A 115343-nucleotide genomic window follows, 5' to 3' on the forward strand; every position below is an offset into this window, starting at 1 on the left:
GCCGCTTGCCGTCCCCGCTGAACGCGGTGTTGTACGGCGACGGCACGTGTTGCGCGTGCTTCGCCGGAATCACGATCTCGCCCGCGTGATCGAGCGTCGTGTTGTCGATCATCTCGACGACGTCGGTGCGCGTGCCGTGCGAGCCGCGCGAGAAGTAAGTCGTCGCGACGAAGCTCGTCTTGCGGTCCGGCGAGATCGCGAAACCGGGGGCGAAGCCGCCGTCGATCTGGCCGAGCAGCTTCTTCGCATCGGCGTCGTACACGTGGATGCGCCCGTCGGTCATCGACGGCATCGAGATGTCGACGACATAGACCTCGTGCGGATGCCACGGCGGCATCTTCCGCACGACCAGCTCTTCGGGTTTTTCCGTCGCGTTCGCGCTGCCGGCCCATGCCGCCGCCAACGCCAGCGTCGCCGCGAGCGCCGCGGTTCGTCGCCTTGTCCTCATGCCGCCTCCAGTGGGGAATTCACGTTGTGTGAGGCGACTGTAGTTCGACAATAAATGCGTCCAGCACCCGGACCGGCAACGCGTACGTGCCGATTCGGGATATCGGAAATGTGCGTGAAAGCCTCGCGGCGGCATGCGTTGCGCCCCTCTGAAGCACGCGCACGGAATAGCGCTGGCCCGTATTGCGTCGACCGCCCGGTCGGTTTAATCTTGCGCGGTCCGAACGATCGCCGGAGGTGCCGTGCTCGCGTTTCATCAGAGGTTCGACGACGCAGATCGGCATGCGGAGGCGCTGCGCGGCTGGAATCAGCGTTACGACCAGATCGGCTCCGGCGCGTATCGCAGCGCGGTCAAATACGCGGTGCTCGATGGCGTCCAGCTCTTCCAGGAAGCGGCGAACGTGCGCATCATCCAGCGCGGATGTTTGCCGCACGGCCATACGGTGTTCGGCATGCCTCTGACCGGCTCGGGCACCTTCGCGTTCGGCGACGCGCGCCTCGAACGCGGCACGATCGTGATGGCGCGCGGCGGCATACCGTTCGAACTCCATTCACCCGACGACATGTCGCTGATCGGCGTGGTCATCGAACCCGAATTGATGCAGCAGATCGAAGATGCCGCCGACGTCCGGCTGGACGCACGCGCGCTGCGGCGCGGCGTCGTCGAGGTGCCGGTCGCCGCACGCGAACGCGCGAGCGTGCAGCTCGCGACGCTGCTCGAACGCGTGCTGTCGGCGCCCGACACGTTCGATTCGGCCCGCGCGCAGTGCGCGATGCGCGCCGACGTCGGCAACGTGCTCGTCGATCTCCTCACGTACCGGATGCCCGAGCCGTCGAACCGGCTCACGCACGCCTGCCACGCCGACATCGTGCGCCGCGTGCACGACTACGTGATCGAGCACCCGGAAGCGCCGGTCGACATCCTGAGCCTCTGCACGCAATTGCGCGTGAGCCGGCGCACGATGCAGAACAGCTTTCAGTCGGTCGTCCAGACGAGCCCGCTCAACTACACGCGCTCGCTGCGCCTCGCGCAGGTCCGGCGTCTGCTGCTCGACACGCGGCAATCCGACCTGCCGATCAGCGAGGCGGCCGCGCGCTGGGGCTTCATGCATCTCGGGCATTTCGCGAACGCGTACAAGGCCCAGTTCGGCGAATTGCCGTCGACGACCGTGCGCCGGACGGCGCATCGTGCGAAAACGCGCTGAGCGCCGGCAAAACCCGCGATAATCGGGCTTGAACGTCCGGCGAGCGCCGCCGGGCGCGGCCCGCTCGCCGCGTCGCGCGGTGCGCGACGTCCACCCGCTTCCACCCACGCTCCGATGCCCGAGGATTTCCACTTCCTGCTGCTGCCCGGCTTCTCCGCGCTCGGCTTCATGTCCGCGGTCGAGCCGCTGCGCGTCGCGAACCGCTTTCGCACGGAGCTCTATCGCTGGCACGTGATCAGCGCGGACGGCGCGCCGGTCGCCGCGAGCAACGGCATTCCGGTCGCCGCCGAGGCCGCGTGCGCGGACGTCCCGCAGGTCGATACGGTGTTCGTCGTCGCCGGCTTCGATCCGCTCGTGTGCTACACGCGTACGCTCGGCGACTGGCTGCGCCGCCAGCATCGGCATGGCGCCACGCTCGGCGGCATCGATACGGGCAGCTTCGTGCTCGCGGAAGCCGGGCTGTTCGACGCGTCGCAATCGCTCACGCTGCACTGGGAAGCGCTCGCCGCGTTCCGCGAGCGCTACCCGGGCCTGAACGCGACGCAGGAGCTATTCGAGATCGACGACCGGCGCATCACCTGCGCGGGCGGCACCGCATCGATCGACATGATGCTCGATCTGATCGGCCGCCGGCACGGCGCCGACCTCGCGGCGGCGATCTCCGAGCAGTTCGTCGTCAGCCGCATCCGGCAGCGCTCGGACAGCCAGCGGCTCGAGATCGCCGCGCGCTACGGCGTGCACAACCGCAAGCTGATCCAGGTGATCGGCACGATGCAGCGGCACATGGAGAATCCGCTCGGCTCCGACGCGCTCGCGCGGGAGGTGTCGATCACGCGGCGTCAACTCGAACGGCTGTTCAGCGCGACGCTGAACGACACGCCGACGCGCTTCTACCTGAACCTGCGCCTCGATCGCGCGCGCGAGCTGCTGCAACAGACCGACATGAGCATCACGTCGGTCTGCGTCGCGTGCGGCTTCGAATCGCCGTCGCACTTCTCGCGCACCTATCGCGCGCGATTCGGGATGAGCCCGCGCAACGACCGGCGGGCAACGCGCTGATCGTCGCGGCTTTTGACTACAATCCGGCGCGGTATTGCGGGTTCCGATAGCGTTTCCCGCCGTTCGCTCAACAATGCCGGCGATTGAACGGCCAACCGAAGCGATCGTCGAAAATAATCTGGAATGTCGTTGAAAATATTCTGTAACATACCAAACAAAGTTAGATAGGGAGCCTAACGACACGCTTGCGTCATCTCCACGCGCGTCGGGTCGTGCAGGCTGCCAACCGATATCCGATATCGATCCGAGGGGTATGACATGACGATGCTCGATTCGCCGTCGCCGCACCTGCCTGCCGTTCGCTTCTCCTCCGCTTCGCCTGCCCGCTTCTTTTCGACCTGACAGTTAGGTTTCCTTAGTCAGTCGAGACTCCCAGCACCGCTTCGCCGCACCGGTTCCATCGAACCGGCGCGCGGGCCGTGTCGTGCCTGCTCGCCACGAGCGCGCGGGCGTGTCCAACCGTTGAGATGAGGATCACGTATGCAGACATCACGCAAAGCATTGCCGCTCGCCCTGGGTCTCGCGCTCGGTTTCGGCATCGTCGGCGGCACCCTGGCCGATACGAAAGTGTCGAATCCGCAGGCCGCGAGCCTGCGCGAAAGCCTGACGCGCGGCGTCGCGCCGCCGCCCGCGAAAGCCGATACGGCCGCCGGGCAATTCCGCGCGGACGGCGTCGCCGTCACGCTGTACAACCCGGCCTATCGCGCCAGGAAGGCCGCCGCGACGCCCGCCGCCACCGCGCGCGACTTCATCGCGTCGCAGGCGGCGCAGCTCGGGCTCGACGCCACCGCGCTCGCGAGCCTCGTCGTCACGTCGGAACGCGACGACGCCGACTTCACCGTCGTGCGCCTGCAGCAGCAGGCCGCCGGATTGCCCGTGTACGGCAGCGACATCGCGGTGACCGTCGCGAAGGACGGCCGCATCCTGTACGTCGCGAGCAACACGATCAACGGCGTGGCCGCGACGGCGCGCAAGTCGCAGGCCGTCGACCAGCAGCAGGCGCTCGAGCGCGCCCGCGCGTATCTCGGCGTGAGCGGCTTCACGCATCTGGATGCGCAGCTCGTCGCGTTCGTCGACAAGGCCGGCACGCATACGGCATGGAAGGTGCGCGGCCGCCCACAGGACGGCCCGAAGGGCGACTGGGAGCTGTTGATCGACGCGGGCAGCGGCGAAGTGCTGCGCGCCGAGGACAAGGCGTTCTACGCGACCGACGGCACCGGCTTCGTGTTCCGCCCCGATCCGCTGTCGCCGACGAAGAGCAGCTACGGCAGCACGGGCTACAAGGACGGCAACGACGCCGATTCGACGCAGCTCACGGCCGCGCGCGTGCGCGTGACGCTGAAGGATGTCGCGCAGTCGGGCACGCGCTACACGCTGACGGGCCCGTACGCGGCATGCGTCGATTTCGACGCGCCGCTCGACAAGGCGTGCCCGTCGCAGGCCACGCCCGCGTTCGAATTCACGCGCGGCAACCTGTATTTCGAGGCGGTGAACGTGTACTACCACATCGACACGTTCCTGCGCTACGTGAACCAGACACTCGGCATCAAGGCGCTGCCGTATCAGTACACGGGCGGCGTGCAGTACGACCCGCACGGCGAATCGGGCGACGACAATTCGTCGTACTCGTCGAGCAGCGGCCGGCTGACCTTCGGGCAAGGCGGCGTCGACGACGCGGAAGACGCGGACGTCGTGATCCACGAGCTCGGCCACGGCATCCACGACTGGGTCACCAACGGCGGCCTGTCGCAACAGGAAGGCTTGTCCGAAGGCACCGGCGACTATCTCGCCGCCGCGTACAGCCGCGACTTCAACCAGTGGAGCCCGTCGGACGCGCAGTATCACTGGGTCTACAACTGGGACGGCCACAACGAGTTCTGGGCCGGCCGCGTGACCAACTGGAACGTCGGGCGCACCTATGCGCAGGCGCGCGGCGCGGAGATCCACACCGCAGGCCAGTACTGGGCGTCGTGCAACCTCGTCGCGCGCGACGCGATCGGCGCGCAGGCGATGGACAAGGCGTTCCTGAAGGGGCTGTCGATGACCAACAGCTCGACCAACCAGAAGGCCGCCGCGCAGGCCGTGCTGACCGCCGCATCCGCGCTCGGCTACAGCAGCGCGCAGCTCACCGCGATCGGGAACGCGTACAACAAGAGCTGCACGTACGGCGTGACCGTCCCGCAGAAGTCGTAATCCCGCAGCAGGCGGGAGCGCATCGCACGACCTGCGGCGCGCTCCCTTCATCGACATCGCCATCCTCACGAGATCGAACATGCCTACTCTGACACCGACCCGCCTCAGCGCCGCGCTGGGCGGCATGTTGCTGACCGCCGCCGCGCACGCGACACCCGTCTGGATCACGCTCGGCGACACCGCGTTCCGCCAGCTTCAACGCATCGATGCGTCCGCAACCGCGCAATACAGCGCGAGCGTCGACGCCGGCAAGGCGGCCGACGGCGCCGCGCGCCGCGAAACCGTTCACGTCGTCGAGATCGACGATGCCCGGCTCGGCGAACTGGCCCACGCCGTCCACCACACGCGCGGCCACGGGCCCGGCTACGTCGTCCACGATTCGTTCGACGACGCGCGGCAGGCGCTGCAGCCGTTGCCGGCGACGCTCGCGAAACAGGCCGCCGCCCCCGCGTACACGGTGTCGAACGTGCCGCAGATCGGCGCGTGGATCCAGCAACTGCAGGCGAGCAACATCGTCGGCACGATCACGTCGCTGTCCGGCTTCACGAACCGCTACTACACGACGTCGCACGGCGTCGCGGCGTCCGACTGGCTCGCGCTGCAGTGGAAGCAGCTGGCCGGCTCGCGCGCCGACATCACCGTCGAACAGTTCGCGCATACCGGTTTTCCGCAGAAATCCGTGATCCTGACGATCCGCGGCAGCGATCCGGCCGCGGGCACCGTCGTGCTCGGCGGCCACCTCGATTCGACCGTCGGCCGCACGACGGAGAACACGCGCTCGCCCGGCGCCGACGACGATGCGTCGGGCATCGCCAGCCTGACCGAGGCGCTGCGCGTGCTGCTCGCGAACAACTACCGGCCGAAACGGACGATCAAGTTCGTCGGGTACGCGGCCGAGGAAGCCGGCCTGCTCGGCTCGAAGGCGATCGCGAAGCAGTTCCGCACGCAGAATGCGAACGTGGTCGGCGTGCTGCAGCTCGACATGACGAACTACAAGGGCGATCCGAAGGATATCTACCTGATCACCGACTACACGAACGCGGCGCAGAACACCTACGTGAAGAACCTGGCGGCGACCTACCTGCCCGAGCTCGCGATCGGCACGTCGCAATGCGGCTATGCGTGCTCGGATCACGCGTCGTGGAACGCGCAGGGGTATCCGGCATCGTTCCCGTTCGAGGCCGACCAGAACGACAGCCCGTACATTCACACGGTGAACGACACGCTGGAAAACTCGGATCGACAGGCGAACCATGCGCTGAAATTCGGCAAGCTGGCGCTGGCCTATGCGGTCGATCTCGGCGGCATGGCGGGCGCGACGGCCAAGCGCTGAGCGTTCGTCGTCGAGCGGCTTTCGCGTTCGGCAACGAAACGGGCGTTCACCCGCGCGGGTGCGCCCGTTCGCATGCCTTTGCTCCGTCCGGCTAGAATCGTCGTTCGACCACTCGCTACACGCTCGCCCACCATGACCGAATCCACCCGCTCCATCGACGACCTGTCGTCCGATCGCGTCACGACCGCGTTCGACCTGCCCGGCCATACGACCGTCCGCTCGCTCGGCGTCGCGCAGGGTATCGTCGTGCGCTCGCGCTCGATCGTCGGCTCGTTCGGCGCGTCGCTGCAGACGATCTTCGGCGGCAACATCACGCTCTATACGTCGCTGTGCGAGAAGGCGCGCGAGCAGGCGTTCGACAAGATGCTCGCCGATGCGCGCAAGCTCGGTGCGAATGCGATCGTCGCGATGCGCTACGACTCGACCGAGATCGGGTCGGGCGTCACGGAAGTCATCTGCTACGGCACGGCCGTGCGCGTGACGCAGGACGCGTGACGGGATCGCGCATCACGCGTCACGCATCGCGTTCGAGCGACTTCATGTTCGTGAGCTGCGGAAACAACCGCATCCACGCCAACGCGACGGCGATCGTCGCCACGCCGCCGACGACGATCGCGGCCGGCGCGCCCCACCATGCCGCCGTCACGCCCGATTCGAATTCGCCGAGCTGGTTCGACGTGCCGATGAACAGCGAATTGACCGCGCTCACGCGACCGAGCATGTCGTCGGGCGTGCGCAGTTGCACGAGCGACAGCCGCACGACGACGCTCACGACATCCGATGCGCCAAGTGCCGCCAGCGCGACGAGCGACAGCACGAAATGCCTCGACAGCCCGAACACGATCGTCGCGATGCCGAACGCGATCACGCCGCCGAACATCGCACGGCCCGGTCGCCCCTTCAACGGGAAGCGCGTGAGCCACAGCGTGCCCGCGAGCGCGCCGACCGCCGGCGCCGCGCGCAATGCGCCGAGCCCCCACGGGCCGACCTGCAGGATGTCGCGCGCATAGATCGGCAGCAGCGCGGTTGCACCGCCGAACAGCACGGCGAACAGGTCGAGCGACAGCGCGCCGAGAATCGCCGGTTCGCGCCGGATGAACGCGATGCCCGAAAACACCGAGCGCAGCGTGACCGGCTCGCGCGCGGGCGGCGCGCCGCGCAGCGGAATCGTGCCGCTCAGCACCGCCGCGATCGCGAAGGCCGCGACGCTCGTGCCGAACGCGACGGGTGCGCCGACACCGTAGAGCAACCCGCCGCACGCGGGCCCGAGGATCTGCGCGGCCTGGTTCGCGGACGTCGACAGCGCGGTCGCGCGCGGCAGGTCGGTGCGCGGCACGACGGCCGGCAGCAGCGACGACACCGACGGCGACTCGAACGCGCGGGCCGTGCCGACGACCGCCGCGAGCGCGTACACGGCCGGCGCGGCCAGCCACCCTTGCAGCGCGCCGAGCAGGAACACGCCGGCGGCCAGTGCTTCGATGCTCTGGCAGATCGTCGCGATGCGCCGACGGTCGTAGCGGTCGGCCACCTGTCCGACGACGAGCGTCAGCGCGAACATCGGCACGAACTGCGCGAGGCCGACGAGACCGAGCGCGAACGCGCTGTGCGTGAGCGCGTAGACATACCAGCCGATTGCGACCGACAGGATCTGGAAGGCCAGCGACGACATCACGCGGGTGCCCCAGAAACGCTGGAACGGCGCGTGGCGGAACAGGTTGGCGGGTAACGAGGATAAAGGACTGGAATCGGGCACGGGGGTGGTCATCGGGATCTCGGCGGTTGGCGGTGCACACCGCAGCCGTTCGGGAAACGACGACACACGCGAATGCGTGCGCGCGGCAACGGTGCAGGCGCGGCCAAACCGCGATGATATGCCAACCGCCGAAAACCGGCCGGCCGCCGGCCACGCGCCCCGTCGAGCCGCGGCATCGCACAAAAAAAAGCGCGAACCACGGTTCGCGCCAAAGAGAGACCTCGCTGAAGACGTCACATCACTACACTGCACCTACCCGCTCAGAACGAATGCCGCATCCCGATCCGCACGTCGGCCTGCGTCTGCGTCGTCGACGGCGTGAAGCTGTAGCCGATCACCGCATCGACGCCCTGCGACGCGCGCAGGTAGTCGCCGGAGATGTACACGTCCGTGCGCTTCGACAGCAGGTAATGCAGGCCCGCCGTGCCCTGGTTCCAGTGATGGCCTTCGAAGCGCGTGTGCTGGTAGCCCGCGATGAAGCTCAGCGCCGGCGTGAACTGGTACAGGCCGCCGCCTTCGTACACCTGCATGTGCGACGACTGGCCGAAGCCCTTGATCGTCGTGTACGAGTAGTTGGCATCGAGCGTCAGCTTGCCGATCGTGTAGCTCGTGCCGATGCCGAACGTGCCCTGGCTGTCGACACCCATCGGCGTGTTCGCGAACAGGTCGGTACGTGCGCCGGTCGCCGGATCGACGGTGACGGTCTGCTGGCCGAGGAACGTGTGCGTGCCGATCATCGCGTACGGGTCGAACGCGTAGATGCCGTTCGGGTTGTTCAGGCGCGTGTACGCGGCGCCGATCGAGAAGTCGCCCTTCGTGAAGCTCGCGCCCGCGCTCCATGCGCTGTTGCGATGGAAGTTGCCCGCGACGTTGCCGAACGAGTACATCGCGCCGAACTTGAAGCCGCTCATGTCGTTCGACAGGAACTTCACCGAATTCGGCAGGCGGTCGCCGTTGAAGCGGTCGAAGTCGCCCTGGTGGATCGCATAACCGCTGCCCCAGGCCGAGATGTTGTAGATCGACACGAGTTCGTTCGTGATGTCGAGCTGGTTGCCGAACGACAACGTGCCCCAGTCGTTCTGCAGGCCCACATACGCCTGCCGGCCGAATTCCGCGCCGCCGAAGCCGAGTTGCCCGTTGCCGAGACGGAAGCCGCTCTCGAGCACGAACACCGCCTTCAGGCCGCCGCCCAGGTCTTCGGTGCCCTTGAGGCCGAAGCGGTTTCCGTACGCGACGCCGTCGTCGAACTTGACCACGTGCGAGCCGCCCGTGTTGTTCACGTACGTGATACCGGCGTCGAGAATCCCGTACAGCGTCACGCTGCTTTGCGCGTGTCCGATGGCGGGAATACAGGCCGCGCATGCAAGCGCGGCGGCTACGGCAACTTTCGTGTGCTTCATTGTCGACCACCCTCCCTGAACCATTCGATGGATAGAATCTCGTCCCGGCGCGTGCCGCGATGCGCCGGTGGATTCGAATTCAGACCGCCCCGCTGGCTTCGGTATTTCGTTTTCCGCAATAACGCAGCCATTGGCGAAAAATACAAACCCATATTTCGGGTCACCCGTCTGAAGGCGACACTAAATGGTCACGATGCGACGGGTCGGGAAAACACGTAGACAGGCGGCACGGCGAAAACCGGCCGCCCGGAGGGGGCGATCAGCGGCCGTCGAGGGCCGCACGCACGGCCGGCAGGCCCGGCGCGCCGGCCGCGGTCGTCACGCCGTCGAGCCAGCCGGCGACCAGCGCGGGCTCGGCTTTCAGCGCATGCTGCGCCGCGAGCGCGGGCGGCGTCTTGTTGTCGAGCATGTCGGCGATCATCCGGTTCTCGACGTCGACGGAGAACGTCATCTGCCGGAACAGCCGCGCGAGGTTCGCGCACTGGCCGGCGAACCCGGCACGCGCGACCGTGTTGACCGTCGCACCGCCGTAGTTCGGGCCGAAATACGCGTCGCCGCCCGACAGATACGTCAGATGAAACTTCGTGTTCATCAGATGCGGCTCCCACGCGAGAAACACGATCCAGCGCTTGTCGCGCACCGCGCGCTCGACCTGCGTGAGCATGCCCGTTTCGCTCGATTCGACGAGCGACCAGTTCGCGGACCCGAGCGCGTGGTCGGACAGCATCCGCTTGATGTTCTGGTTCGCGGGCGCACCGGGCTCGATCCCGTAGATCTTGCCGTCGAAGCGGTCCGCGTAGCGCGCGAGATCGGCGAACGTATGCACGCCGGCGGCGGCCACATAGTCGGGCACCGCGAGCGTGAACTTCGCACCGCTCAGGTTCGCGTGCAGCACGTCGATCGATTTCTCGTCGACGAACGGCTTCACGAGCGGCGCCTGAGCGGGCATCCAGTTGCCGAGGAATACGTCGACCTGGCCTTTCTTCAAGCCCTGGTACGTAATCGGCACCGACAGGTTCGCCACCGCCTGCCGGTAGCCGAGCGCCTTCAGCACGACGCCCGCCATCGCGTTCGTCGCATCGATGTCGGTCCAGCCGGGCGCCGCCATCTTCACGTCGCCGCACGTGCCCGGATCGGCGGCAGTCGCAGGCTGCGTCGCCGCCACGCACGCGGCGGCGGCGAGCGCCGCGCCGATCCTTCGGATTGCTGCATTGCATTGCCGTTTCATCGTCCGCTTCCTCCGTCGTTCGTCAATGTTCGCACTGCCGGACGTTCAGCGCCCGACGCGCGGAAAACGCGCCATCGCCTCGAGCGTGTCGAGTTCGACGTGATTGCGCATGTAGCGCTGGCTCGCGTCGGTAAACGGCTGCCAGTCCCACGCGTGGATGCGGCCCTGCGTCGTCGCCGCGTAATGGAAGCGCCGGCGCCGCTGGCTCGCGCGCACCTGCCGGTCCAGCTCGAGCAGGTTCCAGCGCTGCCCGGCCTCCGCACGGAACGCGGCGAGCACGTCGGCGGCTTCCGGCCGACCGGCCAGATTCGTGAGCTCGCGCGGGTCGTCCGACAGGTTGTAGAGCTGGTCCGGATCGGCCGGGCAATGCACGTATTTCCAGTCGCCGCGGCGGATCATCACGATCGGCGCGAGCGCCCCTTCCGCGAGGTATTCGCCGAACGCGACGTCGTGCGCGGGCGTGCCGTGCAGATGCGGCACGAGGCTCGCGCCGTCGACCGGGTCCGGCCAGCCGCCGTCGGGCGCCGCGCCGGCCAGGTCGACGAGCGTCGGCAGCAAATCGACGTGCGACACGGGCCCGCGCACGCGCGCGGCGCCGAAGCGGCCCGGCGCATGCACGATCAGCGGCACGCGGCAGCCGCCCTCGAAGAACGTCATCTTGTACCAGAGCCCGCGCTCGCCGAGCATGTCGCCGTGGTCGGACGTGACGATCACGATCGTGTCGTCGGCGAACCCGCATTGCTCGAGCGCGGCCAGCACGCTGCCGAACTGCGTGTCGACATAGGACGTCGCGCCGTAATACGCGCGGCGTGCGGCGCGGATCTGCGCGTCCGTCGGCGGCGTGCGGTCGTTCTCGCAGACGAAGCGCAGCCGCTGCGAATGCGGATCGCTTTCGGCCGCATCGAGCCGCACGGCCGGCATGTCGATCTCGTCATCGTCGTAACGATCCCAGTATTCGCGCGTGATCGCATACGGGTCGTGCGGATGGGTCAGCGACACGACCATGCAGAACGGCCGCGCATCGTGTCCGGCCGCACGCTCGCGCGCGACGTCGTACAGCTTCTGCTTCGCGGCGAATGTCACTTCGTCGTCGAAGTCGAGCTGGTTCGTGCGCACGCACGGGCCGGCGTCGAGCACCGAGCTCATGTTGTGATACCAGCTCGGCCGCTCGGTCGGGCTGTCCCAGTCGGGCACCCAGCCGAAATCGGCAGGATAGATGTCGGTCGTGAGGCGCTCCTCGAAGCCGTGCAACTGGTCGGGCCCGCAGAAGTGCATCTTGCCGGACAGCATCGTCCGGTAGCCGCCCGCGCGCAGGTAGTGCGCGAACGTCAGCGTTTGCGCGGGCAATTCGGCGGCGTTATCGTAGGCGCCGATGCCCGACGGCAGCTTGCCGGTCAGCAGCGAGAAGCGCGACGGCGCGCACAGCGGGCTCGCGCAGTACGCGGCGTCGAACACCACGCCTTCGGCCGCAAGCCGGTCGAGCGTCGGCGTGCGGGCGACGCGGTTGCCGTACGCGGGCAGTGCGAACGGCGTGAGCTGGTCGGCCATCAGGATCAGGATGTTGGGTGTCGGGTTCGTCATCGGCGATCGTGGGAAAAGCGGTGTTCGAATGGAACGGCTCGCCGCTCGGGCAGCGGGACGTCCGGCATGACGGAGGCGGCCCGCGGAAACTGCCGCGCGCCGGGGCCGCGCTGGCTAGAATCGCGGAATCCGTTGCCGCCGGCGCGTGAAGCGCACGTGCCGTACCGTCTGCCGGCACTATCGCCCGCCCGAATTCGTGCGGGTAGGCGTCCGGCCCTTATGGGGCCATTAGAGGGACTTATGTCGAAACCCGAACCGTTACCGTCGATGCAGGCGCTGCGCGCGTTCGAATCGGCCGCCCGGCTCGCGAGCTTCACGGCCGCCGCGCGCGAGCTCGGCTCGACGCAGCCGGCCGTGAGCCAGCAAGTGTTCCAGCTCGAAGCCGAACTCGGCGTGCCGCTGTTCGAACGCAGCCCGCGCGGCGTCACGCTGACGGCCGACGGCGAGTGCCTGTACGAAGCCGTGCGGCTGAGCCTCGACACGCTGCGCGGCGCGACCGCGACGCTGCGCGCACGCCGCGAGCACGGCGCGCTCACGATCGTCACCGACTTCGGCTTCGCGACCTACTGGCTGATGCCGCGCCTGGCCGGGCTCAAGCGCGTGATGCCGGACGTCGACGTGCGCGTCGTCACGTCACAGGATTACGACGCGCAACGCGACCACGGCGACATCGCGATCCTGTTCGGCGACGGCCACTGGCCGTCGTGCACGGCCGCGCGGCTGTTTCCGGAATCCGTCACGCCCGTGTGCTCGCCCGCGTTTCGCGACGCGCACCGGGGCGTCGCGCGGGCCGACCACCTGCTCGCGCTGCCGCTGCTGCACGTGCAGCCGACGCGCCCCGAGCGCTGGCTGTCGTGGGCGGGCTGGTTCGACGCGCACGGGCTCGAACCGCCGGCCGCCGCGCGCGGCGTGACCTTCAACAGCTATGCGCTCGTGATCCACGCGGCGCTGCTCGGCGAAGGCGTCGCGCTCGGCTGGTCGCCGCTCGTCGACGAACTCGTCGCGAGCGGCCAGCTCGTGAAGCTCGTCGATGCGCCCGTCGTCACGTCGCGCGGCTACTTCCTGGTGCGGCCGCCGCAGCGGCCGGAGCCGGACGCGACCCACGTGTTCCGGCGCTGGCTGCTCGACGCGTGCGCGGGGGCCTGACACGGCCCGCACCCTGCGGCCCTCGCCCGCCCGCTGGCGCACCGATACCAGCCACACGGCGCGTTGGTTCTATCCGCCGCGAAATCGTCCTGATTTACTTGAGCCTCCCGCTACCCACGCGGCGCGGCGCTGTCGTGCGCCGCCGCGCGGCCGTACGCCCCCTGCCATCCGAGGAGTCTCATGACCGCCGAGCACCGCCCCGATCAATTCGTCCTGACACTCTCGTGCCCGAGCGCGGCCGGTCAGGTCGCCGCCGTCGTCGGCTTTCTCGATCGCCATCGCTGCTATGTCGATGCGCTGAACGTGTTCGACGACGATCTCAGCAACCGCTTCTTCGTGCGCTGCGTCTTTCATCCGACGGATGAGACGTTGCAGATCGACGCGCTGCGCCAGGAATTCGCGCCGATCGCGGCCGGACTCGCCGGCCACGATGGCGGCATCCAGTGGGCGATCCACGATGTCAACGCGCGGCCGAAGGTGCTGATCATGGTGTCGAAGCTCGAGCACTGCCTCGCGGATCTACTGTTCCGCTGGCGCATGGGTGAGCTGAAGATGGACATCGTCGGCATCGTGTCGAACCACCCCGACTTCGAGCCGCTCGCCGCGCAGCATGGATTGCCGTTCCGGCACTTCCCGATCACGGCGGAGACCAAGGCGCAGCAGGAAGCGCAATGGCTCGACTTCTTCGAATCGAGCGGCGCCGAGCTCGTGATCCTCGCGCGCTACATGCAGGTGCTGTCGCAGGAGACGAGCGCGAAACTCGCGAACCGCGCGATCAACATCCATCACTCGTTCCTGCCCGGCTTCAAGGGCGCGAAGCCGTATCACCAGGCGCATGCGCGCGGCGTGAAGCTGATCGGCGCGACCGCGCACTTCGTGACCGACGATCTCGACGAAGGCCCGATCATCGAGCAGGTCGTCGAGCGTGTCGATCATGCGCTGCGGCCGGAGCAACTGCTTGCGGTGGGGCGCGATGTCGAATCGCTGACGCTCGCGCGCGCGGTGAAGGCGTTCATCGAGCGGCGGGTGTTTCTGAACGGCGACCGGACGGTGGTGTTTTCGTAAGCTGCCAGGGCGTGTTCACGCTAATAACGGGCTTGCGAAGGTGCCTTTCCGCCTGGAGTGCAAGGAGTAAGGAGCGCCGTTTGGCCGTGCCAAACAAGCGACGCACGACGCCGCAATGTGGGCGGAAAGGCACGTTCCCCTGTTTGAAAAAATTCATTCGTGGGGCAAGCCCGTTATTAGCGTGAACACGCCCTAGCCGCGTTCGAACGCGGCGGAAACGAACAAGGCCCGACCGGCGTGGACCGGTCGGGCCTTGTTGTCGTCTTTGTCGTCGTGTTGCGCCGGCGCTTCGCGCGATGGCCCCGTGTGCGGTTTCCGGAGCCATCGCACTGCGACACGCAGGCATTACCGCATCACTTCACCCAAGCAAAGTAGTACGACAACCAGATCGTGAGCGCCGCGCCGATCAGCGCCGCATACGGCATCAGGCTCAGCCACGGCGCGCGCTTCGGCACTTCGAGCTCCATGTCGCGCTGCATCTGCGCCGGGAATCGGCCGCGATCCTGCCAGTAGTGGCGATACAGGAACACCGGCACGATCAGCAGCATCGCGATCAGCCCGTTACGCAACGTGCCCTCGCCCTGCAGGTTCGCGCCCGCGCCAACATAGACGAGGTTCGCATAGCCGCAGATCGAGCCCGCGACGAGCAGCCACGTCGGGCAGCGGAACGGCCGATCCCAGTTGCCGCGATCCATCCGGTGGATCCAGCCCGACTGAAGATTCAGGAATACGAACAGCATGTAGCAGACGTTCGAAATCGACAGCACCGTCATGTAGTCCGACATCATCAGCAACACGAGGTTGAAGCCGAGGTCGGTCCACATCGCGCGCGTGGGCGAGCCGTGCTCGTTCACGTGCGACAGGTACTTCGGCAGCCAGCCGTCGACCGATGCCTGGTACAGCGTGCGCGACGAGCCCATCATCGACGTCATCACGATCAGCAGGATCGACAGCATCAGCATCACGACGACCGCATTCGCGACCCACGCGCCACCGCCGACGATCTTCGCCATCGCGGCTGCGACGCCGGTGCCGTCGCCGATCGCCGGATCGAGCATCGCCTGCGTGCCGAGCGCGCCCTGGAACGCCATCGGAACGAGCGTCATCACGACGAGACACAGCGCGCCCGACCAGAAGATCGCCTTCGCGGTATCGCGCCGCGGATCGCGGAATTCACGCGTGTAGCAGACGGCCGTCTCGAAACCGTACGACGCCCAGCCGGCCATGAACATCGCGCCGAGCGCCATCGTCACGCCCTGCCCGTTCCACGCGCCGAAGGTCGCGGCCGTGAGGTTGCCCTGCGCGTCGTGACCGAGCGGCAGCAGCGGGAGTAGGTTCGACATCGGCACGTCGCCGGTGACGAACGGCACGATGCCGACGATCAAGAGCGGCGTGAGCGACGCGATGCCGAGAATGCGCTGCGTACGCGCGGCCTTCGACGCACCGCTGTGCTGAAGCTTGAACGTGATGAGAAGCAGAATCGTCGCGATGATGAACGTCGCGTTGATCCGCAAAGACAGACCGGGCTTGATGAATCCGAGATCCGCAACCTTGAGCTGCCAGTGCAGCACCGCCGCATTGGCGGGAAAGAGACTCGTGAGCGCATAGCTTGCCGCGAGGCCGCAGCCGAGCGCGAGCATCGGCGACCACGCGAGCCAGTTGCACCACACGGACACCGGGGCAATCAGCTTGCTGTAACGGACCCAGCCGATCGCGCCATACACCGACGCGCCGCCCGATTTATGCGGAAATAGCCCGGATATTTCCGCATAAGTCGCGCTTTGAACCAGCCCCATCGTGATCGCGGCGATCCAGATCGCCCACGCGGGCTGGCCGATCGTCGCGCATACGCCGCCGATCGTGAACAGCACGCCTGCCGGCACGCCGCTCGTTACCCAAAAAGCGTCTTTCCAGGTCAGGCCACGATGCAGCGTGTGGCCCGTCGAATCATGTGAGATGGTTGCCTCGACATCACTGGTGCGATTAGCACGCAGTCCTGCTTGACTCATCCAATTCCTCCTCTCGATCAGCGTAAGCGCTTCAACGTTTACGCTGCTCCGATACAAAGCGGGATGACTCCGCACAAGGGCGCTAGTGTAACAACTTACGCGCTTTTTTGCAGAATCCGAAAAAGAATTCCGGGATATGGCTGCATTTCATCCTCATTGTTTCGGATTCCTGCATGCCATTCCCGGCGTGTTGTTATGATGATTCGTACGGCGTATGCGGGGAGGCTTACTGCGCGCCTTCCGTCCACGCATTCACGCGGTCGGCATGCGCCGCGATCCACGCATCCGCGGCCGCTTCCGGCTTCGAGCCGTTCTGGATCGCCAGCATCACGCTGTCGATTTCACCCGGCTTCCACTGGAATTTCTTCAGGAACGCGACGACCGGCTTCGCCTTGGTTTCGAGGCCCGGATTCACGACGCTGTCGACGTGCTCGGCGCCGCCGAACACCTTCTTCGGATCCTCGAGGAAGCGCAGCTTCCACTTCGCGAACATCCAGTGCGGCGCCCAGCCGGTCACGATCACCGGCTTGTTCGCGCCGACCGAGCGCGACAATTCGGCCGTCATCGCGCTGCCCGAGCTCGGCATCAGCGTGTAGCTCAGCCCGTAGTTCTTGATCGCCTCGTCGGTCTTGCGCATCACGCCAGCACCGGCATCGATGCCGACGATGCGGCCGCCAAAGCTGCTCTTCTCGGCGTTCAGATCGTCGATGCTCTTCGCCTTCACGTAATCCGGGACGATCAGGCCGATCTTCGCGTCGGGAAAGTTCGCACCGAGGTCGACGACCTTGCTCTTGTATTCGCTCCAGTAGGAGCCGTGCGTGACCGGCAGCCATGCGGACAACGTCGCATCGAGATCGCCGCGCGCGACGCCCTGCCACATGATCCCGGCGGCGACCGGCACGAGCTTCACCTCGTAGCCGAGCTTCTTCTCGATCACGCGGGCGGCGACGTTCGACGTCGCGACGCTGTCGTCCCAGCCTTCGACATAACCGATTTTCAGCGTCGGCTTCGTATCGGCGAGCGCCGATGCGCTCAGTGCCGCCATCGCCGACAGTGCGCCGGCCCAAAACAGTTTTCCGAACAATTTCATGGTCGATCTCCTTGGTCTGCGCACCGTGCGCGTTGTCTCTCTAGGTTCTTCAACCACAAATCCGCGGTATCGTTGTTTTCCGACAGATGCTTGTCCGGACGCGACGCGCCCGGACAGCCGATGGGCGCCTTCGACTACTTGTCGATCACGAGATCCGACAGCGGCTTGCTGCAGCACAGCAGCACCATCCCCTGATCGATCTCGCGCTGGCGGATGCCGCCGTTGTGTTTCATCTCGACCTGCCCCGACACGAGCTTCACCTTGCACGTGCCGCACATGCCCTGCGTGCACGATGCCGGCAGCCGCACGCCCGACTGGCGCGCCGCGTCGAGCACGTGCTGCTCCGAGCCGCACGAAATCTCGCGATTGCTCTTCGCGAAGCTGACCGTGTACTGCTTCGTGCCGGCGTCGCCGCCTTCGGCCGGCGGCGCGAGATCGGCCAGCAGCTCGTCGCTCGCGGTCTGCGCGAGCGTCTCGAACGAGAAGCTTTCCTCGTGATACTGCTTGCGATCGAAGCCGGCTTCGTCGAGCAGGTCGCGCACCGCCTTCATGTACGGTGCGGGGCCGCACGTGAAGATTTCGCGTTCCATGAAATCCGGCGCGATCAGCTTCAGCAGCGGCAGCGTCAGGAAGCCGGTGACGCCCGGCCAGTTGGTGCGTGCGCCGACGCGCTCGACGACGAACGACGTGCGGAAATTCGTGTGGTTCGACGCGATCAGGTCGAGCTCGCGCGCGAAGATGATGTCGTCCGGCGTGCGTGCGCTGTGCACGAACAGGATGTCGCGATCTTCCGCGAGATCATGGTGTGCACGGCTCATCGACATCAGCGGCGTGATGCCCGAGCCGGCCGACAGGAACAGGTACTTGCGCGCCGGATGCCTTGCGCACGTGAATTCGCCGGCCGGGCCGAGCACTCGCACCGACGCGCCCGGCTGCAGGTTGTCGTGCAGCCAGTTCGACACCTTGCCGCCCGGCACGCGCTTCACCGTGATCGACACCGTGTGCGGCCGCGCCGGCGACGACGAGATCGTGTAGCAGCGGTTGATCGTTTCGCCGTCGATGTCGAGCTCGAGCGTGAGGAACTGCCCGGGCTCGAACGAAAACGTGCGGCCCTGCGGCGAACGGAAGAAGAAACTCTTCACGTCGTGCGTTTCCTGCCGCACGTGGCAGCACACCAGCGTTTCCTCGACGTCGCTCGTCCAGCGCTCGGGCAGCGCGTTCCAGAACGCCGGGCGCGTCACCCGGCTGTCCGCCGGCTCGAAATTGGCCGCATCTCGCATCATGTCAGCCTCCGCAGGGCCGCCCCAAGGAGGCTGACCGCCCCCGCGGGGGGCAGTGAACGAAGTGAACGTGAGGGTCGTTTCATCAGTTGCTCCGCTTGCTGTTCCGCTGACGACTACGCGCCGGTTTGTTCGGCGAGCCGGCCGATGTACCAGGCCGAGAATTTTTCGACGAGACCTTCCGTGTACGGCGAATACGGGCCCGGCTCGTACGCACTGCTGGTCGCGCCGCGCTGCGAGAATTCGACGAGCGCGCGATCCTGGTCGTTGGTCGCGTTCCACACGGCCGTGAGGTTCTTCACGTCGTAGTCGATGCCTTCCTTCGCGTCCTTGTGCACGAGCCACTTCGTGCGCACGAGCGTCTTGCCGGCCGACAGCGGGATCACCGAGAACGTCACGATGTGATCGCTCATGAAGTGGTGCCACGAGTTCGGCTGCGTCCAGAACGACAGCCCGCCGAGGTCGGCCTTGTCGAAGCCGCCGAGTAGCTTCTTCGACGCGACCTTCGCGTCGAGCGTCTGCGATTCGCCGTGGCGGTCGAGCGGCAAGCGCTGCGTGCGGAAACCCGTCACGTCGAGCAGCTTTTCGATTTCGGCGGACGGCAGGCCCATCTCCGCCCACTCCTTGCCGCGGCGCACGCAGGTCTCGGCGAAAGCGTCCATGCCTTCGGCGTTCGCGTCGGAACGCTGGTAGCCGAAGCCGTATTCGTACAGCGAGATCGTCAGCTCCGGATGGTTCGCGACGCAGTGATAGCACTCGCGGTTGTTCTCCATCGTGAGCTTCCAGTTGCCTTCCTCGATGATGTCGATCTGCGCGGCGATCTTCGTGTTCGGCAGATCGTGCGGCAGCAGGTACGGTTCCATCTCGGCGCGCATCTGCGCGAAATCGACGGGCGGCTCGTCGGCGAGGCAGATGAAGATCAGGCCCGCGAGGTTCTCGACGTGCACCGACTTCAGGCTGTGCTTGCAACGGTCGAACTTCTCGCCCATGTGCTCGGCGAACATCAGTTGGCCCGTCAGGTTGTAGGTCCAGCTGTGGTACGGGCACACGATGTTGCCGACCGAGCCTTTATCTTCGTTGCACAGGCGCGCGCCGCGGTGACGGCACACGTTGTGGAACGCGCGGATCGCCATGTCGTCGTCGCGCACGATCAGGATCGAATCGTTGCCCAACTGCACGGTCACGTAATCGCCCGGCTCGGGAATGTCCGGTTCGATCGCCACCTGGATCCAGTGCTGGCGGAAAATCGCCTCCATGTCGAGCGCGAAAATGTCCTCGCTCGTGTAGAACGGCGCTTCGAGGCTGTAGCCTGCCTTGCGGCGTTCGATCAATGCACGAATGTCTGCCGATACTTTCATCGTTTGCTCCGGATTCCTTGCATCCCTGGGTTCTTGCCGACAGGCATCAAAATCAGTAGTCGATGAGCTGATGCTCGCGCAAATACGCAAGGATCACTTGTGCTTTTTCGACCGAACTCCCTTCATTTACGACGTTGCCGCCACGGCTTTCGGTCGTCGTCGCGGACAGCATCCGGGCATGCCCGGAGCGCTTCTCGGCGGCGACCAGTTTTACGGGTTTACGCTCGACCGGGCCGACCGTCCACGCGGTGGCGTCGGCGTCCGCGCCGCTCGCCGCGAGCGCCGGCCGGATCGCGCCGGCGCGCAGCCGCGCATAGGCATAGCGCGGCTCGACACCGGCGAGCGGATGGACGGCCACGACGGCCGGCAGCGCCGCGTCGACGCGCCGCCGCAGCCCTTTCGGCAAAAATTGCCGGACTGCCACGCGACCGCCATCGACCGTCACGTCGACGGCCGAGCCGACGAGCGGATAGCCGAGCGCCGCGGCGACGCGGTACGGCAGCATCCCGGTGTCGTACGCGCCCTCGGCGCGCGTGCCGGTCAGCACGAGGTCGTAGCCTTCGACACGCGCGGCGAGCGCGTGCACGGCATCGTCGCCGTCTCGGCAGGCCAGCACTTCAACCTCCCGCGCGCCGAGCGCCAGATACTCGGCGAGCGCGGCGTTGGCGGGGTCGCCCGCGTGGATCACGTCGAGCGTCGCGCGATGTTTTTCCGCGAGCTGGCGGCCGGTTTCGAGCGCGGCCGCATCGTTGCGGCTGTAGCGCGCGACGCCGCTGACCGGATGCCGGCCGACGGACACGAGCACCGCGATGCGTTGCAAGGGGCGAGGGGCATTCATGCGGCGACTCCTTCGGGTTCACGGGTACCGACCGCGGCCGGCGATTCGCCGCGCGCGGCCCGCGCGGCCTGGACCTGTTCGATCAGCGCGGCGATCGTCGCCTGCGCGTCGCCGACCACCGTCAGATTCGCGCGCTTGGCGATCGGCGCGCTGCCGTCGAGGTTCACCGCGATCACGTGGCGGCAATCCTTGATCCCCTGCAAATGCTGCACCGCGCCCGAGATGCCGAACGCGATGTACACGCTCGCCTCGACCGTCTTGCCGGTCGCGCCGACCTGCTTGTCGCGCGTGAAGTGGCCGTTGTCGACCGCGACGCGGCTCGCGCCGATCGCCGCGCCGAACACGCCGGCCAGCCGCTCGAACGCAGCGATGTCGGACACGCCGTTGCCGGCCGACACGATGAAGTCGGCTTCCTCGAGCGCGACCTGGGCCGCATCGATTTCGTCGAGGCCGAGATCGCGGTACGGCTGCGCGGCGTCATGCGCCGGGCGGATGAAATCGGCAGCCACGCGTTCGCCGGCACCGACGAACGGCAGCTTCGCCTCCACCGCATTCTGCGCGAGCAGGATCACGTCGGGCAGCGCACGGGTCGCGAACGCGCGCCCGGCCTGCGCGTACGCGCCCACGTGCTTCGCGTCGATCTCGACGACGTGGGTCGCGACGCTCGCGCCGGCCGCCGCCGCGTAACGGCGGCCGAGATCGCCGTCGCCGGTCGCGTTGTCGGGCACGAACACATGCTTCGGGGCGAGCGCGGCCACACAGGCCTGCAATGCTTGCAGTTCGCTTTCGGGGTCGAACGCGCGGCGATCGAAGCCGGTCAGCTCGAGCAGCTTGTCGACACCCAGTTCGGCCACGTCGTCCTTGAGTTCGCCGAACGCGAGCAGCGCGACTTCGGTCTGCGCATCGGCGAGCACGGCCGCGGCGGCGATCGCCTGCCGCGAATGGTCGTCGAGCGCGCCGCGTTCGCCATGGGCGACCACCAGCATCACGTGCTTCGGATCCTGCAGCGCGCGGCGCGGCTTCGCCGCCGCGGCGCCATGACCGTGCGCGGACCACTGCGCGGCGTTCGCATCGGCGCTGCCTTCCTCGCCGAGCGTGATGCGCTTCAGGCCGGCGGCCGTGATGATGAACGGCCGGCGCGGATCGATTCGTTTGATCGTATTCATCGATTCACTCCAGCGAGGCGGCGACGAGTTCGGCGACGTCGAGCACGTCGGGGCGCGGGCCCACGACGCCTTCGAGCATGGCCGTGCAGTTCGGGCACGCAACCGCGACCACGTCCGCGCCGATCGTGCGTGCGTCGGCGATGCGGATGTCCGGGATGCGCTGCTTGCCGGGGATGTCGGTGAGCGGCGCGCCGCCGCCACCGCCGCAGCAGCGGCCGCGCATGCCGTTGCGCTCCATCTCGACGACCTGGATGCCGATCGTCTTCAGCAGCTTGCGCGGTGCTTCCGTCTCGCCGTTGTAGCGGCCGAGGTAGCACGGGTCGTGATACGTGGTGCGCTTCTCCTGCAGCGCCTCGACCGCCTTCGGCGCGATCTTGCCGCTGTCGGCCAGTTCGGCCAGATACGTCGTGTGATGCTTGACCGTCACGCGCAGCCCGAGCGCACGGTATTCGTTGCGCAGGCTGTGCATCACGTGCGGGTCGGCCGTCACGATCTGCTTGTACGACAGCGTGCCGAGCGTGCCGATCAGGCGCTTCGCCATCTGCTGGAACGTCGCTTCGTCGCCGAGCCGGCGCGCGACGTCGCCCGTGTCGGTCTCGGTCGGGCCGAGCACCGCGTAGTCGACGCCCGCCTTGTTCAGCACCTTCACGAACGCACGCAGCGTGCGCTGGTAGCGCATGTCGAACGCGCCTTCACCCGCGACGAACAGCACGTCCACCGGCTTGCCAGGCTGCGCGACGGGTGCGCTCAGGTCGACCGACCAGTCGTAGCGCGCGGCCGTGTCGTAGCCGCCCATCGTGCCCGTCTCGCGCAGGTTCGCGAGTACTTCCTGGCCCTTGCCCGGCACCGTGCCGTGCACGAGCGTGCGGTTGCGGCGCATGTCGACGATCGCGTCGACGTGTTCGATCAGCATCGGGCATTCCTGCACGCACGCGCGGCAGGTGGTGCACGACCACAGCGTCTGTTCCTCGATCAGGCCCGACACGATCGGGCCGTTCGGCTCGCCGCGATGCTGGCCGACAGGCAGGCCCGGCGTCGGGCTGCCCGCGTACGCCGCATCGGTACCGCCGGCCATCCCGACGACGAGATCCTGGATCAGCTTCTTCGGGTTCAGCGGCTGGCCCGACGCGAAGGCGGGGCATGCGGCTTCGCACTTGCCGCACTGCACGCATGCGTCGAAGCTCAGCAACTGGTTCCAGCGGAATTCGACCGGCTTCGCGACGCCGTACTCCTGATGGTCGATGTCCGGCAGCTTCAGCGCGGTCGGCGGCGTGGCCGTGCCGTTGCCGGTGAACGATTCGCGGGTGGCCGCGAAACGCTCCTGGCGCGGGTGGAACGCGAGATGCAGCAGGCCGGCGATCGCATGCTTCATCGGGCCGCCTTTCGCCGCGCCGATCGTCATCGTGAACGCCCCGATGCCGATCAGCAGCGCGCAGAGCACCGCGAACGCACCCGACATCGCGCCGGTGGGCACCAGCATGAACAGCACGAGGCCGAGCGCGAACGAACCGAGCAGCCAGGGCAGCGTATTCCACGGGCCGCGCGACAGGCGCGCCGGCACGTTCTTCGCCGCGCGGCGACGCCACACGAACACCGCGCCCACCAGCATCGCGAGCGCCGCGAGGAAGATCAGCTTGTCGAGCCACGGCGAGTAGATCGCGAGGCCGTAGTTGACGAACACCAGCGCGAGCGCGCCGATCGCGCCGCCGGCGGTCGCGACGTGGGTCTTCGCGATGTACGGATCGCGGGCGACCACGTGGTGCAGGTCGACGAAATAACGCTTCGGAATCGCGAACAGGTTCGCGACGCCAAACGCGCCGGGCGCGGTGGCGCGGCCCAGACGCCAGTAGGACGAGCGCTTCGCGACCGCGAACGCGAGCCCCGCCACCGACAGCCACAACAAGGCGGTAATGAGGAAGGACGGATTCATCTTTTAGAAATCCTTCACGAGACGCAGCGAGTCGTAGATCGCACCGTGGACGTTGTGCATCGAGATGCAGTCGCCGACACGGAACAGCAGGAAACGGCCGTTGCCGAGTTCTTCCGACAGGCACGGCTGCGGCTCGGCCGCGAACAGCGTGTGCGGATCGATCTGGCCGCGGTTCACCGATTCCGGCTTGAGCTTCCAGTACAGCTCGTCGTTCGGCGACGAGCCGTTCTCGATCACCACCTGGTCGACCGCGCGCTCTTCCAGTTCTTCCGTGTACTCGTTGCGCAGCACGGCGATCATCTTGCCGTTCTCTTCATAGACGCGATCGAGCATCGTGTTCGGCGTCGGGATCACGCCGAACGCGTACAGGCGGCGATAGAAGATCGGGAACGTCGTGCCGCCGCAATCGTCGGCCACCTTCACGTCCGGCGTCACCACCTCGACCTTCGAGCCGCGGCTCGCCATGAAGTCGGCCACGCCGGCGCCCGCATGCGTGCTCACGCCGTCGAACAGCAGCACGTTCTGCTTCGGCTCGACCTTGCCGGTCAGGATGTCCCACGAGCTCACGGCGAGGCCTTCGGCCACGCCCCACGCCGGCACCTGCCACGTGAAGCTCGAACCGCCGGTGGCAAGCACGACGATGTCCGGCTTCTCGGCCATGATCATCTTCTCGTCGGCGGCCACGCCGAGACGCCGGTCGACGCCCAGGCGCTTCGTTTCCATGTCGAACCAGCGGATGATCCCCGACATCTGCTCGCGCTGCGGCGCCTTCGCGGCGATCATCACCTGGCCGCCCACTTCCGTGTTCTTCTCGAACAGCACGACGTCGTGGCCGCGCAGCTTCGCGACACGCGCGGCCTCGAGGCCCGCCGGGCCCGCGCCGACCACCACGACCTTGCGCTTCGGGCCGCGCGACTTCTCGATGATGTGCGGCATCGTCGCTTCGCGCGACGTCGCCGCGTTCTGGATGCACAGCACGTCGAGCCCGTTGTACTGGCGGTCGATGCAATAGTTCGCGCCGACACACTGCTTGATTTCGTCCTCGCGGCCGTCGCGGATCTTGATCACCATGTGCGGATCGGCGATCTGCGCGCGCGTCATCCCGACCAGGTCGATCATCCCGTTCGCGAGCAGGCGCTCGGCCTGCCCCGCGTCGCGGATGCTCTGCGCGTGCATCACCGGAATCTTCACGACCGACTTGATGCCGGCCGCGAGATGCACGAACGGCTCCGGCGGCAGCGCCATCGGCGGCATGCAGTTGGCGATCGTGTTGTGCGTGTCGCCGCCCGAGCCGACCACGCTCAGGTAGTCGATCAGGCCCGTCTCCGACATCGCCTGCGCGATTTCCTTCAGCGCTTCGTGATCGAGGCCGTCCTCGTGGAATTCGTCGCCGCACATGCGCAGGCCGACGCAGAAATCCTTGCCGACCGCCTCGCGCACGGCAGTCAGCACTTCGATACCGAAGCGCAGGCGGTTTTCGAGGCTGCCGCCCCATTCGTCGGTGCGATGGTTCGAACGCTTGCTCCAGAACTGGTCGATCAGGTGCTGGTGCGCGGCGGAGATTTCGATGCCGTCCATGCCGGCCGCCTTCACGCGCTTCGCGGCCGCCGCGAAATCACCGATGATGCGGCGGATTTCCTCGATCTCGATGATCTTCGCGTTGCCGCGGTGCACGGGTTCGCGCACGCCCGACGGCGACATCAGGTGCGGCCAGTGCTCGCCGTGGAACGACGAGCGGCGGCCCATGTGCGTCGCCTGGATCATGATCTTCGCGCCGTGCTTGTGCATCGTGTCGGCCAGACGCGTGAGCGGATCGATGATCTTGTCGGTCGACAGGTTCACCGATTTCCACCAGCCTTGCGGGCTGTCGATCGACACCGGGCTCGAGCCGCCGCAGATGGCCAGACCGACACCACCCTTCGCCTTTTCTTCGTAGTAGCGGATATAGCGGTCGCCCGGCAGGCCGCCCGGCTCGGCATACACCTCCGCGTGCGCGGTGCTGACGATCCGGTTGCGCAGCGTCAGCTGGTTCAGCTGCATGGGTTTGAACAGGTGGGGATAACGCATCGCTGGCGACCTCTGGCGTTCGAATGTCTCGTGTTGCGGGTGTTGTTCTGCTTCAGTGAATCAATGCATCAGTGCGCGATCGGCGACACTTCGAAGACGCAGTGGTCGTGATGCTCGGCCGCGCACTGCACTTCCTTCGATTGCGCGCGCGGCGCATGCTTGCCTTCCGGCGTCGTGTCGTTGACCCAGTCCATCGCGCCCGCGAACCAGCCCGCGAACATGTAGCAGAGCTTGCCTTCCTTGCCCGGCTGCTGGAGCACGAACGACGAGTGGCGCAGCTCGATCTTCGCGCGTGCGCTCGCCGGATCTGCCTCGATGATCGAGAACAGCCCCCAGCCGCGTTGCGACAGGCGCTTCAGGTAATGCTCGAACACGGCCATGCCGGTGATGCCGTGCTGCTTGGCTTCCTTGTCGCACCAGTGGTAAGCCGACTTGTAGCCGGCCTTGTAGAGGATCTCGGCATACGCTTCGACGCCGAGCGCTTCCTCGACGGCGACGTGGTTGTTCGTGAAGAAGTGGCGCGGCACGTACAGCATCGGCAGCGCGTCGGTGGTCCAGACGCCGGTATCGGGATCGACGTTGATCGGCAGTTGCGGTTGCATCGTGGTGACTCCGTGAGGAAAGTGGCCGCGCGGCTCGGCGCGCAGGCGCGACATCGTCCGCGTGCCCGCGCGGCAAGCGCTGGCACGTCCCGATTTTTTTATGTTGAAACGAAGGGAGCGGTTCGGCTCGGCGGGCGCTTACGCGCCCCACACGTCCTTGAACACGCGTACCCAGTTCTCGCCCATGATCTTGCGGATGCGCGACTCCTTCCAGCCGTGACGTTCCATCGCGGCGGTCAGGTTCGGGAATTCGCCGATCGTGCGGATGCCGTCCGGGTTGATCACCTTGCCGAAGTTCGTCAGCTGGCGATAGCGGCCCTTGTCATGCGTGAGCATGTCGAAGAATTCCTTCGCGAAATCCTGCGTGAAGTCCGTGCCGATGCCGACCGCGTCCTCGCCGATCAGGTTCACGACGTAGTCGATCGCCTCGATGTAGTCGTCGATGTTCGCTTCGATGCCGCGCTTCAGGAACGGCGCGAACATCGTCACGCCGACGAAGCCGCCCGCATCGGCGATCTCCTTCAGTTGCGCGTCGCTCTTGTTGCGCGGATGCTCCTTCAGGCCCGACGGCAGGCAGTGCGAGTAGCACACCGGCTTCTTCGAGAATGCGATCGCTTCCGACGACGTGTTGCCGCCCACATGCGACAGGTCGACCATGATGCCGACGCGATTCATCTCGGTGATCACTTCGCGGCCGAAATCCGACAGCCCGCCGTCGCGCTCGTAGCAGCCGGTGCCGACGAGGTTCTGCGTGTTGTAGCAAAGCTGCACGACGCGCACGCCCATGTCGGCGAACGCCTCGATGTAGCCGAGGTTGTCCTCGAACGCATGCGCGTTCTGGAAGCCGAGGATGATCCCGGTCTTGCCTTCCTTCTTCGCGCGGAAGATGTCGTCCGTCGTGCGCACGAGCGTCAGCAGCTCGCCGTTGTCGCGGATCTTCTTCTTCATGACGCCGATGTTGTCGACGGTCTTGGTGAAGTTCTCCCACACCGACACCGTGCAGTTCGCGGCCGTGATACCACCCTTGCGCATGTCCTCGAACACCGGCTTCTCGAACTTCGAGATGTTCAGTCCGTCGATGATGATGCTGTCCTGATGCAGCGTGCTCATATCTGCTCTCGCTCGTGTGACTGTTCTTGTGGGGTCGATCAGTAGATCGGGAAGCGCTCGCAGAGCGCGAAGATCTCGCGGCGCACGCGCTGCTCGGTTGCCGGGTCGCCCTCGGGGTTCGCCCGCAGCGCGTCGAACACTTCGAGGATCAGGCGGCCGATCTCGCGGAACTCCGCGACGCCGAAACCGCGCGTCGTGCCGGCCGGCGTGCCGAGGCGAATGCCCGACGTGACGGTCGGCTTCTCGGTGTCGAACGGGATGCCGTTCTTGTTGCAGGTGATACCCGCGCGTTCCAGCGCCTGCTCGACCGGCGCACCCTTCAGGCCCTTCGGGCGCAGGTCCACCAGCAGCAGATGGTTGTCGGTGCCGCCCGTGACGAGATCGACGCCGCCGGCCTTCAGCACTTCGCCGAGCGCCTGCGCGTTCGCGAGCACGTTGTCGATGTAGGTCTTGAAATCCGCATGCAGCACTTCGCCGAACGCGACGGCCTTGCCGGCGATCACGTGCATCAGCGGGCCGCCCTGCAGACCGGGGAACACGGCCGAGTTGATCTTCTTCGCGATCTCCTCGTCGTTGGTCAGCACGAAGCCGCCGCGCGGGCCGCGCAGCGTCTTGTGCGTGGTCGACGTGACGACGTGCGCGTGCTCGACCGGGTTCGCGTGGCGACCCGCGGCGATCACGCCCGCGATGTGCGCCATGTCGACCATCAGCTTCGCGCCGACGCTGTCGGCGATCGCGCGAAAGCGTGCGAAGTCGAGCGCGCGCGGGTACGCCGAGAAGCCGGCGATGATGAGGTTCGGCTTGTGCTCGTGGGCAAGCGCCTCGACCTGATCGTAGTCGATGCGCAGCGTGTCGCGGTTCACGCCGTACTGGACCGCGTTGAACCACTTGCCCGACAGTGCCGGCTTCGCGCCGTGCGTCAGGTGGCCGCCGGCATCCAGCGACATGCCGAGCACCGTGTCGCCCGGCTTGGCCAGCGCGAGCATCACCGAGCCGTTCGCCTGCGCGCCCGAGTGCGGCTGCACGTTCGCGTAGCCGGCGTTGAAGATCTGCTTCACGCGTTCGATCGCGAGCGCCTCGACCTCATCGGCGAATTCGCAGCCGCCGTAGTAGCGCTTGCCGGGATAGCCTTCCGCGTACTTGTTGGTCAGTACCGAGCCCTGCGCCTCGAGCACGGCGCGCGACACGATGTTTTCCGACGCGATCAGCTCGACCTGCGACTGCTGACGCTCGAGTTCCTTCAGGATGGCGCTGCGCACCGGCGCGTCGCGCTCGGCAAGGGGCTGCGAGAAGAAAGGCTGGGTGTTCGACATAGTGCGTCCGTGACGAAGAATAAAGGGCTGCAACCGAAGCTCAGGGCCCGCCGTGCCTGGGTTTGCCGCTCGTCCAGTGCAAGGCTGCCGACGGCTCTATTCTTGTCGTTCGGATTTTCGGCGGATTGATGAATTTAGACGCGTTCTTTGCCTTTTCCGCCATGCGCGTCCGTTTTATACAAGTGACCGGTCGTGCTTTTCGGTACGGCCGCTCGAAACGGCATTGGACGTTCACCTATCGACACGCACACCGGCAGTGCGTTTGCCGCACGTTCGAGTGCGCCGTCTCCCGGATACGGTGCAGTGCAGCAACGCGCCGATGCCCAGACAACGTATGGAGCTAGGGTTTAGCCGTATGGCACGCTTGTTGCACTCGCTCACACAATACCGCAGCCCGATTCGTGCCCCGGGCCAAAAGCTATTAGAGATTCAAGGAACGCTCCCCATGTCGCCCGACCGCACAGCGTCGCTGTCCCACTTCGCGTTCATGCCTTTACCGAACTTCACGATGATCGCGTTCACCAATGCGATCGAGGTGCTTCGGATGGCGAACTACCTGAGCGGCCAGCCGCTCTATCGCTGGTCTGTGATCAGCCCGGACGGCGGCCCGGTCACGGCGAGCAACGGCCTGACGGTCGACACGGGCCCGGCCGAGTGCGTGGGACAACCCGACATCGTGTTCGTGTGCGGCGGCGTCGACGTGCAGCGCGCGACCACGCCCGCCCATCTGTCGACACTGCGTCGCTTCGCGCGCTCCGGCATCCCGCTCGGCAGCCTGTGCACGGGCACCTATGCGCTCGCGAAATCGGGGCTGCTCGCGGGCTACGCGTGCGCGATCCACTGGGAGAACATGTCGGCGCTGAAGGAAGAGTTTCCGGACACGCGCTTCCTGAAGGAACTGTTCGTGATCGACCGCGACCGCATCACGTGCACGGGCGGCGTCGCGCCGCTCGACATGATGCTGAACCTGATCGCCGCGCGCGTGGGCACCGCACGCGTCACGCAGATCGCCGAGCAGTTCATCGTCGAACACGTGCGCGATACGAGCGCACAACAGCGTATGCCGCTCGTCGCGCGGCTGGGCTCGGCGAACAAGTCGCTGTTCGAAGTGATCTCGCTGATGGAGAACAACATCGAGGAACCGCTGTCGCGCGAGGAGCTCGCGCGGCTCGCGAACATGTCGCAGCGGCAGTTGCAGCGCCTCTTCCGCGAGCACCTCGGGATGACGCCGACGCACTATTACCTGACGCTGCGGCTGCGCCGGGCGCGCGAGTTGCTGCTGCAGACCGACATGTCGATCATGCACATCACGATGGCGTGCGGCTTCCAGTCGGCATGCCACTTCAGCAAGAGCTATCGCGACGCGTTCGGCGTCGCGCCGACGCGTGAGCGCCGCAAGCAGGTGGCGCCGCTCGCGCAGGGTGCGGCGAGCGCGGGGCCTGCGTTTCCGGCGCATGTGCTGCATGCGTGAAGCAGGTACTACCTGAAAAAAAAGCGGCCTCGAAGGCCGCTTTCCGTTTGCGCTTACGATCCCCACACCTGCATTTCGTCGAGCGAATACCCCCACTGCGTCGCCCGCTTCGTGCCGAGCATGCGCACGTAGCGGCCCTGCCCCTTCAGGTTCGGCAGCGTCACATGCCCGTACGACACGCCGTTGCTCGTCGAGTAGATCGTCGTCCAGTTCGCGTTGTCGTTCGACGTCTGGATCTGGTAGACAAGCGCACCCGCATCCCAGTACAGATCGATGCTGCTGATCGCCTTCGTCGCGCCGAGATCGACCGAGATCCATTGCGGATCGACGCCGGCGCCTTCCGGCGAATCCCAGCGGGTGCTCGTCGTGTTGCCGTCGAACGCCTTGTCCGGCGTCAGCGACGCGTTGTAGCTCGTCGACGCCGCGGCCGGCCGCCCCTGCGACAGCAGCGTGCGTGCGGCGGCCGGGCCGCCGTAGTAGTTCGCGCCGAGCTTCGCCTTCGCCGCGTCGGCATTCACGCCGAACTGCGACAGGCTCCAGCGCTGCCCGGTCGTCACGTCGCCGACGTACAGCTGATAGCCGCCCGCCGTCGTCGACGAGAAGAACAGGTAGTTCGTACCGCTGACCGGCGCCGGATCCGAGTTGTTGCTCATGCAGTCGTTGAGCGCGAGCGCGCTCGGCGTCGAGGCCGGGTCGGCCGTCTTCGCATAGATCTGGTCGGCCCCGCCGCTGTCCTTCCAGCGTGCGTAGTACACCATGCCGTCCGCACGCACGGTCGGGTAGTACGTCTGCAGCCCGGCCGGACGATCGAACACGGCGGTCGCGCCGGTCGCGAGCGTGCGCTTCATCAGCCCCATGTTCGCGCCGGTGCCGGTCGCGTAGTACACGGCGCTCGCGTCCGGCGCGAGGAACGGCATCGAGTACTCGGCGCCGGCCGGTGCGTTCGTCAGGCTCACCACCGACGTGAACACCGGGCCCGCGCTCGTGTACGACAGCGTCGCCTGCTTGACGTCGCCGTTCTGCTTGAACACGAGCGTCTTGCCGTCCGTGCTGAACTTCGGATCCTCGTTGCGCGTGGCGCCCGTGCTGTGCGTCATGTTGACGGGCGGCGTGCCCGCGCCGAGCTGCAGCATGAACACGTTCCATGCGCCGTTGCTGATGCCCATGAACGCGAGCCACTTGCCGTCAGGGCTGAACACGCCGTTCATCGGATCGGTGATGCCCCACGCGCTCTTGCTGAGCTGCGTCAGCGTATGGGCCGAGAAGTCGTAGAGGAAAAGCTGGCTCGTGCCGTCGCCGTACTTGACGTAGCTGTGATAGACGAGCTTTCCGGTCAGCGCGGCGGGGAACGTCGCGTTCGGCTGGGCGGCGGGATTGTTGACGCAGGCTGCGGCTGCGACGCCGCCGGACAGGTTGAGGGCGATGCCGGCCACGAGGCCGGCGACGAGGGTCTTCAGTTTCACGCTGGATGCTTTCGGGTAAGGTAAGGACGCCGCAGAAAAGGACTCGCGCGACACGCGCGGGCGTCACGGATTCGCGGTCGGGCAGCGTGAATTCCGTATCGGTCGGACAGCGGGAACAAAGCTTGCGAGAGGATGCCCGCTTGTCAGACGAAAGAACAGGATCAGAGCGCTCACAAAACATGCGGATCAGCGATATGGGGCGCGCTTGCACGTGACGGCTGCCGTACTACTCTTTGTCATCGAGGTCCAACGGCCGGAGGGCACGCATGAAGCGCTATGCGGTGCTGGCAAAGACGATCGCCGACGCCATCCGGCGCGGCGACCTGGCGGCCGGCGCGCGCATCCCTACCGTGCGCGCGGCATGCCGCGCATATCGGGTGAGCCCGTCCACGGTGTTTCGTGCGTACTACGCGCTGGAAAGCGAGGGCCTGATCGTCGCGCGGGCGCGCTCCGGTTATTTCGTCGCGAATCTCGCGGACAAGCACGTACGGTTCGGCCGCGATCCGCCGCGCAAGCCGGCCGCCGTGCAAGCCGACGACGATGACGCGCTGCCCCGCCTGCTCGATTCGCTCAAGTGCGACGACATCGTGCCGCTCGGCTCGGCATTCGCGAGCTATTCGCTGTTTCCGATGAGCAGCCTGTGGCGTCACGTGGCGTCGGCCGCCCGGCACATGGATCGCACGAAACTGCTGGAGGGCCTGCCGCCCGGCTACGACCCGCTGCGCCGCCAGATCGCGTTGCGCTACCTGAACGCGGGTGCGTCGCTGCCGCTGGAGGAAATCGTCATCACGACGGGGGCGATCGAAGCGCTGACGCTCAGTCTGCAGGCGCTGACACGTCCGGGCGACATCGTCGCGATCGAGCGGCCGGCATTCCACGCGGTGTTGCAGGCCGTCCAGTGCCTGCACCTGAAGGCCGTCGAGATTCCGGTCGACCCGCGCACGGGCCTCGACCTCGACGCGCTCGCCGAGGCGCTCGATACGCATCCGGTGCGCGCGTGCTGGTTCATGACGTCGCTCCACAACCCCACCGGCGCGACGCTGACCGACGAGCGCAAGCGCGCGCTGATCGACCTGCTCGCGTCGCGCGGCGTGCCGCTGATCGAGGACGACGTGTATGGCGAACTGCAGTTCGGCACGGCGCCCACACGCCCCGCGAAACTGTACGACGATAACGGGCTCGTCCTGCATTGCGGGTCGTTCTCGAAGTGCCTCGCGCCCGGCTTCCGGATCGGCTGGGTCGCGGCCGGTCGCTTCGTTGGGCAGATCCGGCAGGCCAAAGGCGCGAGCGCGCCGGCCGCCGACGTCCCCGCGCAGATGGCGATTTCGAGCTACCTGCGCGACGGCGCATACGACCGGTTCCTGCGCAAGCTGCGGCGCAATCTCGCCGCGCACCAGGCGCAGATGCTGTCGGCCGTGCGCGCGTATTTTCCGGCGGACACCGAAGTGTTCGCGCCGCGCGGCGGGTATTTCCTGTGGATCGAGTTACCGCCGCACGTGGATGCGATGCACCTGTTCGGCGATGCGATGGAAAGCGGCGTCAGCATCGCGCCCGGGCCGCTCTTCTCCGCGACCGGCGGCTTTCGCCGCTATGTGCGACTCAACTACGGGCGGCCGTGGACGCCGGCCGTCGAGCGCGCACTGGAGACGCTCGGCACGCTCGCGGCGCGACAGCGGCACGGCAGTTAGCACGAAACGAGCGGCACGCGACGCGCGAGAAGCGCCTTGCGTTTCGCGCGCGAGCGACAAACAATGAAGCGGAAGGCAGCCGCGGACGAACGGGTTCCAAGCGTCCGATGTTATGGAGAATCTCATGAACGCCGCATGCGAACGACCGTCGATGTGCAGCCCGACGATAGCGTTCATCGGTTGCTGACGATGCGCGTCCTGCCCAATCGAAGCGTCCGCGCGCGCGATGCGTGGCGTGCCGTGCTGAATGCGCGCGCCGAATCGCGGCACGCGACGTGCTGCCGCTGCCGCGAATGCGGCTTCGTCGCGTTCCGCGCACTCGAGCACTGCCCCGTCTGCGGTCAATGGAACGGGCCGTTCGAGCCGATCGATCGCCGACCGGCCGACGCACACGCCGCGCACGCGCCGCGGTCGTTCCACACGTGGTCGTCGCGCGTCGCCCGCGCACTTCGCAACGCGGCTTTCCAGCGGCCGCGCGCGTCGAGCGCGCCGATCCTGAGCATCCTCACGCTCGTGCTGCTCGTCGGCGGCTACGTGACGGTCGACCAGACCTGCAAGGCCGATCCCGCTTGTCGCGGGTCCGGTGCGCCGGCCGCCGTCGCGACCGAAACCGGGTTGCCCGCGTCGAGCGATCCGTTCCTGCCCGTCTTGCCCGCACCCGTCTACCCGTTCCATTCGCCTGATGCAACGCAAGTGGCGGCCGATCCGCAGCAGGGCGCCCCGGTCGCCGTCAAACCCACTCGCCCGATGGCGGTTGCGCAAGCCGCGCCGTCGTTGCGCGTGCCTGACCGGACGCGCACCGGCGCAGTCCGCGAGGCCGACTGGAAAGGCAACCGCGACACCGCCCATCGCACGCGCGCGATCCGCCGCGTCAGCGCGCACACCGGGCGTGCACGTCGCGTCGCGGCCAGCCACGCCGAAATCGCGAAGCTCTATCGCGGCCACTGAGCGTGCCCCGGGCCCGCGCGCGACGATTCGCTTTTCCCGGCCGCTCTCCATACAACGGCGTTCGTGGCCTGAGTGTGTGCCCGCGGATCCTGCCGCACGGTAATGATCGGTTCGTCAGCGCGCGACGACGATCGCCGCGACGCCGCACGATCGGGGTCGCCGGTCGCCGCGTTGCGCTGCCCTTCGCTCCCGCAACGAAAAACGGGCGGCCCGTTTCCGGAGCCGCCCGTTCTCGCGTCACGCGTCGCGTGTCGAACGCCAGCGCATCACGCCGCCAGCAACCCGTGCGGATCGATGACGAATTTGCGCGGCGCGCCACCGTCGAACTTCTTGTAGCCTTCCGGCGCCTGGTCGAGCGAAATCACTTCGACGTTGACGATCTTCGCGATCGGCAGCCGGTCGAACAGGATCGCCTGCATCAGGTTGCGGTTGTACTTGAGCACCGGCGTCTGGCCCGTGAAGAACGAATGCGACTTCGCCCAGCCGAGGCCGAAGCGGATGCTCAGGCTGCCATGCTGGGCAGCCTTGTCCTTCGCGCCCGGATCGTCCGTCACGTACAGGCCCGGGATGCCGATCGCGCCGGCCGGGCGCGTGATCTCCATCAGCGAGTTCAGCACCGTCGCGGGCGCTTCCTCCGAATGGCCCGACGAACCGTGGCCGTGCGCCTCGAAGCCGACGCAATCGACCGCGCAGTCGATCTCGGGCACGCCGAGGATCTGCTCGATCTGCTCGCCGAGCGACGCGTCCTTCGACAGGTCGACCGTCTCGAACCCCATCGCCCGTGCGTGCGCGAGGCGTTCCGCATTCATGTCGCCGACGATCGTCACGGCCGCGCCGAGCAGGCGCGCCGATGCGGCCGCCGCCATGCCGACCGGGCCCGCGCCCGCGATATAGACCGTCGAACCGGGCTTCACGCCCGCGCTCACCGCACCGTGATAACCGGTCGGCAGAATGTCGGACAGGCAGGTCAGATCGCGGATCTTCGCCATCGCCTGATCGCGATCCGGGAATTTCAGCAGGTTGAAATCGGCATACGGCACGAGCACGTATTCGGCCTGGCCGCCGATCCAGCCGCCCATGTCGACGTAGCCGTACGCGCCGCCCGCACGCGACGGGTTCACGTTCAGGCACACGCCCGTATGCGTGTCCTTGCACATCGCGCAGCGGCCGCACGCGACGTTGAACGGCACCGACACGAGATCGCCGATCTTCAGCGTCTCGACGTCGCGGCCCACTTCGACCACTTCGCCGGTGATCTCGTGACCGAGCACGAGGCCGATCGGCGCGGTCGTGCGGCCGCGCACCATGTGCTGGTCGGAGCCGCAGATGTTCGTGCTGACCACCTTCAGGATCACGCCGTGGCCGATCGCGCGGCCGGTCGGGTCGACCATCTTCGGATAATCGATTTTCTGGACTTCGACCTTGCCCGGCCCAAGATAGACGACACCTCGATTGCTGCTCATCGTATTGTCTCCATGTCTCGTTGGATGGCGCGGCGGCGCGCCGGCTCATGCGGCGCACACGCAACGTGCTGTTCGAGAGTAGTCCGGGAGGCAGGGGCGCCGATGTCTCAAACGCGACATGCGTTTGATCGGCGCCGACATCGATGGCGGAAATACGAAAGTCGGGCGGGAAACGACGGGGACGCCCCAGGTGAGAAACGCACCGGGGTCGGACCAGCCGTCGCGGCCTGCCGCCGCCGCGACGGCGGGCGCTACCCGCGCTGATTCTCGCGGATGATCGCGGCGGCGGCGGCCTCCGCGTCGCTCGCGACGCCGTCGTGCACGCGCGTGCTGACGGCCGGCGTCGGCGGCTCGCTGTCGAGCGCGTGGCCGTTGCGGTCGTGCGTGTCGACCGTCGCGCGCATCGACAGCCCGACGCGCAGCGGATGCGCGGCGAGGTCGCGCGGATCGAGCGCGATCACGACCGGCACGCGCTGCACGACCTTGATCCAGTTGCCGGCCGCGTTCTGCGACGGCAGCATCGAGAACGCGCTGCCCGTGCCCGCCGAGAAGCCCTGCACGCGGCCGCGATAGGCGACGCGCGAGCCGTAGAGATCCGACACGACCTCGACCGGCTGCCCGACGCGCATGTGGCGAATCTGCCCTTCCTTGAAATTCGCCTCGACCCACAGCCGGTCGAGCTGCACGATCGACATCAGCGGCACACCGGGCCCGACTTGCTGGCCGACCTGCACCGAGCGCTGCCCGATCGTGCCGTCGACCGGCGCGACGATCGTCGTGCGCTTCAGGTTCCGGTACGCGAGCTTGAATTGCGCGGCCGCCTGCACGACGGCCGGGCTTTCGTCGACGGGAAGCTTGCTGCCGAGCGCGCGCGCCGCGTCGAGCTGCGCCTGCGCGGCCGCGAGGTTCGCCTGCGCGCCGGCCACCGCCGCGCGGGCCCGCGCCAGTTCTTCGGGCGCGACGATTTCGACCGATGCGCCCGAGCGCGCGGCCAGCGCGCGCTGCGCCAGCGACAGGTCGGCGCGGCGCGCATTCACGGCCTCGACGTACATCGTGTTCGAGATCTTCGCGTTCGCGACCTGCCGCACCGCCTGCGCGAGCTGCGCCTTCGCCTGCGCGAACGCGACGGACGCCTCGGTGTCATCGAGCTTCACGAGCGTCTGCCCCGCGCGCACGGCCTGCGTATCGGCGACCTGCACGTCGGTCACGGTGCCCGGAATCTGCGCGGCGACCTGCACGATGCTGCCCGCGACGTACGCGTCGTCGGTGTCTTCGTCATAGCGGGCGCTCGACAGCCAGTACGCGACCCACGCGATCGCGGCCAGCAGCACGATCGCGAGGAACACGGTGAAGCGCTTGCGGCGCGTCGCGCGGCGTGCGTCGAGGGCCGGGTCGTTCAGCGCGGCCGGCGGCGCGGCGGAATGAAGGTTGTCGTGGTGCATCAGTTCATCAGTCGCTCTGCGTGACGATCAGACGATCGTGCTGGAACACGGGAATCGCGGGCATCGGCGCCGGGCCCGACATCGGACTCGCCGAGGCCGTACGTGCGAGAACGGGGGTGCCACGCGGCGTCGCGTCGGAGTGGGTCGCACCGACCGTGGACGGGCGCGTGGTGTCGTCGCGTCGTGCGGATTCAGGCGTGGACACGGCCCTCGTCGTGGCGGCGGCCGGTGAAACCGTGGCGCTCCGCGCGGGCGAGTCGTTCGACGGGCCGGCTACCGCTACCCGGTTCGCGGCCACGGCGGCCGGCGCGCCGCGTCCGGCCGCCGCCCCGCTGCGCGCCCGCCGCACGGCCGGCGCTTGCGCCTGCGCGACCGTTGCGCCCGCATCGAACCCGCCGCCCAGCGCACCGATCAGCCCGACGCGCAGCGTCCGCTGCTTGCCGAGCAACGCGATCATCTGCGCGCGCTCGTCGATCAGCGTGAGATCCGCGACATCGACGTCCTTCTGCATCAGCACGCCGCGCCGATGCCGGTCCGCCGCGATCTGCACGATCTTCTGCGCGGCCGCGACCGCATCCTGCTGCTGCGCGACGAGCGTCTGCGACGTCTGCAGCGACGTGACGAGTTGCGCGACCTGCCCGAGCGCGTCGTCGACGGTCTTGTTGTACAGCCCGATCGCGACGTCGGCCTGCGCGACGTCCGCGCCGAGCTTGGCCTTCAGCCGGCCGCGATCGAAGATCGGCAGCGAGATCGCGGGGCCGACGGAGCCGGCGAGCGAATCGCGCGAGAACAGCGACGCGGGCGTCAGCGCGAACACGCCGCCGAGCGCGACGAGGTTCACATCCGGATAGAACTGCGCGCGCGTCGAATCGGCGTTCGCGAACGCGGCCTCGACCCGCAGCCGCGCGGCGACGATGTCGGGCCGGCGGCCGAGCAGATCGGCCGGCAGCCGGGCGGGCAGCCCGCCGCCCGCGAACGCGCCCACGCGCGGCCGCTGCAGCGCGAGCCCGCGCTCCGGGCCACGGCCCGACAGCACGCCGAGTTGCAGTTGCGCGAGCTTGATCTGCTCGTCGTTCAGCGCGATCTGTTCGAGCAGGCGGCTGCGCTTGATCGCCGCGTCGCTCGCGTCGTACGCATTGTCGAGGCCACGCGCGGTGCGCTCGCGCAGCACGGCCGTCACGCGCTGGCTGATCTTCAGCTTCTGCTGCAACAGGTCGCGCACCGCATACGCCTGATCGAGCTGGCAATACACGGTGACGATCGCGACGGCCAGCGTGAGCCGCACCTGTTCGGCCTCGACGCCGGCGGCGTCGCGCAACGACATCAAGCTCTTCGTCGCCGCGCGGTTCTTGCCCCACAGGTCGAGCTGGTAGTTCAGTCCGACGAAGATCGACGACGGCGACACGTTCGGATCGCCGAAAATCTGCACCGGCACGCGATAGCCGCCGGCCGTCACGTCGGCGATGTCGCCGGGCTTCGGCATCCGCGCGCGGCTGATCGTCGCGCCGGCCGTGCCCGTCAGCCCGGTCAGCGAATCGAACTGCTGAAGCTGCGCCTGCGCGATGCGCAACCGCGCCTGTGCAACCTGCACATCGGGACTGTTCCGCGACGCCTCGGCCACCAGGTCGTCGAGCTGCGGATCCTGTAGCTGCTTCACCCAGTCGGGCGCCGGCCACGCGCCGTTTGGGCCGGGGCCGGCGGTATGCACGAGCGCATCGTCGGCCGGCGCGCGCAGCGACAGCGACGGCAGGAAGCCCGACGGCACGCATCCGCTCAACGCGAGCAATGCCGCGGCGGCCGCGATCATCGCGCCGCCCTTCACGCCACGCGGCGAACGCGCCGCTTGCTTCATCCGACGCATCGTCACCCCTGCCGAACGCGCTGCGCCCGCGCGGCCAGACGCGGCCGCGTGCGCTCGAGCGGGCCGAGCCGGCCGAACAGGCCGTCCGCGACGCCGAACAGGATGCCGGCCAGCTTCGCGCGCTTGTCGCGCTCGACGAGCGCGATCTGCACCACCTGCCACACGGTCAGCAGGTTCGGCACGAGCGCCACCGGAAAACGCAGCCCGTACTGCATCCCGAGCTGCACCGCATTGCGCGCGCTGTAGTAGCGCCGTTGCCACGAATGGTTCATCGACGTCATTTCAAACGGGCCGATCGCATGCCGCCGTTTCGCGCCGATCCGGTGCGACAGCACAAGCGACGGCACGACATAGAGCGGCACGTTGCGCGACAGCGCGCGGAAGCTGTATTCGGTATCGACGTGATCGATGAACAGCGTCTCGTCGAAGCGGCCAAGCACGTCGAACGCATCGCGCGACACGACGCAGCCCGATGAAATCAGGAACGCGCAGCGCTGCATCGGCGCGCCCGGCTCGATGCGCAGGCGGCGCAGGCCGATGCCGTTCGTCGCGAGTTCCGGCAGGAAGCTGCGCGCGTTCTCGTCGAAGATGCGCGGGCCGGCGAGGAACGCGCGCCCGGCAAGCCCCGCGCAGACCTCGCGCATCGTCGGGAAATACGCGGCCGGCACCGACGAATCCTGGTCGAACAGCGCGACCGCATCGACGCGGTCGCGAAACAGCGCCGCGAGCCCCGCGTTGTACGCGCCCGCGATGCCGCCGCGATTGCCGTGATGCAGCAGCGCGATGCCTTCACGCGCACACAGGTCGCGCACCCGTGCATCGGCCTGCGGCGTGTTGTCGACGACGAGCAGCGCATCGCACGCGTGCCGCCACGCGCGCAGCGCGTCGAGCTGTGCGTCGCTGGGGTGATACAGGATCACGAGTGCGCCGAGTGTCGTCATGGTCTCGCCTCAATGTCCGAACGATGCGGCCGCGCCGCGTTTCGGCCGCGTCAGCCACATCATCGCGGCGAGCGCGAGACACGTCATGCTCGCCATCCAGAACATGTCGTTGGTCGCCATCATGTAGGCCTGCTGCATCACGACGTGATGCAGCGTCGTCAGCTCGCGCACGCCGTCCACGCCCATCGCGTTCAGCGCATGCACGAAGCGTTGCGTGTTCGCCGACGCATGCGTGACCGATTGGGACACGACGTCGTAGTGATAGGTCGCGCGGTTGTCCCACAGCGTCACGCTCATCGCGGTGCCGAACGCGGCCGACAGCGTGCGCAGGAAATTCGACAGGCTCGACGCGGCGGCGAGCCGGTCGTCCGGAATGCGCGACAGCGTCGCGGCGGTCAGCGGAATGAAGAAGCACGGCAGCCCGATCCCCTGGATCAGCCCGGGTGCTGCGATCTGCGCGAACGTCATCTTCAGCGTGAAATGCGCGTCCCACGCGAGCACGGCCGCGAACACGAGAAAGCCGAACGTCGCGAGCACGCGAGCGTCGAAACGGTGCGCATGCAGCCCGACGAGGATCGAGAACACGAGCGCGAGCACGCCGAGCGACGCGGTCGCGAGCCCCGCATGAAACGCGTTGTAGCCCATCACGGCCTGCATCCACAGCGGAAACACCACGCCGACCACGGAGAAGCTCATCATGCCGAGCGAGATGATCAGCACGCAGAACGAGAACGTGCGGTCGCGAAACAGGCTCAGGTCGACCACCGGATGCGCTTCGCCCGCTTCCCAGATCAGCAGCGACACGATCGCGAGCGCCGCGACCACCGCGAGCGTGACGATCAGCGGCGAATCGAACCAGCCGCGGTCGTGGCCGAGATCGAGCATCGCCTGCAGCGAGCCGACGCCGATCACGAGCAGCACGATGCCCGGCACGTCGATCGGGCCGGCCGCGCCGCGCTGCGCGTCGGGGCGCAGCATCGCGGTGCACACCGCGAACGAGAACAACCCGATCGGCAAGTTGATCAGGAAGATCCACGGCCACGAAAAGTTGTCGACGATCCAGCCGCCGACCACCGGCCCGAAGATCGGCGCGAGCAGCACCGTCATCGCCCATAGTGCGAGCGCGATCGTACGTTTGGCCGGAGGAAAGGTGCGCAGCAGGATCGTCTGCGACAGCGGCACCATCGGCCCCGAACACAGGCCCTGCAGCGCGCGGCAGATCACGAGCACGTGCAGGTCGCGCGCGAGCCCGCACATCAGCGACGTCAGCGTGAACAGCAGCACCGCGCCGACGAACAGCCGCAGTTCGCCGACGCGGCGTGCGAGCCAGCCGGTGAGCGGCACGGCGATCGCGGCCGCGACCGAATACGAGCTGATCACCCACGTGCCCTGGCTGTTCGATACGCCGAGACTGCCGGAGATCGCCGGCACCGCGACGTTCGTCACGGTCGAGTCGAGCACTTCGATGAACGTCGCGAGCGACAGCGCGAACGTCAGCAGCGCGAGCCGGATGCCGCGCACCGGCTGCGCGGGCGGCGCGGGCGGCACGTCGAACGCCGGCGGCGCGGCGGCCCCGTCGTGAAGCGGCGACGCGGCGCTCATGCGCCGGCCACCGCGACATCGGCCCGCGCGGCCGCTCGTCCGCGCTTCGGCACGAACCGTTCGATGAAATCGGCGGCCGCGCCGCAGCCGTCCGGCGCGGCCGCGAGCAGCGCACGCGTGCGCTCCGCATGCACCGCGAACGCGGGTTCGTCGAGCACGCGCGCGAGCGCCGCGCCGAGCCGCGCGCCGTCGAGCGGGCCGTCGACACGCACGCCGCAGCCGTTCGCGACGACGCGTTGCGCGTTGTCGAACTGATCGTGCGCGAACGGCGTGACGACCTGCACGATGCCGGCTTCGCACGCGAGCGCCGCCGTGCCGATCCCGCCGTGATGCACGAGCGCGCGGCAACGCGGCAGCAGCGTGCGCATCGGCACGAAGCGGCGCACGAGCAGCCGGTCGCCGTCCTGCGCCGCATCGTGCGGCGTCAGCAGGATGCCGCGCGCGCCGGTCGCGCGCAGCGCGTGCGCCACCGCGCGCGCATAGGCCGCATGATCGACGAGCGTCGAACCGGCCGTGAACACGACCGGGGCTTCGCCGGCCGCGAGAAACGCATCGAGTGCCACATCGTCGTCGGGTGTCGCGATATCGTTGAACAGCGGAAAACCGCTTTGCAGATGATTCGACGGCCAGTCGGGCTGCGGCGGCGCGAACCAGCCGGGAAACAGACACAGCACGCCGTCGGTCGAATGCAGCCAGCGGCCGAGCACGCGCCGCGCGGGCGCCAGCCCGAGCCCGCGGCGCACCGCGTCGAGCGCCGGGCCGCACACGCGGTCCAGCACCTGGCGCTCGATCAGCGTCATCAGCGCCGATTTCACCGGCAACGGCCAGCGCGCGGGTATCGTCAGGCGCGGGTGGGTCGGCGGTGCATGCGCGGACAGCAGCGTCGACGGCGACACCTGCACCGACACGTACGGCGTGCCGTGCAGCTCCTGCATGAAGCGCGCGGAGAACGCCCACAGCGTGCCGACCAGCACCGTGTCGGCATCGGTCAGCGCGCGCAGCGTGTCGTAATGCGGGCGCAGCGTCGGCGCGATCACCTGCCACAGCGTGCGGAACGACGTCCGCGGATCCCACAGCGCCGGGTTCGCCATCGCCGCGTCGTAGTCGGCCGCGGTGCCGACCGGCACGAACGCGAAGCCGCAGCGGCGCACGGCTGCCTCGAACGGCGCATGCGTGCAGAACACGACCTCGTGGCCGCGCGCGGCGAGCGTGCGCGCGATGCCGAGCAGCGGATGCACGTCGCCCGCCGAACCGATCGCGGTCACGATCATCTTCGCCATCGCGCGCCTCGCGGGGTCAGTAGAAGCCGGGGATCAGCGCCGCGACCTCGCGGCGGTACTGCGTATAGGCCGGCCCGAAATGCCCGGTCAGCCAGCTCTCCTCGACGCGCACCTTGTACGCGAGCGACGCGAACACCAGCAGCACGCCGATCGCGCCGCGCCATTCGCCGCCGATCAACGCGGCGCCGACCAGCGCGATCAGGCAGCCGGTGTAGATCGGGTGACGCACGAGCGCATACGGCCCCGTACGGACGAGTTCGTGGTTTTCCTTCAGCGTGACCGACACGCTCCAGTTCGTGCCGAGGTGCAGCCGCGCCCACACCGAGAACAGCAGGCCGGCCACCAGCACCGCGAGCCCGCACTGCGCCTGCAGCCCGAAGCGCTGCCAGTCGGGCGTGAGCGCCTGCCACGACGGATCGGGCAGGATGATCAACGCGCCGCCCACGATCAGCGGAATCGACTGCAGCGTGCGCGAGCGCGACGCCTCCTTGCGCACGGTCGTCTTGACGCCCTGCGACGTGGCGATCCAGTACGCGAGCCACGCGGCCCACGGAACGACGATGGCGATGGTCTGAACGATATTCACGGCTGGCCTGCCTCGTTGGGATGGGAATTCGGATGCGCGGGACGCGCCCGCTGCACGACGGATGGCGTCACGACGAAAGCGCATGCATCGGCGCGGGCACGCACGCGTGCGCGGCGGCACGTGCGACGCCGGCCGCGGCAGATGCCTCGCCGCAGAAGAACTCGAGCAGCGCGGTACGGGTGGATTCGCGCTGCGCCCGGCCTTCGATGTCGAGGAAGTGGCCCGCGTCCGGCACCGTCGCGAACCGCGCGCGCGCCACGTGCGCGCCGAGTTGCCGCACGTCGGCCGGCGTCGTGTATTCGTCGCGCTCGCCGTTCAGGAACAGCAGCTCGCAGCCGATGTTCGCGAACTCGCTGAAATAGCGCTCGGGCTGCAGCGACAGGATCTGGTCGACGTGGAACGCGACCTGGTCCTGCTCGTCGCGCGGCAGGCGCGTGAGATACCGGTAGTTGTACAGCTTCATGATGCGCGGCAGATAGCGGCCGACGGTGTCGTTCAGCAACTGCGCGGCCTTCAGGTTCTCGCCGGCCGCGATGTGATCGCGGGCGCGCGTCACGTAGTCCACCATCGCGTCGTTCAGGAACGGCGAGAACGAACAGATCGCCGCGCGCCGCACGCTCGGGCAGCCGCGCGCGAGCGCGAACAGCGACGCGACGCCGCCCCACGACACCGACACGAGGAACGCCGGCGCGAAGCGCTCGACCAGGTACTGGAGGATCGCGGCTTCGTCGTCCTTGGTCAGGATGGCGCAGCCGGGGTTGTGCTGCCGCGACTGCCCCGCATACGGCAAATCGAAGCAGATCGTGTTCATCCGCTCGCCGAGATACTGGACGGTCTGGCCAAACGACGCGGTCGTCGCGAGCGCGCCGTTGACGAGCATCGCCGTGTCGAAGGCCGGGTCGAACACGTTCCGTTCGACGTAGACCTTCAGACCATTCGGCAGCGGGACCACGTGTTTTTCGGTCGGCATCGTCGTTCTCCGGTGAGTGCGGCGTCTCGACGTCGCGGCATGCTGCAGGTGCACAATGGCCGGCGCCGGGTCCGTGCGCGATCGATCGACGCGCGATTGCCGACGCACCGCGGCAATCGCGCGCGGCGCCATTCATTCCTCGTGGTGCGGCGCCATACTAATACGGCCCACATTGCCCACTCAAGTCATTCCAAAAATCCCTCTACTCGGCCATGAAATACGCCGAATTCAAATTGATTTATCGATTTCTATGGTATGCGGAATCCATCCGAGGACGATCGCAATCGTTTGCGCGCAACGCTTCCTAGCGTCGAAAAATTGACATTTGTACTTATTTTTCAACTACTTATTGAGTTTAAATCGCCGAATTCAAACGGATTTCACAAAACCGCACGCATTCACAATCCGATTTGGCAATTTCACATCGTGAATAATATTACAGACCTCGACATTCTTTCTCCTTGTAATGAAATCGAGCGCAGAAACGGTCCTCCGCATTGCATCATTTTTTCACAGCGCGTTTTAAACAGATTCAAATTTAATTAACCTTCTTTCAATGCGTTTTTCCGCACCCGCACATGGCTCCGGGCGTGACGAGTCGTTCCGTTTGGAACAGGGCCCGCCGTTCAGCCCCGATTTTTTGTTGATTGAACAATCAATAAAAAACCGCTAAGCTCTCGACTTCCATCAACGGCCCGTCCGGGCGAAGGGGAGTCGCGATGCCGAAAGTCGGAATGCGGGAGATACGCCGCGCCCAGTTGATCGATGCCACGTTGCGCTCGATCGACGAAGCGGGCCTGCCCGGCACGACGCTCGCATCGGTCGCGCAACGCGCGAACATCTCGACGGGCATCGTCAGCCATTACTTCGGCGACAAGGACGGACTGCTCGAAGCGACGATGCGGCACGTGCTGCGCGACCTCTGGTCGGCCACCACGCGCCGCCGCGCCGCCGCACGCAAGGACCCGCGTTCGCGGTTGCGTGCCGTCGTCGCCGCGAACTTCGACGACACGCAGGTCAGCGCGCCGGTGATGAAGACATGGCTCGCGTTCTGGTCGCAGAGCATGCACGACCCGATGCTCAAGCGGCTGCAGCACGTCAACACGCGGCGCCTCCATTCGAACCTGTGCGCCGAATTCGCCAAGGCATTGCCGCGCACGAAAGCGCGCGAAGCCGCCAGCGGCCTCGCCGCGCTGATCGACGGCCTGTGGCTGCGCGGCGCGCTTGCCGGCGGCCCGATCGACACCCGAGCCACGTTGAAGCTCGCCCACGATTACATCGACCTGCTGCTCGCGTCCGACTGACGCGCCACGCAGTCGCCTACCAGGAGATCCTCATGTCCGTATACGGTTTGCAGCGCCTCTACATCGGCGGCGGTTACGTCGACGCCACCAGCGGCAAGACTTTCGACACCTTCGACCCGGCCACCGGCGAGCTGCTCGCGCAGGTGCAGCAGGCGAGCGCGGCCGACGTCGACCGCGCCGTTGCGTCCGCGCGGGAAGGCCAGCGCGAATGGGCGGCGATGACCGCGATGCAGCGCTCGCGCATCCTGCGCCGCGCGGTCGACCTGCTGCGCGAGCGCAACGACGAGCTCGCGGCGATCGAAACGCGCGACACCGGCAAGCCGATCGGCGAGACGCTCGCGGTCGACATCGTCACCGGCGCCGACGTGATCGAGTACTACGCGGGCCTCGCGACCGCGATCGAAGGGCTGCAGGTGCCGCTGCGCGCCGAGTCGTTCGTGTACACGCGCCGCGAACCGCTCGGCGTGTGCGCGGGCATCGGCGCATGGAACTACCCGATCCAGATCGCCTGCTGGAAGACGGCGCCCGCGCTCGCGGCCGGCAACGCGATGGTGTTCAAGCCCAGCGAAGTCACGCCGCTGACCGCGCTGAAGCTCGCGGAAATCTATACGGAAGCCGGCGTGCCGGCCGGCGTGTTCAACGTCGTGCAGGGCGACGGCTCGGTCGGCGCGCTGCTCACCGGCCACCCGGACATCGCGAAGGTGTCGTTCACCGGCGGCGTCGAAACCGGCAAGAAGGTGATGTCGCTCGCCGGCGCATCGTCGCTGAAGGAAGTGACGATGGAGCTCGGCGGCAAGTCGCCGCTGATCGTGTTCGACGATGCGGACCTCGACCGCGCGGCCGACATCGCGGTAACCGCCAACTTCTTCAGCTCGGGCCAGGTCTGCACGAACGGCACGCGCGTGTTCGTGCACCGCTCGATCAAGGACGCGTTCACGCAGAAGGTGCTCGAACGCGTGAAGCGCATCCGCGTCGGCAAGCCGACCGACGCCGACACCAACTTCGGCCCGCTCGTGTCGGCCGCGCAGCTCGACAAGGTGCTCGGCTTCATCGAAAGCGGCAAGGCCGAAGGCGCGAAGCTGCTCGCGGGCGGCACGCGTCTGACCGATGGCCACTTCGCGAACGGCCAGTACGTCGCGCCGACCGTGTTCGGCGATTGCCGCGACGACATGAAGATCGTGCGCGAAGAGATTTTCGGGCCGGTGATGAGCATCCTCGATTTCGAATCGGAGGACGAAGTGATCGCCCGTGCCAACGACACGCACTATGGCCTCGCGGCCGGTGTCGTGACCGAGAACCTGTCGCGCGCGCACCGCACGATCCATCGCCTCGAAGCGGGCATCTGCTGGATCAACACGTGGGGCGAATCGCCGGCCGAGATGCCGGTTGGCGGATACAAGCAATCCGGTGTCGGACGCGAGAACGGCATCACGACGCTCGAGCACTACACTCGAATCAAGTCGGTGCAGGTCGAGCTCGGCCGCTACAACCCGGTGTTCTAATACAAGGAGAGCCGTCATGACGACACGCGAATACGACTACATCATCTGCGGCGCAGGTTCCGCGGGCAACGTGCTCGCGACGCGCCTGACGGAAGATCCGAACGTCACGGTGCTGCTGCTCGAAGCGGGCGGCCCCGACTACCGCTTCGACTTCCGCACGCAGATGCCGGCCGCCCTCGCCTACCCGCTGCAGGGCCGCCGCTACAACTGGGCATACGAGACCGATCCCGAGCCGCACATGGACAACCGCCGAATGGAATGCGGCCGCGGCAAGGGGCTCGGCGGCTCGTCGCTGATCAACGGGATGTGCTACATCCGCGGCAACGCGCTCGACTACGACAACTGGTCGACGCACAAGGGCCTCGAGAACTGGACGTATCTCGACTGCCTGCCGTACTTCAAGAAAGCCGAGACGCGCGACGTCGGCCCGAACGACTATCACGGCGGCAGCGGCCCCGTGTCGGTTACGACCAGCAAGCCGGGCGTGAACCCGCTGTTCGAAGCGATGGTCGACGCGGGCGTTCAGGCCGGCTATCCGCGCACCGACGACCTGAACGGTTATCAGCAGGAAGGCTTCGGGCCGATGGACCGCACCGTCACGCCGAAGGGCCGCCGTGCGAGCACCGCGCGCGGCTACCTCGACCAGGCGAAGATGCGGCCGAACCTCGAGATCGTCACGCACGCGCTCGCCGACCGCATCCTGTTCGACGGCAAGCGCGCGTCGGGCGTCACGTACCTGCGCGGCACCGAGCGCGCGACCGTGCATGCGCGCCGCGAAGTGCTCGTGTGCAGCGGCGCGATCGCGTCGCCGCAACTGCTGCAGCGCTCGGGCGTCGGCCCCGGTGCATGGCTGAAGGAACTCGACATTCCCGTCGTGCTCGATCTGCCCGGCGTCGGCCAGAATCTGCAGGACCACCTGGAGATGTACATCCAGTACGAGTGCAAGGAGCCGGTCTCGCTGTACCCGGCGCTCAAGTGGTGGAACCAGCCGAAGATCGGCCTCGAATGGATGCTGAACGGCACGGGCCTCGGCGCGAGCAACCACTTCGAGGCGGGCGGCTTCATCCGCACGCGCGACGACGACCCGTGGCCGAACATCCAGTATCACTTCCTGCCGGTCGCGATCAACTACAACGGCTCGAACGCGATCGAGATGCACGGCTTCCAGGCGCACGTCGGCTCGATGCGCTCACCGAGCCGCGGCCGCGTGAAGCTGCGCTCGCGCGACCCGAACGATCACCCGAGCATCCTGTTCAACTACATGGCCGAAGCGCTCGACTGGCGCGAGTTCCGCGATGCGATCCGCGCGACGCGCGAGATCATGCGGCAGCCCGCGCTCGACCGCTATCGCGGCCGCGAGCTGAACCCGGGCGCCGACTGCAAGAGCGACAAGGAACTCGACGCATTCGTGCGCGCCCGCGCGGAAACCGCGTTCCATCCGTCGTGCTCGTGCAAGATGGGTTACGACGACATGGCGGTGGTCGATGAAGAAGGCCGCGTGCACGGGCTCGACGGGCTGCGCGTCGTCGATGCATCGATCATGCCGATCATCACGACCGGCAACCTGAACGCCCCGACGATCATGATCGCCGAGAAGATCGCCGACAAAATCCGCGGCCGCACGCCGCTCGCGCGGGTCGACGTGCCGTACTTCGTCGCGAACGGCGCACCGGCGCGCAATGTCGCGAAGGCCGTGCGGCAACCCGAGACCGTCTGATCGATCCAGCGCCCGCACCGGGCGCCGCGATACCCTCCCCCGCGGCTCGCGGCGTTCTCGCCCCGAGCCGCGTTTCATTGCGTCTTCCCGATTGCGCCGCCTGCCCGGGTTACGGAAACGCCCCGCATCCGTTTCGCGCGCACGATCGGGTTCCTGCGCGACGTCAGGCTCATCGCGTCGCGCAGGCGCTCGAACGCCGCATCGTCCTTCGGCCCGAAGCGGCTGACCGCCGGCCACGCGAGCACGTGATCAAGCCATTCCCGCCATGCGTCGCCATGGAAGCCGCGGCCGATTTCCCGCACCGTATCCGGCGCGGCGATCATGACGCCCGCCAGCAGGTAGTAGGCCCAGAAACTGCCGGCGCCTGTCAGTCGATCGAGCCGGCACACGGATAGCGCGGCGAACAGCCCGTCCACCGACGCAAGATCGGCGCGGTGCGTGCGGATCGCCCGCGCGACGAGGTTGTGCCGGCCGCCGTACGCCTGAACCGAAACGCCGTTGCCCGCGGCAAGTTCTGCCGAAAACATCGCGAATGCGGCCATCTCGTCGATGCGCGCCGCGTCGTCGCGCGGGCCGCATGCGCGCAGCACGATCGCGTCGATGACGGCGCCGGGACGAGTCGGCGCTTCCGTGCTCGTTGCCACGACCGCGGCGAGCCTGTCTCTCAGGTTCTTCGCATTGGGTGTCTCGCGCTGCCCGTCGGGTTCGCTCGCGAGGCGTGCGCCCGCCTCTTCGCCGCTGCATTCGACGCCATCGGCAATCCGTTCGAGCGCGGCCCAGCCGACGTCCGGATCGTCGAATGCGCAGGCATCGATCAGGCCGTGCGCGGTGTCGAATACGGCACGCGAGCCCGGGAAGCGACGTTCGGCTTCGGCGAGTTGCCGGACGGAAGGCACGTGCGAGCACGCGCCGAGCGGATCGGCCGGGTCGCATACGCAGCCGCCGCCATCGGTCGCGATCCACGGGACGAGCCGGTGCAGGGCCGCGGTCGCTTCGCGGGAGAGGCTCGCGCCAGTTCCCGCACGTCGCGCGTGCGACGCGACGACGGGCGGGTCGCCGGCGTCGCTCGCGGTCATCGCGCAGGCCGCCGTGTCGAGATGGTCGATCAGGTACTGCAGCCACGCGGCCGTGCGCAGCCGGTCGGGCGTCGCGCCGTGGGCATCGCCATACTTTGCTGGATCGGTAAGCATGGTTCCGGCCAATTGGAATAGTCTCGTTTCAATCGAATCGGGAGGCGCGGTGCGTCACGCCTGCCCTGCAGGTCCGCCCGTGCCGGATCTCGACACGGGCGGCCAACCGGTCGTCACGCGGATAAGCGCGACGACGCGAATACATCGAGGAAGCGAAAGCGACAACCCGCGTCCGAACCGCCCGATCCTCACGCACGGCCCTCCCGCGCGGCGGGTCCCCGCTTCGGTCGCGCGCCGCTTACTGCACGTGGAACTTCGGCGACGTCAGGATCGTGCCGCCCACCGTGCAGTCCGGCGTCAGCGTGGCGTTGTTGAACGTCAGCGACGAGTTCGCGTCGCTCCACGCCATCACGACCTTGCTCGGCCCGCACGTGCCGAGCAGCGTGACGTTCACCTTCACGTTGTTGATCGACAGTTGCGTCGTGCTGTCGGCCTGCCCCGTCCACGGCGACGTGCTGCTCGCGCTGCCGCTGATCAGGCCGCACGTCGCGCCGCCCGTGAACGTCGTCGAGGTGATGTTGACGATACCGGTCGACGTGATGGTGCCGTTGAACGTCGCATTGCAGGATGCGGTAATCGATCCCTTGCTGAGGTTCGTGAGCCCCGTCGCCGAGAACGGCTCGCCGTTCGGATTCATCGGTTGGCCGTCGGCGCGCGACACGGTGACGGCGAAAGCAGGCGCGGCCGAAACCGCGGTGAAAGCCACTGCAGCAACAAGCGATACGATTTTGCGAATGCTCATTTGAACTGCCCCCTCTCTTCACAAATGGCGGCACGCCGCCAGGAACGCGACCTTCCGGCCGGAACGATCCGGACAGTTGGTCACAGGAAGCCGCCGGCACGCGTCATGCGCGCCGGTCGGCTCAGAACTTGTAGGAAATCCCGACGAACGTGATCAACGGGTCGGCCTTCAACCGCGTGCGCGTGGTCGCGAGCGTCGAGCCGTCGGCCGCCTTGATCACGAGCGACGAGTAGGTCTTCAGCGGCATGTACGTCAGCGTCGCCGTGAGTCCCCAGTGCTTGTCGATCGCGTAGCTCGCGCCGACGTTGTAGACCGGCGTGAACGACGACGACGCCTTGCCCTCCACCGACGTCGCGCCCGGCTTGCCGGCGCCGGCCGCGAGCACGCTGCCGAGGTTCTCGTTGATGTCCTTCGCGAAGTTGCCGTTCAGTTCGATGTTGCTGAACCAGCTGTAGGCCACGCCGATCCCGACGAACGGGCGGAACCTCGCCGTCGGCGAATTGAAGTAGTACTGCAGGATGATCGTCGGGCTCCACTGCCGCGCATTCTTCACGGCCGGCTGGTTCGCCGACTTGTCCATGTCGACGTTGCCGAGCGCGCCGGCCGGGCCCGGCGGCTTGATCACGCCGTGGCCCGTCAGCGTGAACTCGGGCGGCACGCCGAGCACCGACGTCACCGCGATGTGGTCGGTGAAGAAGTGCGTGAGCGTGAGGCCGACCGTATCGGCGTTGTTGACCGTCAGGCTCGTGCCCGGCGACGTGAACGAACCGGGCAGACGCAGCGGCCCGTTGATCGGCATGTTCGCGAGATTCGTCGTGAGCCCGTTGGTCGAATCCTGCGGCATGATGTGCAGCCAGCCCAGCGTCGCGACGTTGTCGCCCGCCTGCTGGGCCGATGCGAGCGTCGACGCGCCTGCGACGACACCCGCGACAATCAGCTTCTTCATGAAGTCTCCCCCTCGTTCCGTCGGGGCGCCGCGTAGTCGCGCGCGGCGCCGCCATGTCTCCATCCACACGCGGTCACTGCACGAACGCGCCGACCGTGAAGTACGGGTTGCGCGTATCGGCCATGTCGAGGAACCCGAACACGCCGCCGGTGAACACGAACTTGCCGGTCGCCGGCCCCGACGCCGCGTCCGCATGCACGGTCGTCACGACGCCCGGCACCTTCTGCGTGTAGTCGAGGTTCAGCGCGCGCGTGAGCGCGGCCTGCGACGCGTTGAACGGATCGAGCAGCGTCGCCTGCGCACCGACGAGCGCGGTCGCGCGGTAGTTGAACGCGCTGTCCACGCCCGTGTACTCGCCGTCCTGCGAACCCTGCGCGATCGCCGTCCGCGGGCTCAGGAACGAGATGCCCGATTCGTCGTCCGCGCTCGGCGGGCCCTGCGTGAGGTCCGCGTTCGCGGCGCCGGTGCGGATGAAGATCGGCACGAGCTGGTTGCGCAGCTTGCCGACGATCAGGATCCCCTTGCCGGCCTTCGCCGGATCGAGCGCGGCGAGCGTCGGCGGAATCTGCGGCTGGTAGTTCAACGACTGGAACGCCGGCGCATCGGGGCGCAGCGTGAACGGCTGGTTCACGGTCGCGCTCGACGCAAGCGGCTGCCCGCCGTTCTTCTTGCCGAAGTTGTCGGTTTCCGTATAGCTGCCGTCCGCGTTGATCGTCACCGTCTGGTCGAGCGCCACCGGCTGGAAGTTCTGCGACGGCACCTGGTGATAGCCGAGCTGGTTGTACGTGCCGGCGATCTTCGTCAGATCGGTTTCCAGCGACGAGAAGCTGATGAACGGGTAGTACGGAAACGTCGTCTTCGGAATCTTGCCGACGCCGATCACGCCGTCGAACTGGATCGTCGCGCCGGGGATCGCGCCGCCCAGCACGCCTTCGCCGAGGAACAGCCGCGCGGGCCGGCTCGGGTCGAGGCTCGCGTTCTGCATCCGGAACGTGCACTGGTTCAGCTTCACCGTCGGCAGCCCCGTCTCGTCGGCCAGCGTGCCGTCGACCACGTTCGCCGGTGCGGTGTCCCGCGTCGGCTGCACGGTACCCGCGGCGGTCGGCACCGGCGATGCGAGGTAGGTCATCCGGTACGTCATCTTCGTCGTGTCGAGCTGTACTTTCACGAGCTCGCCCGACCCGGAGCCGCCGACGAACACCGTGTTGTAATCGATCGTCTGCGGGCACAGCCGGACCACCGGCGCGGGCGGCGGGTCGCCGTCGCCGCCGCATGCGGCCAGCACGGGCGCGAGCGACGCCGCGGCCATCCACTGTTTCACATTCATAGGAATCCTCTTGAAATTCGATTCGCCGGCGGCGACGCGTGCGCCGCCGGTGCTACGTGTTCAATGCGGGGTTACTGGACGAACGCGCCGACCGTGAAGAACGGATTGACCTTGTTGTTGTTGACGACCATCGCGTAGACGTTTCCGGCCGTCACGAGCCAGCCCGTGTCGCCCTTGCTGAAGATCGCCACGTTGCCGTTCGCGCCCTTCGCGTTGAAGTCCTGCGTGGCGGTCACCTTGATCTTGCCGGGCGTGGCCTGCGCATAGTCCAGCGCGAACTGCGAGGTGACCGACGACGTCTGCGGATCGATGAACGCCGCGGTATTGCCCTGGAACAGCGTGGACGTATAGTTCGCGGCCAGCGTCGACACGGCGGTACCGTCGTTGCAGCTTCCGGCTTCCGACATGAACACGCCGTTGACGAACGCACCAGGAAGGTCCGGGTGCGGGACGGACGGATCGAAGCTCGGCCGCGCCAGCGCGATCGCGTTCGGCTGCCCGTTGGAGGTCACGATGCCGCATGCCGATGCGCTGGTCGCGCCGATGTAGCCGCCCTTCAGCGAATTCGCCGCGATCGCGCTGGCCGACGACAGCATCGAGATCCCGACTTCGGCATCCGCGACCGACGCGAGCAGGTTGGTCGGATCGACGTGCGTGTAGCCGACACGAATCACGATCGGCACGCGTACGCCGTTCAGCTTGCCGACGATCATGATGCCCTTCGCCTGACTCGGCGCAATCACGAGCGATGCGCCCTGCCCCGCGACCGGATACACGAGCGTGCCGAACTGGTCCGGGACCGCGCTGCTCACGAACACGTTGTCGGCCGACCCGTCCGCGTTCTTGCGCAGCACCCACGGCGACCCGGTCGTCTGGCACGAGTAGTCGCTGCCCTGGGTAATCGTGCATGAGCCGTCCGCATTGAGCGTCTGGTTCCAGTTGACGACGTCCGGCTCCCAGCCGACCGGCCCGCTCGAGCTCTGGCCATTGCCGCCGAGCGGCGACAGATGAATGCCGACCTCGTTGTAGTTCCCCGCGACCTTCGAGAAGTCGGTTTCCGTTTCGACGAAGCCGATGAACGGATAGAAGTCGAACGTGCGCGACGGCACGGTGCCGAGGAACAGGCCCGGTACGATCTCGATGCCCGGGAACGCGATCGTCGCCCCCGGAATCCCGCCGCCCACCACGCCGTTGCCCACGAACAGCATCGGCGGATCCGCACGGTTGATCGTCACCGCATACGCGCCGTCGCTCGTCGCGCCACTGTCGAGCACGAACGCGCAGCGGTTCTGCTCGGCCGTCGGAAGATTGGTCGGATGGTGGAACGCGCCGCTGATCGTCAGGCCCGCGCGCGTGTCGTTGACTTGCCCTGCCGAGGTCGGCACCGACGATTCGATGAACTGCATCTGATAGGTGAGCTTCGTCGTGTCGAACTTCACCTTCACGTACTCGCCGCTGCCGGCGCCGCCCGTGTACGTCGTCGTGTAGTCGAGCGCGTCCGGACACAACTTCGTCACGACGGGCGGCGTCGTGTCGGCGCCGCTCGGCCCGCATGCGCTGCCCGAGCACTGCGGCACGGTGATCGGCCCCGGATCGTCGCCGCCGCCGCAACCGGCGACGAACGGCAGCGCCAGCACCGCACACGACAGGATCGCCTTCCGCCATTCAGGAATGCAAATCATCAACCCCTCCTTTTCAGGTACGACAAGTCTCGTCCGGCCGGGCTGCATGGCCCGCCGGTTGGTATCGCGCCGCCGCACGGACGCGCGGCGCATGATGGTGCGCGCATCGCCGCCGCGATGCCGTTCACGCACATGCGGCACACGCCGCGGCGGCGGACAAGCGCGCTCCCGCGGCGCCGTCATGCGGCACGGCGCCGTCGGAACGATCGAAACGGAAAGTGGCTTGGCCGCTGCGGCTTTGCCGCTACACGGCGAGGCGACGATGCAGGCACGCGATCCGCGGCGCGCCTGCATTCGGCGAAAAATCGGGAAACGGCAGTCCGGCTGGCCCGGCGGATAGGCGTCTCATGATGTGGTCTCCATACGTACGCTTGATTCGTTATCGTGATGCGTCGTTCGTCGAGACTATGATCGGACCATTCCCACAAGTAAATGGATGCAGAGTTCCAAACGAATGAACCCGCGCAATCCTAGCGTTTGTACGGTATTTAACAGATTTTCAAACGGCCTTCATTTTATTTGCTCAGACAAATACCCGGCCCGTGGAACGCGCGTTTGAACGGCAGCCGCCAATCCTCGCCGAGCCAAGCCGGCCGGCCCTGGGCGGCACGCACGCATGCTGCGGCGCAACTCACACGTCGATGATCGCGAGCGTGCCGTGGCTGCCGGGCAGCACCGCGTGGCGCGTGCCGGCGTGCGCGAGGTACATCTGCCCGGCCCCGACCACGACCGTTTCTCCGTCGACCTCGAGCATCAGCGTGCCGTCGAGCACCAGCAGCCCCTCGTTGTAGTCGTGCACTTCCGCTTGGTAAGGCTGCGCATCCATGCGCAATACCTTGATCCGGGCCGGCCCCACTTCGCCGACGATCGTGGATTTCCATGCGGCGGCCTGTGCGTCCGCCACGGATTTGAAATCGACCAAGGACATGCGCGCCGCTCCCTATCACGATGAAAGGAACGCATTATCGCGAGCGCCGCATGTGCCGTCCCGGTACGGCGCGAGGGCCGGCAGGCAGCACAGTCGGTCGGCATGTCGGGCAGCCACGCCGGGCGCGGCCCGATACACGGAAAAGAACCCCGATTGTTCGCATCTTTCAACTAAAACATCGAATCATTGGGAAATCCGCACGTAATCCACGCAAATCCAGCACCGCCGCTGCCCGACTTTTCCATCAGAATGCATTTCGATGTGCCGATTGCTAATATGGCGGTCCCGCGATCCCGCACCACCCTGCCGTTCGACATGACGCCCGTTCGCCATGCCGTTCCCGGTCCCGGCCGCTGCGCAGCGGCGGCGGCGCCGGGCACGCGCGGCGCCCGCCGTCGCACCGGGCGGCCGTGCCATCCGTGAGCATGCAACCGATCCTTTCCGTCTCCGACCTCTCCAAGACTTACGCGTCCGGCTTCCAGGCGCTGAAGCACGTGACCCTCGACATCCGCCCCGGCGAGATCTTCGCGCTGCTCGGGCCGAACGGCGCCGGCAAGACGACGCTGATCGGCTCGATCTGCGGCATCGTCACACCGACCGAAGGTCGCGTGACGGTCGGCGGCCACGACATCCGCGATCAATACCGCGCGGCCCGCGAAATGATCGGCCTCGTGCCGCAGGAGCTGACCACCGACGCGTTCGAAAGCGTCTGGGCCACCGTGTCGTTCAGCCGCGGCCTGTTCGGCAAGGCGCCCGATCCCGCGTACATCGAGAAGACGCTGAAGGCGCTGTCGCTGTGGGACAAGCGCGACAACAAGCTGATGACGCTGTCGGGCGGCATGAAGCGCCGCGTGATGATCGCGAAGGCGCTGTCGCACGAGCCGCGCATCCTGTTCCTCGACGAACCGACGGCCGGCGTCGACGTCGAGCTGCGCCGCGACATGTGGAAGCTCGTCGATTCGCTGCGCGAAAGCGGCGTGACGATCCTGCTGACCACGCACTACATCGAGGAAGCCGAGGAGATGGCCGACCGGATCGGCATCATCCTCGGCGGCGAGCTCGTGCTCGTCGAGGAAAAGCGCGAGCTGATGCGCAAGCTCGGCAAGAAGCAGCTGACCGTGCAACTCGAGCACCCGCTCGCGGAGGTGCCGCCGGCGCTCGCGCCGTTCGGGCTCGAGCGCGCGGAAGACGGCGCCGCGCTCGTCTATACGTACGATTCGCAGCGTGACGACGCGAGCATCGCGACGCTCATCAACGCGCTCGGCTCGGCCGGCATCGGCTTTCGCGACCTGCATACGACGCAGAGCTCGCTCGAGGACATTTTTGTCAGCCTGATCGACAACCGCCGCAACGGCGTGCAAGGAGCCTGACGCATGAACTGGCATGGAATCCGCGCGATCTACCGCGCAGAAATGGCCCGCACGCGCCGCACGCTGATGCAGAGCATCATCGCGCCGGTGATCTCGACGTCGCTGTATTTCGTCGTGTTCGGCTCCGCGATCGGCTCGCGCATCAGCGACGTGAACGGCATCGGCTACGGATCGTTCATCGTGCCGGGCCTCGTGATGCTGTCGCTGCTGTCGCAGAGCATCTCGAACGCGTCGTTCGGCATCTACTTCCCGCGCTTCACCGGCACGATCTACGAGATCCTGTCCGCGCCCGTGTCGTACTGGGAGATCGTGATCGCGTACGTCGGCGCGGCCGCGTCGAAGTCGATCCTGCTCGGCGTGATCATCCTCGCCACGGCCGGCCTGTTCGTGCCGCTGCACATCCTGCATCCGGTCTGGATGGTGCTGTTCCTCGTGCTGACGGCCGTCACCTTCAGCCTGTTCGGCTTCGTGATCGGCATCTGGGCCGACAGCTTCGAGAAGCTGCAGCTCGTGCCGCTCCTGATCATCACGCCGCTCACGTTCCTCGGCGGCAGCTTCTACTCGGTCGACATGCTGCCGCCCGCGTGGCGCGTCGTCACGCTGTTCAACCCGATCGTCTACCTGATCAGCGGTTTCCGCTGGTCGTTCTACGGGATCGCCGACGTGCACGTGTGGATCAGCCTCGCCGCGACCGCGCTGTTCCTCGTGATCCTCCTCGCGGTCGTCGCGTGGATGTTCCGCACCGGGTACAAGCTGAAGAACTGACGCACGCGTGCGTCGCGCGCGCCGCCCGCCGATGACGCATTTCGGCAAGCGGGCGGCGCTTTTCCTCTGATGCGGCAGTTTGTGGTCGCGTCTACTGAACGTGAAGCATCGGGGCCTCGAGCATGCGCTGCGCGGCCCCTTTTTCATTTCAGAGGACGCCATGCCCGCCGCCACCGCTCCCGCCTCCGCCGCCGCCCGGCTCGAACGCCTGCCGTTCTCCGGCTATCACAAGCGCATCTTCTTCATCATCGCGATCGCGTTCTTCTTCGACTCGGTCGACCTCGGCACGATGACGTTCGTGCTGGGCTCGATCCGCAAGGAGTTCGGGCTGTCGACAGCCGCCGCCGGCCTCGTCGCGAGCGCGAGCTTCTTCGGGATGGTGCTCGGCGCGGCCGTGGCCGGCCTGCTCGCCGACCGGTTCGGCCGCCGGCCCGTGTTCCAGTGGAGCATGGTGCTGTGGGGCGCCGCGTCGTACCTGTGCTCGACCGCGCAGAGCGTCGACGCGCTGATCGTCTATCGCGTGCTGCTCGGCATCGGGATGGGAATGGAGTTTCCGGTCGCGCAGACGCTGCTGTCCGAATTCGTGCCGACCGAGAAGCGCGGCCGCCTGATCGCGCTGATGGACGGCTTCTGGCCGCTCGGCTTCATCACGGCCGGCATCGTCGCGTACTTCGTGCTGCCGCAGTTCGGCTGGCGCACCGTGTTCGCGCTGCTCGCGATTCCGGCCGTGTTCGTGCTGGTCGTGCGCCGCATCGTGCCCGAATCGCCGCGCTGGCTCGAGCATGCGGGCCGGCACGCGCAAGCCGACGCGGTGATGCAGACGATCGAGGCGAAGGTGATGCGCTCGGCCGGCGTCACGACGCTGCCGCCGCCGTCGCGGCTCGCCGAGCCCGCCGCCGCACGCGGGCGCGGCGCGCTGCGCGAGATCTGGAGCGGCGTGTACCGTCGCCGCACGGTGATGGTGTGGCTGCTGTGGTTCTTCGCGCTGCTCGGCTTCTACGGCCTCACGTCATGGCTCGGCGCGCTGCTGCAGCAGGCCGGCTTCGAAGTCACGAAATCGGTGTTCTACACGGTGCTGATCTCGCTCGGCGGCGTGCCGGGCTTCCTGTGCGCCGCGTGGCTCGTCGAACGCTGGGGACGCAAGCCGACCTGCATCGCGTCGTTGATCGGCGGCGGCGCGATGGCGTATGCGTACGGCCAGAGCGCGCTGTACGGCGGCAGCACGACGCTGCTGATCGGCACGGGCCTCGCGATGCAGTTCTTCCTGTTCGGGATGTGGGCGGCGCTGTACACGTACACGCCCGAGCTGTACGGCACCGGCGCACGCGCGACGGGGTCGGGCTTCGCGTCGGCGATCGGCCGCATCGGCTCGCTGATCGGACCTTACGTGGTCGGTGTCGTGCTGCCGGTGTTCGGCCAGGGCGGCGTGTTCACGCTCGGCGCGCTGTCGTTCGTCGCGGCGGCAATCGCCGTGTGGACGCTCGGGATCGAGACGAAGGGCCTCGCATTGGAACAACTGGCGGCAGGCGACGAAGCTGGCGGCGGCAGCCGGTATCCGGCGGCAGCGGCAGACGAGGCGTCCTGATCGTCGCGCGGGCTCTCGGCCCGTTTCGGGCCGGGCGGGTGTTCGGCGCCGTGCCCGGCCGGGCCGGTCAGGCGCCCGAGACGACGAACTCTTCGGCCGCCTTGCGCTGGACCGCGGCCATCACGGCCAGCTCGCGCTTGCTGCGTGCGTCGCCGGACACGACGCCCGTCGCATGCTTCGCCTTCGCACCGAGCGGGAAAAACACGAACGATGCGCCGGCCGGGGCCGCCGGCTCCGCGCGCAGGCGTTTGTTCAGGATTTTCAGGTACTTCTTCTTCGAGACTTCCTTGACAGCCATGGCGCCCTCCGCGTGAACGTGGTGTAGATCAGCATACCAGCTTTGCCGAGGCGCTCCGTGACCGTGGTATGCACCGCCGCGCGCGCTCGTGCCCGCGCATGCTCGCAACGGGCCTGCAGCGGCCTCACTACCGAACTGTCCAAACAAGGGCACGGGCGAAAGGCGCGCTGTTCCGGACACCGAGGACAAGACTGTCCCGCTGGAAGGCACCGCGAGAAACCGAAAGCAACCCGTTCAAGCGTCGCTGCCACGGCGCCCTTTCCGATCGAGCGTCAAGCAATCAGTTCAAGGTGCTTGGCGCCATTCGGCACGGCGTCGACGACCAGACGCCGATCAAAAGTCGCCAGTTTGCCTTTGTGCGCGCGAGCCAGCGCCAGCAGGTACGTATCGGTCAATTGCGCGGGCGACAGCAATCGGGTGGCGTCGACGTGCTGTTCGTCCAGCAAGCTCACGTCGTCCGGCCAGAAAGTGTGGCCGGCATGCGACCGCAGTTGCGCGACGAGCGGAGCAACGGACACCGGCGAGCCCATCGTATTCGGGTATTTCGGATTGCCGATGATCCGAAGCACGCCGTTCTCGGTGAGCGGGCAGGTAGACCATGCCGAATGACCTACCCTTCCAAACCATGCATGTGCAGGCTCGTGCTGAACATGCGCAGGATCCAGCAAGGCGATGAGGACGTTGATGTCGAGCAGGTAGGTCATCAAAGTGAATCGTCGCGAAGTTGATTAACGACGTCGGGCGTGACGGGACGTGCCGTCGCGGAGACCGGCATCAACGGCAAGCCGTTGCGGCTCGACTGGTTCGTCGTCGTCCGCTGCAGTGCCGCGCGGGCGAGATCGGAAATAACCTTGCCGATACTCATGCCCGGCTTCGCGCGCTCCCGTGCGAAGGCGAGGACGTCGTCATCAATGTCCAGAGTGGTGCGCATGTCTCTCTCCTGATAGGCATCAAACATCAAGCATCACTATTATATGGCAGACGCATCAGACATCAAGCATCCCGCATCAGTGTTGTTGTAAACCTGACGGCGCGCAGCGCGCTTGCCGACCGGATCCACAGCGTGCCCGGTGCGCATGCCGCCCGCGGGAAGAGCGGCGGCGGCCGGCATCGCCGCTTCCATCGCGGATGAAAACTTTTTCCCGCGATGTCGATTCGCGTCGTCGCCGCGCGTCGTGTTGTCGTAACCCTGCGTTTGCCGCCTCCGGCCGGCAGACACCCTCGTTCCCTTTCAAGGAGATACGACAATGCGCGTCATGGTCATCGTCAAAGCCACCGCCGATTCCGAATCCGACCGGATGCCCGACCCCGAATGCATGGCAGAAATGGGCCGCTTCAACGAGGAACTGATGAAAGCCGGCATCCTGCTCGCCGCCGACGGGTTGCGCCCGAGCAGCCGCGGCAAGCGCGTGCACTTTTCCGGCAAGAACCGCACGGTCATCGACGGCCCGTTCGCCGAAACGAAGGAGCTCGTCGCCGGCTACTGGCTCTGGCGCGTGAAATCGATGGAAGAGGCCGTCGAGTGGGTGAAGCGCTGCCCGAACCCGATGCCCGGCGACTCCGACATCGAGATCCGCCCGCTGTTCGAGGCCGAGGATTTCAGCCCCGCATTCACTCCCGGGCTGCAGAAGCCGTAAGCGGCCATCGTCGCGGACGTATGCGAGCCGTCCGCCTGACAACCCGTAGGATTCGCCGAAATATGGTTGAAAGGCACGGTTGCTAGAGTCGCCGGAACAGGGTTTTCCCGGCATCCGGCCGGACTGGATCGACACATGCGAGGATCGATGAACCTGGCACGTACCTTCTGGCTGCTCCTGCTGCTCGCCGTCACGAGCTCGGCCTTCGCATTTCATGCGCGGGTCGTCGCGATTCCGAGCGCCGCGATGAGCGAAACGCTGAAGGCCACCATCGTGCTGCCCGACGATTACGCGCGCGACCACCACGGCGAACGCTATCCCGTCGTCTATCTGCTGCACGGCTCGGGCGGCGACCATACCGACTGGACGTCGAACACGCACATCGCCGCGCTCGCCGACCGCTACCGCGTGATCCTCGTGATGCCCGACGGCGGACACGAAAGCTGGTACATCGACAGCCCGTTCGATTCGGGCAGCCGCTACGAAACCTTCGTCGGCGACGAAGTCGTGTCCTATGTCGACCTGCATTTCCGCACGATCGCGGCCCAGCACGCACGCGCGATCACCGGGCTCAGCATGGGCGGCTTCGGCGCGCTGCGCATCGCGCTCGACCGGCCCGACACGTTCGGCGCGGTCGGCAGCATCAGCGGCGCGGTCGACCCGCGCTGCTGCGCGAACGAGCCGGGCATCGACCACGTGTTCGGCGATCCCGGCCGCCATCCGTCGTTCTGGAACCGCAACGTGATCGTCGAAAACGCGCGGGCGTTCGTGCGCGCGCATCTCGACCTGACGATCGATTGCGGCCGCGACGATGCCTTCGTCGACTCGAACCGCACGCTGCACGAACGGCTCGTCGCGCTGGGCGTGCCGCACGACTATGCGGAGCGCCCGGGCGGTCATACGTGGGATTACTGGGCGAATGCGATCCGCTACCAGATGCGGTTCTTCGCAACCTCGTTCCAGCATCGCGGCTACGCGTCTCGCGCCGCGCCATCCGCGCCCTCCGCACCGGACATGACCCGTGCGGGCCGACGCACGGCAACCGCTCAAGGCGGCTATCCGGCCGAAGGCCGCAAGGCCTGACGTCGAGAATCGAAACGGGGTGACGAACCGGCATGCCGCGCAACGCGCCCGGCAGGAAGATGAACGCGCGTCGCACGACGCGCGAAAAAGAGAAACGACGAAGCCGTCAGTTGCCGTGCGCGGTATCCGCGCCGACGACGCGATCGAAGAATTCCTGTGCACGCGCCAGCTCGTCGAGCGCGCGATCGAGACGCGACATCGCGCGTGCGTAGTGGGCCGACGAGCCGTCGTCGTCGCTTTCGCCGCGCACGGCGCGAAACGCCTGATCGACGTTGCGCGTCGCTTCGACGAAGCGTTGTGCGGCCCGCGCTTCCCGCGAACGGATATGGGTCGACATCGACACTCCTCCCTCAGGATTGCAGTGTGAAGCACGCCGACGCCCAGTGTGCGTGGCACGCATGTCGGCGGCGTGAACCACGACCCGTCGCATGTCGACGCATCGGCCGCCGCGCCGCGCGCTTCGTGCCGATTGTCGCGCCGCGCTCGCCGATCCGCTACGGCGAGATTGCAACAAATTCTTGCGCGAACGGCTTCGCGTGGGTCGTCACGCGCGCCCGATGCGCGGATGCGCCAGCCCCGCGAACGCGGCCGCCTCGCCCGGCGACAGGTCGAACAGATCGCCGGTGAGATCGCGCGGATGCTCGACCGCCGGCCGGTGGCGCATGCGCGCGACATGCGTGGGCGCCACATACGCGGCCGCCGTTTCGAGCGGCGGCACGTCGAACAGATCGCGCGTGACGCCGCGCACGGCGTCCGTCGGCGAACGGCCGCGCAAGCGCGCGACCAGCTCGACGAAGCGATCGAAATCGCCCGCGCGCGTGGCCTTGTTCACTTCCGCGAGATCGCGCGCCTTCAGCACGCACGGCTGAGCCAGCCGCACGAAATACGGCGCTTCGAGCTCGACCGACAGCGCGAGCGGATAGCTCTTGCCCGTCTGCTCCTTCGCACGCCCGACGCAGTCGACCACGGCCGCCCCCTGTGCGGCGCCCAGCGGCTTGCCGGTGCTCACGCTGCGCAGGTGATCGGGAAACACGCGCAACTGCGTGCCGACCGTCAGCGCCGTGGACGACGCGCACACGAGCGCGTAGTGCTGCTCGCGACGCCGGCCGGACGGCAGCGTCGAGCGGCTGGCGATGAACGTATGCGGCGGCAACGGCCGCACCTGCCCGCCTGCGTCGACCCACGCATTCCACAGCAATGCGTCCTTGCGCTCGCCCGCGCGCGGACGCGACGCGACCGGCGAGAACAGTGCGAGCAGCGAACCGGTGCGATGCGCGGCGACTTGCGCGCTGTTGCCGAGCGGCTGGTTGATGCCCCACAGAAAACGCCCGCCTCCGAGCCGGCGCTCCCATTCCTTGCGAAGTACGACGGTCGGCAGCTCCTCGCCGGACTCGGTGCCGATCTTGGTCCAGCAGAACGTGGGAGGGAGGTGTTTCAGTGTCATCAACTTTCTCGGGATACAGCCTCGCTGCTGACAGCAAGCCCATTCAACAGCCGTAACTGTATAGGTATAATGCATCGCATGGAAGCCCCGGACCAAGATTTTCCCGTTCAAGACCTGTTGCGCCGCCTGATGGCGGATACACGCTCGTCCAGCGAAATCGCGCGGCTTTCCGGGGTCAGCCAGCCTACCGTGTCGCGCCTTCGGTTGTCGAACGGGCGTCGGCTGCGCCGCAGCGCGCCATTCAATAAGCTATGCAGTTTCTATGGTGTCGATACGGAGCCGTCGCGCCGTCGGTACAACGACCTGCTGCGCGACGCGATCGTCGACGCGTGGGACGGGTCGGACGAGCACGGGCGCGCGCTGCTGGTCGTGATTCAGGGGCTGAAGGATTTGCAGGCGAAGGCGGATGACGGGTGATGGCGCGCGCGTGCGCGGTCATTCATCGAGATTGAATGCGGTGGGTACGCGCGCCCGCATCGGCGGCGGCGCGCCGTTTTCTCCCTGCGCGGCGCGGCGGCGCGCGAGCACCGCGTCGCGCGCCGCCGCCTTCGTCCTGACCGCGCGCCTCAGCGCTCGCACGCCGCGTCGCATTGCGCGAGCGAATTCTCCTTGCTACGAAACACCAACGGCTGTTCGGCGATCGGCGCGCGACGTCGCGCGAACTGCACGGCCTGTTCGACCTGGCCGTGATGGGCGGACTTCGCGCACACCGGATCGGCCTCCTTCGGGTCGCCGGCCAGCAGGTAGGCCTGACACCGGCAGCCGCCGTGATCCGTATGCCGCTCGTCGCACGTGCGGCACGGCTCGCGCATCCAGTCGTCGCCGCGAAACGCGTTGAACGCGTCGCTGTCGTACCAGATTTCCCGCAGCGGCCGGTCGCGCACGTTCGGCAACGCGAGCCCCGGCAACGACCGCGCGGCATGGCACGGCAGCGCGGTGCCGTCCGGCGCGACACCGAGAAACACCGAGCCCCAGCCGTTCATGCACGCTTTCGGGCGGCGCTCGAAATAGTCGGGCACGACGAACAGGATCTTGCAGCGCTCGCCGATCAGCTTGCGATAGCGGTTGACCGTGTCCTCGGCCTCGCGCACCTGCTCGACGGTCGGCATCAGTTGATCGCGATTGAGCATCGCCCAGCCGTAATACTGCGTGTTCGCGAGCTCCAGGTAATCGGCGCCGAGATCGAGCGCCATCTCGATGATCTGCCCCACGTGCGGCAGGTTGTAGCGATGCAGCACGCAGTTGAGCACCATCGGGTAGCCGTGCGCCTTGATCAGGCGCGCCACGTCGCGTTTCAGTTCGAACGTACGCGTGCTGGTCAGGAAATCGTTCAGCTCGCGCGTCGAATCCTGCAGCGACAACTGAATATGATCGAGCCCGGCGGCCTTGAGCCGCTCGATGCGCGCGACGTTCAGCCCGATGCCCGACGTGATCAGGTTCGTATAGAAGCCGAGCCCGCGCGCATGCGCGACGAGCGTCTCGAGGTCGCCGCGCTGCAGCGGCTCGCCGCCCGAGAAGCCGATTTGCGCGGCGCCGAGCGCGCGCGCGTCGCTGATGACCGTGCGCCACGCGTCGGTGTCCAGTTCCGCGCCGTGCGTCGCGAAATCGACCGGGTTGTAGCAGAACGCGCAATGCAGCGGGCAGCGGTACGTGAGTTCCGCGAGCAGCCACAGCGGCGCGGACGGACGGGAAGTGTCGGGCGCCATGTCAGTCGAGCCAGCCGCGCAGTCGCGCATGATCGAGGAAGCGGTAGACGTCGGTCGCGAGATCGGATTGCATGAACAGGCGCTCGAGCTCGCCGATGATGTCGTCCAGTTCGCGCGTGCCGTCGCAGCGCGCGAGTATCTCCCCCGCGCTCGGATTGAGCTTGACCATGCCCTCCGGATAGAGGAGCACGTACGCATCCTGGGCCGCCTCCCATTGGAGGCGGTACATGCCCCTGAGGCAGGGGCGCAGCGGCACGCCGCTGGCGGCTTCGATCGCGTTCATAGCGGATAGGCCTTTTCGACGGCGTCGAGCATCGACCACAGGATGTCGAGCTTGAATTGCAGGATGCCGAGCGCGCGCTGCTGCGCGTCCGGTGTCGTGAAATGCTCCAACGTGACCGCGAGCCCGTGCTCGACGTCGCGTTGCGCGAGCGGCACGCGGCTGCGGAAATAATGCAGTCCGGCCGGCTCGATCCACGGGTAATGCGACGGCCAGCCCGCGAGCCGGTCGAGATGGATCTGCGGCGCGAACATCTCGGTCAGCGACGAGCACACGGCTTCCTGCCACGGCGCGCGCCGCGCGAAGTTCACGTACGCATCCACCGCGAAACGCACGCCGGGCAGCACGTGTTCGAGCGACCATAGCTCGTCGCGCGTCAGACCGCATGCCTCGCCGAGCCGCACCCACGCCTCGATGCCGCCTTCGTTGTCGCCCTGCCCGTCGTGGTCGATCAGCCGCTGGATCCAGCGGCGCCGCGTCTCGCGGTCGGGACAGTTCGACAGGATCGCCGCATCCTTGAGCGGAATGCAGATCTGGTAATAGAAGCGGTTCGCGACCCAGCCGCGGATCTGCGTGGGCGAACAGGCGCCGCTGTTGAGCCGCCGGTTGAACGGGTGATGGATGTGATAGCGCGATTCGAGCGCACGCAGGCGCGCCTCGAATTCGGTCGCGGTCCAGGGCGTCGCGTGCAACGCCGTAGCGGGGATCGGTGCGTTCATCGTCAGACCTGGAATTGCATGCCGTCGTGCGCGACGTCGATGCCGTGCGCGCGCAGGTGCGCATGCTCGACGGAATGCGGATCGAGAATCGGGTTCGTGTTGTTGATGTGCGTGAGCACCTTGCGCGTGCGCGCGGGCAGCCGGTCGAGCCAGTCGATCATGCCGGGCCGCCCGTGTTCCGCGCACTGCGCGAGATGCCCCATGTCGGCCGCGTGCTTGCCCGACAGGCCGAGATCGATCATCTCGGTCCCGGTCCAGAACGTGCCGTCCACCAGCACGAGATCGGCGCCGTCCATGGCCGCGCGCACGTCGTCGGTGACCGACGCGAGCCCCGGCGCATAGAACGCGCGCCGCCCGCTCGCGACGTCCTCGATCGACAGCGCGATGTTGTCGCCGGGCGCGGCCGACGCACGCCGCGGCGAATAAGGCGGCGGCTTGCTGTCGACGGCGATCGCGGTGAAACGGATCCCGCGCGCCGCGGGCACTTCGAATGGCTCGCCGGGCACGATCGTGTGCGCGGCGACGCCGCAGTAATGGCCGAGCAGCGGCACGAGCGGCAAGCCGGTCGACAGGTCGTCGAGCACCGGCGCGCTCGCGTACAGCGGCAGCGGCGTCGAGCGCTCGCGCAGCATCAGCAGGCCCGTCACGTGATCGATCTGCGCGTCGCACAGCACGACGGCGGCGATGCCGCTGTCGCGGATCGCGCGCGCCGGTTGCAGGTCCGGATCCGCGCGCAACTGCGAAAGAATGTCGGGCGACGCATTGACGAGAACCCAGTCGATACCGTCTTCGCTGACCGCGATCGACGATTGCGTGCGCGGCACCACGTGGCCGCTTCCGCTGCGCGCGCGGCGGCAGTTCGCGCAATTGCAGTTCCATTGCGGCAGCCCGCCGCCGGCTCCCGAGCCGAGTATCTTGATCTTCATGGGCGTCAGCTCCCGAGGCCGCCCGCGCCGACCACGGCGAAACGGGCGGCACGCGCGGCGATCAGCGGTTGGCGATGTACATCGTGATTTCGAAGCCGAAGCGCAGGTCGGTGTATGACGGTGTCGTCCACTGCATGATGTGTCTCCTGTTGAGTTGATGAATCGATGAGTCGATGTGTTGCTGCGTGAGTCGAACAACCGCGGTGATCGAGCGGTCGCTTCCTCTTCAGCAAGGAGCGTGCCGATGCGTTGCCTTCACCGCCACGCAGCGGCATACGGCCGTCATCCGGGCATCGGGACGCAATCCTTACGAATGGCCGACACGATTCGCGCGAATGCGCCCGGCCGTCCGGACGGCGCGAGGCGCCCGGGCGGTGACAGGTGTTGAATCGTTGAACACCGGTGTTGCAACTTGACACACCGGCTGTGACACGTTGCGCACCCGGCGCACCGGCCGGTGCGCCGTGGCTCGCGTATCAGCTTTCGTCAGACGGGTGCCGCGCCGCGTCGGCCGCGGGCATCTTCCGGTAGATCGTGTTGCGCGACACGCCGAGCGCGCGCGCGGCGGCGGACACATTGCCGCCGTGACGGGCCAGCGCGGCCGCGATCGCGGATGCCGCGACATCCTGCAGGCGCGTGTCGGCGGGCGGGAAGGCGTCCACGCCGCAGGGCCCGGCGCCCGCCGCGGCAGGCCGGGCGGGCGCGGCGGGCGACGCGCACGCCTCGGAGACGGCCTGCACAACCTGCGCGTCGCCGCGCCGCAGGTCGTCGAAGAAGTCGTCCGGCAGGTGCTCGCGGCGGATTTCGCCGTCGTCGTCGACCATCGCGGCCGCCGTGCGCAGCAGGTTGCCGAGCTGCCGGAAGTTGCCCGGCCACGTGCAGCGCACGAACAGTTCCATCACGTCCGGCGCGACCGACAGCGGCGGCCGCCCCGGGCCCGCGAACGCTTCGCGCTGCAGCATCTTCTGCACGACGACCGCGAGATCCGTGCGGTCGCGCAACGGCGGCAGGCGCACCACGAGGCCGTTCAGCCGGTAGTAGAGATCCTCGCGGAAACGGTTCTGCGCGATCATGTCGCGCAAATCGCGATGCGTCGCGCAGATGATCGCGATGTCCACGGGGATCGTCTTCGTCGAGCCGAGCGGGTTGACGAGACGCTCCTGCAGCACGCGCAGCAGCCGCACCTGCAGCGGATACGGCATGTCGCCGATCTCGTCGAGGAACAGCGTGCCGCCGTTCGCCTGCAGCAGCTTGCCGATCGCCCCCTTGCGGCGCGCGCCGGTAAACGCGCCCTCCTCGTAGCCGAACAGTTCGGACTCGATCAGCGTCTCCGGAATCGACGCGCAGTTGACCGCGACGAACGGCGCGTCGCGGCGCGGCGAGTCGTTGTGGATCGCCTGCGCGAGCAGTTCCTTGCCGGTGCCGGTCTCGCCGGTGATCAGGATCGGGATGTCCTTGCCGATCACCTTGCGTACCTTCGCGATCACGCTGGCGACCTGCGCATCGCCGGTGTCGAGATAGTTGAGCCGCGACAGGCCGGCCGACGTGCCCGCCGCCGGCGCGGGCGCCGCGTTCGCGCGCGCGGCCGGCGCCCCCGCATCGTGGACGTCCGTCGGCCGGCTGCCTTCGGCGAGCGTCGCGCGGCGAAAGTGCACGCGCGCGCACACCACCGCGCCGTTGCCGAGATTGAGCATCAGGTGCCGGTCGGTGCTCGCGCGCATGCGGTCGATCAGTTGCGCACTGGTGATGTCGAACAGCGACGACAGCGTGTGCGCGCGCAGCGCGGCGAGCGGCATGCCGAGCTGGAACTGCGCGCTGCGATTGGCCGACAGGAAGCGGCCGTCGGCGGTGAACGCGACGATCCCCTCCATCAGCGTGCCGAGAAATTCGGGGCGGCCATGGAACGACACCTGCAGCGTTTCCTGAAAGGTCGTCGTAAACAGATGATTCTCGATCATCTGCACCGACATCTTCGCGAGCGCCATCGTGTGCTGGTGATAGCTGCGGTGGTCGCCCGTCACGTCGAGCACGCCGATCGCGTCGCCGTACGGATCGAGGATCGGCACGCTCGAACAGGTCAGGAAGCGGTTCGCGGCCAGGAAGTGCTGGTCGCCGTGGACGACCATCGGGCACAGCTCGGCCAGCGCCGTGCCGATCGCGTTGGTGCCCTGCCGGTTCTCCGCCCAGTTCGCGCCCGGGCGCAGCGCGACCTTCTCCGCGCGGCGCAGGAAATCGTCGTCGCCGATCGAATGCAGGATCAGCCCTTCCGCGTCGGTCAGCACGATCATGCTCTGCGTATTGACGATCTGCTCGTGCAGCGTTTCCATCACCGGCATCGCGTGCACGCACAGCACCCGGCTCTGCTCGCGCTTGAGCACCAGCGCCGCGTTCGACAGCACGTCGTAATCGGGGCGTGCCGATACCTGCAGGCCGAACGTCTCCGAGCGCTCGTGGGCCTTCTGGATCGACGGTGCGGGCCAGCCAGCGGGATGCGCGGCCCGTGTCCCGGCCGCCTGCTCTACGTCATCGCGCATTGTCTCCTCCGGGGGATCCTTCCGGTCAACTGCCGGACTCTTTGCCGTCATTGCAAGCAAGCATCGGGCCACGCTGGCGCCGCGCAACCCGATCGAAAGGAGGATGTAATGAATCGCCCGGGCGCGGCGGCGCGCGTCGCGCCGCGCGACGGCCTGTCTGCGTGATACCGCGATTTCCCGGCGCGTGACTACCCGTGCGAATCCGGATCTTCGCGGCTGGCGCGCTTCTCGCTTTGTCGCAGGGCGGGCCGGGCGACCGTCCGGCCGCCGACGATTACGCCTCCCGATTCCGCCCGAACCCTATCGACATGACGCGTCGCCCGATTCGATCCACGCCGCCGCCCGCCATGCGGGTCTTGCCCGACACGCCGGCGCCGCCGCCCACGCCCGTTCGCCGACGCCTGCGCCGCGATGCGCAATCGATCGCCTTCACCGTGGCCGGCGCCGCGCACGGCCATCCGGTCGTCGTGCTGCACGGCGGCCCCGGCAGCGGCAGCCAGGCCGGCATCCTGCGGCTGTTCGACCTCACCCGCGTGCGCGTCGTGCTCGTCGACCAGCGCGGCGCGGGCGCGTCGACACCGCGCGGCGGCACGCGTCACAACGACACCGCGCGGCTGATCGCGGATCTCGAGGCGGTGCGCGAACAGCTCGGCGTGACACGCTGGGGCGTCGTCGGCGGATCGTGGGGCGCCGCGCTCGCACTCGCGTATGCGGGCACGCATCCGGAACGGGTGACGGGCGTCGTGCTGCGCGGCCTGTTCCTGACGTCGCGCCGCGAAGTCCGCGGGCTCTTCATGACGTCCCGCACGCGTGCCCCGCGCGAATGGCGGCGCCTCAATGCAGCGGCCGGGGGTGGCCGGCCGGATCGCCTGCTGTCGCGCTGCGCGCAGCGATTGCGCCACGGCGCGAGCGCGGCCCGGCAGCGCGCGGTGGCGCTCGCGTGGCACGCATACGAAAGCGCGATCCTCGCATCGGCACGCACGCGCCGCTCGCCCATGCGCGCGATCCGTTCGAACGAGACCGTCCGCCGGCTGATCGACAAATACCGGATCCAGGCGCACTACCTGCAACACGATTGCTGGCTCGGCGAGCGCCGCGTGCTCGCGCTCGCGCGACGGGCCGCACGGGCCCACGTGCCGCTGTTCGCCGCGCACGGGATACACGATCCCGTTTGCCCGGTCGGCAACGTCGAGCGCCTCGCGCGAGCCGTGCCCGAAGCGCGAATCGAATGCGTGAAGGCCGGGCATCTGGCAAGCGACCCGGCGCTGGCGCGCAGCATCGCACGCGCGGTGAACGCACTGTTCGCGACAGCGCCGTTCACGTGACGGCCCGCGCGCGTTGGTGCCATGACGCGGCGACACGCTCAATCCCACGCATAACGCGCGCCGACCCACGCGCCGCGCGGTGCGCCCGGCCCGACGAACGGTTCGTTCACCGGGTTGGCGCCGTCAAACGTGTGGTTCGGTCCGTTGAAGAAATTCTGGCCGAGTACGCCGAAGCTCGCGTAGCGCTTGTCGAGCAGGTTCGTCACGCTCGCGAATACCTCGAACCGCTTCGTGACCCGGTAACGCATGTCGAGATCGACGAGCACGTAGCCCGCGATCCTGCCGTTCACGTCGCCGTTGTTCTCGTCGCCGCGCGCGTACACGCCGCTGCGCCACGTGACGTTCGCGCCGATGTCCCATGCAGGCGTTGCCGCATAGTCGAGCCGCAGCTTCACCGTATGCGCGGGAATGCCGGGGATGCGGTCGCCCGGCTTGACCGTCACGTTGCCGTTCGCGTCGGCCGCCGAATTCGCCGGGCTGTGTTCGGTCCACGACGAACGGTAGGTCGCATCGACATGGCTGTACGACAGCCCGACACCGAGCGGGCCGAGCCGCGTGCGGCCGGCGAGCTCGATACCCTGCCGCCGCGTATCGCCGACGTTGCGGAAATAGCCCTGCGCGCTGGCCGGGCTGCTGATGAACTGTATGTCATCGGTCAATGTCGTGCGATAGGCCGCGGCGCTCCAGGTCGTCGCGGCGCCGATGCGGCCGCGCACGCCGGCCTCGAGCGTCCTCGAGATCACGGGTTTGAGCGCCGGGTCGGCGATGAAGTCGTTCGGCAGCGAACACGGCGCCGCCGGGTCCGCGCACGCGAGCTCGATCGCTGTCGGCGAACGCATGCCTTCGTTGTACGTCGCATACGCGGTAAAACCCGGAACCGGGTTCCAGTTGAGCCCGACCGCCGGGTTGAAGCGCGAGAACACGTGGTTGCCGTCGAGCAGCGGCTGCACGCCGCTCTCGTCGCCGATCTGCGCTTTCGACCAGTCGTAGCGGCCCGACAGCGTGAGCGTCCAGTGCGGCGTCAGCGACAGCGCGTCGCTCAGGTACACGCCGAAATTCGTGTTGCGCGTCTTGGCGCGGGTCTGCTGCACGAAATCGCCGATGCCGAGCGCCGCGCGCGCATCGGTGAAAGACGCGTCCTGCGACGACGCGACGTAGCTCGAGTTCGCGATATCGGCCGAGACGCCCGCGACCAGCCGGTTCGCCATCCCGCCGAGCTTGCCGAGCAGCGTGAGCTGCACGCTGCCGCCGTAGCTGTCGGTGACGATCGTCGATTGCGCGTTGCTGCCCTGCACCGTGTCGACCGTGCCGTCCTCGTCCACCGATCCGTAATCCGTATTGTTGTTGCTGCTCGTGTTCGTGTTGCGCAGGTGCCGGTAGTACGCGTTGCCGCTCAATTCGACGTTTTCGCCGAAGAAGCGGTCGCCCGACAGCGTCAGGTAGCCGGCGCTGTTGCGGTTCCGGTCCGGATACGTATACGCCTGCTTGCGGTTGTCGAGGAACGAGCGCGGGATCGTCTGGGAGCCGGACAGCGTGTTGTCCGCGCCGCCCGCCGCGAGCGACAGCGTCGTGTCCGCATCGGTGTAGCGCAGCTTGCCGAACGCCTGCCGCACGCGGCTCGCGTTATGGTCGGCCCAGCCGCCGTCGTTCGCGACGTTCGCGGTCGCGTAGTAGTCGAGGTTCGGGCCGATCGTGCCGCCCTGCTCGACGCTGGCGCTCTTGCGGCCCCACGCACCGCCCGACACCTCCGCTTCGCCGCCCGGATTCGACCTGCCGTCCTTCGTCGTGATCGCGAGCGCACCGCCGAGCGTGTTGAGCCCGTACACCGGATTGGAGCCCGGAATCAATTGCACGCGGTCGATCGCCTGCATGGGCAGGATGTCCCAGTTCACGACGTCGCCGAACGGCTCGTTTACGCGCACGCCGTCGACGAACACCGACAGCCCCTGCGGCGTGCCGAGCAGCGGCGACGCGGTGAAGCCGCGATAGTTGACGTCCGTCTGATACGGGTTGCCCTGCGCATCCGAGATCGTCACGCTCGGCAGGTTCGCCGCGAAGAAATCGGCGAGCGTCGCGCGGTGCTGCGCGTCGAGTTCCGCCGCACGCACCGTCTGCACGTTCGCCGGCACCTTCGACAGCGGCGTGCCGATCCCGAGCAGCGGCGTGGTGCCGACGACGACCACCGCAGGCAGCACGACGTCCGGCTCGAGCGCGGCCCCGTCCGCCTGCGGCTGCGCGCACACGCTGCCGGCCGGCAAGCCGACCAGCGCGAGCGCGCCGAGGGCCGTGCCGACGCATCGCGCACGCCGGCCGCGCCGCGTCGCGGCGTCGCGCGCGGCGGCCTTTGGTCTCCTGATCATCTACGTTGTCTCCGCATTCATGTTCCGCCGGCGCGTGCGAGGCATCGCGCGGCGACGGGTTGTCGCGAAGCCGGCGTGCGAGAACCGTGCCAGCGCCGCGAGCACGCGTGGCGCGCGCTGCGCCGCACATCGCGTCGGTACCCAATGTGGGCGACCGACTCGCCGCTGTTGCGCGGGCTGCGCCACCTGTCTTGTTTGGCAACACTTCGCGCGCGACGGTGTACCTGAATGCAACACCTGCGTCGACGCGATGGCGCGAACCGCCCTTGCGTGCTTCCCCTGCGATACGCCGGTATGCCGCGTCATACCGGCATGCGACACCGATGGCATGCGACTTGCGTAACGGACAGTGCACTCGGCCCGGAAACCCCAACCGTGCCGGCGCGACGAATCGTTCGCGGCGGTGCGACCACAATGACTCAGGAGACAACCATGAAGAAACTCTCGGCTTCAGCGAGCCGGCTGGCGACGATCGGCATCGCGGCGGCGGCGGCCGTCGCGCTGAACCCCGGCCTCGTCGAAGCGGCCGCGGACTACCCGGCCGTGACCTACCAGCGCCTGACCGATGCGCACGGCGATCCGGGCTGGCTGACCTACTACCGCACCTACGACGGCCGCTCGCACTCGCCGCTCAAACAGATCGACACGTCGAACGCGAAGGATCTCAAGCAGGTGTGGGCGTACAAGTTCCCCGCCGACCTGAAGCAGGGCTTCGAGGCCACGCCGATCGTCAACGGCAACTATCTGTTCGTGACGACGCCGAAGGACAACGTCTACGCGTTCGATGCGAAGACCGGCAAGCAGCTGTGGAAATACGAGCCGAAACTCGGCGCGGCGTCGTTCAAGACCGCGTGCTGCGACGTAGTGAACCGCGGCGTCGCGCTGTACGGCAAGAACGTCTATATCGCGATGCTGAACGGCGAAGTCGCGGCGCTCGACGCGCAGACCGGCAATCTCGTGTGGAAGAAGCAGATGTTCGAGCCGGGCCTCGGCTACGCGTTCTCGCTCGCGCCGCTCGCGATCGACGGCGCGATCGTCGTCGGCACGTCCGGCGGCGAATACGGCATTCGCGGCTACATCGCCGCGCTGAATCCGGAGGACGGCTCGCAGGTCTGGAAACGCTACACGATCCCCGCCGCCGGCGAAAAGGGCGCGGAAACCTGGCCCGACGGCATGCAAAGCCATGGCGGCGGCGCCGCGTGGCTCACCGGCACGTACGACGCCGCGTCCCGCACGCTGTACTGGGGCGTCGGCAACCCCGGCCCGTGGCTCGCCGCGCTGCGCCCCGGCGACAACCTGTATTCCGACTCGCTGCTGGCGCTCGATGCGAAGAGCGGCAACCTGAAGTGGCACTACCAGTACACGAACAACGACACGTGGGACTACGACGGCGTGAACGCGGCCGTCCTCGCGGACATCAAGTACAAGGGCAAGGACTACGACGCGATCATCCACGCGGACCGCAACGGCTTCTTCCATGCGATCGACCGCACGACCGGCAAGCTGATCTACGCGACGCCGTTCGTGAAGGCGCTGTCGGTCACCGGCTACACGGCCGACGGCAAGCCGATCCAGGACGCATCGAAGTTCCCGAAGGCCGGCACGACGATCGAGACGTGCCCGAGCTTCCTCGGCGGCAAGAACTGGTGGTCGATCTCGTACGACCAGGAACGCAACATCGCGGTCGTGCCCGCGCTGCATGCGTGCATGAGCCTGACCGGCAAGTCGGTCAGCTACATGGAAGGCCTGCCGTATCTCGGCGAAGGCTTCGAGATCAAGCCCGAACCGGGCAGCGAAGGCTACGGCGAACTGACGGCCATCGACGTGAACACCGGCAAGAAGCTGTGGAGCCACTGGTCGAAGAAGCCGTGGAACGGCGGCGTCGCGACCACGGCGAGCGGCCTCGCGTTCAGCGGCTCGCTCGACGGCCACCTGTACGCGTTCGACACGGCGACCGGCAAGGTGCTGTGGGAAAGCCCGCAACTGGCGAGCGGCATCATTTCCCAACCGTCGGTGTATGAAGTCGACGGCAAGGAATATGTCGCCGTGCTCGCCGGCTACGGCGGCGCGAACCCGATCTGGGGCGGCCCGATGGCCGACATCGCGAAGGACGTTCCGCGCGGCGGCACGCTGTACGTGTTCGCGCTGAACTGAACACGCGCCACGCCCGAGTCGCGCCCGCATGCGCCCGATGCGGGCGCGACGTCCCACCTGCTTCAACCGGACATACGATCATGAATACTCGCCTCACTTCCGTTACCGTCGCCAGTCTGCTCGCCGTGGGCGTGGCGCTGACACCGGCAGCCGCGTCGGCCGGCGTGCGCGTCTGCACGCTGCCCGGCAGCCCGACCACCGCGCTCGACCGCTCCGTTGCGCGCGAAGTGTTCCGCGCCGCGGGCATCGCCGCGACCTTCAACAAACACGGCGTGGACGACAACGGCGACGACGACGGCATCTCCGCCAGCGAGCTGACGAAATCGCTCGAACGCGACTGCGACGTGATCGCCGGCTTCCCGCGTTCGGCGATCGCCGATGCGTCGGGATCCAGGATGACGTTCTCGCAGGGCTATCTGCGCTCCGGCTACGTCAGCGTGTCGCTGCGCGACGCGCCAGCGCCGACCGGCGCCAAGGAAACGATCGCGGCCACGTACGGCAGCCCGTCGCAACTGATCGCCGCGCAGCAGACGAACGCCCGCTTCGACCTCGAGAACACGAGCGAGAAAACGATCGGCGCGCTCGCCGCGGGCCGTGCGCAACGCGCGATCGTCTGGTATCCGAGCGTCGTCGCGTACGAGCGAGCCCATCCGAAACAACGGTTCCAGGTCGCGGCGACGTCGTCGCCGTACTCCGACTGGCAACTGTCGTTCGCGTTCGGGCCGGGCAAGGACGCGCTGCAAAAGCGCATCGACGCCACGCTGTCGCAGATGAGCGGCAACGGTCGTCTCGCGTCGCTCACGCGCGGCTGGACGCTGCCCGACGGCATCGCGCAAGCCGCCACGCGCGTGCCCGGCCGGTTTCTCGACGGCGCGCTCGCGTCCGCACAGCGGCCGGCAAGGAGCGGCTTCATCAAGGTGTCGACGAGCGAAGGCGGCGGCGTCCCGTCGTTCGATCAGGCGCAGGTGCAGCACGGCAAGAAGCTCTACGGCGATGCGTGCGCGAAATGCCACGGCGATCAGCTCGAGGGCAATACCGCGCCCGCGCTGAGCGGAGAATCGTTCGCGCCCGAGGGCAAGTCGCATATCACGGTCGGCGGCATCTTCCTGTACATGTCGAGCAACATGCCCGCCGATCGCCCCGGCAAGATGACCGCACAGGAGTACGAGGACCTGATGGCGTTCCTGCTTTACTCGAACGGCTACGACGCGTCGAAGAGCAAGCTGACCGCCGAGATCGCCAACGCATCGAAGGCGCCGCTCATCGCCGGACCGCGCAAGTAATCCGCCCGCCCACCTTCGTTTCGATCGACCGCCGCGCCGGGCAGTTTGCCCGGCGCGCGAACCGGACTTTTTCTTTTCATTTCATTCAGGACCCCATCATGATCTCCCGTCACCGCAGAACCTTCTTCGTTCAGGCCGCCGGCCTGTGCGCCGCGCTCGCGGCCGGCCCCCGTGCATTCGCGGCCGCCCCGCCCGTCGACGAAAACGATGCGACGGCGAAGACGCTCGGCTACCGCGCCAAGGCGGCCGCCGTCGACGCAGGCAAGTTCCCGAAGTATCAGGCTGGCCAGACGTGTTCGAACTGCCGCTTCTACAAGGCTGCCGCGGGCGAATCCTTCGGTACGTGCCCGATGTTCGCGGGCAAGACGGTTGCCGCCGAAGGCTGGTGCAACGTCTATGCAAAGCTCGCCTGACGCCGGGCCCGCGCGCGAGCGCGACGGCGTGTCGCGGCGCGGCGCGGCCCCCGATCGCGCCGCGCATCTGCATGCGCTGATCGCGCTGGGCATCGATCGCGGCTACGTGACGCACGGTGAAATCGCCGACGCGCTACCCGACGATGCGGCCGACGGCGCGGATTTCGACGCAGCAGCGTCGATGCTGCGCGAGTTCGGCATCGACGTACGCGAGCATGCCGGCGCGCGCACCGCGTGGACGCTCGACGGCCATTTTTCGCAGGTGACGGAAGTCGCGTCGACGCTGGCCGACGCGTCGACGCCGCTCGCGGCCGACGACCTGCTCGCGGGCCAGACCAACGACCCGGTCCGGCTCTATCTGCGGGAAATGAGCGCGACGCCGTTGCTCGAACGCGACGAGGAAATCGCGCTCGCGCTTCGTCTGGAAAGCGGCCGCGCCGCATGCGTCGACGCATTGAGCCGCGATCCGGCGGCACTCGCCGTCGTCGCGGCGATCGCGGACGACGTCCGCGCCGGCAAGGTGGCGGCATCGGCTTACGTGACGGGGTTCGCCGGTGAAGCCGAGCCGCCCGCGAATGCGGCGACGATGTCGTCCGACGAGCCGATCATGGCACCGCCCGCGCCCGACGACGACGCCGGTCTTTCCCTCGACAGCCCGGCGTGGCGCGATACGGTCGTCGGGGCGCTCGAGCGTGCCGGTGTGTTGGCATCGGCGATGCAGCACGCATTGCGAGCGGACGGTTTCGAGTCGGCGACTTACCGCGCGCTGCTGCGCGACGCTGGCGCGTTAACCGGCAGCATCCGCTTCACCTCGCGCGCGATCGAACGCATCGGACAGACGAACCGCGAGCGCGCGACGCAAGCGCGCACGTTCGAAAAACGGCTCGTCGACACGCTGGCCGCCGCGGGCATACGCGTCGAATCCGCGCGCCACGATCTATTCACGCGGTGCGACGACGTACGCGCGTGGCTACACGCATACAGCGCCGCGCACCCCGATTGCGCGACCGCCCTCGCCCGCCACGCGCCGGCGTTGATCGACGCGCGCACCGCGCTCGCTCGCCTGGCCGCCGAGTCTCCGCTGCCGCTCGACATCGCGATTGCGCTCGATGCGCGGCTCTCGCGTGTCGAGCGCGCGATGCAACCCGCGAGAACGAAGCTGTTCCAGAGCAATCTACGGCTCGTCGTGTCGGTGGCCAAGCGCTATGCCGATCGCGGCCTGCCGTTCCCCGATCTGATCCAGGAGGGCAATATCGGCCTGATGAAGGCCGTCGATCGCTACGACCACCGGCGCGGCTTCAAATTCTCGACGTATGCGACATGGTGGATCCGGCAGGCGATCACGCATGCGCTCGCCGATCTGGGGCGCACGATACGCGTACCCGCGCATACGGTCGATACGCTCAACAAGCTGTCGCGGCTCGCGCGAATCCACCGGCAACGGACCGGCGACGTCGCCGACGCGCGGGTGCTCTCCACGCAGATGCGGCTGCCGGTCGACAAGGTGCGCGAGCTGATGAGCATCGTGCGCGAGCCGATCTCCGCCGATTTGCCGGTTTCGCCCGATCACGACCTGACGCTGTGCGACGTCACGATCGACCCCGACGCGCCGACACCCGAAGAAGCGGCGAGCGCCGGTCAGTTGCGCACGGCGGTCGCCGCGCTGATCGACCGCCTCCCCGCACGCGAAGCGTGGATTCTCCGCCTGAGGTACGGCATCGATGTCGACAACGAGTATTCGCTGCGCGAGATCGGCCGGCAACTGAACCTGTCGGCGGAGCGCGTCCGCCAGCTCGAGGTAGCGGCGCTCGAACGCATCCGGCAATTCCGGCACGCGCCGGCGCTGCGTTCACTGCTCGCCTGACACGGCCATGCCGGGGCGACCGCCTGCCGGCTCGCCCATCCACTGCTCAGGACTGCAACACGACCTGCTGCATTTCTGAACGCCGCGCCGCCTCGCGCCGTCATTCGCAACACCGCAGGGCCGATCGGATCGGGCGCCACCCGCCCGACTGCCGCGGTTTTCGCCGCAGTCGCGCCCCGGTCGCGCAACTGGCATGCATGTTGCGTTTTCACGAGCGCAGCAGGAATCACACGAACGCATGGAGACACGCTTGTCCAAGATCGAATCGGTTCTTCACGAAACCCGTCAGTTCGCGCCGCCCGCGGCGCTCGAGAAGACGGCGACCATTTCCGGCATGCCGGCCTATCGCGCGCTCGTCGCCGAGGCCGAGCAGGATTACGAAGGCTTCTGGGCGCGGCTCGCGCGCGAGGGCCTCACGTGGCACAAGCCGTTCACCAAGGTGCTCGACGAGCGTAACGCGCCGTTCTACACATGGTTCGACGACGGCGAGCTCAACGCGTCGTACAACTGTCTCGACCGTCACGTCGAAGCGGGCCACGGCGAGCGCGTCGCGGTGATCTTCGAGGCCGACGACGGCACCGTCACCCGCGTCACCTATGCGGATCTCCTCGCACGCGTGTCGCGCTTCGCGAATGCGCTGAAGAAACGCGGGATCGGCAAGGGCGATCGCGTCGTCATCTATATCCCGATGTCGATCGAAGGCATCGTCGCGATGCAGGCCTGCGCGCGCATCGGCGCGACGCACTCGGTCGTGTTCGGCGGCTTCTCCGCGAAATCGCTCAACGAGCGGCTCGTCGACGTCGGCGCCGTGGCACTCATCACCGCCGACGAACAGGCGCGCGGCGGCAAGACGCTGCCGCTCAAGAGCATCGCCGACGAGGCGATCGCGCTGGGCGGCTGCGAAGCGGTCAAGAGCGTGATCGTCTATCGCCGCACCGGCGGCAAGATCGACTGGCATGCGGGCCGCGACCTGTGGATGCACGAGCTGACCGACGGCGAATCCGACCGCTGCGAGCCGACCTGGGTCGGCGCCGAGCATCCGCTGTTCATCCTGTATACGTCGGGCTCGACCGGCAAGCCGAAGGGCGTGCAGCACAGCACGGGCGGCTACCTGCTGTGGGCCGCGCAGACGATGAAGTGGACCTTCGACTGGAAACCGGACGACGTGTTCTGGTGCACGGCCGACATCGGCTGGGTCACGGGCCACACGTACATCACGTACGGTCCGCTCGCGTGCGGCGGCACGCAGGTCGTGTTCGAGGGCGTGCCGACTTATCCGGACGCCGGCCGTTTCTGGAAGATGATCGGCGATCACAAGGTCACCGTGTTCTACACCGCGCCGACCGCGATCCGTTCGCTGATCAAGGCAGCCGAAGCCGACGACAAGGTCCATCCGAAGAGCTATGACCTGTCGAGCCTGCGCATCATCGGCACGGTCGGCGAGCCGATCAATCCGGAAGCGTGGATGTGGTATCACAAGCACGTCGGCCACGAGCGCTGCCCGATCGTCGATACGTGGTGGCAGACCGAAACCGGCGGCCACATGATCACGCCGCTGCCGGGCGCGACGCCGACCGTGCCGGGTTCGTGCACGCTGCCGCTGCCGGGCATCATGGCCGCGGTGGTCGACGAGACGGGCCAGGACGTGCCGAACGGGCAAGGCGGCATTCTCGTCGTCAAGCGTCCGTGGCCCGCGATGATCCGCACGATCTGGGGCGATCCGGAGCGCTTCAAGAAGAGTTATTACCCGGAAGAACTCGGCGGCACGCTCTATCTGGCTGGCGACGGCACCGTGCGCGACAAGGAGACCGGCTACTTCACGATCATGGGCCGGATCGACGACGTGCTCAACGTGTCGGGCCACCGGCTGGGCACGATGGAGATCGAATCGGCGCTGGTGTCGCATGAACTCGTGGCCGAGGCGGCGGTGGTCGGCCGCCCGGACGACACGACGGGCGAGGCGGTCGTGGCATTCGTGGTGCTGAAGCGTTCGCGCCCGGAAGGCGACGAAGCGGCGGCGCTCGCGAAGGTGCTGCGCGACTGGGTCGGCAAGCAGATCGGGCCGATCGCGAAGCCGAAGGACATCCGCTTCGGCGACAACCTGCCGAAGACGCGCTCGGGCAAGATCATGCGGCGCCTCTTGCGCTCGCTCGCGAAGGGCGAGGCGATCACGCAGGATACGTCCACGCTCGAGAATCCGGCCATCCTCGAGCAGTTGAACCGCTCGATGTGACATCGCCCGCCACGGCGGGCGTATCGCTTCAACGCGGCGCCGCGGCACGGCCGCGATCCCGTTTCCCACGCCGGGCTCGCGGCCGCCTTCGCGCCGGCGACAGGCATCGCCGTGCGTTCCCCGACGGCACGGCATGCAGGCGGCTCGCATCGCTTTCGCCGCCTTTTCAATTAGTCGTACGTATTACAACACTCACAAAACGGAGACAGACGATGAAGAGCAGGACATGGATGATTTGCACGGCGCTGTTCGGCGCGGCCGCCAGCACGAGCAGTTTCGCGCAGAGCAGCGTCACGCTGTACGGCGACCTCGACGCCGCGTTGCTCTATACGAGCCGATCGCTCGATTCGGCAACCGGCGGCAACGCCGGGCGCCAGTTCGCGCTGACCGACACGGGCATGACGCCGACCAACTTCGGCATCACGGGTACCGAGGATCTCGGCGGCGGGCTGCACGCGAAATTCAAGCTGGAGAGCGGCTTCAACATCACGGACGGCGCGTTCGGCCATTCGAACGGCAACTTCTTCGGCCGCCAGGCGTGGGTCGGGATCGACGGCGGCTTCGGCGAAACGAAGGTCGGCCTGCAGTTCTCGCCATTCGTGCTCGCGATACTCGGATCGGATCCGCGCAACGTCTCGCACTTCGGCGCCGCGCTGGTGCCGTACGTCGACAACGTACTCGTCACGGGCCTCTTCAACCCGAACGCGATTTCGTACACGAGCCCGACGATCGCCGGGCTGACGGCCAGCGCGATGTTCGGCTTCGGCGGCAAGGCCGGCGACTTCCAGGCGGGACGCCAGTATTCCGGCAGCCTTACCTATACGAACGGCGGCTTCATGCTCAACGCGGCGCTCTACGACGGCAACGGCGGCACGTCCCCGACGCCGGTGCCGAGCACGGTCGCGTTCGTCGGCCGCACGATCGGCGCCGCCTACACGTTCGGGCCGGTGACCGGCAAGGCGTCGTTCACGAGCTACAAGGTCGCCGGCTCGTTCAGCAACAACGTGTACAGCGCCGGCCTCGACTATCGCGTCACGCCGGCGCTCGACCTGAACACCGGCGCGTGGTACACGACCGACCGCAACGATTCGCACAATCATTCGCTGCTTGCCGCGATCGGCGCCGACTACAGCCTGTCGAAGCGCACGGGCCTGTATGCGCAGGTCGGCGTCGTCAACAACCACGGCGCGATGAACACGGGCCTCGGCATCACGGGCGGCGCGTTGTACGGGTTGCCGGGCACGACGGTCGGCGTCAACGCCGGCATCCACCACGTGTTCTGATACAGCCCCCGAGGACGGGCGGCCACCACGCGCCGTCCGTCCGGCCACGGAAACGTCGCGCGAACGTGGCGCAAACGCGCCCCTCCCGGCGCCGGTCCCGCCATCCGGCACGCCGATCTCGATGTTTACCCGACCTCAAGTCCGCGGTCGTACGGCCGTCAAGTCAGGAACGCATACCCAACATCCGCCGGGAACCCCGCGCGCGTGTCCTCAAGGAGACCCACCAACGTGAACTTCTTCGGAATCGGCCGCGGCCGCCGTTCGTCGCGCGCGCTCGTCGGCGACATCGCCGAGCAGGCAGGCCGGCTCGGCATCGAGATCTGCGACGTATCGGGCCACGTCGAGGAAGTCGCGGCCCGCGTCGCCCGGCAGGCGGAGGTCTGCCACACGCTGCGCGAATCGGCCGCCCTCACGCTGCGCGGCAATCACCGGATCGCCGAGGCCGCGCAGCAGGTGCGCGACGTCAGCGCCAACGCATCGAACGCGGTCCGGCAGTCGCAGCAGACGATCGAGGCGTCGCTCGCCGACATTCACGGCCTCGTCGAGGGCGTCACCACGATCAGCGACCAGATGGGCGCGCTGCGCGACGCACTCGATCACGTGCGAGCCGTCTCCGAGGAGATCTCGGTGATCGCCCGACAGACTCACCTGCTCGCGCTGAACGCCGCGATCGAGGCCGCGCGCGCCGGCGAATCCGGCCGCAGCTTCGCGGTCGTCGCGGCCGAGGTCAAGAACCTGTCCGCGAAGACCGGGCAGGCCACGGCCCAGATCGAGACGACGCTCGCGCGGCTCGCCGAGCAGACCGAGCACCTGCTCGCGGAAGGCACCGACAACGCCGCCCGCGCGCACCGCGTGCGCGAGGGCACCCGCACGATCGGCGAGGTCGTGCACGCAACCGGGCACGCGATCACCGAGCTCGCGGGCGAGGCCGAACAGATCGCATCGCTGACGGATGAGATCGAGGCACAGTGCCACCGTCTCGACGAGCAGGTGGGCGAGATGGCGTCCGGCGTCGAGAACTCGGCCGACAATTTCTCGCAGGCCAAGGACCGGCTCGGCAACCTGCTCTCCGTTTCCGAAACGCTGATCGAGCTCACGGCCGCGACCGGCATCGAATCGCCCGACACGCGCCTGATCGACACCGCGCGGAGCACGGCCGCCGCGATCAGCAAGCTCTTCGAGGACGCGGTCGGCCGCGGCGATATCGCGCTCGACGCGCTCTTCGACACGCACTACGAACCGATTCCGGGCACCGACCCGCAGCAGTTCATGACGCGCTTCACGGCGTTCACCGATCGCGTGCTGCCGGCCATCCAGGAACCGGTGCTCGATCTCGACGAACGGATCGTCTACTGCGCGAGTTTCGACCGGCAGTGCTACCTGCCGACCCACAACCGGAAGTTTTCGCTGCCGCAGCGCGCGGACGCCGCCTGGAACGCGGCGAACTCACGGAACCGCCGGATCTACACGGACCGGACGGCGCGCATGTCCGTGTCGCACGACAAGCCGTTCCTGTTGCAAACCTATCGGCGCGACATGGGCAACGGCCAGTTCGCGCTGATGAAGGACGTGTCCGCGCCGATCGTCGTCGGTGGACGGCCATGGGGCGTCCTGCGGATCGGCTACAGCGTCTGAACCGGCGCAAGCGGGCCGCGCCTACTGCTCCAGCCCCACGCCCAGCGGCCGCTGATCGCTGCGCCCGTGATCGTCGACCACCCGCACCGTATAGCTGCCGGCCGTGCGCGGCTGCCAGAACAGCGCATCGCCGGGCACACTGCGGCCGACGTACGCGTCGTTGACGAACCAGTACAGCGCATGCGCGCTCGCATCGGCGGTCGCGTTGAACGCGATGCGCGTGTCGTCGGCGGTCTTCACGCGCATCGCATACGTACTGCCGCGCAGCGGCGACGTGATGCGCGGCGGATCGCCTTCGACCTGCCCGGCATCGCGACAATCCGCATTCTGCGGCGGCCGCCGGCGCGGAATGCCGGCTTGCGCGAACACCTGCTGCAAATCCGACGGCCAGAACTCGAAGATCTCCGTATGCGTGCGCTTGCCGTCGTACGGCGGGCACGCGGCCTTCCCCGTCGCGTCGTCGATCACGACGGGCCGGTGCACGGTGCTCACCCGAATCGGCGACGTGCCCGGAATGAACCACGTCCAGCCCTGCTGCGGACACCACTCGTTCGGCAGATCGCCGCTCGCGAGGCAAACGCGCACGCGCTTCAGCCGCGGCGGCACCGAGCGCGGCGGCTCGACGAGCGTGCGTTCCGCGTTCATCGCATCGACGACCTGGAAGAACAGCGGCGCGGCCGCATCGACACCGACGAACGCGGTATTGGTCGAATTGTCGAAATTGCCGACCCACACGACCAGCACGTACGGGCCGAACACGCCGGCCGTCCACGCATCGCGAAACGACCACGACGTACCGGTCTTCCAGTACACGGGCACGCTCGATGGCTGCGCGCCGCTCGTCTCGTCGGGACGCAGGTGCTGGCGCAGCATGTCCATCGTCATGTAGCTCGCCTCGGCGCTCAGCAGGCGCCGGCCGGGCAGCGCCGGCTCGTCCGCGCGCAGCCGCAGCGGACGGAACTCGCCGCGGTTCGCGAGCATCGCATACAGCGCCGCGAGATCCTGCATCGTCACTTCGCCGCCGCCGAGCACGAGCGCGAGCCCGTAGTGCCGCGCGCTCGCGAGCCGGCGCACGCCGGCATCCTGCAGGAACCGATACAGGTCGGGCGACTTGAGCTGTGACGCGACCCACACGGCCGGCACGTTGCGGCTGCGGTTCAGCGCATCGGTCGCCGTGATCGGCCCGAGGAAATGACCGTCGAAATTCTCCGGCGCATACGGTCCGAACGCGGTCGGCACGTCGCGCAGCACGGTCTGCGGATGCAGCACGCCCTGGTCGAAGCCGAGCGCATAGATAAACGGCTTGAGCGTCGAGCCCGGCGAGCGCCGCGCAAGCGTGCCGTTCACCTGCCCGTCGATCGTCCGGTCGAAGAAGTTCGCGGAGCCGACCAGCGCCTTCACGCCCATGTCGCGCGTATCGACGAGGATGGCCGCCGCATTGCGCACGCCGCGCGTATCGTTGCGCGCGACATAGCGTGAAATCTGCCGTTCGAGCGTGCGTTGCAGGTCGAGATCGACGGTCGTCGCGAGCCGCGTGCCGCCATCGCTGTCGCCATCGCGGTTGCCATCCGCCGCCGCGCCCCCCGACGTCGTGTGCCATGCGCCGCGCGCGGCGAGCGCCTGGTCGACCGCGTGCGGCGCATCGAACGGCAGCGCGGACAACGGCCGCATCGCCAGCGGCAACGCGAACAGCGGCTCGAGCGATGCATCGCCCGGATGCGTCGTCAGCCAGCGCGCATACAGCCGGTTGCGCGACGCGGCCAGCGCCCGGTTGATCGCGTCCTGCCCGCCGCGCACGCGCCGCGCCGGGTCCTGCGGAATCACCGCGAGCGCGAGCGCTTCGGGCAGCGTCAGCGCGTCCGGCATCCGGTCGAAATAGACGACGCTCGCGGTGCCCGCGCCTTCGACGTTGCGGCCGTACGGCGCGTCGTTCAGATACGCTTCGAGAATCTGCCGCTTCGAGTAGAACAGTTCGAGCTGCACCGCGCGTGCGACCTGCTCGAGCTTGCCGGCCGGCGTGCGCGTGTTCAGCTTCCACAGCGAGCGCGCGAGCTGCATCGTCAGCGTCGAGCCGCCCTGCGGATTGCCGCCGCGCACGTAGGTGATCCATGCGCCGCGCGCCAGACCGTACGGGTTGAAACCCGGATGCCACCGGAACCATCGGTCCTCGTGCAGCATCACGGCTTCGACGAGCTGCGGCGACATCCGCTCGAGCGGCACCCACAGTCGGTAGCGGTCGTCCTTCGCGAGCGTCAGGCGCAGCAACCGGCCCCGCGCGTCCGTCACCGCGACCGATGACGGTTTCCAGTCGCGCAGCGGCGGATGCGGCCACAGCCGGCACGCGGCCAGCGCGCCGAACACGAGCAACGCGCCGACGAGCCAGTTCTGCCAGCGATGCAGCCAGCGGCCGGCGCCGTGCAACGCGCGCCGGAGCACGGATGCGTCAGCCACGGCCGGCCGCTCCTGGCGACCTGCGCGGCCTGCCACGCCGATGCAGCCGCCTCGTCATCGCACGCGCTCCACCGTCAGCGCCGCGCCGCCCGGCGCCTGCGCCTGCACGCGGCGGTCGTACATCGATTCGCCGTAGGCCGGCGGCGCAATGAAGCGACCCGCATTGCTGGCCTTGATCCGGTAGACGAACTCCCGCACGTCGGTCGTCGCGGTGCCGTAGACCACCACGCGATCCTCGCGGATATCGGCGAACTGCGGCTGCCACGTCGAGCCCTTCACGCCGATCGGCGAATGCCACGGCGCATCGGCCACCGGCGCCGACGCACTGCCGTCGCCGTTGCCGTCCTCCGTATCGGTCACGGGCGGCGGTGCGATCACCGGATCGAAGCCGCCCGGCAGCAGGTCGACGATCGCGACGTTGCCGACGTTCGCCGAACCGGTCGCGCGAATCTTCAGGTGCACGTCGATCTCCTGGCCGAGCGTGATCCTGGCGAGCGGCTTGCCGTCCGTATCCGTGTAGTCGCGCACGATCTCCAGCCCGTTCTTGATCGCCTTCGTCGACGTGCCGCGGTCGTAGCCCGACTGGCTCGCGACCCACCAAGCCGGCAACGCGCTGCCGTTCACGAAGTCGACCCGCGATGCGCCGGCCGACCACGTGCCCGAGCGCACGAGGTTCGCCTGGATCGACGATACGTCCTTCGGCGCGGCGCCCGCGCGCACTTCATTGATCGCGAGCTGGTCGAGCTGGCCCGCGTTCGATGCCGCATACGCGTCGAGCGCGAGAATCGTCATCGCCGACGACAGCGTGTTGTAGCGGTTGTCGACGAGCGGCGCGGCGAGGTTGTCCATCGCGCGCGGCGACAGCTTGCGCACGCGCTCCGGGAAGTGCTTCGCGAGCAGGTACAGCACGCTCGCATCGCGCGTCAGCGGATCGATGTAGTAGCCGGTCGAATCGTCCCCGCCGGACGCGCGCTTGCGTTCGAGCAACGCCTGCGGGCCCGCGATCAGCGCGGCGGCCTCCTTGTCCTGCTTCAGCAACTGATACGACGCGGCGAGCCACGCCGCCGCGAGATCGTTCTTCCAGTCGTTCGGATAGGCCGCCTGCAGCCGCTTCTGCACGGCCGCGAGGCTGTTGGTGGTCACGTTGCCCTGGCGCGTCAGCAGGTAGACCGCGTACGCGCGCTGCCGCAACAGGTCGAGCGAGCCGAGCGAATCGTTCGCGGCAAGCCGCTGCAAGTACGCGTTGCCCGCGTCGAGCATGTCCTTCGGCACCGCGACGCCGCGGTCGCGCGCATCGAGCAGCACGTGCATCGCATACGCGGACACGAACGGATCGGCATCGGGCGTCGCACTCCACAGGCCGAAGCCGCCCTGTGCGTTCTGCCGGCCGCGCAGCACGCCGAGGAACTGCGCGATCGCGCTCGCGTTCGTCACATCGGCGCCGGCTTCGGGCGCATGCATCGCGCTCGTCAGCGCGCGCACCGACAGCCACTTCGCCGCGAACATGCGCGGTACGGCCGCGCTCACCATCTGCTCGCTGCACGCGTGCTCGAAGTTGACGAGATACGACGACAGCCCTTCGGACAGCACCAGCGGCGCGGTCGAGATGCTCGCGTCGCGCGACGCATACGCGTCGTACATCGACCGCAGGTTCGGCACGCTCGCCTTCCTGCCCGGCTCGAGCCGCGCGATGTCGAGCTGCGTGCGGAACGCGGCGGCCGGTCGCACCGACACGTCGACCCGCTGCTGCGCGCCCTTCGCGCCGTAGCGCGCGCCGAACGACAGCGCGCCCGAGCCGAGCGTGTCGGTCGCCTTCACGCGGAACAGCGCGACGCCTTCGTGCTGCGGCGCGAGCGCGACGTTCTGCGTCGCCGGCCCGATCACCTGCAACTGCGGGCCCGTCTTCAGCGTGACCGCGACCGGCACCGGCTGGTTGCCGACGCCCGTCAGGTTGTTCGCGACGCCGACGCTGACGTCGGCCTCGTCGCCGGGCGCGAGCGTCGTCGGCACGTTCGGCGACAGCACGAAATCGCCGCGTACCGTCGTCGCGCCTTCGAACGTGCCGACCAGGTCCGGCGACACCGACACGGCCATCACGCGCAGCTTCCCGTTGAAATAGTCGGGCACCGTGTAGCTCAGGCTCGTGTCGCCGTTCACGTCGACGATCCCCGACCAGTAGACGACCGGCTTGTCGCGCTTGCGCTTGAACGGGTTCAGCTGGCGGCCGATCGCATCGTCGGCGTCGCCGCCGGGCGCGGCCATCGCCATCAGCTTCTCGAAGTCCGGCAGGATCAGGTCGAGGATCTGCGACGTGCCGACTTCGAGCATCCGCTTGCGGAAGAAGAACTTCAGCGGATCGCCGAGCTTGTAGCGCGCGACCTGCAGGATGCCCTCGTCGACCGCGAACACGACGACCTTCGCCGGCTTCGCCGAATGCACGACGAAATTGACGGTATCGCCCGGCTTCACGAGCGCCGGCGCATCGACGCTCACCGCGTTGCGGCGCGCGTCGAGGTTCACCGAGAACGGCACGACGCCGTAGCTCAGCGGGCTCATGAAGATCTCGTCCGACGAAGGATCGCGGATGGTTTGCACGTTGATGTAGCCGTTGCCCTCGAAGCCGGCCGGCACCGTGATGTGCTGGATCGAGCTCGTCGTGTCCGCGTGGAACCACGCGTGCGCATACACCTTGTCGCGCTCGATCGTGATCAGGCCGCTGCCCGCGTAAGGCGCACGGATCGCGATTTCCACCTGCTCGCCCGGCTTGAAATCGTGCTTCGCGAGGCTCACCTGAAGCTCCGCGTTACGATCGAGCGAACGCGTGACGTTCGCGGCGCCCGTGACCGAATACTCGATCCGGTTCACCGCGGCGCCATCGGCGCGGCGGATCACGAGCGCATAGCTGCCCGGCTTGTCGGTGCGCAACGCGTAGTCGAGCCCGGCTGCCGGAATCGACAGCGGCTTCTCGTCGACCGGCACTTCCTTCAGCCGCGAATCGTATTTGTACGCGCCGGAATCCTGCTTGGTCAGCACCGACACATAACGCTGCTCGACGAGCTGCGCGCGCAGGTCCTTCACGTCGATCGCCTTCGCGCCCGGATCGATCGCGACGAGCCGCACCGTGCGCGGGCTGCCGCGCTTCACGTAGCCGAGATCGTCGACCGACTTGTAGCCGACGAGCCAGTCGTTGTTCGACACGAGCGTCTGCGCGTTCGCGGCGACGTTGCGCCCGCCTTCCGCTTCATACGCCTTCGCCTGGAAGTAGAGCTGGTAGGTCGCGTCCGCATACTTGTCGAGATCGAGATCGAACTCGGCATGGCCCTTGTCGTCGGTCGTGCCGTCCTGCAGCGCGGTCGTATAGCCCTCCTTCGCGCGGCGTGCGTCGAAGAAGTGATAACCCTGCCAACTGCGGAACGACGGCCAAACTGGGCGCAGCGTCAGCGTCGCCGCGACGCGGCGTTTCTCTGCCGGCGTGCCGAACAGGTTCTGCGCATCGACGAGGCCCTTCAGCCCCTTCGGCTTCACCCACCCTTCGACGACCTGCTGCGACAGCTTCGCGTCGACCTTCATCCGGTCGGGCAGGAATTCCTTCACCTGCACCGTCGTGCTGCCGATCGGCTCGGCGCCCGGCTGGCCGTCCTTGACGATATACAGGTTGACGGTCCACGTACCGGTCGGTGCCGTTTCGGCGGTCGTGTAGCCGAGCTCGGTGAAGCCCGTCGCGTCGACGGTCACGGGCTTGCGCTCGACGGTCATCCCGCGCGGGTCGACGATCTCCGCCTGCAGCGGCACGCCGGCCGGGCTGCGCGCCCAGCTCGCCGCCCGCACGATCAGACCGATATGGAACGGATCGCCGGGCCGGTACAGGCCGCGATCCGAGAACAGGTACGCGGACAGTTGCCCCTGCCCTGTCGCGTTGCGCTCGCCGTCGACGTCGAAGCGCGAGAAATCGAGCTGGCGATCGCGGCCGGCCACCGGCAGGAACGACAGATCGGTGTCCTTCTTCACGACGTACAGTTGCGGACGCTTCTCGCGGTCGAGCCCCTTGAACGCGGGGAAATGCACGACGCCGTCGGCGCCGGTCGTCTGCGTGAACAGCGCCTGGCCGTTCACCGCGAGCACCGACACGGTTGCGCCCGCAACCGGCTTGCCCGAGCGGATCGACTGGATGAACACGTCCTGGCTGCCGTCCAGCGCCTTCTTCACCAGCATCCCGAGATCGGTCACGACGATCAGGCGAGTGTCGCCGAGTGCGTTGTCGCTGTCGTCGCCGTTGCCGCCGCTGTCGCCCGAATCGGCGTTGTCGGATGAATCCTGGCCGCCGTCGCCGGACGCCGAATCGCCGTCCTTCGCATCGTCGGCTTTCTTCTTCTCGGCCGCCGGATCGTACTTCGACAGATGCAGCAGGAACACGCCGCGCTTGTCGCCCTTCAGGTACTGGCCGAGGTCGATGCCTTCGTAATGGGCACGGCCGGGGTCGCCGGCCGGGAACGCACGGGTCTGCACGAAGCGCTCGACGATGTGATCCTCGCTGAACGAATACGACAGCTCGGGCCGCGCGTACGTGCCGTTGTTGAAGCTCACGAGATGCTGGATCTGGTCGGGCAGCACGCGGCCGATCTCGACCTTCATGCCCGGCAGGTTGCGCGACACGACCGACAGCCGCTTGCTGCCGCTCATCGACAGCAGCGAGCCGTCGGCCATGAAGCGCAGCAGCTTCGGATAATCGGGCACCGTGAACGCGTTCGTCACCGGCGCGCCGAGCCGGTAGCCGCCCGCCGATTTCAGGTCGCCCTCGAACCGCACGACGACGCGCTCGCCCGGCGTCGCGTGGTACTTGAAGCTCTGCAGCGTCGCGAAGTCGTTCTCGGTCGGCACCGCTTCGAGCGGCAGCGGCTTCGACTGCTTCAACACCGCGTCGCTGATGTCGGCCACGTTCCATTCGTACGGCGGATCGTCGTCCGCCTGCTCGACGCCCGGCTTGCGCTTGGGCAGCACCCACGCCTTCGCGCGCGCGGCCAGCTCGGCGCCGCGCACGCCGTCGGAGGTTTCGGCGACGAGCACCTGCTCGGGCTCGTAGCGCTCGTTGTCGACGAGCGTCGGCGCGATGTTGTCGATCGTCAGGCTGTACAGCCCCGGCACGCCGACCGATGCGTGCAGCACGTCGGGCGTGCCGTTGCCGCCGCGCGCGCTCTTCACGCCCTTGTCGACGTCGAGCCGTGCCGTCAGCGGATCGCGCGGAATCTCGAGCGGCTGCGAGTAGACCCACGCGCTCGTCTTCATCTTGTCGTAGTTGACGGTGTAACGCAGCGGCGACACGGTCTTGCCGTCGCGGCCGACCAGCACCAGGCCGATGCGCTTCTCGAACTCGGCCGGATCGACCGGGTAGTTGAAACGCAACTGCAACAGCGCCTGCTTCTCCGCCGGATTGTCGGGGTTCTGGTAGAACTGGTTGTCGCCGAACGTCGCGGCGAACGCCGGCACGTCGAACGCGAAACGGTCGTCGTGCATCGTTACCTGCGGCGCGAACACGCGATGCACGGCGAAGCGCACCTCGACGTGCGCGCCGACCGGCCAGTCGGCCGCCGGCGTGAAGCGCAACGTCTTGTCGTCGACCCACTCCCACGCGCCCTTCAGCGCGGGCGTCATCTCGATGCCGTCGCCGGCCGGCTTGCCGACCTGTTCGATCGGCGCGGCCGATCGCGAGAACGCCACCTCGAGCGGATGCACGGTGATCTTCGGCTTGTCGGAGTCGTCGACCTCGTAGGTCGTGATCGCCGGCGCCTTCACGGTGAAGCCGACGGTTTCGGGCTCGGGCGGCTTCGGGCGATGCTTGAACCAGTAGCCGCCATAACCGAGCGCGGCCGCGAGCAGCACGATGCCGCCGGCATGCCACGGGCGGCGGCGCACGGCCGCGGCGGTGACGCCCATCCACGCAGGCGCCGTCCACGACACGTCGCCGACCAGCGGCCGCAGCGCGCAGCCGAGCAGCCAACAGACGAAGCCCGCCACGCGAATCGGCAGGAGCAGCAGGAAACGCAGCAAATCCATTTTGTTATTTCCTTGTCAAGGACATGCTGCCCAAGCGGCAACCTTCCCCGAATCGTTATGGGTCTTGTGACGGCGCGGCCCGGTTGCGCCGTGAGTACTTGGTATCGACCGGATGCTGGGCGCCATTATCGATCAGACCCGAAACGATGGAAACAGCGGTGTGCCGGCGCGCAACGCCGGCCGATACCCGACCTCTGCGCGCGGTCGCGCCGCGTTCGCTAGAATGCGCGGCTCGGCAGGATCGAACCGAAATGAAAGGAAACCGCTTGAAACTCCCGTTCGAATGGCAGATCGGGCTGCGCTACGCGCGCGGCGGCCGGCGCTCGGCCGGCGACGGCTTCGTGTCGTTCATCGCCGGCGCCGCGATGGCCGGCATCGCGCTCGGCGTGGCCGCGCTGATCGTCGTGCTGTCGGTGATGAACGGCTTTCGCACCGAGGTGCGCGACCGGATGCTGTCGGTGCTCGCGCACGTGGAAATCTTTTCGCCGGCCGGCGCGATGCCCGACTGGCGGCTGACCGCGCACGAATCGTTACAGAATGCTTCGGTGCGCGCCGTCGCACCCTATGTCGACGCACAGGCGCTGCTGACGAACGCAGGCAACGTGACGGGCGTCGCGCTGCGCGGGATCGATCCGGTGCTCGAGCCGCGCGTGTCCGAAATCGCGCGCAAGCTGAAGACCGGGCGCCTCGACGCGCTCGTGCCGGGCGAGATGGGCATCGTGCTCGGCGCCGCGCTCGCCGACGCGCTGCAGGTGAAGATCGGCGACCGCATCACGTTCTTCGCGCCCGGCAACACCGCGCGCCTCGGCGACGCGCTGCCGCGGTTCCGCCAGTTCAACGTGGTCGGCACGTTCGAGTCGGGCCACTACCAGTACGACAGCGCGCTCGCGTACATCCACATCCGCGACGCGCAGCAACTGTCCAACGTGAGCGCGCCGACCGGCATCCGGTTGCGCATCGACGATCTGCAGCGCGCGCCGGAGATCGCGCTCGCGCTGTCGCGCACGCTGTCGGGCAACCTGTACATCCGCGACTGGACGCGGCAGAACCGCACGTGGTTCGAAGCCGAGCGGCTGCAGAAGCGGATGCTGTCGCTGATCCTGATGCTGATCGTCGCGGTCGCCGCGTTCAACCTCGTGTCGTCGCTCGTGATGACGGTCACGCAGAAGCAGGGCGACATCGCGATCCTGCGCACGCTCGGCGCGCCGCCCCGCTCGATCATGAAGATCTTCGCGACCCAGGGGATGACGATCGGCCTCGCCGGCACGCTGGCGGGCGTCGCGCTCGGCTGCGCGATCGCGGTAAGCATCCCGGTGGTGCTGCCGGCGATCGAGCAGTTGCTCGGCATCCGCTTCCTGACACCGTCCGTCTATTTCCTCAGCGCGCTGCCGTCGAAGCTGTCGGCGCTCGACGTGATCGAGATCGCGTCGGCCGCGTTCCTGATGTCGTGCGTCGCGACGCTGTACCCGAGCTGGCGCGCCGCGCGGGTGCGGCCGGCCGACGCGCTGCGCGACGAGTAGCCGCGAGCGGCTCGATTGGCGCGGCGTTACGCGATCTCGTGGAAACCGACGCTGTTGCCGCCGTCCGGCGCGTAGGCGGCGAGCACGTCGAAGCCGACGTTGACGAGTTCCGCGCGCATCCCGTAGGACTTCTTGCCGGATGAGTCGACGAAGATCGCCGCGCCCGACGACAACTGGCGCGCGGTATTCAGCAGCGCGAGCGTGCCGCGCGCGGTGCCGGCCGACGGCTCGATCTGCAGCGTCGTGCCGTCCTGCGTGGTGAAGTGCCCGCCCGGCGGCACGGGTGGCGGATTGTCCGCGACCGACCGGTTGAGCAGGCTCATGAAATGAAAGCGCGCATCGGCGCCCTGACTGGCCGCCGCGCGCTCGCTGTCCGCGAACGTGTCGCCGCGCACGGCCACGCCTTGCGCGGCGATATCGACCGCCTGCTCGTGAAAATCGCGCGTCGCGAGCACGAGGCCGGCGTTCGCGTTCAGCGTCGATTCGACCCACGCGCGATCGCTGTCGGTCAGCGTCTTCGATACGACCTTGATCCGGCCGTCGTCGGTCACGAAGTCGAATGGCGCGTCGGCCAGATCGGGGCGCTTCGCGACGATGTCCTGCAGGCTCGTCGCGAGCGCGTCGGCGACGCCGCGCAGCTTCATCGTCAGGTCGCCCACCATCGACAACTGTTTCGCCAGCGCCGCCTGCATCGCCTGCGGATCGACTGCCCGGACGCCGATCGGCTCGCCTGGCGACGCGCCGGACGCGGTCGTGTCCGATGCCTGGCGCCCGTCGAGCACCGCCTGCGCCATTTGCGCGAGCGACAGGTCGCCCGCCGCCGTGACTGGAATCGTCATTGCCCTCTCTCTCGTTTTCAGCCTGTTTTTTGCTGTTTACGGACGGATTCCATGGAAGTTGAGGTCGCCGGCCACACGCATACAGAAACTTTGTTTGACTTAAGCTAAAAAAGTTTGACACGCGCATTTCACTGAGATAACTTTTGCGCAAGCTTCCGGAAAGCAATCCCGGCCAACAGCGTGCCGGCTCGCGTCGCGCTTTCCTGCCGTTGCAGCACCGCCGTTCGCAACATTTCCGCCTCTTCGCATCGTGCCGTTCCGTTTCATCCAAAACCTGAAGGGAGCTCGGGCATGCTTCTGTTTGATTCGCACTCCTGCTTTCGTATCGAACCGCCGCACTGACGCATTCCGCTCGGGGCGATGCGCTCGCCTCGACGCCAGCCGGATGCGCGCCACCTGACGCACGTCGGCATCGGGCGAGATCCCCTTCCGTCTCGCCCGCCGTTTTTGATGGTGCAGTTCCGCTTCATCCGATGCAGTACCCGGCCAGGCCGCAGGGGGCGTATCGCGAGCCGACCGGTTCCACACAATCACAAGAGACGAGGTCGCTGCAATGAACATTCATCGAACCGGATTCCGGCGCGCGTGGCTGCCCGCGCTCGTGGCGGCCGCGACGCTCGCCGCGTGCGGCGGTGACGACGGCGGTAGCGTGGCGGGCGTGTCAGCGCTCGCACAGGGCCAACAGGAGGGGGCCGCCGCCGCGGCCGATCAGTCCAATACGCAATCGCTCGCGTCGCGCTTTTCACCGTCCGGCGTCCCGTACGCGAATCCGGCGAGCGGCGGACGCTACAAGCCGGTGATCAGCAACGGCCAGGTGCAGCCGTCGCTGTCGGGCGGCACGATCGAGGAGAACGCGTGGGTCGACACGCCGGTCGATTCCGACGGCGACGGCACGCGCGACCGCATCCACGTGCGCATCGTGCGGCCGGCCGAGACCGCGAACGGCGCGCGCACGCCGGTCATCGTGCTCGCGAGCCCGTATTACGCGGGGCTCGCCGACAGCCCCAACCACGACGTCGACGTCGAACTCGACGGCACCCCGCATCCGGCCGCGACCGCCGGCGCCGCGGCATCGGCGTCCACGCGCATCCTGGCCGCCGCACCGCAAACCCGGATGCTGCAGCAAGTCGAGGCGGCGGCCGCCGGCCGCTCGTGGATCGAGAGCTACTTCGTGCCGCGCGGCTTCACGATCGTCTATGCGGATTCGCTCGGCACCGCCGGCTCGGACGGCTGCCCGACGATCCTCACGCGCGACGAATCGGTCGCGATGGCGTCGGTGATCCGCTGGCTCGGCCGCGACGCGACCGCGAAGGACGCGAACGGCAAGACGGTCGTCGCGAACTGGTCGACCGGCCACGTCGGCATGTACGGCGTGTCGTACGACGGCACGCTGCCGAAGATGGTCGCGAGCCTGCGCACGCGCGGGCTCGACGCGATCGTGCCGATCGCCGGGCTGTCGAACATGTACGGCTACTACCGCTCGGGCGGCCTCGTGCGCGCGCCGGAAGGCTATCAGGGCGAGGATGTCGACGTGTACATCAAGGCGCTGCTGACGAACGCGCATCCGGAGCGCTGCACGCACCTGATCGACGAAGCGCTGCAGCAGGAAGACCGCAAGACCGGCGACTATTCGCCGTTCTGGGCCGCGCGCGACATTCCGACCGCGTTCGCGGTCGCGCCGGCGCTCGTCGCGCAAGGGCTGACCGACGACAACGTGCGCGTCGACCAGTCGACGTCGTGGTATCTGGCGATGCGGCGCCAGGGCGTGCCGACCCAGCTGTGGCTGCATCGACTGAAGCACACCGATCCGACCCGCGTGCCGGCGATGGCCGACGCGTGGACCGCCGAGGTGAACCGCTGGTTCACGCGCTACCTGATCGGCTACGACAACGGCGTCGAGCACGATCCGCGCGCGGTGATCGCGCAGGCCGACGGCTCGCTGCTGAAGGAAGCCGACTGGGCCGCGCGTCGCGCCACGCCGGTCACGTACTTCGCCGGCGGCGACGGCGCAACCACCGGCACGCTGCTGCGGCAGCCGACCGGCGGCCCGCTCGCGCGCTTCACCGACGATGCGCGCATTCCCGCGCTGACGCTGGCGAACACGGCGACCGGCGAAAACCGCAGCCGCTTCGAGACGGCCCCGCTGACGGCCGCGGCACGCCTGTCCGGCACGGCGACCGCGCGCGTCAGGCTGACCTTCACGGGCGTGGCGAACGTGACGGCGCTGCTGGTCGACCGCGCGCCGGACGGCACGGCGACGATCGTCACGCGCGCATGGACCGACCCGCGCAACCGGCTGTCCGAGTGGGTGTCGCAGCCCGTGCTGCCCGGCATGCCGTACGACCTGAAGCTGACGTTCATGCCGCGCGACTACAAGCTGGAAGCCGGCCACCGGCTGGGGCTCGTGGTCCTCTCCAGCGACTATGAGGCGACGCTGCGGCCGACGCCGGGCACGGGGCTGACGCTCGATCCGGCCGGCACGTCGGTGACGGTGCCGCTCGCGGCTTCCTGAGCCGCGGCAGCCCGCGGTACCCCCTCGACACGATCCGGGATGCCGGTACCTCCGCATCCCGGATCGTTTCCCATCGTCCGGCTCGATTTTCTGTTTCTTTAAAAAGGCCGCCCCGTCGGAATGATCATTCCGCATTTCGTGAATCAAGCGATTGTTTAAATCGGGAAATGAAACAGCATTCTGTCGCTTGACATCGAAACCCGATCGACTAGATTGGGAATTCAATAATCCGGAAATTCGTAACCGGTTGCCCCCGGGGATTCCCTTCGCCTGTATGCCGTTTCCAGCCCGACCGGCGGCCGCCGAGTCGCGGCCCACGGTAATCGCTCGTCTTTTTTGAATCGGGTGCCGCTGATTTTCTGTCCTGGTCGAGGAAAGGGGATGTCGCCCGCTTCGATCATGCAACCGTGATTCGGCAGCAACCGCGCTCGCCGGACACGGAAGTCCGGCTATCCCGTGCATGACGTCGTACCCCCGCCTCGGAGAATGGCTATGAGCAATATCGGCACGGACACCGCCGTCGGATCGGGATCGCCATTGAATGGCCGGGCCGCCAAGCCGTTCGCTTCGATACGGGGCCGGGAACGAAACGATTACGAGTCGCGGGTCGCACTGGCTTACCAGGACGACCCGGAAAGCTGGAGCAGCGTGATCGGCGATCGCCTCTGGTTCCAGTTCGGTATCTATGACCCGGCCCGATCGCCGGAGCCGATCGGCCTCGACGAATCCGGCCTCAGGTATTTCGAGCGGCAACTCGAGCTCGCCGGCCTGGATAGGCCCGGCCGCCAGCCCGTCGAGCGGATACTCGATATTGGCTGCGGCTGGGGAACGGTGCTGCGGGATCTGTCCGAGCGGTTTCCCGACTGTCATCGCCTGGACGGCATCAACATCAGCGAACGCCAGCTCGAATACTGCGCCGAAGTCAATGCCGCGCGAGCCTTGTCGGACCGCATCAACCTGTTCCGGTGCAATGCGCTCGATATCGATTTGCTGCCGGATTTCGGGCAACCCTACGACCTTGCGATCATGCGCGGGGTGATTTCCCACTTCCCCTACGATCTTTTCGAAATCGTGATGGCCAAATTGCGGCAACGGCTGTCCGCGAACGGAACGGTCATCGTTTCGGACAACCTGTATAACGTCGACCTGCAGGACTACCGGTCCGATACGCCCGATCTCGTCGACAGGCTGGCATGCAAGTATCGCAAGACGCCCGCGTACCTGCGCCAGGTGTTCGAGCAGAGCGGCTTTGTCGTCCACGACATGAGAATCCTGCCGGACCGGATGGACGCGACACGCTGGCTGCTGAGCGTGCAGGAGAACATCGAGCGTCATTTTCCGCGCGGTGCGGTCGGCGCGCTGGAAGAACTCCGCGTGATGTGCGAGAGCCTGGCCGTCGCCATCGTGAAGCGCCAGGTTTCCATCTACAGCTTCGTGCTCAGGCGCGATCGCTGAAGGCCGCCGTTTCCGGCCCCCGACCTCGAGCCCGAGAATCCGCCATGAAAGAGATTCCCAACTTCGTTCGCGATCTCCCCGGCCTGCCGAAACCGGGGGAAAAAATCTTCCACCCGGACTTCCATCTGCAATTGAAGCCCATGTGGCATCCGCGCCACGACGAGGCGGAACGCCGAATCGCGCTCACCGACAGCCCGTACATCCTCGCGTACTACGGCAGCCAGAAGGCGGTCGAACATTATCTGGCGCAAAGCATGCCGTCATTCGGCGGCCTGTGCTACCCGCACACGCGAGACGACCGGATCTACGATCTCGAACGGATGATGAGCATCACCACGCTGATCGACGACACCATCACCAACCCCGACATGCTGGACCAGGCACCCAGGCGCGCGACGTTGCGGCAGCATTACTTCGACGCGATCGCCGGCGTGCGCCCGCCGGACAGCGCCCCGATCGCGCAGTTGCTGTACGAGGGGCTGCTGCCCGTCAAGGCACAGTTGGCGTCGAAGCCCCGCGTCTGGCAACGGCTGGAGGAATCGCTGCGTACCTTGATCGTCAGGCAAACGGATCCGTTGGCCTTGAAGATGGACGAGCTCACGTTCGACGCCTATCTGGAGATGCGGCGCATCGACAATTACGGGGAATGGGCAGCCATCATGACGGAATACGCGATCGACGTGGACATGACCGACCACCTGGCCGCCGACCGGTCGCTGGCGGAAATGAGAACGGCCGCCATCGATTCGATCACGCTGGTCAACGACCCGTATTCATTCCGGAAAGAGATTCATATCGCCGATTCGGTCAATTCCGTCTGGCTGCTGATGTACCGCGACGGCCTGACGCTCCAGGACGCGCTGAACAAGCTGGCCACGCTGGTTGCCGAGAACGAACGCAACCTGATCGCCGCGCGCGACCGCGTCCTCGCCGGCCCGCTCGGAGACGACGCGGATGTGCGCGCCTACGTGACCGAACTGGAGCATCTGGCGTCCGGCAATGCCGAATTTCACGCGATCAGCACGCGTTACCACGGCAGGGATTTCAAAGGAAAACGGTTCATTTCGGGCGAGGTGACCATTCGGCCGCTACCGTCCACCGATGAAGTGGCGGCCGCGGATCTCGCGGGCGGCCGCCCCGCAAGCTGATTCGATCGATGACGGTGCCGGGTTCGGTTCACGAGGGCCTGCAAGGCGTGCACGCGGTCCGAACCACGCCGTCTCGCGACCGGCGCGACCGCGTTTCGCACCGGCAACACCGATCGCCGCCTACACCGGCGTCAATACCGGCTGCCCCGCGAAATGCCGCGCCGCGTTGTCGAGAAACTGCCGCACCGAACGATCGAGCGCCTCGGGCGACCAGCCGCCCATGTGCGGCGTGAGCACGACGCTGTCGAGATCGGTCAGCGCACGCGGCGGCGCCGGTTCGCCTTCATACACGTCGAGCCCCGCGCCCGCGATGCGCCGTTCGCGCAGCGCGTCCGCCAAAGCAGCGGTATCGACAACGCTGCCGCGCGACACGTTCACGAGGAAACCGCCCGGGCCGAGCGCGTCGAGCACCGCGCGATCGATCAGATGTCGCGTGCCTGCACCGCCCGGCGTCGCGACGATCAGGAAATCGGCCCACTGCGCGAGTGCGTCGACCCGGTCGAAATAGCGGTACGGCACCGGCTTCTCCGAGCGGTTGTGATAACCGATCTCGATGTCGAAGCCGGCCGCGCGACGCGCGCACTTCTCGCCGATCTTGCCGAGCCCGACGATGCCGAGCTTCTTGCCCGACACGTTCGGCGGCATCGACAGCTCGTCGCGCCACACGCCCGCGCGGGTTTTCGCATCGAGCTGCACGACGTTGCGCACCGCCGCCAGCAGCAGCGCGAACGCGTGATCGGCGACGCAATCGTCGTTGGTGCCGGCGCCCGTCACCACCGTGATGCCGCGCGCCTTCGCATGCACGACGTCGATGTGTTCGTAGCCCGCGCCGAGCGCGCTGACGAACGTCACGCGCGGCAGCCGGTCGATCTCGGCGGCGCTCAACCCCGTGCTGCCGTTGGTCAGCACCGCTCGGATCGTGCTGCCGTGCTCGGCGATCGCGCGTTCGCGCGCATCGGGAGTCGGCGCGTAACGCACGTCGAACGACGCGGCGATCTCGCGATGCGCGTCGCCGCGCAGCGCGATGAGGACCAGCAGCTCGGGCTTCATGTCAGCAAATGTCCGCAGGCGGGAGTGAATTTCAGTGTAACAAGCCCGCACGATGGATGCGGGTTATCCCCACACCGTCTGTGGACACGCGGCCGCACGCGGTTTGCCAAAGCCGGCTCAGTCAAGTAACTTTCGGCGTACGCCCCCGTCCTGGAGATTGGCCCCGATGAAGCTCGCCCTGCCCGCCCGGATCCTGGGCCTCGCGTTCGCCGCCGCGATCGTCGCGCCCGGCGCGCATGCCGACACGCCCGTCGTGGTGTCGTCGAAGATCGACACCGAAGGCAACCTGCTCGGCAACCTCATTTCACAGGTGCTGAAGGCCCACGGCGTTCCCGTCACCGAAAAGATCGCGCTCGGCACGACGCCGATCGTGCGCAAGGCGCTCACGAGCGGCGAGATCGACATCTACCCCGAATACACGGGCAACGCCGCGTTCTTCTTCAACAAGGCCGACGACCCGGTATGGAAGAACGCGAGCCAAGGCTACGACACCGCCAGGAAGCTCGACTACGCGGCGAACCATCTCGTGTGGCTCGCACCGGCGCCCGCGAACAACACGTGGGGCGTCGCGCTGCTCGCGCCCGTCGCGCAGTCGCAGCACCTGAAGACCTTCTCCGATTTCGGCAAGTGGGTGACCGGCGGCGGCAAGGTCAAGCTCGCGGCTTCGGCCGAATTCGTGAACAGCGCGTCGGCGCTGCCGTCGTTCGAGAAGGCGTACGGCTTCAAGCTGAAGCCGGAGCAGCTCGTCGTGCTGTCCGGCGGCGACACGGCCGCGACGATCAAGGCCGCCGCGAACCAGACCGACGGCGTGAACGCCGCGATGGTCTACGGCACCGACGGCGGCATCGCGTCGAGCGGCCTCGCGGTGCTCGACGACGACAAGCACGTGCAGCCCGTCTATGCGCCGGCGCCGGTGATCCGAGAAGCCGCGCTGAAAGCGCATCCGCAGATCGCCGACTTGCTGAAGCCCGTGTTCGCGAGCCTCGACCTGAAGACGCTGCAATCGCTGAACGCCCGCATCCAGCTCAACGGCGAGCCGGCCGCCGGCGTCGCGAAAAGCTATCTGAAAGCGAAGGGTTTCGTGAAATGACGGGCCGCGCGGCGGCGTCCGCGCGGCGCATCACGCTCGACAAGGTCGGTGTCCTGATCGGTGTACTCACGCTCGTCGCAGTGTTCGGCCTGTCGTTCGCGGTGCTGCGGCCGAACCGGATCGCGGCCGGCACCGGGCTGTCGGTGTTCGCCGCGCTGCCCGCCATGCAGGGCGCCGCGCTCGCCGCGCTGTGGACCGTCGGCGCGCTGTGGGTGATGACGGCGAGCCGTCCCGCGTGGCGGCTCGCGGCCGGCTGCGCGGGGCTCGCGACGCTCGCGTACGCGATCGGCGCGGCCGCGGCGCACGTCGTCGCGCCCGACGACATGCTGGCCCGCGTGTCGCCCGACGCCGGCGTCTGGCTGCTGCTGTTCGCGTGGGCGGTGCTCATCGCCGATGCGCTCGCGCGCCTCGCGTTCGGCCCGTGGCGGCGGCTCGCCGCGCTCGCCGTCGCGATCGCGGCGGTTTCGGTGCCGCTCGCGAGCGGCTGGTGGGACGGCCTCTCGGTGATGCGCGAATACGCGGTGCGCAGCGACGATTTCTGGCGCGAAGCGATCCGTCACGTGTCGCTCGCCGGCGGCTCGGTCGCCGCCGCGCTCGTCGCGGGCGTGCCGCTCGGCATCGCCTGCGCGCGCATCGCGACGGTGCGCACGATCGCGATGCCCGTGCTCAATGTCGTCCAGACGATCCCCAGCATCGCGATGTACGGGCTGATGATGGCGCCGCTCGGCCTGCTCGCCGCGCACGTGCCGCTCGCGGCCGCGCTCGGCATCCGCGGCATCGGCATCGCGCCGGCCATATTCGCGCTGTTCCTCTACTCGCTGCTGCCGATCGCATCGAGCGTCGTGGTCGGGCTCGAACAGGTGCCGCCGCACGTGACCGAAGCGGCACGCGCAATGGGCATGACACGTATGCAGCGGCTGCTGCGCGTCGATCTCGTGCTCGCGCTGCCGGTGATCCTGAGCGGCGTGCGGATCGTGCTCGTGCAGAACATCGGCCTGACCGCGGTGGCCGCGCTGATCGGCGGCGGCGGATTCGGCACCTTCATCTTCCAGGGGATCGGGCAATCGGCCGCCGATCTCGTGCTGCTCGGCGCGATCCCGACGATCGCGCTCGCACTGGCGGCCGCCGTCGTGTTCGAAGCCGCGACGTCGCTCGCGAAGGGACGTGCAGGATGATCGAGATCGAACGGGTCGGCAAACGCTTCGGCGACGTGGTCGCCGTCGACGACGTATCGCTGACGGTGCAGCGCGGCACGATCACCGCGCTCGTCGGCGCATCGGGCAGCGGCAAGTCGACGCTCCTGCGCATGATCAACCGGCTGATCGCACCGACCAGCGGCACGATCCGCATCGACGGCGTCGATACGGCAAGCGTCGCGCCCGAACAGTTGCGGCGCGGCATCGGCTACGCGATCCAGGGGCACGGGCTGTTTCCGCACTGGAGCGTCGCGCGCAACATCGCGACCGTGCCGCGCCTGCTCGGCTGGCCGGCCGAGCGCATCGACGCGCGCGTGAACGAACTGCTCGATCTGTTCCATCTCGCGCCGGCCGAGTTCGCAGGCAAGCTGCCGCACGAACTGTCGGGCGGCCAGCAGCAACGCGTCGGCGTGGCGCGCGCACTCGCCGCCGAGCCCGCGATGCTGCTGATGGACGAACCGTTCGGCGCGCTCGATCCGATCATCCGCAACAAGGCGCAGGACGACCTGTTCGCGCTGCAGCGCCGCCTCGGCATCACGGTCGTGATCGTCACGCACGATATCGAGGAAGCGCTGAAGCTCGGCGACACGATCGCGGTGATGGACGGCGGCCGGCTGCTGCAGGTCGCGACGCCGGCCGAGATTCTCGGCAAGCCGGCGGCCGGTGTCGTCGAACAGCTCGTCGCGGGCGTCGATCGGCCGCTGCGCCTGCTCGCGCTGACGCCGATCGACGCCGTTGCCGAAGCCGGTCATGCCGACGGCGAACCGATCGCCGCGACGCGCACGCTGCGCGATGCGGTATCCGAATTGTTGTGGCGCGGTGTCGATGCGCTGCCCGTGGACGATACGGCCGACGGCAACCGTCACGCACACGGCCCTCGCCGCATCACGCTCGACGCGATCCGCTCGCACGCGAGGAAGCCCGCATGACGGCGCCCGGCAGCAGCATGCACCCCCGGCGGCCTTCGCTTCCCGCGTACGTCGCCCGCACGGCCGCGCTCGCGCTGCTGCTCGTGCTGCTGTTGCGCCCCGGGTGGCTGCAAGGTCTGTTCGCGCCGTTCGCGGACAACGGCGCGCCGGTGATCTACGATCGCGCGAGCCTGCTCGATCTCACGCTCGCGCATCTCGGCACGGTCGCACTGTCGAGCCTGATCGGCACGATCGTCGCGGTCACGGCCGGCATCGCGGTCACGCGGCCGTTCGGCGCGGATTTCCTGCCGGTCGCGCGCAGCGTCGTCGACATCGGCCAGACCTTCCCGCCGGTCGCCGTGCTCGCGCTGGCCGTGCCGGCCGTCGGCTTCGGCTTGAAACCCGTGCTGATCGCGCTCGTGCTGTACGGGCTCCTGCCGGTTTTCGAAAGCACGATCGCGGGGCTCGAGGACGTGCCGCGCGACGTCGTCGACGCCGCGCGCGGAATGGGAATGAGCGGGTGGCAGCAACTGGTGTCCGTCGAGCTGCCGCTCGCGTTCCCGGTGATCGTCAACGGCATCCGGCTCGCGGTCGTGATCAACCTCGGCACCGCGACGATCGGCTCGACGGTCGCCGCGCGCGGGCTCGGCGACGTGATCATCGCGGGCCTGCAGACGTCGAACACCGCGTTCGTGCTGCAAGGCGGCGTGATCGTCGGCTTGCTCGCGGTGCTCGTCAGCGATGCGATCGGCGCGATTGCGCGGGCGGCGAGCGCGCGGCGCGCCTAGAAACCGTTGCGGAATGTTTCGAAGGAGAAGCGATGACTGCATTAGACACCGGCCCGTTTTTTCATGGCACGAAAGCGGATTTGCGGATCGGCGACTTGCTGACGGCAGGCTTCAGATCGAATTATCGCGATGACGTCGTGATGAATCACATTTATTTCACGGCGCTGCCCAAAGGCGCCGGCCTGGCGGCGGAAATGGCCAAAGGCGAAGGGCGGCCGCGGGTCTACATCGTCGAGCCTACCGGCGAATTCGAAAACGACCCGAACGTCACGGACAAGAAATTCCCCGGCAATCCGACGCGATCGTATCGAAGCACATCGCCGTTGAAGATCGTTGGCGAACTCGATAGCTGGGAACCCTACGATCCGGAGTTCATTCAGCAGCTCAGAAGCCGCATCGAAACCGGCATCGGCGAGATCATCAACTAGCGTTCGTGCGGACTGCGATGCGTGTCCGCGCAACGATCGGCTTGCCGGCCCGCCCGAATCGACACAAGCCTACAGCGTGCTTTCATTCGAACCGGCGCTCGAACATCGGTGGCAATTGGCCGATATACTATGCGCCTCCCATTTCCCCGCACTCCACCATGCGACGACGGTTTTTCTGGCTGATCGTGCTCTCGCTCGGCATTGCGCAACAGGCCGCGGCGCAGCAGGCGCCCGCAGTGCCTGCGTCCGCGCCCGACGCGCTGGCATCGGCGCCGACCGTCGCCTCCGCGCCGCTCGCGAACGCCAACGATCAGCCTAACGAAGCAAACCGCCGCATTACCACCTACCTGACGAAGAAATTCGGCGTCGCAAGAGAAAAGGCCGCGAAGCTCGCGGATATCGTGAGCGTGACTGCGACGAAATATTCGCTGCCGCCGGCACTCGTTTACGCGATTATTTCGATCGAATCGCGCTTCCAGGAAAAGGCGCGCGGCCAGCATGGCGCGACCGGATTGATGCAGGTCGTGCCGTCCGCGCACCGCGGCATGCTGCGCGACGTGAAGGATCTCACCGAGCCGAATGCGAACGTCGAGGTCGGCTCGCGGATCCTGTCGGGCTACGTGAAAGCGGCCGGCGGCAACGTGCTGGCCGGGCTGAAGAGCTACAGCGGCGGATCCAGTGCATATGCGGCGAAGGTGATGCAGCGGGTCGATTCGTTCCGGTTCGTGCTCGAACCCGATGACGACGCGAAAAGCCCCAATACCGTGAACGACGGGAAGGCGCACATGGTGCCCGTCAGCGATCCGTCCGGCCCTGCGCCCGCCGCGAACCGCAACGCGAAGTAAGTGCATGCAGGCTGATGCCGGCAAAGTTCAACGTTGATCTCGGGCGTAACTGTTGCCCTCGTTCGGCTCGGGGACAGTGACGCGCGCCGTCGCGTGATCGCGCAATGCGCTGCGCGCGACCGGTACTTCGCGTTTGGGTACGACGAGCAGATTGAGACCGAGGCCGTCCAGTATCTTGAACAGTTTGTCGAGCCCCACGGCACGGCCGTTCTCGAGCCGAGACAATACGTCTTTGGAAACGCCGAGCATGTCGGCTGCGTCGTCGATCCGCATCTGGATCTGCGCTCGCCGGTTGCGCACGAGCGCCCCCAGTGCAGCGAGATCGAGTGCGAGCGGGTCGGGTGTTGCAACAGGTCGCGGTAGGGTGCGGGCCATAATTCCGGGATTTCAGGAACAAAGCGAATGGCGGCCAACGATCGCCGATAGTTCTCATATTTCAGGAACTATAAACGAGTGCGGCGGCGCATTCGCCCCCCCGCCCCATGGAGTCACCGGATCACCTCCCTCGTGCCTTGATCCAGCCCCCTTCGATCAAAGCTGCCCCGCCGCTCCCGTCCACCGCAGGTAATCGCCGCGCGTCCAGTCCAGCGACACGCCGACGCGTTTCGTCCCCGGCCGGATCTTCGGCTTGTACACCGACAGCGTCAGCGATTCCAGCGCCGGCCATTCGCGAAACGACAGCACCGCGATATCCGCAACGAGCGTCTCCAGCAGCCGCGTATGCGGCTTGTGCGACAGGAACGACGCGACGCGCGCGCAATAGCCGTCGTAGTCGATCCACTCGCCCTGCTCGCTCGGCTCGCAGCGATACCCGAGCCGCGCATCGATCACGATCGGCTGCGGCGCCTCGTGCTCGTGCGCATGGATGCCGATCCGCGCGGGCACCTTCAGTTCGTCGACGAACACGCTCCAGCCGCGCCCGCGCAGGCGCGGCGCGTCGATCGCCACGAACGGTTCGTCGAACGGCTTCATGATGCGAGCGGCGCCGCGGCGTCGAGCATGATGCGCACGAAATAGTCGGCGAAGCTGCGACGCAGGACGATCTCGAACGAGTCGTCGCCGGTCGGGATCAGCGTGATCGGCGACTTGAAGTAGTGCGACTGCGCGCACTGGCCCGGCTTGAACACGCGCGGATGCACGTCGAGCGGGCAGCCGCGCGCGATCACGTCGCGCACGCGTTCGCCGCTGATCTCGACCACCGTGTAGCCGCTGCCGACGTCGACGGCCGCCGCGTACAAGCCCTGCACGGCTTCCGCCAGCGTGGCCTCGAGCACGCCGGCCTGAACCGGCCCGTTCGACCGCACGAGCCATTCGTCGGGCCCGAGCCACAGCACGTCGTACTCGGCGCCGCGCGCGACCGTGTTCGGCGTCGCGGGCGGCCGGCAGCCGACCACGCGCTCGAACGCGGCGACGAATGCCGGGTCGCTCAACTCGCCGCGCACGTTGACGAGATCGAGGAACGGCCGCTCGCGCAGCGTGAACTTCTTCGATGCGCGCGCCTGGTGCGCCTTCAGCACGTCGGCCGCGCCGACGAACGGCGATTCAAGCGTCACGCCGGCCGCGCCCGCCACCGGCGCCTGGTTTCTCGTTTCATTCCACATGCTGACGCACCCCTTCGGTATCGTAGAAAACCGGGCTCGAGATCTTCGCGGTGACGCGGCGGCCGTTGGCCAGCGGGATCACGACGCTCTCGCCCATCTTGTTCAGGCCGCCCTTCACCACCGCGAGCGCGATCGAGCGCTTCAGGATCGGGCTGTAGTAGCTCGACGTCACGTGCCCGATCATCGGCGTCGGATCGGTTGCCGACACCTGCGTGTCCTTCGCGATGATCTGCGCGCCTTCCGGCAGCACGAACTGTTCGTCTTCGGTCAGCAGGCCGACGAACTGCTTGCGGCCTTCCTTCGCGGTATCCGAGCGCGTCAGCGAGCGCTTGCCGAGGAAGTCCTTCGACTTCGCGACGAGCCCGCCCATCCCGAGGTCGTACGGCGTGATCGAGCCGTCGGTGTCCTGCCCGACGATGATGTAACCCTTCTCGGCGCGCAGCACGTGCATCGTCTCGGTGCCGTACGGCGTGATGTCGAACTCGGCACCGGCCGCCATCAGCGCTTCCCACACCGCGCGGCCCGCATTCGCCGGCACGTTCACTTCGTAGGCCAGCTCGCCCGAGAAGCTGATTCGCATCACGCGCGCCTTCGCGCCGGCAACCGTGCCGTTGCGGTAGCTCATGAACGGGAACGCTTCATTGCCGAAGTCGATGTCCTGGCACACCTTCTGCACGACCTTGCGGCTCTTCGGGCCGACCACCGCGAACGTCGCCCAGTGATCGGTGACGGACGCGAGCCGCACCTTCATGTCGGGCCATTCGGTCTGCAGCCAGCGCTCGAGCCACGTCAGCACGCGCGCGGCGCCGCCGGTGGTGGTCGTCATCATGAAATGCTGGTCGGCGAGGCGCACGGTCACGCCGTCGTCGAACACCATCCCGTTTTCGTCGAGCATCAGCCCGTAGCGGCACTTGCCGATTTCGAGCTTGTTCCACGGGTTCGTGTACATCCAGTTCAGCAGCTTCACCGCGTCCGGGCCCTGGATGTCGATCTTGCCGAGCGTCGACGCATCGAGAATGCCGACGCCGTTGCGCACCGCGAGGCATTCGCGCTTCACGGCCGCATGGAGATCCTCGCCGTTCTTCGGGAAATACCATGGCCGCTTCCAGTTGCCGACGTCCTCGAACATCGCGCCGTGCTCGACGTGCCATTCATGCACGGCCGTCTTGCGGATCGGGTCGAGGAAATCGCCCGTCTCGCGGCCCGCGAACGTGCCGAACGACACGGGCGTGTAGTTCGGGCGGAACGTCGTCGTGCCCGTTTCCGGAATCGTCTTGCCGAGCGCGCCCGCGAGGATCGCCATCCCGTTGATGTTGCCGAGCTTGCCCTGGTCGGTGCCGAAACCCATCGCCGTGTAGCGCTTCACATGCTCGACCGACTCGAAGCCTTCGCGCGCGGCGAGCAGGATGTCGGCCGCCGCGACGTCGTTCTGGAAATCGACGAACTGCTTCGGCCCACGCGCGGCCGCCTCGCGGCTGCCGACGAGCCACAGCGGCTGCAGTGCGCCTTCGACGGTTTCGGCGACCTGCGGTGCGGCCGGACGCTGCGCGGCCGCGAAGCCCGCGGCCTTCGCCGCTTCCACGCCCGCATCGACCGCGAGCCGCAACGCACGGGCGAGCCCGAATTCGCCGGCCGCCGCGCCGATGCTGGTTTCCGCCTGCACCGGCTTGCCCGGCAGGAAACACGCCTTCTCGTCGTTCCAGCACGCCTTGCCGCCCGATTGCGCGAACAGGTGCAGCACCGGGCTGAAGCCGCCCGACATCGCGACGAGGTCGCACGGCAGCGTCTGCATCTTGCCGCCCGTCTGGCCGTTCGAGTAGGACGCGACGTCGACCGACGATACGCGCCACTTGCCCGATGCGGCCGTGACGACCGCGCCGCTCATCACCGTCACGCCCTGCCGCTTCGCGGCGGCCGGCAGCGCGCCGTTCGACGACGCGCGCGAATCGACGACCGTCACCTTCGCGCCGCACGCCTTCAGGTCGAGCGCGGTCTGGTAGGCACGGTCGTTGTTCGTGAACACCACCACGTTGCGGCCCGGCAGCACGCCGAAGCGGTGCACGTAGGTGGAGACCGCACCCGCGAGCATCACGCCCGGCAGGTCGTTGTTGCCGAACACGATCGGCCGCTCGTGCGCGCCGGTCGCGAGAATCACGCGCTTCGCGCGGACCTTCCACAGCAGCTCGCGCGTGCCCTTGCGCATCGATACCGGCAGGTGATCGGTCAGGCGCTGCGTGACTGTCACGAGGTTGTGGTCCTGGTAACCGAACGCGGTGCTGCGCGACAGGATCGTCACGTCGGGCAGCTTGCGCAGCTCGGCTTCGATCTTCTCGACCCATTGCATCGCGGGCTTCGCGTCGATCTCCGCGCGGCACGACAGCAGGCTGCCGCCGAGTTCGCGCTGGTCGTCGACGAGGATCACGCGCGCGCCGGCCGTGGCGGCCGCATGCGCGGCGGCGAGGCCCGACGGGCCACCGCCGACCACGAGCACGTCGCAGTGCGCGTAGCACTTGTCGTAGCGATCGGCGTCGAGCACCTCGGGCGCCTTGCCGAGGCCGGCCGCTTCGCGGATCTTCTCTTCGTACTTCGGCCACATGTTGCGCGGCCACATGAACGTCTTGTAGTAGAACCCGGCCGGCATGAAACGCGACAGCTTCTGGTTGATCGCGTACTTGTCGTTCTCGAGCGACGGCTCCGCGTTCACGCTCGTCGCGACGAGGCCCTGGTACAGCTCGATTTCGGTCGCGCGCGCGTTCGGCACCGTGTACGGGCCGGTTTCGAGCTGCACGACGGCATTCGGTTCCGCGACGTCGGCCGTCACGATCCCGCGCGGACGGTGGTACTTGAAGCTGCGCGCGACGAAGTGCACGCCGTTCGCGAGCAGCGCGGACGCGAGCGTGTCGCCCTGGAAGCCCTGGTACGTGCGGCCGTTGAACGTGAACGTCAACGGAATCGCGCGATTGATGCGGCCACCGGTGCCGAGGCGGTCTTTCTGGCTCATTTGCTCGTGCCCTCTTCGTGTGCATTGCCGGCAGATGCTCCGCCGAACTTTTCGTAGCCCTTGATATCGTAGGTGACCGTGTCGCGCGTGACCTTGAACCAGCGGCGGCAGCCCTGCGTATGCAGCCATTGCTCCTTGTGCAGCCCGCGCTTGTTCTCGCGCATGAACACGTATTCGCCCCATTCGCGGTCGGTCATGGTCTCGTTCGCCACCGGGCGCACGATGTCGGCTTCACCGCCGCACGTAAACTCGGATTCGGCGCGCGGCCCGCACCACGGACATTCGATCAGCAACATGTTTCCTTCTCCTTCAGTGCGGTGGTTAGTGCGCGACGGCGGCTGCGCCGTGCTCGTCGATCAGGTGGCCCGTATAGAAGCGGTCGAGCGCGAACGGCGCGTTCAGCGGATGCGGTTCGTCGCGGGCGATCGTGTGCGCGAACACCCAGCCCGAGCCCGGCGTCGCCTTGAAGCCGCCGGTGCCCCAGCCGCAGTTGAAATAGAGGCCCTTCACGTCGGTCTTGGTGATGATCGGGCACGCGTCCGGCGACACGTCGACGATGCCGCCCCACTGGCGGTTCATCCGCACGCGCGAGAACACCGGGAACATCTCGATGATCGCCTGCAGCGTGCTTTCGATGATGTGGAAGCTGCCGCGCTGGCCGAAGCCCGTGTACTGGTCGATACCCGCGCCGATCACGAGATCGCCCTTGTCGGACTGGCTGATGTATGCGTGCACCGCGTTCGACATGATCACCGAGTTGACCACCGGCTTGATCGGCTCGGACACGAGCGCCTGCAGCGGGTGGCTTTCGATCGGCAGGCGGATGCCGGCCATGTCGGCGAGCGTCGTCGTGTTGCCGGCCGCGACCACCGCGACCTTCTTCGCCTTGATGAAACCCTTCACCGTATCGACGCCGACCACCGCGCCGCCTTCGCGGCGAATGCCCGTCACCTGGCAGTTCTGGATGATGTCGACGCCGGCGCGATCCGCGCCGCGCGCGAAGCCCCAGGCCACCGCGTCGTGGCGTGCGACGCCCGCACGGCGCTGGATCGATGCGCCGAGCACCGGGTAGCGGCTGTTCAGGTTGATCGTCGGCTCGATTTCCTTGATTTGCGCGGGCGTCAGGAATTCGGCGTCGACGCCGTTCAGCCGGTTCGCGTTCACGCGGCGCTCGGTGTCGCGCACGTCCTGCAGCGTGTGGGCCAGGTTCATCACGCCGCGCTGGCTGAACATCACGTTGTAGTTCAGATCCTGCGACAGCCCTTCCCACAGCTTCATCGCCTTCTCGTACAGCGCGGCCGACTCGTCCCACAGATAGTTCGAGCGCACGATCGTCGTGTTGCGCGCGGTGTTGCCGCCGCCGATCCAGCCCTTCTCGAGGATCGCGACGTTGGTGATGCCGTGCTCCTTCGCGAGGTAGTAGGCGGTCGCGAGGCCGTGGCCGCCGCCGCCGACGATCACGACGTCGTATTCCTTCTTCGGCTCCGGGCTCTTCCACTGCTTTTCCCAGTTCTCGTGATACGAGAGGCCGTTGCGGAACAGGCTGAATATCGAGTAGCGGCTCATGTTAGTGATCCTTCGTTAGCATTCGATGACGTTCACGGCAAGACCGCCGCGCGACGTTTCCTTGTATTTCGTCTTCATGTCGGCACCCGTCTCGCGCATCGTCTTGATGACCGAATCGAGCGACACGTAGTGCTGGCCGTTACCCTTGAGCGCCATGCGCGACGCGTTCAGCGCCTTGATCGCGCCCATCGCGTTGCGCTCGATGCACGGGATCTGCACGAGCCCGCCCACGGGGTCGCAGGTCATCCCGAGGTTGTGCTCCATGCCGATTTCGGCCGCGTTCTCGACCTGGTCCGGCGTGCCGCCCATCACGGCGGCGAGCGCGGCCGCGGCCATCGAGCACGCGACGCCCACTTCGCCCTGGCAGCCGACTTCCGCGCCGGAGATCGACGCGGTTTCCTTGTAGATGATCCCGATCGCCGCGGCCGTCAGCAGGAATTCGACGATGCCGGCTTCGTTCGAGCCCGGCACGAACTTCACGTAGTAGTGCAGCACCGCGGGGATCACGCCGGCCGCGCCGTTGGTCGGCGCGGTGACGACCCGGCCGCCGGCCGCGTTCTCTTCGTTGACGGCCATCGCATACAGGTTGACCCAGTCGAGCATCGACAGCGGGTCGCGCAGCGACTCTTCCGAACGCGCGCGCAGGCGGCCGTACAGTTCGGCCGCGCGGCGCTTCACGCGCATCGGGCCCGGCAGGTCACCCTCGACCTTGCAGCCGCGTTCGACGCAAGCAGCCATCGTGCGCCAGATCGCGAGCAGCCCGGCGCGCACTTCGTCGGCAGGGCGCAGCGCGCATTCGTTGCGCAGCATCAGCTCGGCGATCGACAGCCCGTGTTCGCGGCACTGGCGCATCAGGTCGTCACCGGTGCGGAACGGATACGGCACTTCGACGGCCGCGCGCACGCCGTTCACGCGATCGCCGTCGCGGTTCACCACGAAGCCGCCGCCGACCGAGTAATACTCCTTCTCGACGAGCAGCTGGCCGTGCTCGTCGAATGCCTGGAAGCGCATCCCGTTCGGATGCACGATGCTCGTGCCGCTCATCAGCTTGCGATAGAAGCCGATGTGTTCCTTCTCGTCGAAGCGCACCGTCTGCTTGCCGAGCAGCGACAGCGACTTCTCCGCGCGGATCGCGGCGAGCCGCGGCTCGATCAGGTCCGGATCGATCGTGTCGGGCAGGTGGCCCTCGAGGCCGAGCAGCACGGCCTTGTCGGTGCCGTGGCCCTTGCCGGTCGCGCCGAGCGAGCCGTACAGCTCGACCCGCACGCGGCGCACGAAGCCGAGCAGGTTCGCGTCCTCGACGTGCGACGCGAAGCGGCACGCGGCGATCATCGGGCCGACCGTATGCGAACTGGACGGGCCGATGCCGATCTTGAACAAGTCGAACGCGCTGACGTTCATCTGGCTTCCTTTGGGTTGCATGCGTGAAATGTCGTTGGGCCCCAGTACATCAAAGCGTAAAATCGGCCGATAGAACAAAAACGGCATCGGCGTGGGATAGCGCCGCCAAGCGGCGCGCCGGCCGCCCGGAAAGTGCGTTTTGGCGATGGTTCGCGACGGAAAACCACAAGTCCGGCCGCGGCCGATCGGCGACGCTGGCTGCATCCGCGCCGCCTCCGGCAGCCGCAACCCGCAAACAGACTGAAACGAGTGAGACCGCCTGCCCGGCGTGACGAGATTGGCCGCGATGACCCCCGACGTACCCGCTTCCCCCCTCGCAGAACCCGCGCCGCGGCGCATCCGCTTCGGCATCGTGCTGCTGCCGAACTTC

The 115343-nt window shown here is 67.5% G+C and carries 92 protein-coding genes (2 of these 92 running past the window's edge); 38 read left to right on the forward strand and 54 right to left on the reverse strand.

Features of this window, described 5'->3' with window-relative positions; translation table 11 throughout:
* Window positions 1-448 carry the beginning of an amine dehydrogenase large subunit gene (locus tag QZM15_RS12200; protein ID WP_226221166.1) on the reverse strand. Its footprint begins 710 nt before the window's first position, so 448 of the gene's 1158 nt are visible here — the first part of the coding sequence; its start codon is at window positions 446-448; its stop codon lies off the left edge, out of view.
* Between the two features lie 241 nt (window positions 449-689).
* Between QZM15_RS12200 and QZM15_RS12205 the strand changes: the two genes are divergently transcribed.
* From QZM15_RS12205 to QZM15_RS12225, 5 genes are all read left to right on the forward strand, one after another.
* On the forward strand, window positions 690-1652 hold the full coding sequence (locus tag QZM15_RS12205; RefSeq protein WP_060968446.1) for a helix-turn-helix domain-containing protein: 963 nt from the start codon (window positions 690-692) through the stop codon (window positions 1650-1652).
* 114 nt (window positions 1653-1766) lie between these two features.
* The gene (locus QZM15_RS12210; protein ID WP_059643197.1) at window positions 1767-2711 is read left to right on the forward strand and encodes a GlxA family transcriptional regulator; all 945 of its coding nucleotides are present in this window, start codon (window positions 1767-1769) and stop codon (window positions 2709-2711) included.
* Window positions 2712-3191: 480 nt separating this feature from the next.
* Window positions 3192-4904 carry a M36 family metallopeptidase gene (locus QZM15_RS12215; RefSeq protein ID WP_302106466.1) on the forward strand — a complete coding sequence of 571 codons (1713 nt, stop codon included), beginning with the start codon at window positions 3192-3194 and terminating at the stop codon, window positions 4902-4904.
* A gap of 79 nt (window positions 4905-4983) precedes the next feature.
* Window positions 4984-6237, forward strand: coding sequence for a M20/M25/M40 family metallo-hydrolase (locus QZM15_RS12220; protein WP_302106467.1), 1254 nt, complete (start codon window positions 4984-4986; stop codon window positions 6235-6237).
* A gap of 132 nt (window positions 6238-6369) precedes the next feature.
* Window positions 6370-6732: a YbjQ family protein gene (locus QZM15_RS12225; RefSeq protein ID WP_302106468.1), complete on the forward strand. Its 363-nt coding sequence runs from the start codon at window positions 6370-6372 to the stop codon at window positions 6730-6732.
* Between the two features lie 19 nt (window positions 6733-6751).
* On the opposite strand, the gene QZM15_RS12230 is transcribed toward QZM15_RS12225, so the two are convergent.
* From QZM15_RS12230 to betC, 4 genes are all read right to left on the reverse strand, one after another.
* Window positions 6752-8002 (reverse strand): MFS transporter, encoded by a 1251-nt coding sequence (locus tag QZM15_RS12230; RefSeq protein WP_302106469.1) that lies wholly within the window; start codon window positions 8000-8002, stop codon window positions 6752-6754.
* A 248-nt stretch (window positions 8003-8250) separates the two neighbouring features.
* Window positions 8251-9390: a porin gene (locus QZM15_RS12235; protein ID WP_059584379.1), complete on the reverse strand. Its 1140-nt coding sequence runs from the start codon at window positions 9388-9390 to the stop codon at window positions 8251-8253.
* A gap of 259 nt (window positions 9391-9649) precedes the next feature.
* A complete protein-coding gene (gene choX / locus QZM15_RS12240; RefSeq protein ID WP_060011951.1) occupies window positions 9650-10618 on the reverse strand; it encodes a choline ABC transporter substrate-binding protein in 969 nt (322 codons plus the stop codon).
* Window positions 10619-10663: 45 nt separating this feature from the next.
* Window positions 10664-12199, reverse strand: a complete 1536-nt coding sequence (betC, locus tag QZM15_RS12245) for a choline-sulfatase (protein WP_302106470.1) — start codon at window positions 12197-12199, stop codon at window positions 10664-10666.
* Window positions 12200-12439: 240 nt separating this feature from the next.
* Here betC and QZM15_RS12250 point away from each other — a divergent pair, with 240 nt between their 5' ends.
* Together QZM15_RS12250 and purU are read left to right on the forward strand one after the other, a co-directional pair.
* Complete coding sequence (locus QZM15_RS12250) at window positions 12440-13345, forward strand: LysR family transcriptional regulator (protein WP_059643217.1); 906 nt, start codon at window positions 12440-12442, stop codon at window positions 13343-13345.
* Window positions 13346-13525: 180 nt separating this feature from the next.
* Window positions 13526-14410 (forward strand): formyltetrahydrofolate deformylase, encoded by an 885-nt coding sequence (gene purU / locus QZM15_RS12255; RefSeq protein ID WP_059584373.1) that lies wholly within the window; start codon window positions 13526-13528, stop codon window positions 14408-14410.
* A 353-nt stretch (window positions 14411-14763) separates the two neighbouring features.
* On the opposite strand, the gene QZM15_RS12260 is transcribed toward purU, so the two are convergent.
* From QZM15_RS12260 to QZM15_RS12310, 11 genes are all read right to left on the reverse strand, one after another.
* Window positions 14764-16419: an APC family permease gene (locus QZM15_RS12260; protein ID WP_226221196.1), complete on the reverse strand. Its 1656-nt coding sequence runs from the start codon at window positions 16417-16419 to the stop codon at window positions 14764-14766.
* A gap of 226 nt (window positions 16420-16645) precedes the next feature.
* Window positions 16646-17509, reverse strand: coding sequence for a glycine betaine ABC transporter substrate-binding protein (locus QZM15_RS12265; RefSeq protein WP_059642386.1), 864 nt, complete (start codon window positions 17507-17509; stop codon window positions 16646-16648).
* A 134-nt stretch (window positions 17510-17643) separates the two neighbouring features.
* Window positions 17644-18792 carry a hybrid-cluster NAD(P)-dependent oxidoreductase gene (locus QZM15_RS12270; protein WP_226290715.1) on the reverse strand — a complete coding sequence of 383 codons (1149 nt, stop codon included), beginning with the start codon at window positions 18790-18792 and terminating at the stop codon, window positions 17644-17646.
* A 113-nt stretch (window positions 18793-18905) separates the two neighbouring features.
* Window positions 18906-20147 (reverse strand): SRPBCC family protein, encoded by a 1242-nt coding sequence (locus QZM15_RS12275; RefSeq protein WP_059583196.1) that lies wholly within the window; start codon window positions 20145-20147, stop codon window positions 18906-18908.
* A gap of 52 nt (window positions 20148-20199) precedes the next feature.
* On the reverse strand, window positions 20200-20985 hold the full coding sequence (locus QZM15_RS12280) for an electron transfer flavoprotein subunit beta/FixA family protein (RefSeq protein WP_302106471.1): 786 nt from the start codon (window positions 20983-20985) through the stop codon (window positions 20200-20202).
* Window positions 20982-22151, reverse strand: a complete 1170-nt coding sequence (locus QZM15_RS12285) for an electron transfer flavoprotein subunit alpha/FixB family protein (protein ID WP_059583198.1) — start codon at window positions 22149-22151, stop codon at window positions 20982-20984. Before QZM15_RS12285 ends, QZM15_RS12280 begins: the two co-directional genes overlap by 4 nt.
* 4 nt (window positions 22152-22155) lie before the next feature.
* Entirely contained in the window at window positions 22156-24081 is a 1926-nt protein-coding gene (locus QZM15_RS12290) for a (Fe-S)-binding protein (protein WP_302106472.1), read from the reverse strand.
* A 3-nt stretch (window positions 24082-24084) separates the two neighbouring features.
* Window positions 24085-26148 (reverse strand): NADH:flavin oxidoreductase, encoded by a 2064-nt coding sequence (locus tag QZM15_RS12295; RefSeq protein WP_104013195.1) that lies wholly within the window; start codon window positions 26146-26148, stop codon window positions 24085-24087.
* Window positions 26149-26216: 68 nt separating this feature from the next.
* The gene (locus QZM15_RS12300; protein ID WP_059583203.1) at window positions 26217-26750 is read right to left on the reverse strand and encodes a DUF5943 domain-containing protein; all 534 of its coding nucleotides are present in this window, start codon (window positions 26748-26750) and stop codon (window positions 26217-26219) included.
* Between the two features lie 138 nt (window positions 26751-26888).
* Complete coding sequence (locus QZM15_RS12305) at window positions 26889-27860, reverse strand: dipeptidase (RefSeq protein ID WP_034186088.1); 972 nt, start codon at window positions 27858-27860, stop codon at window positions 26889-26891.
* Between the two features lie 38 nt (window positions 27861-27898).
* The gene (locus QZM15_RS12310) at window positions 27899-29173 is read right to left on the reverse strand and encodes a serine hydroxymethyltransferase (RefSeq protein ID WP_059583205.1); all 1275 of its coding nucleotides are present in this window, start codon (window positions 29171-29173) and stop codon (window positions 27899-27901) included.
* A 355-nt stretch (window positions 29174-29528) separates the two neighbouring features.
* Between QZM15_RS12310 and QZM15_RS12315 the strand changes: the two genes are divergently transcribed.
* Window positions 29529-30644 carry a GlxA family transcriptional regulator gene (locus QZM15_RS12315; RefSeq protein ID WP_081059242.1) on the forward strand — a complete coding sequence of 372 codons (1116 nt, stop codon included), beginning with the start codon at window positions 29529-29531 and terminating at the stop codon, window positions 30642-30644.
* Window positions 30645-30697: 53 nt separating this feature from the next.
* Here QZM15_RS12315 and QZM15_RS12320 read toward each other — a convergent pair whose 3' ends face one another.
* Window positions 30698-32107 (reverse strand): discoidin domain-containing protein, encoded by a 1410-nt coding sequence (locus tag QZM15_RS12320; protein ID WP_302106473.1) that lies wholly within the window; start codon window positions 32105-32107, stop codon window positions 30698-30700.
* A gap of 266 nt (window positions 32108-32373) precedes the next feature.
* Between QZM15_RS12320 and QZM15_RS12325 the strand changes: the two genes are divergently transcribed.
* A complete protein-coding gene (locus QZM15_RS12325) occupies window positions 32374-33795 on the forward strand; it encodes a PLP-dependent aminotransferase family protein (RefSeq protein ID WP_089465738.1) in 1422 nt (473 codons plus the stop codon).
* 189 nt (window positions 33796-33984) lie between these two features.
* Window positions 33985-34743 (forward strand): hypothetical protein, encoded by a 759-nt coding sequence (locus QZM15_RS12330; RefSeq protein WP_124659186.1) that lies wholly within the window; start codon window positions 33985-33987, stop codon window positions 34741-34743.
* Between the two features lie 266 nt (window positions 34744-35009).
* On the opposite strand, the gene fdhA is transcribed toward QZM15_RS12330, so the two are convergent.
* From fdhA to QZM15_RS12370, 8 genes are all read right to left on the reverse strand, one after another.
* Window positions 35010-36206, reverse strand: a complete 1197-nt coding sequence (fdhA, locus tag QZM15_RS12335) for a formaldehyde dehydrogenase, glutathione-independent (protein WP_044844368.1) — start codon at window positions 36204-36206, stop codon at window positions 35010-35012.
* Window positions 36207-36457: 251 nt separating this feature from the next.
* On the reverse strand, window positions 36458-37648 hold the full coding sequence (locus tag QZM15_RS12340) for an HlyD family efflux transporter periplasmic adaptor subunit (RefSeq protein WP_124659180.1): 1191 nt from the start codon (window positions 37646-37648) through the stop codon (window positions 36458-36460).
* A 7-nt stretch (window positions 37649-37655) separates the two neighbouring features.
* A complete protein-coding gene (locus QZM15_RS12345; protein ID WP_367033671.1) occupies window positions 37656-39509 on the reverse strand; it encodes an efflux transporter outer membrane subunit in 1854 nt (617 codons plus the stop codon).
* 2 nt (window positions 39510-39511) lie between these two features.
* The gene (locus tag QZM15_RS12350; RefSeq protein ID WP_302106475.1) at window positions 39512-40450 is read right to left on the reverse strand and encodes a glycosyltransferase family 2 protein; all 939 of its coding nucleotides are present in this window, start codon (window positions 40448-40450) and stop codon (window positions 39512-39514) included.
* A gap of 9 nt (window positions 40451-40459) precedes the next feature.
* Window positions 40460-42052: a DHA2 family efflux MFS transporter permease subunit gene (locus QZM15_RS12355; RefSeq protein WP_302106476.1), complete on the reverse strand. Its 1593-nt coding sequence runs from the start codon at window positions 42050-42052 to the stop codon at window positions 40460-40462.
* Complete coding sequence (locus tag QZM15_RS12360) at window positions 42049-43332, reverse strand: glycosyltransferase (protein ID WP_059583220.1); 1284 nt, start codon at window positions 43330-43332, stop codon at window positions 42049-42051. The genes QZM15_RS12355 and QZM15_RS12360 overlap by 4 nt, the downstream gene beginning before the upstream one ends.
* Window positions 43333-43348: 16 nt before the next feature.
* Entirely contained in the window at window positions 43349-43918 is a 570-nt protein-coding gene (locus tag QZM15_RS12365; protein WP_060011980.1) for an isoprenylcysteine carboxylmethyltransferase family protein, read from the reverse strand.
* Window positions 43919-43985: 67 nt separating this feature from the next.
* Window positions 43986-44888, reverse strand: coding sequence for an alpha/beta fold hydrolase (locus QZM15_RS12370; RefSeq protein WP_226290735.1), 903 nt, complete (start codon window positions 44886-44888; stop codon window positions 43986-43988).
* Window positions 44889-45607: 719 nt separating this feature from the next.
* On the opposite strand from QZM15_RS12370, the gene betI reads away from it, so the two are divergent.
* The 3 genes from betI to betA are packed head-to-tail and all read left to right on the forward strand — an operon-like array spanning window position 45608 to window position 49411.
* Complete coding sequence (gene betI / locus QZM15_RS12375; protein WP_059583223.1) at window positions 45608-46192, forward strand: transcriptional regulator BetI; 585 nt, start codon at window positions 45608-45610, stop codon at window positions 46190-46192.
* Between the two features lie 32 nt (window positions 46193-46224).
* Window positions 46225-47694, forward strand: a complete 1470-nt coding sequence (betB, locus tag QZM15_RS12380) for a betaine-aldehyde dehydrogenase (protein ID WP_059583225.1) — start codon at window positions 46225-46227, stop codon at window positions 47692-47694.
* 16 nt (window positions 47695-47710) lie between these two features.
* The gene (betA, locus tag QZM15_RS12385; RefSeq protein WP_059583226.1) at window positions 47711-49411 is read left to right on the forward strand and encodes a choline dehydrogenase; all 1701 of its coding nucleotides are present in this window, start codon (window positions 47711-47713) and stop codon (window positions 49409-49411) included.
* A gap of 74 nt (window positions 49412-49485) precedes the next feature.
* Here betA and QZM15_RS12390 read toward each other — a convergent pair whose 3' ends face one another.
* The 6 genes from QZM15_RS12390 to QZM15_RS12415 all read right to left on the reverse strand — a co-directional run bounded on the left by QZM15_RS12390 (window position 49486) and on the right by QZM15_RS12415 (window position 56226).
* The gene (locus tag QZM15_RS12390; protein WP_302106477.1) at window positions 49486-50601 is read right to left on the reverse strand and encodes a hypothetical protein; all 1116 of its coding nucleotides are present in this window, start codon (window positions 50599-50601) and stop codon (window positions 49486-49488) included.
* Window positions 50602-50839: 238 nt separating this feature from the next.
* The gene (locus tag QZM15_RS12395; RefSeq protein WP_059642351.1) at window positions 50840-51343 is read right to left on the reverse strand and encodes a hypothetical protein; all 504 of its coding nucleotides are present in this window, start codon (window positions 51341-51343) and stop codon (window positions 50840-50842) included.
* A gap of 121 nt (window positions 51344-51464) precedes the next feature.
* Window positions 51465-52289: an OmpW family protein gene (locus QZM15_RS12400; RefSeq protein ID WP_059583231.1), complete on the reverse strand. Its 825-nt coding sequence runs from the start codon at window positions 52287-52289 to the stop codon at window positions 51465-51467.
* A gap of 73 nt (window positions 52290-52362) precedes the next feature.
* Complete coding sequence (locus QZM15_RS12405) at window positions 52363-53616, reverse strand: DUF2957 domain-containing protein (RefSeq protein ID WP_302106478.1); 1254 nt, start codon at window positions 53614-53616, stop codon at window positions 52363-52365.
* Between the two features lie 71 nt (window positions 53617-53687).
* Window positions 53688-55298 (reverse strand): DUF2957 domain-containing protein, encoded by a 1611-nt coding sequence (locus QZM15_RS12410; protein WP_059583235.1) that lies wholly within the window; start codon window positions 55296-55298, stop codon window positions 53688-53690.
* 631 nt (window positions 55299-55929) lie between these two features.
* On the reverse strand, window positions 55930-56226 hold the full coding sequence (locus QZM15_RS12415; RefSeq protein WP_059583237.1) for a cupin domain-containing protein: 297 nt from the start codon (window positions 56224-56226) through the stop codon (window positions 55930-55932).
* 425 nt (window positions 56227-56651) lie between these two features.
* Here QZM15_RS12415 and QZM15_RS12420 point away from each other — a divergent pair, with 425 nt between their 5' ends.
* From QZM15_RS12420 to QZM15_RS12430, 3 genes are all read left to right on the forward strand, one after another.
* The gene (locus QZM15_RS12420) at window positions 56652-57596 is read left to right on the forward strand and encodes an ABC transporter ATP-binding protein (RefSeq protein ID WP_059642345.1); all 945 of its coding nucleotides are present in this window, start codon (window positions 56652-56654) and stop codon (window positions 57594-57596) included.
* Window positions 57597-57599: 3 nt separating this feature from the next.
* Window positions 57600-58361 (forward strand): ABC transporter permease, encoded by a 762-nt coding sequence (locus tag QZM15_RS12425; protein ID WP_059583240.1) that lies wholly within the window; start codon window positions 57600-57602, stop codon window positions 58359-58361.
* A 160-nt stretch (window positions 58362-58521) separates the two neighbouring features.
* On the forward strand, window positions 58522-59946 hold the full coding sequence (locus QZM15_RS12430; RefSeq protein ID WP_060011987.1) for an MFS transporter: 1425 nt from the start codon (window positions 58522-58524) through the stop codon (window positions 59944-59946).
* Between the two features lie 67 nt (window positions 59947-60013).
* On the opposite strand, the gene QZM15_RS12435 is transcribed toward QZM15_RS12430, so the two are convergent.
* The 3 genes from QZM15_RS12435 to QZM15_RS12445 form a co-directional block, all read right to left on the reverse strand.
* Window positions 60014-60244 (reverse strand): hypothetical protein, encoded by a 231-nt coding sequence (locus QZM15_RS12435; RefSeq protein ID WP_059583243.1) that lies wholly within the window; start codon window positions 60242-60244, stop codon window positions 60014-60016.
* Window positions 60245-60516: 272 nt separating this feature from the next.
* A complete protein-coding gene (locus QZM15_RS12440; RefSeq protein ID WP_060968406.1) occupies window positions 60517-60948 on the reverse strand; it encodes a TA system VapC family ribonuclease toxin in 432 nt (143 codons plus the stop codon).
* Window positions 60948-61175 (reverse strand): CopG family transcriptional regulator, encoded by a 228-nt coding sequence (locus tag QZM15_RS12445; RefSeq protein WP_302106479.1) that lies wholly within the window; start codon window positions 61173-61175, stop codon window positions 60948-60950. The genes QZM15_RS12440 and QZM15_RS12445 overlap by 1 nt, the downstream gene beginning before the upstream one ends.
* 316 nt (window positions 61176-61491) lie before the next feature.
* On the opposite strand from QZM15_RS12445, the gene QZM15_RS12450 reads away from it, so the two are divergent.
* The gene (locus QZM15_RS12450) at window positions 61492-61881 is read left to right on the forward strand and encodes a YciI family protein (RefSeq protein WP_302106480.1); all 390 of its coding nucleotides are present in this window, start codon (window positions 61492-61494) and stop codon (window positions 61879-61881) included.
* Window positions 61882-62028: 147 nt separating this feature from the next.
* A complete protein-coding gene (locus tag QZM15_RS12455; RefSeq protein WP_302106481.1) occupies window positions 62029-62964 on the forward strand; it encodes an alpha/beta hydrolase family protein in 936 nt (311 codons plus the stop codon).
* Between the two features lie 106 nt (window positions 62965-63070).
* Here QZM15_RS12455 and QZM15_RS12460 read toward each other — a convergent pair whose 3' ends face one another.
* Entirely contained in the window at window positions 63071-63301 is a 231-nt protein-coding gene (locus QZM15_RS12460) for a hypothetical protein (RefSeq protein ID WP_059583251.1), read from the reverse strand.
* 207 nt (window positions 63302-63508) lie between these two features.
* Window positions 63509-64408 carry a hypothetical protein gene (locus QZM15_RS12465; RefSeq protein ID WP_060011993.1) on the reverse strand — a complete coding sequence of 300 codons (900 nt, stop codon included), beginning with the start codon at window positions 64406-64408 and terminating at the stop codon, window positions 63509-63511.
* A 78-nt stretch (window positions 64409-64486) separates the two neighbouring features.
* On the opposite strand from QZM15_RS12465, the gene QZM15_RS12470 reads away from it, so the two are divergent.
* The gene (locus QZM15_RS12470; RefSeq protein WP_012339501.1) at window positions 64487-64825 is read left to right on the forward strand and encodes a helix-turn-helix transcriptional regulator; all 339 of its coding nucleotides are present in this window, start codon (window positions 64487-64489) and stop codon (window positions 64823-64825) included.
* Window positions 64826-64974: 149 nt separating this feature from the next.
* On the opposite strand, the gene pqqE is transcribed toward QZM15_RS12470, so the two are convergent.
* From pqqE to QZM15_RS12500, 6 genes are all read right to left on the reverse strand, one after another.
* Entirely contained in the window at window positions 64975-66114 is a 1140-nt protein-coding gene (gene pqqE, locus QZM15_RS12475) for a pyrroloquinoline quinone biosynthesis protein PqqE (protein ID WP_275905704.1), read from the reverse strand.
* A gap of 1 nt (window position 66115) precedes the next feature.
* On the reverse strand, window positions 66116-66397 hold the full coding sequence (pqqD, locus tag QZM15_RS12480) for a pyrroloquinoline quinone biosynthesis peptide chaperone PqqD (RefSeq protein ID WP_006480620.1): 282 nt from the start codon (window positions 66395-66397) through the stop codon (window positions 66116-66118).
* Complete coding sequence (gene pqqC, locus QZM15_RS12485; RefSeq protein WP_059583257.1) at window positions 66394-67113, reverse strand: pyrroloquinoline-quinone synthase PqqC; 720 nt, start codon at window positions 67111-67113, stop codon at window positions 66394-66396. Before pqqC ends, pqqD begins: the two co-directional genes overlap by 4 nt.
* A gap of 2 nt (window positions 67114-67115) precedes the next feature.
* Complete coding sequence (pqqB, locus tag QZM15_RS12490) at window positions 67116-68039, reverse strand: pyrroloquinoline quinone biosynthesis protein PqqB (protein WP_059583258.1); 924 nt, start codon at window positions 68037-68039, stop codon at window positions 67116-67118.
* A gap of 61 nt (window positions 68040-68100) precedes the next feature.
* Window positions 68101-68175 (reverse strand): pyrroloquinoline quinone precursor peptide PqqA, encoded by a 75-nt coding sequence (pqqA, locus tag QZM15_RS12495; protein ID WP_006485436.1) that lies wholly within the window; start codon window positions 68173-68175, stop codon window positions 68101-68103.
* 340 nt (window positions 68176-68515) lie between these two features.
* Entirely contained in the window at window positions 68516-70573 is a 2058-nt protein-coding gene (locus tag QZM15_RS12500) for a sigma-54-dependent Fis family transcriptional regulator (RefSeq protein ID WP_302106482.1), read from the reverse strand.
* A gap of 347 nt (window positions 70574-70920) precedes the next feature.
* Here QZM15_RS12500 and QZM15_RS12505 point away from each other — a divergent pair, with 347 nt between their 5' ends.
* Window positions 70921-71898 (forward strand): alpha/beta fold hydrolase, encoded by a 978-nt coding sequence (locus QZM15_RS12505; protein ID WP_302106483.1) that lies wholly within the window; start codon window positions 70921-70923, stop codon window positions 71896-71898.
* 38 nt (window positions 71899-71936) lie between these two features.
* On the opposite strand, the gene QZM15_RS12510 is transcribed toward QZM15_RS12505, so the two are convergent.
* Window positions 71937-74258, reverse strand: coding sequence for a TonB-dependent receptor (locus QZM15_RS12510; RefSeq protein ID WP_302106484.1), 2322 nt, complete (start codon window positions 74256-74258; stop codon window positions 71937-71939).
* Between the two features lie 432 nt (window positions 74259-74690).
* Between QZM15_RS12510 and QZM15_RS12515 the strand changes: the two genes are divergently transcribed.
* The 7 genes from QZM15_RS12515 (at window position 74691) to QZM15_RS12545 (ending at window position 85123) form a co-directional block, all read left to right on the forward strand.
* Window positions 74691-76412 (forward strand): methanol/ethanol family PQQ-dependent dehydrogenase, encoded by a 1722-nt coding sequence (locus tag QZM15_RS12515; protein ID WP_059583265.1) that lies wholly within the window; start codon window positions 74691-74693, stop codon window positions 76410-76412.
* A gap of 80 nt (window positions 76413-76492) precedes the next feature.
* Window positions 76493-77695 carry a c-type cytochrome gene (locus QZM15_RS12520; RefSeq protein ID WP_099317791.1) on the forward strand — a complete coding sequence of 401 codons (1203 nt, stop codon included), beginning with the start codon at window positions 76493-76495 and terminating at the stop codon, window positions 77693-77695.
* Between the two features lie 98 nt (window positions 77696-77793).
* Entirely contained in the window at window positions 77794-78108 is a 315-nt protein-coding gene (locus tag QZM15_RS12525; protein ID WP_059583268.1) for a high-potential iron-sulfur protein, read from the forward strand.
* Window positions 78092-79972: a sigma-70 family RNA polymerase sigma factor gene (locus tag QZM15_RS12530; protein WP_302106485.1), complete on the forward strand. Its 1881-nt coding sequence runs from the start codon at window positions 78092-78094 to the stop codon at window positions 79970-79972. Before QZM15_RS12525 ends, QZM15_RS12530 begins: the two co-directional genes overlap by 17 nt.
* Before the next feature lie 250 nt (window positions 79973-80222).
* Entirely contained in the window at window positions 80223-82205 is a 1983-nt protein-coding gene (acs, locus tag QZM15_RS12535) for an acetate--CoA ligase (RefSeq protein ID WP_302106486.1), read from the forward strand.
* A 212-nt stretch (window positions 82206-82417) separates the two neighbouring features.
* Entirely contained in the window at window positions 82418-83488 is a 1071-nt protein-coding gene (locus QZM15_RS12540) for a porin (protein ID WP_302106487.1), read from the forward strand.
* A gap of 228 nt (window positions 83489-83716) precedes the next feature.
* Window positions 83717-85123 (forward strand): methyl-accepting chemotaxis protein, encoded by a 1407-nt coding sequence (locus QZM15_RS12545; protein ID WP_059575353.1) that lies wholly within the window; start codon window positions 83717-83719, stop codon window positions 85121-85123.
* Between the two features lie 21 nt (window positions 85124-85144).
* On the opposite strand, the gene pbpC is transcribed toward QZM15_RS12545, so the two are convergent.
* Entirely contained in the window at window positions 85145-87574 is a 2430-nt protein-coding gene (gene pbpC, locus QZM15_RS12550; RefSeq protein WP_275905699.1) for a penicillin-binding protein 1C, read from the reverse strand.
* 54 nt (window positions 87575-87628) lie between these two features.
* On the reverse strand, window positions 87629-93625 hold the full coding sequence (locus QZM15_RS12555) for an MG2 domain-containing protein (protein WP_302106488.1): 5997 nt from the start codon (window positions 93623-93625) through the stop codon (window positions 87629-87631).
* Window positions 93626-93876: 251 nt separating this feature from the next.
* On the opposite strand from QZM15_RS12555, the gene QZM15_RS12560 reads away from it, so the two are divergent.
* Complete coding sequence (locus QZM15_RS12560) at window positions 93877-95145, forward strand: lipoprotein-releasing ABC transporter permease subunit (protein WP_081066565.1); 1269 nt, start codon at window positions 93877-93879, stop codon at window positions 95143-95145.
* 26 nt (window positions 95146-95171) lie between these two features.
* On the opposite strand, the gene QZM15_RS12565 is transcribed toward QZM15_RS12560, so the two are convergent.
* A complete protein-coding gene (locus QZM15_RS12565; protein WP_302106489.1) occupies window positions 95172-95984 on the reverse strand; it encodes a hypothetical protein in 813 nt (270 codons plus the stop codon).
* A 553-nt stretch (window positions 95985-96537) separates the two neighbouring features.
* On the opposite strand from QZM15_RS12565, the gene QZM15_RS12570 reads away from it, so the two are divergent.
* The 3 genes from QZM15_RS12570 to QZM15_RS12580 all read left to right on the forward strand — a co-directional run bounded on the left by QZM15_RS12570 (window position 96538) and on the right by QZM15_RS12580 (window position 101099).
* Window positions 96538-98496 carry a Xaa-Pro dipeptidyl-peptidase gene (locus QZM15_RS12570; RefSeq protein ID WP_059575360.1) on the forward strand — a complete coding sequence of 653 codons (1959 nt, stop codon included), beginning with the start codon at window positions 96538-96540 and terminating at the stop codon, window positions 98494-98496.
* A gap of 492 nt (window positions 98497-98988) precedes the next feature.
* Window positions 98989-99951 carry a cyclopropane-fatty-acyl-phospholipid synthase family protein gene (locus QZM15_RS12575; protein ID WP_302106490.1) on the forward strand — a complete coding sequence of 321 codons (963 nt, stop codon included), beginning with the start codon at window positions 98989-98991 and terminating at the stop codon, window positions 99949-99951.
* Window positions 99952-99995: 44 nt separating this feature from the next.
* A complete protein-coding gene (locus tag QZM15_RS12580) occupies window positions 99996-101099 on the forward strand; it encodes a methyltransferase type 12 (RefSeq protein WP_302106491.1) in 1104 nt (367 codons plus the stop codon).
* A 120-nt stretch (window positions 101100-101219) separates the two neighbouring features.
* On the opposite strand, the gene QZM15_RS12585 is transcribed toward QZM15_RS12580, so the two are convergent.
* A complete protein-coding gene (locus QZM15_RS12585; RefSeq protein WP_124658480.1) occupies window positions 101220-102149 on the reverse strand; it encodes a 2-hydroxyacid dehydrogenase in 930 nt (309 codons plus the stop codon).
* A gap of 166 nt (window positions 102150-102315) precedes the next feature.
* Between QZM15_RS12585 and QZM15_RS12590 the strand changes: the two genes are divergently transcribed.
* The 6 genes from QZM15_RS12590 to QZM15_RS12615 all read left to right on the forward strand — a co-directional run bounded on the left by QZM15_RS12590 (window position 102316) and on the right by QZM15_RS12615 (window position 107404).
* Window positions 102316-103239 (forward strand): ABC transporter substrate-binding protein, encoded by a 924-nt coding sequence (locus QZM15_RS12590; RefSeq protein ID WP_104012533.1) that lies wholly within the window; start codon window positions 102316-102318, stop codon window positions 103237-103239.
* Window positions 103236-104414, forward strand: a complete 1179-nt coding sequence (locus tag QZM15_RS12595) for an ABC transporter permease (RefSeq protein ID WP_302106492.1) — start codon at window positions 103236-103238, stop codon at window positions 104412-104414. Before QZM15_RS12590 ends, QZM15_RS12595 begins: the two co-directional genes overlap by 4 nt.
* Window positions 104411-105364, forward strand: a complete 954-nt coding sequence (locus QZM15_RS12600; RefSeq protein WP_099317799.1) for an ABC transporter ATP-binding protein — start codon at window positions 104411-104413, stop codon at window positions 105362-105364. Before QZM15_RS12595 ends, QZM15_RS12600 begins: the two co-directional genes overlap by 4 nt.
* Entirely contained in the window at window positions 105361-106131 is a 771-nt protein-coding gene (locus tag QZM15_RS12605) for an ABC transporter permease (protein WP_302106493.1), read from the forward strand. The genes QZM15_RS12600 and QZM15_RS12605 overlap by 4 nt, the downstream gene beginning before the upstream one ends.
* Before the next feature lie 32 nt (window positions 106132-106163).
* Window positions 106164-106559 carry an NAD(+)--rifampin ADP-ribosyltransferase gene (gene arr, locus QZM15_RS12610; protein ID WP_060314097.1) on the forward strand — a complete coding sequence of 132 codons (396 nt, stop codon included), beginning with the start codon at window positions 106164-106166 and terminating at the stop codon, window positions 106557-106559.
* Window positions 106560-106717: 158 nt separating this feature from the next.
* On the forward strand, window positions 106718-107404 hold the full coding sequence (locus QZM15_RS12615; RefSeq protein ID WP_099317802.1) for a lytic transglycosylase domain-containing protein: 687 nt from the start codon (window positions 106718-106720) through the stop codon (window positions 107402-107404).
* Between the two features lie 27 nt (window positions 107405-107431).
* Here QZM15_RS12615 and QZM15_RS12620 read toward each other — a convergent pair whose 3' ends face one another.
* From QZM15_RS12620 to QZM15_RS12650, 7 genes are all read right to left on the reverse strand, one after another.
* A complete protein-coding gene (locus QZM15_RS12620) occupies window positions 107432-107779 on the reverse strand; it encodes a helix-turn-helix transcriptional regulator (RefSeq protein WP_226291472.1) in 348 nt (115 codons plus the stop codon).
* A 156-nt stretch (window positions 107780-107935) separates the two neighbouring features.
* Window positions 107936-108376 (reverse strand): dihydroneopterin aldolase, encoded by a 441-nt coding sequence (locus QZM15_RS12625; protein ID WP_034186032.1) that lies wholly within the window; start codon window positions 108374-108376, stop codon window positions 107936-107938.
* The gene (locus QZM15_RS12630) at window positions 108373-109005 is read right to left on the reverse strand and encodes a sarcosine oxidase subunit gamma (RefSeq protein WP_060314087.1); all 633 of its coding nucleotides are present in this window, start codon (window positions 109003-109005) and stop codon (window positions 108373-108375) included. Before QZM15_RS12630 ends, QZM15_RS12625 begins: the two co-directional genes overlap by 4 nt.
* A complete protein-coding gene (locus QZM15_RS12635) occupies window positions 108995-112006 on the reverse strand; it encodes a sarcosine oxidase subunit alpha family protein (protein ID WP_059575391.1) in 3012 nt (1003 codons plus the stop codon). The genes QZM15_RS12630 and QZM15_RS12635 overlap by 11 nt, the downstream gene beginning before the upstream one ends.
* Window positions 112003-112302 carry a sarcosine oxidase subunit delta gene (locus tag QZM15_RS12640; protein WP_011547035.1) on the reverse strand — a complete coding sequence of 100 codons (300 nt, stop codon included), beginning with the start codon at window positions 112300-112302 and terminating at the stop codon, window positions 112003-112005. Before QZM15_RS12640 ends, QZM15_RS12635 begins: the two co-directional genes overlap by 4 nt.
* Before the next feature lie 25 nt (window positions 112303-112327).
* The gene (locus QZM15_RS12645; protein ID WP_034204196.1) at window positions 112328-113572 is read right to left on the reverse strand and encodes a sarcosine oxidase subunit beta family protein; all 1245 of its coding nucleotides are present in this window, start codon (window positions 113570-113572) and stop codon (window positions 112328-112330) included.
* A gap of 15 nt (window positions 113573-113587) precedes the next feature.
* Window positions 113588-114973: an L-serine ammonia-lyase gene (locus QZM15_RS12650; protein WP_059575392.1), complete on the reverse strand. Its 1386-nt coding sequence runs from the start codon at window positions 114971-114973 to the stop codon at window positions 113588-113590.
* Window positions 114974-115259: 286 nt separating this feature from the next.
* Between QZM15_RS12650 and QZM15_RS12655 the strand changes: the two genes are divergently transcribed.
* Window positions 115260-115343: the 5' portion of a GlxA family transcriptional regulator gene (locus QZM15_RS12655; RefSeq protein ID WP_302106494.1), read on the forward strand. It continues 990 nt past the right edge of the window; only the first 84 of its 1074 coding nucleotides appear in the window; its start codon is at window positions 115260-115262; its stop codon lies beyond the right edge, outside the window.

The organism is Burkholderia sp. AU44665 (assembly GCF_030504405.1).
In the GTDB taxonomy this organism is placed as follows: domain Bacteria; phylum Pseudomonadota; class Gammaproteobacteria; order Burkholderiales; family Burkholderiaceae; genus Burkholderia; species Burkholderia semiarida.

Coding starts and splice junctions, on each gene's coding strand:
- QZM15_RS12210 (WP_059643197.1), top strand. CDS start 1,767: ATGCCCGAGGATTTCCACTTCCTGCTGCTGCCCGGCTTCTCCGCGCTC.
- QZM15_RS12215 (WP_302106466.1), top strand. CDS start 3,192: ATGCAGACATCACGCAAAGCATTGCCGCTCGCCCTGGGTCTCGCGCTC.
- QZM15_RS12220 (WP_302106467.1), top strand. CDS start 4,984: ATGCCTACTCTGACACCGACCCGCCTCAGCGCCGCGCTGGGCGGCATG.
- QZM15_RS12225 (WP_302106468.1), top strand. CDS start 6,370: ATGACCGAATCCACCCGCTCCATCGACGACCTGTCGTCCGATCGCGTC.
- QZM15_RS12230 (WP_302106469.1), bottom strand. CDS start 8,002: ATGACCACCCCCGTGCCCGATTCCAGTCCTTTATCCTCGTTACCCGCC.
- QZM15_RS12235 (WP_059584379.1), bottom strand. CDS start 9,390: ATGAAGCACACGAAAGTTGCCGTAGCCGCCGCGCTTGCATGCGCGGCC.
- choX (WP_060011951.1), bottom strand. CDS start 10,618: ATGAAACGGCAATGCAATGCAGCAATCCGAAGGATCGGCGCGGCGCTC.
- betC (WP_302106470.1), bottom strand. CDS start 12,199: ATGACGAACCCGACACCCAACATCCTGATCCTGATGGCCGACCAGCTC.
- QZM15_RS12250 (WP_059643217.1), top strand. CDS start 12,440: ATGTCGAAACCCGAACCGTTACCGTCGATGCAGGCGCTGCGCGCGTTC.
- purU (WP_059584373.1), top strand. CDS start 13,526: ATGACCGCCGAGCACCGCCCCGATCAATTCGTCCTGACACTCTCGTGC.
- QZM15_RS12260 (WP_226221196.1), bottom strand. CDS start 16,419: ATGAGTCAAGCAGGACTGCGTGCTAATCGCACCAGTGATGTCGAGGCA.
- QZM15_RS12265 (WP_059642386.1), bottom strand. CDS start 17,509: ATGAAATTGTTCGGAAAACTGTTTTGGGCCGGCGCACTGTCGGCGATG.
- QZM15_RS12270 (WP_226290715.1), bottom strand. CDS start 18,792: ATGATGCGAGATGCGGCCAATTTCGAGCCGGCGGACAGCCGGGTGACG.
- QZM15_RS12275 (WP_059583196.1), bottom strand. CDS start 20,147: ATGAAAGTATCGGCAGACATTCGTGCATTGATCGAACGCCGCAAGGCA.
- QZM15_RS12280 (WP_302106471.1), bottom strand. CDS start 20,985: ATGAATGCCCCTCGCCCCTTGCAACGCATCGCGGTGCTCGTGTCCGTC.
- QZM15_RS12285 (WP_059583198.1), bottom strand. CDS start 22,151: ATGAATACGATCAAACGAATCGATCCGCGCCGGCCGTTCATCATCACG.
- QZM15_RS12290 (WP_302106472.1), bottom strand. CDS start 24,081: ATGAATCCGTCCTTCCTCATTACCGCCTTGTTGTGGCTGTCGGTGGCG.
- QZM15_RS12295 (WP_104013195.1), bottom strand. CDS start 26,148: ATGCGTTATCCCCACCTGTTCAAACCCATGCAGCTGAACCAGCTGACG.
- QZM15_RS12300 (WP_059583203.1), bottom strand. CDS start 26,750: ATGCAACCGCAACTGCCGATCAACGTCGATCCCGATACCGGCGTCTGG.
- QZM15_RS12305 (WP_034186088.1), bottom strand. CDS start 27,860: ATGAGCACGCTGCATCAGGACAGCATCATCATCGACGGACTGAACATC.
- QZM15_RS12310 (WP_059583205.1), bottom strand. CDS start 29,173: ATGTCGAACACCCAGCCTTTCTTCTCGCAGCCCCTTGCCGAGCGCGAC.
- QZM15_RS12315 (WP_081059242.1), top strand. CDS start 29,529: ATGGCACGCTTGTTGCACTCGCTCACACAATACCGCAGCCCGATTCGT.
- QZM15_RS12325 (WP_089465738.1), top strand. CDS start 32,374: ATGAAGCGCTATGCGGTGCTGGCAAAGACGATCGCCGACGCCATCCGG.
- QZM15_RS12330 (WP_124659186.1), top strand. CDS start 33,985: ATGCGCGTCCTGCCCAATCGAAGCGTCCGCGCGCGCGATGCGTGGCGT.
- fdhA (WP_044844368.1), bottom strand. CDS start 36,206: ATGAGCAGCAATCGAGGTGTCGTCTATCTTGGGCCGGGCAAGGTCGAA.
- QZM15_RS12340 (WP_124659180.1), bottom strand. CDS start 37,648: ATGCACCACGACAACCTTCATTCCGCCGCGCCGCCGGCCGCGCTGAAC.
- QZM15_RS12345 (WP_367033671.1), bottom strand. CDS start 39,509: ATGCGTCGGATGAAGCAAGCGGCGCGTTCGCCGCGTGGCGTGAAGGGC.
- QZM15_RS12350 (WP_302106475.1), bottom strand. CDS start 40,450: ATGACGACACTCGGCGCACTCGTGATCCTGTATCACCCCAGCGACGCA.
- QZM15_RS12355 (WP_302106476.1), bottom strand. CDS start 42,052: ATGAGCGCCGCGTCGCCGCTTCACGACGGGGCCGCCGCGCCGCCGGCG.
- QZM15_RS12360 (WP_059583220.1), bottom strand. CDS start 43,332: ATGGCGAAGATGATCGTGACCGCGATCGGTTCGGCGGGCGACGTGCAT.
- QZM15_RS12370 (WP_226290735.1), bottom strand. CDS start 44,888: ATGCCGACCGAAAAACACGTGGTCCCGCTGCCGAATGGTCTGAAGGTC.
- betI (WP_059583223.1), top strand. CDS start 45,608: ATGCCGAAAGTCGGAATGCGGGAGATACGCCGCGCCCAGTTGATCGAT.
- betB (WP_059583225.1), top strand. CDS start 46,225: ATGTCCGTATACGGTTTGCAGCGCCTCTACATCGGCGGCGGTTACGTC.
- betA (WP_059583226.1), top strand. CDS start 47,711: ATGACGACACGCGAATACGACTACATCATCTGCGGCGCAGGTTCCGCG.
- QZM15_RS12390 (WP_302106477.1), bottom strand. CDS start 50,601: ATGCTTACCGATCCAGCAAAGTATGGCGATGCCCACGGCGCGACGCCC.
- QZM15_RS12395 (WP_059642351.1), bottom strand. CDS start 51,343: ATGAGCATTCGCAAAATCGTATCGCTTGTTGCTGCAGTGGCTTTCACC.
- QZM15_RS12400 (WP_059583231.1), bottom strand. CDS start 52,289: ATGAAGAAGCTGATTGTCGCGGGTGTCGTCGCAGGCGCGTCGACGCTC.
- QZM15_RS12405 (WP_302106478.1), bottom strand. CDS start 53,616: ATGAATGTGAAACAGTGGATGGCCGCGGCGTCGCTCGCGCCCGTGCTG.
- QZM15_RS12410 (WP_059583235.1), bottom strand. CDS start 55,298: ATGATTTGCATTCCTGAATGGCGGAAGGCGATCCTGTCGTGTGCGGTG.
- QZM15_RS12415 (WP_059583237.1), bottom strand. CDS start 56,226: ATGTCCTTGGTCGATTTCAAATCCGTGGCGGACGCACAGGCCGCCGCA.
- QZM15_RS12420 (WP_059642345.1), top strand. CDS start 56,652: ATGCAACCGATCCTTTCCGTCTCCGACCTCTCCAAGACTTACGCGTCC.
- QZM15_RS12425 (WP_059583240.1), top strand. CDS start 57,600: ATGAACTGGCATGGAATCCGCGCGATCTACCGCGCAGAAATGGCCCGC.
- QZM15_RS12430 (WP_060011987.1), top strand. CDS start 58,522: ATGCCCGCCGCCACCGCTCCCGCCTCCGCCGCCGCCCGGCTCGAACGC.
- QZM15_RS12435 (WP_059583243.1), bottom strand. CDS start 60,244: ATGGCTGTCAAGGAAGTCTCGAAGAAGAAGTACCTGAAAATCCTGAAC.
- QZM15_RS12440 (WP_060968406.1), bottom strand. CDS start 60,948: ATGACCTACCTGCTCGACATCAACGTCCTCATCGCCTTGCTGGATCCT.
- QZM15_RS12445 (WP_302106479.1), bottom strand. CDS start 61,175: ATGCGCACCACTCTGGACATTGATGACGACGTCCTCGCCTTCGCACGG.
- QZM15_RS12450 (WP_302106480.1), top strand. CDS start 61,492: ATGCGCGTCATGGTCATCGTCAAAGCCACCGCCGATTCCGAATCCGAC.
- QZM15_RS12455 (WP_302106481.1), top strand. CDS start 62,029: ATGAACCTGGCACGTACCTTCTGGCTGCTCCTGCTGCTCGCCGTCACG.
- QZM15_RS12460 (WP_059583251.1), bottom strand. CDS start 63,301: ATGTCGACCCATATCCGTTCGCGGGAAGCGCGGGCCGCACAACGCTTC.
- QZM15_RS12465 (WP_060011993.1), bottom strand. CDS start 64,408: ATGACACTGAAACACCTCCCTCCCACGTTCTGCTGGACCAAGATCGGC.
- QZM15_RS12470 (WP_012339501.1), top strand. CDS start 64,487: ATGGAAGCCCCGGACCAAGATTTTCCCGTTCAAGACCTGTTGCGCCGC.
- pqqE (WP_275905704.1), bottom strand. CDS start 66,114: ATGGCGCCCGACACTTCCCGTCCGTCCGCGCCGCTGTGGCTGCTCGCG.
- pqqD (WP_006480620.1), bottom strand. CDS start 66,397: ATGAACGCGATCGAAGCCGCCAGCGGCGTGCCGCTGCGCCCCTGCCTC.
- pqqC (WP_059583257.1), bottom strand. CDS start 67,113: ATGAACGCACCGATCCCCGCTACGGCGTTGCACGCGACGCCCTGGACC.
- pqqB (WP_059583258.1), bottom strand. CDS start 68,039: ATGAAGATCAAGATACTCGGCTCGGGAGCCGGCGGCGGGCTGCCGCAA.
- QZM15_RS12500 (WP_302106482.1), bottom strand. CDS start 70,573: ATGCGCGATGACGTAGAGCAGGCGGCCGGGACACGGGCCGCGCATCCC.
- QZM15_RS12505 (WP_302106483.1), top strand. CDS start 70,921: ATGCGGGTCTTGCCCGACACGCCGGCGCCGCCGCCCACGCCCGTTCGC.
- QZM15_RS12510 (WP_302106484.1), bottom strand. CDS start 74,258: ATGATCAGGAGACCAAAGGCCGCCGCGCGCGACGCCGCGACGCGGCGC.
- QZM15_RS12515 (WP_059583265.1), top strand. CDS start 74,691: ATGAAGAAACTCTCGGCTTCAGCGAGCCGGCTGGCGACGATCGGCATC.
- QZM15_RS12520 (WP_099317791.1), top strand. CDS start 76,493: ATGAATACTCGCCTCACTTCCGTTACCGTCGCCAGTCTGCTCGCCGTG.
- QZM15_RS12525 (WP_059583268.1), top strand. CDS start 77,794: ATGATCTCCCGTCACCGCAGAACCTTCTTCGTTCAGGCCGCCGGCCTG.
- QZM15_RS12530 (WP_302106485.1), top strand. CDS start 78,092: ATGCAAAGCTCGCCTGACGCCGGGCCCGCGCGCGAGCGCGACGGCGTG.
- QZM15_RS12540 (WP_302106487.1), top strand. CDS start 82,418: ATGAAGAGCAGGACATGGATGATTTGCACGGCGCTGTTCGGCGCGGCC.
- QZM15_RS12555 (WP_302106488.1), bottom strand. CDS start 93,625: ATGGATTTGCTGCGTTTCCTGCTGCTCCTGCCGATTCGCGTGGCGGGC.
- QZM15_RS12560 (WP_081066565.1), top strand. CDS start 93,877: ATGAAAGGAAACCGCTTGAAACTCCCGTTCGAATGGCAGATCGGGCTG.
- QZM15_RS12565 (WP_302106489.1), bottom strand. CDS start 95,984: ATGACGATTCCAGTCACGGCGGCGGGCGACCTGTCGCTCGCGCAAATG.
- QZM15_RS12570 (WP_059575360.1), top strand. CDS start 96,538: ATGAACATTCATCGAACCGGATTCCGGCGCGCGTGGCTGCCCGCGCTC.
- QZM15_RS12575 (WP_302106490.1), top strand. CDS start 98,989: ATGAGCAATATCGGCACGGACACCGCCGTCGGATCGGGATCGCCATTG.
- QZM15_RS12580 (WP_302106491.1), top strand. CDS start 99,996: ATGAAAGAGATTCCCAACTTCGTTCGCGATCTCCCCGGCCTGCCGAAA.
- QZM15_RS12585 (WP_124658480.1), bottom strand. CDS start 102,149: ATGAAGCCCGAGCTGCTGGTCCTCATCGCGCTGCGCGGCGACGCGCAT.
- QZM15_RS12590 (WP_104012533.1), top strand. CDS start 102,316: ATGAAGCTCGCCCTGCCCGCCCGGATCCTGGGCCTCGCGTTCGCCGCC.
- QZM15_RS12595 (WP_302106492.1), top strand. CDS start 103,236: ATGACGGGCCGCGCGGCGGCGTCCGCGCGGCGCATCACGCTCGACAAG.
- QZM15_RS12600 (WP_099317799.1), top strand. CDS start 104,411: ATGATCGAGATCGAACGGGTCGGCAAACGCTTCGGCGACGTGGTCGCC.
- QZM15_RS12605 (WP_302106493.1), top strand. CDS start 105,361: ATGACGGCGCCCGGCAGCAGCATGCACCCCCGGCGGCCTTCGCTTCCC.
- arr (WP_060314097.1), top strand. CDS start 106,164: ATGACTGCATTAGACACCGGCCCGTTTTTTCATGGCACGAAAGCGGAT.
- QZM15_RS12615 (WP_099317802.1), top strand. CDS start 106,718: ATGCGACGACGGTTTTTCTGGCTGATCGTGCTCTCGCTCGGCATTGCG.
- QZM15_RS12620 (WP_226291472.1), bottom strand. CDS start 107,779: ATGGCCCGCACCCTACCGCGACCTGTTGCAACACCCGACCCGCTCGCA.
- QZM15_RS12625 (WP_034186032.1), bottom strand. CDS start 108,376: ATGAAGCCGTTCGACGAACCGTTCGTGGCGATCGACGCGCCGCGCCTG.
- QZM15_RS12630 (WP_060314087.1), bottom strand. CDS start 109,005: ATGTGGAATGAAACGAGAAACCAGGCGCCGGTGGCGGGCGCGGCCGGC.
- QZM15_RS12635 (WP_059575391.1), bottom strand. CDS start 112,006: ATGAGCCAGAAAGACCGCCTCGGCACCGGTGGCCGCATCAATCGCGCG.
- QZM15_RS12640 (WP_011547035.1), bottom strand. CDS start 112,302: ATGTTGCTGATCGAATGTCCGTGGTGCGGGCCGCGCGCCGAATCCGAG.
- QZM15_RS12645 (WP_034204196.1), bottom strand. CDS start 113,572: ATGAGCCGCTACTCGATATTCAGCCTGTTCCGCAACGGCCTCTCGTAT.
- QZM15_RS12650 (WP_059575392.1), bottom strand. CDS start 114,973: ATGAACGTCAGCGCGTTCGACTTGTTCAAGATCGGCATCGGCCCGTCC.